This window comes from Siminovitchia sp. FSL W7-1587, assembly GCF_037963795.1.
Lineage (GTDB): Bacteria > Bacillota > Bacilli > Bacillales > Bacillaceae_C > Siminovitchia > Siminovitchia thermophila.
The window spans coordinates 1,499,457-1,614,799 of sequence record NZ_CP150169.1; the positions used below are offsets into that span (position 1 = coordinate 1,499,457).

The 115,343-nt window shown below is 41.5% G+C and carries 99 protein-coding genes, 10 tRNA genes, 3 rRNA genes, 3 pseudogenes and 1 riboswitch (2 of these 116 cut by a window edge); of the genes and pseudogenes, 26 read left to right on the forward strand and 89 right to left on the reverse strand.

All coding sequences use genetic code 11. The features are described 5' to 3' along the window. On the reverse strand, nucleotides 1–1,103 hold the 5' portion of the coding sequence (locus NST31_RS06975; protein ID WP_339164719.1) for an amidase. It extends 331 nt beyond the left edge of the window; only the first 1,103 of its 1,434 coding nucleotides appear in the window; its start codon is at nucleotides 1,101–1,103; the stop codon falls past the left edge of the window. A gap of 249 nt (nucleotides 1,104–1,352) precedes the next feature. On the opposite strand from NST31_RS06975, the pseudogene NST31_RS06980 reads away from it, so the two are divergent. After that, nucleotides 1,353–2,000, forward strand: a pseudogene (locus tag NST31_RS06980) (amidohydrolase); the annotation flags it as partial. A gap of 153 nt (nucleotides 2,001–2,153) precedes the next feature. Next, complete coding sequence (locus NST31_RS06985; protein WP_339164721.1) at nucleotides 2,154–2,864, forward strand: DUF5058 family protein; 711 nt, start codon at nucleotides 2,154–2,156, stop codon at nucleotides 2,862–2,864. Nucleotides 2,865–3,137: 273 nt separating this feature from the next. On the opposite strand, the gene NST31_RS06990 is transcribed toward NST31_RS06985, so the two are convergent. The 4 genes from NST31_RS06990 to NST31_RS07005 all read right to left on the reverse strand — a co-directional run bounded on the left by NST31_RS06990 (nucleotide 3,138) and on the right by NST31_RS07005 (nucleotide 8,480). Continuing rightward, nucleotides 3,138–4,316, reverse strand: coding sequence for a trypsin-like peptidase domain-containing protein (locus NST31_RS06990; protein WP_339164723.1), 1,179 nt, complete (start codon nucleotides 4,314–4,316; stop codon nucleotides 3,138–3,140). Between the two features lie 442 nt (nucleotides 4,317–4,758). Beyond that, nucleotides 4,759–6,192, reverse strand: a complete 1,434-nt coding sequence (locus tag NST31_RS06995) for a HAMP domain-containing sensor histidine kinase (RefSeq protein WP_339164724.1) — start codon at nucleotides 6,190–6,192, stop codon at nucleotides 4,759–4,761. Further along, a complete protein-coding gene (locus NST31_RS07000) occupies nucleotides 6,176–6,856 on the reverse strand; it encodes a response regulator transcription factor (protein WP_339164726.1) in 681 nt (226 codons plus the stop codon). Before NST31_RS07000 ends, NST31_RS06995 begins: the two co-directional genes overlap by 17 nt. Nucleotides 6,857–7,229: 373 nt before the next feature. After that, complete coding sequence (locus tag NST31_RS07005; protein WP_077110366.1) at nucleotides 7,230–8,480, reverse strand: DUF5068 domain-containing protein; 1,251 nt, start codon at nucleotides 8,478–8,480, stop codon at nucleotides 7,230–7,232. A gap of 1,035 nt (nucleotides 8,481–9,515) precedes the next feature. Between NST31_RS07005 and NST31_RS07010 the strand changes: the two genes are divergently transcribed. Further along, entirely contained in the window at nucleotides 9,516–9,953 is a 438-nt protein-coding gene (locus NST31_RS07010) for a DUF5392 family protein (protein ID WP_339164728.1), read from the forward strand. 457 nt (nucleotides 9,954–10,410) lie between these two features. Here the strand turns inward: NST31_RS07010 and NST31_RS07015 are convergent, their stop codons facing one another. Both NST31_RS07015 and NST31_RS07020 read right to left on the reverse strand, forming a co-directional pair. Next, nucleotides 10,411–11,580, reverse strand: coding sequence for an MFS transporter (locus tag NST31_RS07015; protein ID WP_339164729.1), 1,170 nt, complete (start codon nucleotides 11,578–11,580; stop codon nucleotides 10,411–10,413). 669 nt (nucleotides 11,581–12,249) lie between these two features. Further along, nucleotides 12,250–12,956, reverse strand: a pseudogene (locus tag NST31_RS07020) (class I SAM-dependent methyltransferase). 119 nt (nucleotides 12,957–13,075) lie between these two features. Here NST31_RS07020 and NST31_RS07025 point away from each other — a divergent pair. Beyond that, nucleotides 13,076–13,810: a LysR family transcriptional regulator gene (locus NST31_RS07025; RefSeq protein ID WP_339164731.1), complete on the forward strand. Its 735-nt coding sequence runs from the start codon at nucleotides 13,076–13,078 to the stop codon at nucleotides 13,808–13,810. 360 nt (nucleotides 13,811–14,170) lie between these two features. Here NST31_RS07025 and NST31_RS07030 read toward each other — a convergent pair whose 3' ends face one another. The 5 genes from NST31_RS07030 to NST31_RS07050 all read right to left on the reverse strand — a co-directional run bounded on the left by NST31_RS07030 (nucleotide 14,171) and on the right by NST31_RS07050 (nucleotide 19,281). Beyond that, nucleotides 14,171–14,899, reverse strand: a complete 729-nt coding sequence (locus tag NST31_RS07030; RefSeq protein ID WP_339164732.1) for a hypothetical protein — start codon at nucleotides 14,897–14,899, stop codon at nucleotides 14,171–14,173. Further along, entirely contained in the window at nucleotides 14,896–15,603 is a 708-nt protein-coding gene (locus NST31_RS07035; protein WP_339164733.1) for a hypothetical protein, read from the reverse strand. The genes NST31_RS07030 and NST31_RS07035 overlap by 4 nt, the downstream gene beginning before the upstream one ends. Continuing rightward, entirely contained in the window at nucleotides 15,600–16,454 is an 855-nt protein-coding gene (locus tag NST31_RS07040) for an ABC transporter ATP-binding protein (protein WP_339164735.1), read from the reverse strand. Before NST31_RS07040 ends, NST31_RS07035 begins: the two co-directional genes overlap by 4 nt. Continuing rightward, a complete protein-coding gene (locus tag NST31_RS07045; RefSeq protein ID WP_339164737.1) occupies nucleotides 16,451–17,062 on the reverse strand; it encodes a TetR/AcrR family transcriptional regulator in 612 nt (203 codons plus the stop codon). Before NST31_RS07045 ends, NST31_RS07040 begins: the two co-directional genes overlap by 4 nt. A 962-nt stretch (nucleotides 17,063–18,024) precedes the next feature. Further along, nucleotides 18,025–19,281, reverse strand: coding sequence for an NlpC/P60 family protein (locus tag NST31_RS07050; protein WP_339164739.1), 1,257 nt, complete (start codon nucleotides 19,279–19,281; stop codon nucleotides 18,025–18,027). Between the two features lie 391 nt (nucleotides 19,282–19,672). Between NST31_RS07050 and NST31_RS07055 the strand changes: the two genes are divergently transcribed. Together NST31_RS07055 and NST31_RS07060 are read left to right on the forward strand one after the other, a co-directional pair. After that, nucleotides 19,673–20,254, forward strand: coding sequence for a TetR/AcrR family transcriptional regulator (locus NST31_RS07055; protein WP_339164741.1), 582 nt, complete (start codon nucleotides 19,673–19,675; stop codon nucleotides 20,252–20,254). 53 nt (nucleotides 20,255–20,307) lie between these two features. After that, complete coding sequence (locus tag NST31_RS07060) at nucleotides 20,308–21,528, forward strand: ABC transporter permease (protein WP_339164743.1); 1,221 nt, start codon at nucleotides 20,308–20,310, stop codon at nucleotides 21,526–21,528. 71 nt (nucleotides 21,529–21,599) lie between these two features. Here NST31_RS07060 and ltaE read toward each other — a convergent pair whose 3' ends face one another. The 20 genes from ltaE to NST31_RS07160 all read right to left on the reverse strand — a co-directional run bounded on the left by ltaE (nucleotide 21,600) and on the right by NST31_RS07160 (nucleotide 41,225). Then, nucleotides 21,600–22,643, reverse strand: a complete 1,044-nt coding sequence (ltaE, locus tag NST31_RS07065; protein WP_339164745.1) for a low-specificity L-threonine aldolase — start codon at nucleotides 22,641–22,643, stop codon at nucleotides 21,600–21,602. A gap of 88 nt (nucleotides 22,644–22,731) precedes the next feature. After that, nucleotides 22,732–23,481, reverse strand: a complete 750-nt coding sequence (locus tag NST31_RS07070) for an alpha/beta hydrolase (protein ID WP_339164746.1) — start codon at nucleotides 23,479–23,481, stop codon at nucleotides 22,732–22,734. Nucleotides 23,482–23,539: 58 nt separating this feature from the next. Then, on the reverse strand, nucleotides 23,540–24,154 hold the full coding sequence (locus tag NST31_RS07075; protein ID WP_339164748.1) for an HAD family hydrolase: 615 nt from the start codon (nucleotides 24,152–24,154) through the stop codon (nucleotides 23,540–23,542). 388 nt (nucleotides 24,155–24,542) lie between these two features. Beyond that, entirely contained in the window at nucleotides 24,543–24,944 is a 402-nt protein-coding gene (locus NST31_RS07080) for an effector binding domain-containing protein (protein WP_339164749.1), read from the reverse strand. 935 nt (nucleotides 24,945–25,879) lie between these two features. Further along, nucleotides 25,880–26,425 carry a bifunctional transcriptional activator/DNA repair enzyme AdaA gene (locus NST31_RS07085; protein WP_339165495.1) on the reverse strand — a complete coding sequence of 182 codons (546 nt, stop codon included), beginning with the start codon at nucleotides 26,423–26,425 and terminating at the stop codon, nucleotides 25,880–25,882. Between the two features lie 187 nt (nucleotides 26,426–26,612). Further along, complete coding sequence (locus tag NST31_RS07090) at nucleotides 26,613–27,887, reverse strand: amino acid permease (protein ID WP_339165497.1); 1,275 nt, start codon at nucleotides 27,885–27,887, stop codon at nucleotides 26,613–26,615. A gap of 1,067 nt (nucleotides 27,888–28,954) precedes the next feature. After that, a complete protein-coding gene (locus tag NST31_RS07095) occupies nucleotides 28,955–29,569 on the reverse strand; it encodes an ABC-2 transporter permease (protein ID WP_339164750.1) in 615 nt (204 codons plus the stop codon). Next, entirely contained in the window at nucleotides 29,570–30,430 is an 861-nt protein-coding gene (locus tag NST31_RS07100; protein ID WP_077109751.1) for an ABC transporter ATP-binding protein, read from the reverse strand. It lies immediately after the preceding gene. A 2-nt stretch (nucleotides 30,431–30,432) separates the two neighbouring features. Then, nucleotides 30,433–30,807 carry a GntR family transcriptional regulator gene (locus NST31_RS07105; RefSeq protein WP_077109752.1) on the reverse strand — a complete coding sequence of 125 codons (375 nt, stop codon included), beginning with the start codon at nucleotides 30,805–30,807 and terminating at the stop codon, nucleotides 30,433–30,435. Between the two features lie 301 nt (nucleotides 30,808–31,108). Then, nucleotides 31,109–32,416 (reverse strand): serine hydrolase, encoded by a 1,308-nt coding sequence (locus NST31_RS07110; protein ID WP_339164752.1) that lies wholly within the window; start codon nucleotides 32,414–32,416, stop codon nucleotides 31,109–31,111. A 289-nt stretch (nucleotides 32,417–32,705) separates the two neighbouring features. Then, a complete protein-coding gene (locus NST31_RS07115) occupies nucleotides 32,706–33,008 on the reverse strand; it encodes a hypothetical protein (RefSeq protein WP_077112808.1) in 303 nt (100 codons plus the stop codon). Then, complete coding sequence (locus NST31_RS07120) at nucleotides 33,008–33,226, reverse strand: helix-turn-helix transcriptional regulator (protein WP_077112816.1); 219 nt, start codon at nucleotides 33,224–33,226, stop codon at nucleotides 33,008–33,010. The genes NST31_RS07115 and NST31_RS07120 overlap by 1 nt, the downstream gene beginning before the upstream one ends. 648 nt (nucleotides 33,227–33,874) lie before the next feature. After that, entirely contained in the window at nucleotides 33,875–34,903 is a 1,029-nt protein-coding gene (locus tag NST31_RS07125) for a hypothetical protein (RefSeq protein ID WP_077112807.1), read from the reverse strand. A gap of 60 nt (nucleotides 34,904–34,963) precedes the next feature. After that, entirely contained in the window at nucleotides 34,964–35,104 is a 141-nt protein-coding gene (locus tag NST31_RS07130; protein WP_171973947.1) for a hypothetical protein, read from the reverse strand. Nucleotides 35,105–35,207: 103 nt separating this feature from the next. Next, entirely contained in the window at nucleotides 35,208–35,939 is a 732-nt protein-coding gene (locus NST31_RS07135) for a glycerophosphodiester phosphodiesterase family protein (RefSeq protein ID WP_339164753.1), read from the reverse strand. Nucleotides 35,940–35,956: 17 nt separating this feature from the next. Then, on the reverse strand, nucleotides 35,957–37,255 hold the full coding sequence (locus NST31_RS07140) for an ABC transporter substrate-binding protein (RefSeq protein ID WP_339164754.1): 1,299 nt from the start codon (nucleotides 37,253–37,255) through the stop codon (nucleotides 35,957–35,959). 33 nt (nucleotides 37,256–37,288) lie between these two features. Then, complete coding sequence (locus NST31_RS07145) at nucleotides 37,289–38,029, reverse strand: carbohydrate ABC transporter permease (RefSeq protein ID WP_139345674.1); 741 nt, start codon at nucleotides 38,027–38,029, stop codon at nucleotides 37,289–37,291. Nucleotides 38,030–38,153: 124 nt separating this feature from the next. Then, the gene (locus NST31_RS07150) at nucleotides 38,154–39,032 is read right to left on the reverse strand and encodes a sugar ABC transporter permease (RefSeq protein WP_077112799.1); all 879 of its coding nucleotides are present in this window, start codon (nucleotides 39,030–39,032) and stop codon (nucleotides 38,154–38,156) included. Nucleotides 39,033–39,035: 3 nt separating this feature from the next. Then, nucleotides 39,036–40,079, reverse strand: a complete 1,044-nt coding sequence (locus NST31_RS07155) for an ABC transporter ATP-binding protein (protein ID WP_339164757.1) — start codon at nucleotides 40,077–40,079, stop codon at nucleotides 39,036–39,038. 54 nt (nucleotides 40,080–40,133) lie between these two features. Beyond that, a complete protein-coding gene (locus NST31_RS07160; protein ID WP_339164759.1) occupies nucleotides 40,134–41,225 on the reverse strand; it encodes an alcohol dehydrogenase catalytic domain-containing protein in 1,092 nt (363 codons plus the stop codon). Between the two features lie 398 nt (nucleotides 41,226–41,623). On the opposite strand from NST31_RS07160, the gene NST31_RS07165 reads away from it, so the two are divergent. The 4 genes from NST31_RS07165 to NST31_RS07180 all read left to right on the forward strand — a co-directional run bounded on the left by NST31_RS07165 (nucleotide 41,624) and on the right by NST31_RS07180 (nucleotide 47,924). Further along, nucleotides 41,624–42,385: a DeoR/GlpR family DNA-binding transcription regulator gene (locus NST31_RS07165; RefSeq protein WP_077112793.1), complete on the forward strand. Its 762-nt coding sequence runs from the start codon at nucleotides 41,624–41,626 to the stop codon at nucleotides 42,383–42,385. A 1,784-nt stretch (nucleotides 42,386–44,169) separates the two neighbouring features. After that, complete coding sequence (locus NST31_RS07170; protein WP_339164760.1) at nucleotides 44,170–45,873, forward strand: molecular chaperone HscC; 1,704 nt, start codon at nucleotides 44,170–44,172, stop codon at nucleotides 45,871–45,873. Beyond that, nucleotides 45,870–46,814 (forward strand): hypothetical protein, encoded by a 945-nt coding sequence (locus NST31_RS07175; protein ID WP_339164762.1) that lies wholly within the window; start codon nucleotides 45,870–45,872, stop codon nucleotides 46,812–46,814. Before NST31_RS07170 ends, NST31_RS07175 begins: the two co-directional genes overlap by 4 nt. Nucleotides 46,815–47,213: 399 nt before the next feature. Beyond that, nucleotides 47,214–47,924 (forward strand): DUF1266 domain-containing protein, encoded by a 711-nt coding sequence (locus tag NST31_RS07180; protein ID WP_339164764.1) that lies wholly within the window; start codon nucleotides 47,214–47,216, stop codon nucleotides 47,922–47,924. Between the two features lie 167 nt (nucleotides 47,925–48,091). Here the strand turns inward: NST31_RS07180 and NST31_RS07185 are convergent, their stop codons facing one another. From NST31_RS07185 to NST31_RS07200, 4 genes are all read right to left on the reverse strand, one after another. Next, nucleotides 48,092–48,856, reverse strand: a complete 765-nt coding sequence (locus NST31_RS07185; RefSeq protein WP_339164765.1) for a hypothetical protein — start codon at nucleotides 48,854–48,856, stop codon at nucleotides 48,092–48,094. Between the two features lie 695 nt (nucleotides 48,857–49,551). Beyond that, nucleotides 49,552–50,121 (reverse strand): DUF6434 domain-containing protein, encoded by a 570-nt coding sequence (locus NST31_RS07190; RefSeq protein ID WP_339164766.1) that lies wholly within the window; start codon nucleotides 50,119–50,121, stop codon nucleotides 49,552–49,554. 449 nt (nucleotides 50,122–50,570) lie between these two features. After that, entirely contained in the window at nucleotides 50,571–51,329 is a 759-nt protein-coding gene (locus NST31_RS07195; protein ID WP_339164767.1) for a class I SAM-dependent methyltransferase, read from the reverse strand. Between the two features lie 419 nt (nucleotides 51,330–51,748). Then, entirely contained in the window at nucleotides 51,749–52,363 is a 615-nt protein-coding gene (locus tag NST31_RS07200; protein WP_077112784.1) for a PH domain-containing protein, read from the reverse strand. Nucleotides 52,364–52,926: 563 nt separating this feature from the next. Between NST31_RS07200 and NST31_RS07205 the strand changes: the two genes are divergently transcribed. Together NST31_RS07205 and NST31_RS07210 are read left to right on the forward strand one after the other, a co-directional pair. Further along, the gene (locus NST31_RS07205; protein ID WP_339164768.1) at nucleotides 52,927–53,466 is read left to right on the forward strand and encodes a PadR family transcriptional regulator; all 540 of its coding nucleotides are present in this window, start codon (nucleotides 52,927–52,929) and stop codon (nucleotides 53,464–53,466) included. 1 nt (nucleotide 53,467) lies between these two features. Beyond that, the gene (locus NST31_RS07210; protein ID WP_339164769.1) at nucleotides 53,468–54,622 is read left to right on the forward strand and encodes an MFS transporter; all 1,155 of its coding nucleotides are present in this window, start codon (nucleotides 53,468–53,470) and stop codon (nucleotides 54,620–54,622) included. 879 nt (nucleotides 54,623–55,501) lie between these two features. On the opposite strand, the gene NST31_RS07215 is transcribed toward NST31_RS07210, so the two are convergent. Next, nucleotides 55,502–55,726 carry a hypothetical protein gene (locus NST31_RS07215; protein WP_077112778.1) on the reverse strand — a complete coding sequence of 75 codons (225 nt, stop codon included), beginning with the start codon at nucleotides 55,724–55,726 and terminating at the stop codon, nucleotides 55,502–55,504. Between the two features lie 278 nt (nucleotides 55,727–56,004). Then, entirely contained in the window at nucleotides 56,005–57,645 is a 1,641-nt protein-coding gene (locus NST31_RS07220) for a hypothetical protein (protein WP_339164770.1), read from the reverse strand. A gap of 92 nt (nucleotides 57,646–57,737) precedes the next feature. Here NST31_RS07220 and NST31_RS07225 point away from each other — a divergent pair, with 92 nt between their 5' ends. Beyond that, nucleotides 57,738–58,481 (forward strand): hypothetical protein, encoded by a 744-nt coding sequence (locus tag NST31_RS07225; RefSeq protein ID WP_339164772.1) that lies wholly within the window; start codon nucleotides 57,738–57,740, stop codon nucleotides 58,479–58,481. A gap of 1,094 nt (nucleotides 58,482–59,575) precedes the next feature. Here NST31_RS07225 and NST31_RS07230 read toward each other — a convergent pair. Next, entirely contained in the window at nucleotides 59,576–60,127 is a 552-nt protein-coding gene (locus NST31_RS07230; protein WP_339164774.1) for an XRE family transcriptional regulator, read from the reverse strand. A gap of 115 nt (nucleotides 60,128–60,242) precedes the next feature. Here NST31_RS07230 and NST31_RS07235 point away from each other — a divergent pair, with 115 nt between their 5' ends. After that, nucleotides 60,243–61,217 (forward strand): cysteine synthase family protein, encoded by a 975-nt coding sequence (locus tag NST31_RS07235; protein WP_339164776.1) that lies wholly within the window; start codon nucleotides 60,243–60,245, stop codon nucleotides 61,215–61,217. Nucleotides 61,218–61,822: 605 nt separating this feature from the next. Next, nucleotides 61,823–62,230 (forward strand): hypothetical protein, encoded by a 408-nt coding sequence (locus NST31_RS07240; RefSeq protein WP_339164778.1) that lies wholly within the window; start codon nucleotides 61,823–61,825, stop codon nucleotides 62,228–62,230. Nucleotides 62,231–62,289: 59 nt separating this feature from the next. On the opposite strand, the gene dgt is transcribed toward NST31_RS07240, so the two are convergent. The 3 genes from dgt to NST31_RS07255 all read right to left on the reverse strand — a co-directional run bounded on the left by dgt (nucleotide 62,290) and on the right by NST31_RS07255 (nucleotide 66,484). After that, a complete protein-coding gene (gene dgt / locus NST31_RS07245; protein ID WP_339164779.1) occupies nucleotides 62,290–63,552 on the reverse strand; it encodes a dGTP triphosphohydrolase in 1,263 nt (420 codons plus the stop codon). A 225-nt stretch (nucleotides 63,553–63,777) separates the two neighbouring features. Next, nucleotides 63,778–65,520, reverse strand: a complete 1,743-nt coding sequence (locus tag NST31_RS07250; RefSeq protein ID WP_339164780.1) for an AAA family ATPase — start codon at nucleotides 65,518–65,520, stop codon at nucleotides 63,778–63,780. Between the two features lie 529 nt (nucleotides 65,521–66,049). Then, nucleotides 66,050–66,484: a hypothetical protein gene (locus NST31_RS07255; protein WP_339164782.1), complete on the reverse strand. Its 435-nt coding sequence runs from the start codon at nucleotides 66,482–66,484 to the stop codon at nucleotides 66,050–66,052. A 128-nt stretch (nucleotides 66,485–66,612) separates the two neighbouring features. Here NST31_RS07255 and NST31_RS07260 point away from each other — a divergent pair. Further along, nucleotides 66,613–67,170: pseudogene (locus NST31_RS07260) on the forward strand (site-specific integrase); the annotation flags it as partial. A 93-nt stretch (nucleotides 67,171–67,263) separates the two neighbouring features. On the opposite strand, the gene groL reads toward NST31_RS07260, so the two are convergent. After that, nucleotides 67,264–68,892 (reverse strand): chaperonin GroEL, encoded by a 1,629-nt coding sequence (gene groL, locus NST31_RS07265; RefSeq protein WP_077112772.1) that lies wholly within the window; start codon nucleotides 68,890–68,892, stop codon nucleotides 67,264–67,266. A gap of 60 nt (nucleotides 68,893–68,952) precedes the next feature. After that, nucleotides 68,953–69,237 carry a co-chaperone GroES gene (groES, locus tag NST31_RS07270; protein ID WP_077112770.1) on the reverse strand — a complete coding sequence of 95 codons (285 nt, stop codon included), beginning with the start codon at nucleotides 69,235–69,237 and terminating at the stop codon, nucleotides 68,953–68,955. 369 nt (nucleotides 69,238–69,606) lie between these two features. On the opposite strand from groES, the gene NST31_RS07275 reads away from it, so the two are divergent. The 4 genes from NST31_RS07275 to NST31_RS07290 all read left to right on the forward strand — a co-directional run bounded on the left by NST31_RS07275 (nucleotide 69,607) and on the right by NST31_RS07290 (nucleotide 72,965). Further along, nucleotides 69,607–70,419, forward strand: a complete 813-nt coding sequence (locus tag NST31_RS07275) for a basic amino acid ABC transporter substrate-binding protein (RefSeq protein WP_077112768.1) — start codon at nucleotides 69,607–69,609, stop codon at nucleotides 70,417–70,419. A 51-nt stretch (nucleotides 70,420–70,470) separates the two neighbouring features. Next, the gene (locus NST31_RS07280; RefSeq protein ID WP_339165499.1) at nucleotides 70,471–71,199 is read left to right on the forward strand and encodes an amino acid ABC transporter permease; all 729 of its coding nucleotides are present in this window, start codon (nucleotides 70,471–70,473) and stop codon (nucleotides 71,197–71,199) included. A 4-nt stretch (nucleotides 71,200–71,203) separates the two neighbouring features. Continuing rightward, nucleotides 71,204–71,926, forward strand: a complete 723-nt coding sequence (locus NST31_RS07285; protein ID WP_077112766.1) for an amino acid ABC transporter ATP-binding protein — start codon at nucleotides 71,204–71,206, stop codon at nucleotides 71,924–71,926. 133 nt (nucleotides 71,927–72,059) lie between these two features. Further along, the gene (locus NST31_RS07290; protein ID WP_077112764.1) at nucleotides 72,060–72,965 is read left to right on the forward strand and encodes an AEC family transporter; all 906 of its coding nucleotides are present in this window, start codon (nucleotides 72,060–72,062) and stop codon (nucleotides 72,963–72,965) included. A 988-nt stretch (nucleotides 72,966–73,953) separates the two neighbouring features. Here the strand turns inward: NST31_RS07290 and NST31_RS07295 are convergent. From NST31_RS07295 to NST31_RS07305, 3 genes are read right to left on the reverse strand one after another with little or no spacing between them, the layout of a single operon-like run. Then, a complete protein-coding gene (locus NST31_RS07295; RefSeq protein WP_077112762.1) occupies nucleotides 73,954–75,354 on the reverse strand; it encodes a nucleoside recognition domain-containing protein in 1,401 nt (466 codons plus the stop codon). Beyond that, nucleotides 75,317–76,060, reverse strand: a complete 744-nt coding sequence (locus NST31_RS07300) for a FeoB small GTPase domain-containing protein (protein WP_077112760.1) — start codon at nucleotides 76,058–76,060, stop codon at nucleotides 75,317–75,319. The genes NST31_RS07295 and NST31_RS07300 overlap by 38 nt, the downstream gene beginning before the upstream one ends. Further along, nucleotides 76,038–76,304: a FeoA family protein gene (locus tag NST31_RS07305; protein WP_339164785.1), complete on the reverse strand. Its 267-nt coding sequence runs from the start codon at nucleotides 76,302–76,304 to the stop codon at nucleotides 76,038–76,040. Before NST31_RS07305 ends, NST31_RS07300 begins: the two co-directional genes overlap by 23 nt. A gap of 247 nt (nucleotides 76,305–76,551) precedes the next feature. Between NST31_RS07305 and NST31_RS07310 the strand changes: the two genes are divergently transcribed. Together NST31_RS07310 and NST31_RS07315 are read left to right on the forward strand one after the other, a co-directional pair. Continuing rightward, nucleotides 76,552–77,295 carry a type II CAAX endopeptidase family protein gene (locus tag NST31_RS07310; RefSeq protein WP_339164787.1) on the forward strand — a complete coding sequence of 248 codons (744 nt, stop codon included), beginning with the start codon at nucleotides 76,552–76,554 and terminating at the stop codon, nucleotides 77,293–77,295. Next, entirely contained in the window at nucleotides 77,292–77,486 is a 195-nt protein-coding gene (locus NST31_RS07315; RefSeq protein WP_077112753.1) for a YdiK family protein, read from the forward strand. The genes NST31_RS07310 and NST31_RS07315 overlap by 4 nt, the downstream gene beginning before the upstream one ends. Nucleotides 77,487–77,723: 237 nt before the next feature. On the opposite strand, the gene ssuE is transcribed toward NST31_RS07315, so the two are convergent. The 6 genes from ssuE to moaC form a co-directional block, all read right to left on the reverse strand. Continuing rightward, complete coding sequence (gene ssuE, locus NST31_RS07320) at nucleotides 77,724–78,272, reverse strand: NADPH-dependent FMN reductase (protein ID WP_339164789.1); 549 nt, start codon at nucleotides 78,270–78,272, stop codon at nucleotides 77,724–77,726. Between the two features lie 377 nt (nucleotides 78,273–78,649). Continuing rightward, nucleotides 78,650–78,832 (reverse strand): YezD family protein, encoded by a 183-nt coding sequence (locus NST31_RS07325; protein WP_077112749.1) that lies wholly within the window; start codon nucleotides 78,830–78,832, stop codon nucleotides 78,650–78,652. Nucleotides 78,833–78,903: 71 nt separating this feature from the next. Beyond that, nucleotides 78,904–79,009, reverse strand: a riboswitch (SAM riboswitch). 157 nt (nucleotides 79,010–79,166) lie between these two features. Then, the gene (tatC, locus tag NST31_RS07330) at nucleotides 79,167–79,910 is read right to left on the reverse strand and encodes a twin-arginine translocase subunit TatC (RefSeq protein WP_077112747.1); all 744 of its coding nucleotides are present in this window, start codon (nucleotides 79,908–79,910) and stop codon (nucleotides 79,167–79,169) included. A 15-nt stretch (nucleotides 79,911–79,925) separates the two neighbouring features. Next, on the reverse strand, nucleotides 79,926–80,105 hold the full coding sequence (locus tag NST31_RS07335; RefSeq protein WP_077112745.1) for a twin-arginine translocase TatA/TatE family subunit: 180 nt from the start codon (nucleotides 80,103–80,105) through the stop codon (nucleotides 79,926–79,928). A gap of 67 nt (nucleotides 80,106–80,172) precedes the next feature. Beyond that, nucleotides 80,173–80,835, reverse strand: a complete 663-nt coding sequence (locus NST31_RS07340; protein ID WP_077112744.1) for a redox-sensing transcriptional repressor Rex — start codon at nucleotides 80,833–80,835, stop codon at nucleotides 80,173–80,175. 78 nt (nucleotides 80,836–80,913) lie between these two features. Continuing rightward, nucleotides 80,914–81,408 (reverse strand): cyclic pyranopterin monophosphate synthase MoaC, encoded by a 495-nt coding sequence (gene moaC, locus NST31_RS07345; protein ID WP_139345671.1) that lies wholly within the window; start codon nucleotides 81,406–81,408, stop codon nucleotides 80,914–80,916. A gap of 123 nt (nucleotides 81,409–81,531) precedes the next feature. Between moaC and NST31_RS07350 the strand changes: the two genes are divergently transcribed. Next, nucleotides 81,532–83,469, forward strand: a complete 1,938-nt coding sequence (locus NST31_RS07350; protein ID WP_077112740.1) for an ABC-F family ATP-binding cassette domain-containing protein — start codon at nucleotides 81,532–81,534, stop codon at nucleotides 83,467–83,469. A 210-nt stretch (nucleotides 83,470–83,679) separates the two neighbouring features. On the opposite strand, the gene tsaD is transcribed toward NST31_RS07350, so the two are convergent. The 18 genes from tsaD to NST31_RS07440 all read right to left on the reverse strand — a co-directional run bounded on the left by tsaD (nucleotide 83,680) and on the right by NST31_RS07440 (nucleotide 94,475). Further along, the gene (gene tsaD, locus NST31_RS07355; protein WP_339164792.1) at nucleotides 83,680–84,699 is read right to left on the reverse strand and encodes a tRNA (adenosine(37)-N6)-threonylcarbamoyltransferase complex transferase subunit TsaD; all 1,020 of its coding nucleotides are present in this window, start codon (nucleotides 84,697–84,699) and stop codon (nucleotides 83,680–83,682) included. Further along, nucleotides 84,696–85,166, reverse strand: a complete 471-nt coding sequence (gene rimI, locus NST31_RS07360; RefSeq protein WP_077112736.1) for a ribosomal protein S18-alanine N-acetyltransferase — start codon at nucleotides 85,164–85,166, stop codon at nucleotides 84,696–84,698. The genes tsaD and rimI overlap by 4 nt, the downstream gene beginning before the upstream one ends. Beyond that, on the reverse strand, nucleotides 85,163–85,861 hold the full coding sequence (gene tsaB, locus NST31_RS07365; RefSeq protein ID WP_077112734.1) for a tRNA (adenosine(37)-N6)-threonylcarbamoyltransferase complex dimerization subunit type 1 TsaB: 699 nt from the start codon (nucleotides 85,859–85,861) through the stop codon (nucleotides 85,163–85,165). The genes rimI and tsaB overlap by 4 nt, the downstream gene beginning before the upstream one ends. Further along, nucleotides 85,842–86,315, reverse strand: coding sequence for a tRNA (adenosine(37)-N6)-threonylcarbamoyltransferase complex ATPase subunit type 1 TsaE (gene tsaE, locus NST31_RS07370; protein ID WP_339164795.1), 474 nt, complete (start codon nucleotides 86,313–86,315; stop codon nucleotides 85,842–85,844). Before tsaE ends, tsaB begins: the two co-directional genes overlap by 20 nt. A gap of 94 nt (nucleotides 86,316–86,409) precedes the next feature. Next, nucleotides 86,410–86,483 (reverse strand) — tRNA-Met (locus NST31_RS07375). Between the two features lie 824 nt (nucleotides 86,484–87,307). Then, nucleotides 87,308–87,423: ribosomal RNA gene (gene rrf / locus NST31_RS07380) — 5S ribosomal RNA — on the reverse strand. Nucleotides 87,424–87,655: 232 nt separating this feature from the next. Beyond that, nucleotides 87,656–90,586, reverse strand: a 23S ribosomal RNA gene (locus tag NST31_RS07385). 500 nt (nucleotides 90,587–91,086) lie between these two features. Then, nucleotides 91,087–92,637, reverse strand: a 16S ribosomal RNA gene (locus tag NST31_RS07390). The 16S, 23S and 5S rRNA genes sit together here with 9 tRNA genes alongside, the layout of an rRNA operon. Nucleotides 92,638–92,719: 82 nt before the next feature. Next, nucleotides 92,720–92,793 (reverse strand) — tRNA-Gly (locus NST31_RS07395). 20 nt (nucleotides 92,794–92,813) lie between these two features. Next, a tRNA-Pro gene (locus NST31_RS07400) sits at nucleotides 92,814–92,890 on the reverse strand. 23 nt (nucleotides 92,891–92,913) lie between these two features. Further along, nucleotides 92,914–92,990: transfer RNA gene (locus NST31_RS07405), tRNA-Arg, on the reverse strand. A 10-nt stretch (nucleotides 92,991–93,000) separates the two neighbouring features. After that, nucleotides 93,001–93,087: transfer RNA gene (locus NST31_RS07410), tRNA-Leu, on the reverse strand. 89 nt (nucleotides 93,088–93,176) lie between these two features. After that, nucleotides 93,177–93,249: transfer RNA gene (locus tag NST31_RS07415), tRNA-Lys, on the reverse strand. Between the two features lie 7 nt (nucleotides 93,250–93,256). Then, a tRNA-Gln gene (locus NST31_RS07420) sits at nucleotides 93,257–93,331 on the reverse strand. Between the two features lie 62 nt (nucleotides 93,332–93,393). Continuing rightward, nucleotides 93,394–93,469 (reverse strand) — tRNA-Asp (locus NST31_RS07425). 287 nt (nucleotides 93,470–93,756) lie between these two features. Next, a tRNA-Glu gene (locus NST31_RS07430) sits at nucleotides 93,757–93,828 on the reverse strand. Between the two features lie 10 nt (nucleotides 93,829–93,838). Further along, nucleotides 93,839–93,929: transfer RNA gene (locus NST31_RS07435), tRNA-Ser, on the reverse strand. A 75-nt stretch (nucleotides 93,930–94,004) separates the two neighbouring features. Beyond that, nucleotides 94,005–94,475 carry a SprT family protein gene (locus NST31_RS07440; protein WP_077111402.1) on the reverse strand — a complete coding sequence of 157 codons (471 nt, stop codon included), beginning with the start codon at nucleotides 94,473–94,475 and terminating at the stop codon, nucleotides 94,005–94,007. Between the two features lie 85 nt (nucleotides 94,476–94,560). Here NST31_RS07440 and cmpA point away from each other — a divergent pair, with 85 nt between their 5' ends. Continuing rightward, the gene (gene cmpA, locus NST31_RS07445; protein WP_139345618.1) at nucleotides 94,561–94,674 is read left to right on the forward strand and encodes a cortex morphogenetic protein CmpA; all 114 of its coding nucleotides are present in this window, start codon (nucleotides 94,561–94,563) and stop codon (nucleotides 94,672–94,674) included. A gap of 21 nt (nucleotides 94,675–94,695) precedes the next feature. Here cmpA and NST31_RS07450 read toward each other — a convergent pair whose 3' ends face one another. The 10 genes from NST31_RS07450 to NST31_RS07495 all read right to left on the reverse strand — a co-directional run bounded on the left by NST31_RS07450 (nucleotide 94,696) and on the right by NST31_RS07495 (nucleotide 104,852). Then, on the reverse strand, nucleotides 94,696–96,870 hold the full coding sequence (locus tag NST31_RS07450) for a Tex family protein (RefSeq protein WP_077111404.1): 2,175 nt from the start codon (nucleotides 96,868–96,870) through the stop codon (nucleotides 94,696–94,698). A gap of 1,397 nt (nucleotides 96,871–98,267) precedes the next feature. Further along, a complete protein-coding gene (locus tag NST31_RS07455; protein ID WP_077111405.1) occupies nucleotides 98,268–98,864 on the reverse strand; it encodes a PP2C family serine/threonine-protein phosphatase in 597 nt (198 codons plus the stop codon). Further along, entirely contained in the window at nucleotides 98,861–99,655 is a 795-nt protein-coding gene (gene sigB, locus NST31_RS07460) for an RNA polymerase sigma factor SigB (RefSeq protein WP_077111407.1), read from the reverse strand. Before sigB ends, NST31_RS07455 begins: the two co-directional genes overlap by 4 nt. After that, nucleotides 99,633–100,106, reverse strand: coding sequence for an anti-sigma B factor RsbW (gene rsbW, locus NST31_RS07465; RefSeq protein WP_077111409.1), 474 nt, complete (start codon nucleotides 100,104–100,106; stop codon nucleotides 99,633–99,635). Before rsbW ends, sigB begins: the two co-directional genes overlap by 23 nt. Beyond that, nucleotides 100,107–100,436 carry an STAS domain-containing protein gene (locus NST31_RS07470; protein WP_077111410.1) on the reverse strand — a complete coding sequence of 110 codons (330 nt, stop codon included), beginning with the start codon at nucleotides 100,434–100,436 and terminating at the stop codon, nucleotides 100,107–100,109. 76 nt (nucleotides 100,437–100,512) lie between these two features. Continuing rightward, on the reverse strand, nucleotides 100,513–101,520 hold the full coding sequence (locus NST31_RS07475) for a PP2C family protein-serine/threonine phosphatase (protein WP_077111411.1): 1,008 nt from the start codon (nucleotides 101,518–101,520) through the stop codon (nucleotides 100,513–100,515). 15 nt (nucleotides 101,521–101,535) lie between these two features. Next, entirely contained in the window at nucleotides 101,536–101,937 is a 402-nt protein-coding gene (locus NST31_RS07480) for an anti-sigma regulatory factor (protein WP_077111412.1), read from the reverse strand. A 3-nt stretch (nucleotides 101,938–101,940) separates the two neighbouring features. Continuing rightward, the gene (locus NST31_RS07485; protein WP_077111413.1) at nucleotides 101,941–102,297 is read right to left on the reverse strand and encodes an STAS domain-containing protein; all 357 of its coding nucleotides are present in this window, start codon (nucleotides 102,295–102,297) and stop codon (nucleotides 101,941–101,943) included. Beyond that, nucleotides 102,294–103,130, reverse strand: a complete 837-nt coding sequence (locus NST31_RS07490; protein WP_321189672.1) for an STAS domain-containing protein — start codon at nucleotides 103,128–103,130, stop codon at nucleotides 102,294–102,296. The genes NST31_RS07485 and NST31_RS07490 overlap by 4 nt, the downstream gene beginning before the upstream one ends. Before the next feature lie 765 nt (nucleotides 103,131–103,895). Next, nucleotides 103,896–104,852, reverse strand: a complete 957-nt coding sequence (locus tag NST31_RS07495; RefSeq protein WP_339164800.1) for an LPXTG cell wall anchor domain-containing protein — start codon at nucleotides 104,850–104,852, stop codon at nucleotides 103,896–103,898. Between the two features lie 245 nt (nucleotides 104,853–105,097). Here NST31_RS07495 and NST31_RS07500 point away from each other — a divergent pair, with 245 nt between their 5' ends. Further along, complete coding sequence (locus NST31_RS07500) at nucleotides 105,098–105,250, forward strand: hypothetical protein (protein ID WP_339164801.1); 153 nt, start codon at nucleotides 105,098–105,100, stop codon at nucleotides 105,248–105,250. Nucleotides 105,251–105,631: 381 nt separating this feature from the next. Here the strand turns inward: NST31_RS07500 and NST31_RS07505 are convergent, their stop codons facing one another. The 7 genes from NST31_RS07505 to acpS all read right to left on the reverse strand — a co-directional run bounded on the left by NST31_RS07505 (nucleotide 105,632) and on the right by acpS (nucleotide 113,451). After that, nucleotides 105,632–106,201 carry a hypothetical protein gene (locus NST31_RS07505; protein ID WP_339164803.1) on the reverse strand — a complete coding sequence of 190 codons (570 nt, stop codon included), beginning with the start codon at nucleotides 106,199–106,201 and terminating at the stop codon, nucleotides 105,632–105,634. 243 nt (nucleotides 106,202–106,444) lie between these two features. Beyond that, nucleotides 106,445–106,795 (reverse strand): type II toxin-antitoxin system PemK/MazF family toxin, encoded by a 351-nt coding sequence (locus NST31_RS07510; RefSeq protein WP_077111417.1) that lies wholly within the window; start codon nucleotides 106,793–106,795, stop codon nucleotides 106,445–106,447. Nucleotides 106,796–106,799: 4 nt separating this feature from the next. Next, the gene (locus NST31_RS07515; RefSeq protein ID WP_018709208.1) at nucleotides 106,800–107,081 is read right to left on the reverse strand and encodes a YlcI/YnfO family protein; all 282 of its coding nucleotides are present in this window, start codon (nucleotides 107,079–107,081) and stop codon (nucleotides 106,800–106,802) included. A 180-nt stretch (nucleotides 107,082–107,261) separates the two neighbouring features. After that, a complete protein-coding gene (gene alr, locus NST31_RS07520; RefSeq protein WP_339164808.1) occupies nucleotides 107,262–108,425 on the reverse strand; it encodes an alanine racemase in 1,164 nt (387 codons plus the stop codon). A 619-nt stretch (nucleotides 108,426–109,044) separates the two neighbouring features. Continuing rightward, on the reverse strand, nucleotides 109,045–110,793 hold the full coding sequence (ade, locus tag NST31_RS07525; protein ID WP_077111421.1) for an adenine deaminase: 1,749 nt from the start codon (nucleotides 110,791–110,793) through the stop codon (nucleotides 109,045–109,047). A gap of 984 nt (nucleotides 110,794–111,777) precedes the next feature. Beyond that, nucleotides 111,778–112,797, reverse strand: a complete 1,020-nt coding sequence (locus NST31_RS07530) for an outer membrane lipoprotein carrier protein LolA (protein ID WP_077111423.1) — start codon at nucleotides 112,795–112,797, stop codon at nucleotides 111,778–111,780. 297 nt (nucleotides 112,798–113,094) lie between these two features. Continuing rightward, complete coding sequence (gene acpS / locus NST31_RS07535; protein ID WP_077111424.1) at nucleotides 113,095–113,451, reverse strand: holo-ACP synthase; 357 nt, start codon at nucleotides 113,449–113,451, stop codon at nucleotides 113,095–113,097. Between the two features lie 96 nt (nucleotides 113,452–113,547). On the opposite strand from acpS, the gene NST31_RS07540 reads away from it, so the two are divergent. Next, on the forward strand, nucleotides 113,548–114,150 hold the full coding sequence (locus tag NST31_RS07540; RefSeq protein ID WP_077111425.1) for a rhomboid family intramembrane serine protease: 603 nt from the start codon (nucleotides 113,548–113,550) through the stop codon (nucleotides 114,148–114,150). Here NST31_RS07540 and NST31_RS07545 read toward each other — a convergent pair. Then, nucleotides 114,128–115,343: the 3' portion of a PH domain-containing protein gene (locus NST31_RS07545; protein ID WP_339164810.1), read on the reverse strand. It continues 242 nt past the right edge of the window; the window shows 1,216 of its 1,458 coding nt (coding positions 243–1,458); its start codon lies off the right edge, out of view; the stop codon is at nucleotides 114,128–114,130. The genes NST31_RS07540 and NST31_RS07545 overlap by 23 nt on opposite strands.

Consider the following 115,343-nt stretch of genomic DNA (forward strand, 5'->3'; position numbering starts at 1 on the left):
ACTCTCATTCGGTGGTACAACTCATTGCGAAGCCTCTCGGCTCTCCCAATATCAATCCCGCGGAGTTTGCGGCCTTTGTTGAAATTCCAGACATAACTCGGCTTCATTAATTCGCTAAACCGTTCAAACAATTCATGATTGGACATTTCAAATTCCCAGGCTCGTAAAGTATGAAATACTTCATCCGCTTCTGCCAGGTCCGGATTCACTTCTTCTACATGGCATCCCAAATCAGTAAAGACCTTTATTTGCTCCTGAAGGTTGTTTCTGATCTCTGGATCAACAGGAATTTCCCCGCCAAAGTCGCAAGTCCATGCCACCCTTAGGCCGCTTACCTCTTCTTTAAACGGCTCTGAAAATTTCTCTCCTGATTCATGTATCGCAATTGGTGACCGGTTATCATAACCCGATATAACCGACATCATAAAAGCCGCATCTTCCACATTTCGGGCAATCGGCCCTTGTACGCCCAACGTCGAGTAAGGCGCCGCTTTTGGGTATGAAGGCACTCGTCCAGGCGATGGTCGCATTCCCACCACATTATTAAATGCAGCCGGAAAGCGGCATGACCCTCCCATATCACTGCCATCCGCAAAGGGAATCATTCCGGTCGCAACCGCTACAGCAGCCCCTCCACTGCTTCCTCCTGCAGTGCGCTGAAGGTGATACGGATTTTTTGTGGCACCGTATATCTCGTTAAATGTATGGGCACCCGCACCAAACTCAGGAACATTCGTTTTTCCTATGACGATGGCGCCGCTGTTTTTTAACCGCTCAACAATGAGATCATCCTCTCTCGAAACGTTGTCACGCAAAGTCCGCGAACCACATGTCATGGGAAAACCTTTGGCGTTATGAGTATCTTTAATCGCGATCGGGAGTCCATGAAAAGGGCCTGTTCTTTCTCCTGAAACAAGCATACAATCTGCTTTGTCCGCCTCTTTTAGTGCTCTCTCTTCATCCAGAGAAACGATTGCATTTACACTTGGATTCACCTTCTCAATTTGTTCCAAGTGCGCCTGCATTACTTCACGGGCAGACAACTCCCGATTTTGAATCGCTTTTGACAGCTTGCGCAAAGAATAAAAACAAATCTGATCCATACAGCCCTCACCCCATGCTTGATTGATAGTCCGTAACACCACTACAATCTCTCCAGTTTTTTTATATTGTATAAAAAGTCAGAGTTTACCGCAATATTCCTTCGTTAATATCCCTAACATCAAAGTAATCTATTTTATTTAATTGAATTTTTCTATTATTTACATATAAAATTCAATCAAGAAGGTTGAAAGGAGGCGGTTTTTTTAAGCACAAGGACACCAAACCAATATTGATAAGGGGGATGCCACTTGTTACAGGAACAGTATTTTACAAAACTGGAAGAGATATATCCTGAATTGATCAAGTTTAGAAGAGATTTACATATGTATCCGGAACTTTCCCATAAGGAAATACACACACCCGCAAAAATTGCAGACTATCTATCTTCTATCGGCTTAAAGGTCAAAACAGATGTGGGCGGCCGTGGGGTGGTTGGATTGCTGAAAGGAGGCAAACCTGAGAAGACAGTGGGACTGCGGGCGGATTTCGATGCATTGCCCATTCAAGATGAAAAAGATGTTGAATATAAATCACGCATCCCTGGTGTCATGCATGCCTGCGGACATGATCTGCATACAGCCGCTCTTTTGGGTGTCGCAAAAGTATTAAGTGAAAACCGGGAATCCCTAGAAGGAAATGTTGTTTTTATTCATCAATTCGCGGAAGAAGTGATTCCGGGTGGAGCCAAATCCATGATTGAGTATGGCTGTTTACAAAACGTTGATGTTGTATATGGAGTTCATGTCAGCTCGCTGGATTCGCTTGGGACGGTTGGCATAAGAGAAGGATATACGATAGCCAATGGAGATATATTTGAAATTGAAATTTGTGGAAAAGGCGGTCATGCGGCTACTCCCCACCTGACAGTCGATCCCCTTGTCGCAGGCAGCAAGATTTGATGTGGATGAAAAAGCAATCCTGTATATCGGCAAACTTTTTATCGGCTTAGTTTTAAACTACTTATCCACAAAAGAACATGCTTCATCTGCGGATAAAGAAACGATCCAATAACCGTTTTGCGATAAAACAGTTGAAAGGAGAACAGGTTCATGACAAAAGAAGTAATGACAGCTTTCAGTACAGTTCCTCTATGGATGATTGCGTTTACTGTTATATGCATCGTGATCTTCCAAGCATTGATGTTTATAAGATTGGCTAAAAAAGCGGCGATCGAAGTTGGGATGACATCCAAAGAAGTGAAAACCGCGATGAAAACCGGATTGATCGGTTCTATTGGTCCATTTTTTAGCCTCGGGATTGTGATCATTTCTCTGATTGCATTAATCGGGTCGCCCTTAACCATGATGAGAATTGGCATTATAGGATCGGCATCAACTGAAGCTGCCGCAGCCGAAATAGGCGCAAACGCTTTTGGTAGCAGTCTGGGAACCGAATCTTTTACAGTTGAAGCTTTTTCAACCGTTGTTTGGACCATGTGTCTTGGTGGAATGGGCTGGCTCCTATTTACCTTTCTTTTTACAAAATCTCTCGGAAATGTTCAAAACAAACTGAAAGCCAAAAACCCAAAGTTAATGGGGATCGTTTCCGCGGCTGCCATGATGGGTGCTTTTGGTTACCTGGCTGTTGAAAAAATGGTCATAGACATCAGTTCGGCGGTTGCAGGATTTATGGCCATTTTTACATTGTTTGCGGTATTATTCTTTGCTAAAAAGACCGGTAAAACTTGGTTAAAAGAATGGTCATTGGCCATAGCGATGATGGTTGGCATGTATAGCGGCTACCTTATGTCTCTCATTTAACCGGGGAGCAATGTTTTTAGAAATTCTTTTATGAGGAGGCCCTTGATCCACAAAACGTATTACAAACAAAATAGACCTTTTGTATTCACTCAAGATTTTGAAGTGGGAGGCTTTTTTACGGCACCTTACATGCGGGATAAAGTGAAACTTCATTCAGTAGGCGTTTTCTTCCATCGCCTACTGACTGTTAGTTGAACCAATCGGGCATTTAGGTGCCGTTTCTCCCAGCCGCAAAATCACATACGGCCATAAGTGCGAGCCTATTAAGCTTTTCTAAGAGTTGCTATCATTTTTCATTTCCAGTTGCTGATTGCTGGCAAGCTTCGCGTTGAACGTTTGTTTTTTCCCCAATCGGTAGACTTCCAATGATACTTCATCACCAACGTTCATCTCTGTATATAAAACTTTACGAAGGTCACTCTCGCTCTTAATCGCTTTTCCATTAACAGAAACAATGACATCTTGGGTTTTTAATCCCGCTTTCGCTATTTCACTGCCCTCATCTACTGAAACAACGAAGACTCCCTCTTTAACATTTTTGGGAAGATTCTCCAAATAGACGGATGGAACCTTGTCCAGGCTCATGACACTCACACCTAAATAAGGGCGGACAATCTGCCCGTTTTTAATCAATTCTTCCGTAATCTGAGAAACTTGGTTGCTCGGGATGGCAAACCCCAATCCTTCCACACCCTTTTCGGCAATTTTCAAGCTGTTAATGCCTACAAGTTCCCCTTTTGTATTAATAAGGGCGCCCCCGCTGTTTCCGGGGTTGATCGCGGCATCAGTTTGGATGACGTCAAAGTTCCAAGCACCCGCAGAGGTCGTCATTTCGATAGTACGATTCACCCCACTGATAATCCCCTGAGTAACCGTTCTAGACAAATCAAGCCCCAGCGGATTTCCGATCGCAACGACTTGATCGCCCGCCCGGAGCGAACTGGAATCCCCGAATCGTATTGGTGTGATGCCATCACTTTTTTTCATTTTTAATACGGCAATATCTGTTAACGGATCGGCGCCAACGAGTTCCGCCGCGACTTCCTTGCCGTCATGTAAAGAGATATTTATTTGATTTGCTCCTTCGATCACATGATTATTGGTCACTATATAGGCGGCATCATCTGTCTTTTTAAAAATGACTCCGGAGCCGCTTCCAGACGTTTCACCAGCCGCTCGTTGAAACGGGTCGTTGCTGCGCCTCTCACTTACTACTCCCACAACAGCTTTGGAAGCTTGCTCAACGATATCAGCAAATGAAACAGATTGGGCCGAGACATTTTGCGTATTGACGTTGGATGGAGCCGTTTCAGTCACTTTTTGAGAACTTGATTGAAAACCACCTATATACTGTAAAGAAGCCAGTGTAATGACTGCACCGATCATTCCCGCGGCGGCCGTTGATAAAAACCGTTTAACGACTGATCTTTTATTTACTTGCTTGTCCATCATTAACACCCTCCAATAAGTGCTTTTATATGAACTACTATAAAGAGACAGTGTGTCAAACAGATGTCCGGCTTGCGTTGTTTTAAAAGAAAAGCGCAAGCCGGGATAAAAGGCGTTTTTAGCCACTACAGCATGCCTGCTGTCTTCCTCATATCATGATGAATATGCCTTAGTGCCGCAGCAGCACAGTTAATCTGATTGTTGGCGATCTCGAGTTAATGGCCACACCCACACTCATCAGAGTTGGTGCTTTTCCTTCCGTGCGATGAGACGCTGGCAGGCCTTTTCTTCTCTTGTAACGTACGCGACACTTGAACGTCCTGTTGGCGACACCCTGGCAAGATCGCCTGCACTTGGTCGTTCCTTTCCGCCCAACCAAACGATTCGGTCTTATTTTATGCATTTTTTATAAAAAAATAAAACTGCTGGATGTAAAAATAGCAGTTTATATAAATGATGAAGCGATCTTTGGTAAGCATATCCTGAAAATCGTGCCTGTTGGAGTGCTTTTAATCAGCTCCAAATCACCATCCATGGCCTGGGCCACCATTTTGCTGAACGGGAGTCCTAGCCCCAATCCTCCCACTTTATATTTTTTCTCATGGCCGCGGTAAAATCGTTCAAAGATGAAAGGCTGTTCTTCTTGTGGAATTCCGCTTCCTGTATCTTTTATATCAATGTGCAGAGTATTGATCGATTTTTTGACGGTCACTTCTATTTTTCCTGGCGAGTCCATCGCCTGCTTGGCATTGTTTAGAAGGTTCGTCATAATTTGCTGAAATCTTACGGGATCTACTCGGACATTCTCTTCTTCCTGAAGCAACTCAACATCCACAACCAAATCTCCCAGTTCTTGTCCCACTTTCCATTGGTGGACAGCATCTTTGACAAGTTTATTAAGTGATTGAGTCTTTAAAGAAACAGGAACAGCGCTTGCCGCAAAAGAGTTGAAAGCCAGTAAGTCCTCCACCATTGTTCTCATTTTCGCCGTTTCTTTTAAGGAAATTTCCAGAAACTCTTTCGCTTCTTCTCCACTGACGACACCGTCATTCACAGCTTGCAATAGGCCGCTGATGGATGTTACCGGTGTTTTCAATTCATGTGTCACTCCCGCCAATAGCTCGGTGCGAAGAGCCTCCAGCTTTTGAAGCTGCTGCGACATTTCTTTAAAGGAATGGATTAGTTCATGTACTTCTTCCGCCTTGGCATCGTTTGGAAGACTGATTTGATAGTCCCCATTTCGAACTTGTCGGGCCGCTTTGGAAACCTCTTGAATGGGGTGGGATAACTTCCTGGATACAATATAAATAGCAGCCCAACCGAGCAAAGCAAGGCCGATTATCATAATGAAAAGCTGACGGTATTCCTGTTTCACTTTCGTCAAATTACTTTCCGTTTCAGCGATTACAACCCATCCGAATAAAACAGATTCCGATTCTATCGGCTTTTTCACGACATACAAGGGCTCGGCTCCCCCATCTTCCGAAAGCTTTTGCACATCACTTTCCTCGTTGAGAATTGCAGCATCCAGCCGTCCTTGCCAAGGATGTTCCGGACGGTTGCTCGCCAGAATAATTCCTTGCGGGTCAGCAATGTAAATCAATGGATTTTTTTCCATATCCATCAAGTGCCCACGTTCAGGAAACAGACCGGACGAATTTTCACCAGGAAGCATTTCGCGATCCTGCTGATTGACCATTCGGCTCACCATTTCCTCAGCCATAAATTCCATCATATGCAATCTGTTTTTCAATGTCGTATGTCTGATCCACAAGGCTGATACCACTGCGATAATTGTTAAGCCAACCAAAATGGTAAGCAAATATCGCGTCGTCCAATAACGTTGCAGCGGCACCCTTTTTTTAGTCGTTTTTGACACTAAGCTGATACCCCAATCCCCTGAGTGTTCTGATTTCTCCTTCTTCTTTGGGCCAATCCTTAAGAGACTTCCTTAAACGTTTAATCGATAAGTCAACCGCGCGGTCACTGCCTTCATATTCCCAGCCCCATACGTGCTCGATCAACTGATCTCTTGTGAATGTTTGATTAGGATGTTCAGCCAGAAAAAGCAACAACGATAAATCCCGCGGTATTAAACTGATTTCTGTTCCATTTACTGTCACCCGATGAGCCTGAAGGTCTATTGCCAAATTTCCATATTGCTTCACTTGATGGTGATCCCGTTTCACTCTTCGCAAAACCGCCTTTACTCTTGCCACCACTTCATCTCCAATAAACGGTTTGGAAATGTAATCATCTGCCCCCTTGTTCAAACCATCCACCCGGTGATTTGCTTCCCCGAGCGCCGTCAACATAATAACTGGACAATCGCTTTTTCTTCTGATTTCTTTTAATATTTCCCAGCCATCGATTCCCGGAAGCATCACGTCCAGCAATACCAAAGCCGGTTTTACTTCATCAAACTTGATTAACGCTTCTTTTCCGTTTGAAACCAGCTCTGTTTGAAAATGGGCCTTTCTTAAGTACACCTTTAACACTTGGCTAATAGGATATTCATCTTCTACAATCAGTATGGTTTCCATCTTTCCATCTCCAATGTCTCTGACCGGTTGTACCAATCGGCCACCCTTTTGGTTTATTGACTATATCATGAAAAGATGTCAGCGACATGTCAAGTCTGATAAACATGAAACTTCGAAGAAGCATTCTCCACCAATACCCATTTTATATGGGATGTGCCCCCTATCATGAAGCAATTTTCTCCTTATACTGTGAAACTGCCTCTTCTGATGATGGTTCCCATTGTTGCATTTGTTTTTTAAAAAAATGAGTACAGGCAAATCAGGCTTACGATGTCAAAAGTGATGAACTCATACCATCAATGATCATGTAAAACCCGCCAACGAAAAAATCCGTTTCAAAATGAATCCATCATTTTGAAACGGATCGAACCCTCTATTGTTTCATAGGTATGTCAAATGTAACGGATTTTTCCTTGAACAGCTTTTTCGCATTTTCATCAGCAAGCGGTCCAACTTGAAGTTGGAACTTTTTAAAGATGTCAAATTCATCTTTTCTAAACAAGAAGACGGTCAAAATTTCTTCTTTGTCCCCAGGATTGAATAATCCGCTATAATTCGGCTCCAGCATGCCTTGGTTCAACATCGTTCCGCGGTTTTCATCAACGGTCAATTTTCTTTCAATGAAAAACTTATCAAAAGGAGTCTCACTGCCATTTTCAATGGTTGTTTTTACTGTCAATGCAACTAATTCACCGTCTCCGAAGTTTGTAAATCTTTCTGCGTGTGCTGCCGTCGGGGTCACATTCGCATACTGAACGCCGTCGAGCGTAATTTTAACGCCATCTATTTCTTTTGTTTCGTTAATATCCGTCTTTTCAAAAAAGACCTCTTTATCCGCAATATTGTCTGTCACCATTTTATCTTGGTACAACGTCGATGATGTTTCGGCTTTCTCGGTACCCTTTTCGTTAAAAGGCAATTTGAATACAGCCTCTTCCCCCAGTGTTTGAGCTACATCGTCATTCAAGAATAACTTATCAATTGTTAAAGTAGGAGCAGTCAATTTATCAAATTGTGCTTTCGTCATCGTATGGGCGATCATCCCTGTGAAGCTTTTCCCTTTTGAAAACTGGGAAACATTTTCCGTGCTTTCATCCTTCAGCCATTTATCTCTGTCAACCAAATGCTGTCTTTTACCAAGGTCATCCACGCCATCGTCTGATTGCAGTGTCACTCCTTGTGAGAAATAGACATCTTCATCTGATTGGTTATCTAATGTCATTTTATAGGTGAGTACATACCCTTCATCTTGATCGTCGAAATCCGCTTTCCGCGACTCATTCATATTCGATACACGGACAATTTGGTATTCATCAATCTCAATTGTTACATCATCCTTGTAAGCATGTTTCAGCCCGGGATTTTTGTTTGTATACACAACCTCGACATCTCCGCCGGTTTCCTCTTCGATATACGGATTCAAAACAGCGCCATCGTCTTCTTTGTCGGCGGAGTCTTTCTCGTCTGCTTTCTGTTCATCCTCTTTTTCTTTTGCTTTATCCGCTTTCTCTTCTGTCGCGGCAGGCTTTGACTCGCCTTTTTTGTCATCTTCCTTACTTCCGCATGCTCCCAACAAAAGGATCATTAAGGCAATCGCGTATAAGGTTAATTTTTTTACATTCATGCTATTGTCCCCTTTTACAATTAATTTTCTAACACATCATAGCATTATCCAAGTGATCTGAGGGGAATTTGAGGGAAAACGAAACAAATGACCCAAACGGACAAATTCAGGTAAATAGTTACTTTGATTCAGGTATTTCCTTTTTTATACAAAAAAAACATGCTATCGGCGTAATCCGAGTATTCTTATTGGAATTTTGAATAATATCCATTTCACAACTTACCACACACCATGTCACAAAAGAAATGCATTTCGTGGAACATACCATGAATTTAAGGGGGGCAATCGGATTTTCGTGTATATGGTTTGGAGTTGTTGGCTGGGCTATGGTAAAAGTAGAGAACGCCGCGGCTCTCTGGATTGTTTCCTATCTATTTGAAGCGTTAAATCAACTTCTTAATAGATTGCATTAGCTTATATTCAATGCAATACTTGTCGTTAGTTTGACGATTTTTTAATACACTAATCTATCCTAATATGAGTGGAGCGCAGTCATGTAATGTGTAATGAGGGTGATGACAACTTCTCACTTTTTCATACATTCCAAAGAAGCGAATGAAGATAGGTTTCCTAGCAAAACTTCAAAATACTGATAAAATCGAACTTGTAATAGGTGGAATCCTTATAAAAGTACTGTTAATATAATGATATTACATGCAAAAAGTTGTAAACGATAAGTTCCACGTCGAACATTAGCCGATGAAACGTTAGAACAGAGACAAACCAATCAGCAAACGCTGTCGCTCGTAACGTGCGATGACAAACTAAAAAGACCTAATTGACTTAAACCAAATGAAGATGCGAGTATGGAATGATTTTTCCGCTACTTGGCTACTTGGCTACTTGGCTACTTGGTTCCCAGGTCTTCAAAATAGGAAGACTTTTCCACACGAACCCAAGGCAATGGAATAGGAGTCCTTTTTCAACACTACTTTCCGATTGCTGTTTAAAGATAAATAGATGGAAACGCTTTTTTACCTTGCGGCAGATCACAGAACTGTTGCTGATTCAAAATGAATAAGAGGAGTGAATCTCATGTTTCCGATGACAAATATCCCTCCCTTTATCCAGAGGGAACTTGAACAGCTGAATGAGAAAATCGCCCCGCTCTTAAAAAAGGCATCGAAGTATGGATTTTGGTCAATCCCTTTAATCCTAATCTCCATTTTCAACCTGGTAACGGTTTTATTTCTCATTCCCGATAAGCAAAAAATGATCCTGGCGATCATCCTTTATGCCATAATAGGAGCACTTGGCATGGCGTTATGGAAAGAAGCAAAGCTACAACGCAAAGAAATTCAAAAAGTCAGTGCGGATTATGTAATCAACCGTATTGAAAAAAGCGATATCGCTTCCGCTTCCTTGAAAAGAAAATATACGTCATTGGTAAAAGAATCTCCCATTTTGGCCATCAACTATTTTGTCAAGTTTTTGGAGGCCGAAAACAAAGAAAACCACTATTTTCATCCATAAAGAAACAAACATTGATCCGGGAGTTTTCAAGAGTTCCATTGTTCGAGACTTCCATCTCCCATCATGAAACGCGCGGAAGCTTTTTATCCATAAAGACGATGCCATACTACTGGCTCACTGAACTAGCAGAGCAAGAAAGCGGCAATTTCCTATTCATAGGGGCGGCCTGCTAAACGGCCGTTGAAGATTGGAAACTGCATTCGTGGATTAACGCCGATCATTAAGACCGCGAAAACTCCAAGCAACAGCATCCTAAATCGGCCGAAAGAGCTTGAACATTTCCAACGACAAAGATCTGTTCCATGTGCTGCAAATAACCACATCGGTCACATTCGCGAATTTGGCCGAGGCCCTTGGAGCATCTTAAAACGCGCGAATCAGCGCTTAAAAAAAACGGCAGGCATTCAGGTCCCTGCCGTTTTTTATTCACAATGCCAAAAATTGCCACCAAAACCCGTCAATCAGGACTAGACGACTCTTGTTCCGGCTTTTTCCAAGCAAGTGACAGCGCGACACCTACCAATAAAAAGACGGATGAAAAATAGAAAGGGTAATCTAAATCTATATCAAATAAAATGCCGCCAATAATCGGACCCAACACATTTCCAATGCTTGTAAACATCGAGTTCATGCCGCCTACAAACCCTTGTTCATCGCCGGCGATTTTGGATAAATAAGATGTGATGGCCGGGCGAATCAGGTCGAAACCGACAAAAATGATAAATGTGACAAAAAGAATGTGGAAGTAAGAAGTGACAGTAGTCATCAGGAAAACAAGTATGACTGAAACGATCAGGCAATACCGCACTAAGCCGATTTCGCCCAAGTGTTTCGTCAAGCGGTCAAAAAAGGCGACCTGCGCAACCGCACCCACAATCGCACCACCGGTAATGACAATCGCAATATCTTTTGGCGTGAAGGAAAATTTATGGTCAACAAAGAGAGAAAATAATGACTCAAAGGCCGCCAAACTGAATGCCGTAATGAAAATAATGATAAAAGCGAAAAAATACATCGGGATAAACATCCGTTTGATACCGGCTTTTTGATTAAGAGCCGCCTCATCCCGATTCCGCTCCGGCTCCCGAAGAGTAAACATGGATAAAACCGCCGCAATCAACGCGAATACGGCCGCAGTAAAAAAAGGAATTCGCGGTCCAATTTCAGCTAAAAATCCCCCAAACCCCGGGCCAATAATAAACCCCGTCGAAATGGCGGCCGACATGTAGCCCAGTGCTTTCGGGCGGGTCGCCATTGTTGTAATATCAGCAATAAACGCTGTAACCGCCGGCATGATAAACGCCGCGCTTATACCGCCGAGAAAGCGGGAAGCAAAGAGAACTTCGACTGTTTTACCAAGCCCAAACAACAATTCGGAAAGACTGAAGATGAACAAGCCGTAGACAATCATTTTTTTACGCCCATACTTATCTGCCCAGCGCCCCGCGATCGGTGACATGATCAATTGCATAATGGCAAAGGCCGCCACCAAATTTCCCACAACCGAGCCCGATAACTTTAATTCATTCATAATGGTCGGAAGTACCGGAATGACCAGCCCAATCCCCAAAAAGGCAATAAAAAGATTTATAAGTAATATGGTTAACGTCATATTTTGGTTTTTCATCTGACTATCTCCTTCTGTTATTCCATTAAGGAATATCCAAGAAACAATATAATCCTTTCCAAGGATAAGAGTCAATCATTTTGAAAAAAATTCAGTATCTCTGCGAAAAAAAAGAAGATCGGGAAAAAAGCCCCAAAAAATGTGGAGAAAAAAATAAGGATTTTCTCCACATAGTTTGTTATTAGTATCTTGTTCCAGCCACTATTGGTTGTAAGCTAAGAAAATCAAAGAGTGACAAAACCAGACTTTTTGGACCCTCTTATTTCGCGGATAATTAACAAGAGACAGTGCGTTTTTTGGTTTTTCCCCTTGGATGGACACTATTATTTGGAAGTCTAGTCCAGCGCAAACCGGGACATAGGTGCTACAGTCAAATTATGACTTCTGCGGCGGTTGAATTTAGCATTACTGACGAGCCCCGAAACAGTATCCACCAGTGTTATTCAAAGGGTAGAACCCCAAATCATGCAGAGCAAACATCGGTTTTTCTTCCCTCTCCCCCGATTGATTTTAGCATTCATTATATCCCATTCAGTGTTGGTTTGAAAAAGTTCAACTAACTTATAATGTAGAACGTTGCAAATGAATCTTAGCGGGACATGTCCATTAGAAACACAAATAGCAAGCAATGCAATGACCGTGCCACATCTTGTTGGGAATGAAAATTTGTCATGATGCCTTCACTGCTATGATTTGAATTCTGCTATAATCCGCTTCCCATACCCCATCCTTCCATAAATATGGTTCAATCTTATCCTTTATTTTTCCATAAAGAACCATTTTCTCTCCTTCGGAAAATTCGGGGAAAAAATCATCTGCAAAACCTGCCAGCCAATGATACAGTCCTTTTTCTCCATCCGGCAATACGGTCGGTCTTAGAAAATGATGGGCGTATGTTACATTCAGCCCACATTTCTCCAATAATGCGCTATATTCCCCTATACTGGGGAAGTACCATGGATTTCTTTTTGCAGCATCCACTCCATACTCCTGGCCAAGCACCTCGGTTATACCCCAAATAACCGTTTGGACATTCCCTTTACCGCCGAATTCTGCCACCAATGAAGGGCGGCATTGGAAAAAACAGCATCGTACTTTTCATTTGTTCTAAACGTTTCACCATCGTCAATGAAGAACGGTATGGAAGGATATTTTTCACGAGCCTTTGCAATCATTTCATCTGATGAATCCATTCCTGTCACCAGCGCGCCTGATTTCGAGATTTCATATGACAAATCCCCTGTTCCACATCCCAAATCAAGGATTCTTTCTCCCTTTTGCGAATGAAGCAGCCCTAAAATAGACTTCCCAAAACGAGATACATAATGCAATTTATCATCATATAAATCCGCCTTCCACACATTGCTAGCATTCATGCCATAACACCTCTTTACAATGAAAAATATTGATATTTTCATTATAAGGTATAAAATAAATATTCATCCAAGATATAAAATCTATTATTTTAATAGCTGTAAGCTATGGAGGGAATGCGATGGACATGAGACTGTTTGAGTATGTCTTAGAAATATATAAAACAAAGAGTTTTACAAAAGCCGCCAACCAGCTTCATATCGCCCAGCCATCCTTGAGTAAACAAGTTGCCAAATTGGAACAAGAACTGGGCGTATCTTTATTTTCCCGAAAACCCGGCTCTCCAGTGCAAGCAACACCTGATGGCCTTGTATTTGTGAAGAAGGCTGAAAAGATTTTACAAATGCGTCATGATCTAAAACGTGAAATGCTTGAACGCAAAGAAGGAATAAGGGGCGAATTAAAGATTGGATCTACCGCGATTACAGGAGGACTTATTTTGCCCCCCCTTTTGAAAACGTATAAACAACAATATCCGAATGTCAAAGTGGAACTCATAGAAGAATCAACGGAAACATTAATAGACTTGACAGCAAGAGGGGTGGTGGATGTTTCCATTCTGTCTCTCCCAATAGAAGACTCCCGTTTACATACGAAAACAATGTTTACGGAACCACTATATCTTGTTCTGCCACAAAATCTTTCTGTAAAAGAAAAACAGCATCCCTTGTCTATTCAGGATTTTGCTCATTGTCCGTTTATTTTATTGAAGAAAGGTTATGGCTTTCGCCGCACAGTATTGGAATTATGCGCGAGGGATGGGTTTGAACCACAGATCGCTTATGAAACTAGCAGTATTGAAACAGCACAAGCGCTTGTAGGACATGGCCTGGGAATTACCATCGATCGTTCCTGAAATGGTGATTCAACAAAGCGCTTGCCAAAGCTCCCTTGTCTATTTCCCATTACGTTCAAATCCTACTCGTACATTAGTATTTACCTACCAAAAAGATAGATATATCAGTATGAATGCCAGAGCTTTTTTCAACATATATGAAAAAAATGCAGATCACTGCACAGCCCATTTGCCGGCAGTAAAATAAGTAGGTAGAAAAGATAGCACCGTATGATCGATCCAATCGAACTCCCTACTCAAAATTAAAGAAGGGTTCATAGCAAAAGATTCGACTTGGATCGTAACGGTCCCGATGTTTTTATTAACTGAAATACTTGCCCTTTAAACTCCCGCCAAGATGTTCCAGAGGAAGATTTTTGTCTAATGGATATTCCTGACGCACTTTCTATAAAAATACCATAAGATGAGCAGATGAATGAACAAGGCACACATTCCGTACAGGATGCTTTGCCCACTGTTGTTCCAAACACTTTCGATGAATTTCACGATCCAAAAAGTAGGGAGAACGCCGGCAAGCCATTGCATTCCTTTTGGAACAAAAAAGAGAATAAAAGGAGCGGTAATCAAAAAGCTTGCCATTTTACTCAAGGCAAATCCGTCAACCCTTGTTGTCGCATAAGCCACTAAAAACAACGAAAACAACGGGGCCAGCAAAGAGACAATACAGGAAATGATGACGCTCCAAAAAATGGACATCTCAACGACAGAAGCCAGCCGAAAAAATAGAAAGACCGCAACAATCGTCATCACGAAAGGACTTATTAATCGATAAAACAAATACCCTTTTTTCCCAAGCGGAGTGATTGAATAATAAGAAATCAATTGCAAATCTTTCTCTTCCAGCATTAAAAATCCCCCTACCATTCCCGTAAGCAACGGCAATAGCAATAAAAAGACTAAAAAAATGATTTTTGAATAAACAGCTATGTTGAAGTCAAATTTTTGCTGAAAGAAGGACAAGGCGATGGGGCCGCCCACTTGATATACTGTTATTAAAATAATGGGACCAATGAATGCCAGCAGAAGCATGGGGTCATGACGAATATTTTTCACATCCGCGAACGCGATAGGTGCAACTTTTTTCATCAATTTCTTGTGGCCTCCTTTTGAACGATGTAAGTGGAAAACCACCGCTCAGCCCAGACATAAAAAACGAGCACCCATCCTGCCAATAACAACACGGCCAAAAGAACATCTTTCCAACCTGTCTGTTCAAATCCCGCATTCAATAGACGTAAAGCCCCCTGCGCAGGAAGGAGTATGCTAAAAGGCATCGGAATCAATTGCAAATAATGAACGATTGGCAGCCCGGCTAGCACGAGTCCGAAAGGAAGTGACAGCAGGATAAAGCCATTGATGCTTTGACACCTTGTCGCCAGCGCCAGGCCGAGCAAACTAAAGAGGATGGACGTCAGAAAAATCCCCGCTATGAACTCCAGGCGAATCGTGTTCAACCCGAACGAAACGGCAAACAAAATGGTTCCGCTAATAAATGCTGGCGCCGCCAATGAAAGAATCTTTGCTTGTAAAAAAGAATGAATGTTGATAGGTGTTACGAAAAGCGTATCATATAGCCTTTGCTCCTTTTCCAACACAATGGTCGCCGCGACAAATGTAGAACCAAATGAACTAATTTCCGTTAATAAAAGGATCATCCCTGCCTGTTCTTTGGCGAGTCCAGAAAATAGCGACAAGAGCATAAGCAGCATCAACGTTAACACAAAGTAAGCCATATAAAAACCGTGGCGATATTGAAACTTGAGATCATTTTTGATTAACATCCATGTTTTCATGCCAGCGATTTCCCCGTCACTTTCACAAAAATGTTTCCCAAGGTTGTTTCTTGTGAATGAATCGTTTCTATTTCCTTTTCTTGAATTAGCTTGATAAAAGCCATGTTTGATCCAATTCCATCCAAGTCAAATTCTTGGCAATGTAAAGTAGAAGCAAGTTTATATTCAACGCTTAATTTTCGACGGCCATACTGAAGTTTCAAGTTTCTCGGTTTATCGATTAATGCAATCTTCCCATTCACGATAAAAGCGACACGATCGCAAAGATCTTCGGCTATTTGCATATCATGCGTCGTGACTATCATTGTTTTCCCCTCTTCTTTCTTCTTCAAAATCACCTCTTTTAACAGTTCTTTATTGACTGGGTCCAAACCAGAAGTCGGTTCATCCAAAAATAGGAGCGCCGGATCGTGCAAAAGGGCCCGACAGAAGTTCAAGCGCATCTTCATCCCTTTGGACAAGTTGGAAAAACGTGTATTTCCATGCTGTTCCAAGCCAACCATTTTCAATAGTTTGTAAGGATCCTCTGTTTTTCGATTATAAAGGCCGCCGAAAAAACGCAAGTTCTCCAGCACTGTAAAACGGGAATAAAAATTTGGAAACTCAAAAGCAACGCCTATTTCTTCATAAAAATCTTCTTGAATCGCGCGAAGCTCTTGATTACCAATATAAACATTCCCGCGATACCCCTTAAGCATCCCTGTTAGAATGTTTTGCAGTGTGCTCTTTCCAGCGCCGGAAGGACCCAGAAAACCAAAAATTTCACCATCGGCAACATGAAAATTGACTCCTTTAATGGTTGGTACGGCCGCTTTTGGATAGGCATATTCCAAATTATCAACTTGAATCATTGAGTATCCTCCTCAAGGACGAGACTGTCAGCCATCATCTGGATAAATTGCGCCATCGCTTCCTCATATACGTCTTCCCCAATTGCATTTTTTTGCAGCGCCAAAAGAACTAAGGCACGAATCATACCGATAATCACATCCGGTGGCAGTTTCTGCATTTGCCCCTCTGTTTGCCAGCGTTCAATCAATGGCAATAGAAAATCCGCGTCACGTTGATGATTCATGGCCAGTTTTTCTTCAGGTAATTTTCGCATCAGCAATGCCATCGTAAGTTCATCATGAAGCTGATGTAAAATCGGGCTTTTTTCTAATGAGTATATAGCTTGCTGAAGAAAATGAACGAAGCTGCTTTTTGTTAATCGGGCTGTTGCAATTTGATCGACCAATTCTCTTTGTATTGCCTGCTCTTCTTGTTCAATAATGTCAAAATACAATTCCTCCTTGGATGAAAAAAACTGATAAAAAGTCCCTTGGGCAATTCCTGCTTTTTTCGTCAGCTCTCCGATGCTCGTTTTTTGCAGGCCATGCACTTCAAATAAACGTTTCCCTTCAGTCAGTAATTTCTGTCGAATAAAGCGTTTTTCTTCTTCTGTAAACTTTTTTGCCATTATATCGTCTCCCGCCTTGGTGAATGTGTGAATAATTTTATTTTATATTCATATAATATCATACCAACAGATCGTTTGAAAAGGCCGAAAGAAAAAATAAAGTGAAACTTCATTCAGTAGGAGTTTTCTTCCATTTCCTAACTGAATGTTAGTTGAACCTAATCGGGCATTTAGGTGCCGTTTTTTCCTTTTGTATCAACTCTGGTCTTGAAGTGGGAGGCTTACGGCACCTTACATGCGGGATAAAGTGAAACTTCATTCAGTAGGGCTCCTACTGAATGTTAGTTGAACCAATCGGGCATTTAGGTGCCGTTTCTCCCACTTAGCCCTTTTGTATTCACTCAAGATTTTGAAGTGGGAGGCTTACGGCACTTTACATGCGGGATAAAGTGAAACTTCATTCAGTAGGGCTCCTACTGAATGTTAGTTGAACCAATCGGGCATTTAGGTGCCGTTTTTTCCTTTTGTATCAACTCTGATCTTGAAGTGGGAGGCTTACGGCACTTTACATGCGGGATAAAGTGAACTTTCCTTTTATACTTTTTACGTTTAAACAATCACCATGAGTACTTGCACATTGGTTGCAAAAGATACTGCTCATACCTGTCCCCCTTTTATGATTTAAAGAGCGAACATGCGCGAATACAAAAGTCATAATATTCAAAATAAAATGAGTGGATAGCATCATTCGTAATGGTTGTGGATTCGTCAAATAAGGCTCCAGTTAGGTTGATTACATTAAATTGGAGGGGATTTTTGTTCACCAAGAACGCCAGTGAAAAAAATCAAAGAGGTGAGATGTACAAGAAAGCGGATGGACATTTGCGCTGAATGGTTTGTTTTTAGGCAAAAGACCTTCAACGAAAAGCCAATATCATGTTTCACCGTTGTGAAATGAGTAACACCCAAAAAACACGCAAACGAAAAACAGGAGGAAAACCCCCTGCTTTTGCTGTTCAGTCTTATTCAACTACACGTCTGACGTGGCCTTTAAAAACTCCGCTCCAATAACTTGAACCCATGCTATCAATAGCCGCACCATCAGTAGAGTTGCAGTTTAAGAAAGTTCCATTGCCAAGGTAAATGCCGACATGACCGTTTTTCTTGTAAGTATCAAAGAAAACAAGGTCTCCTCTCTTCATTTCCGAAGGGCTGACGGCTCTTCCTTGAGAGGCAAGCGCGCCCGTTGAAGACCCGACACTCACACCTGCAGACTTAAAGGACCAATGGATAAATGAAGAACAATCAAACAATCCGTTTGCGATATCACTAGGAGACCTGCCTCCTCCAAACTTATAGCTAGAACGGCCGATCAGTGAAGAACCCGCATTAATGGCTGTTTCAATAGCCGATGATCCTTTTTTAAATGTAGGAGTGGATGGCGCAGAAGGCTTGCTACTCTTGACCGCCTTACCACCGGATGTGTTTGTTGTCTGTGCAGCCGCTGTATTTCCGGATGCTGCTGCTGTTCCATTGCCAGATGATGATTCTGCTGTTGCATTGCCGGAAGCTGCTGCCTCTTCTTTCGCTTGTTGCGCTTCTGCGAGAATGGCAGCCTTTTGGATCTCTAAATCTTTCAATTCCTTATTTGCTTCATTTTTTTGCTCTTTCATGGCCGCAAGCAAACTATTCTTATCGTTCATTTGATATGTAAGTTGTTCTTTCAACGCTTCTATTTCGGTCAAGTCGCTCTCGACTTGAGCCAACTTCTTTTGTAATTCCGCTTCAGAAGCTTCCAATGTTTGTTGGTCTTTCTTTTGCTCCTCGATAATCATTTTATCAGCGTCTAGAATTTTTGACATTGCCATCGTGCGGTCAACTAAATCTCCAAAGCTTTCCGCCTCTACAATCATATCCAGATAGTTGGAGGAACCTCCGTTTTGTTGGACGGCCCGAGCCCGATTTTGCAATACTTCTTTGCGCTTTTCAAGCCGCTCTTTCACCTCGGCGATTTTTGTTTCCAATTGCTTCGCTTCTTCTTTCGTTTTTGCAATGTCTTTTTCGGCCCCTGCTATTTTTTGATTTGTTTCATTCACTTTGGCCTCCAATGTTCCCAAAAGATCATTGATTTCCTTTTCTTTTGCTTGCAAAGATGAAAGCTCCTGCTTTTTCGCTGAAATCTCCTGATCCAAATTCTGATTCGCAAATGCGACACTATTTGGAAGTGAAGAAAGTAACAGACCTGTGCCCAATACGGATACGAGTAATCTTTTTTTCAATTTTACGTTTCCCCCTAAAAACTCTCTCTTTGTAATCTTAACTGCTAAAAAATGCTCTATTTCGTCAATAAAGCATATATCCGACATTCTGTATGTAATCCATAATGATTATAACATCAATTTTCGACAGAATGACTTTACAATCACCTTGCATTATTGTTTCAATCGTGTTACAAATATTACCTCCGTATCCATACTGTGGTTCACGTATGTTTTGATTCAACGGGCGACAAGCCTTTACACACCTTGTTTTGCGTAATGCATGAACTCTATATTGCAGCAAGTTTCCGCGGATTCTTTTGTAACAATCGGAATGAAACACTGTTGCCTTTTTATTATATCCATGCTACCATGCAAGTAATCACTTGCATTTATCAAGGAGTTGACCTATTTGCCTTCACAGTCGACATCTGACCGCATTCTTGATGCCGCTATCCGGTTGATCAGCGAAAAAGGATATGCCGCTGCCACAACCCGCTCGATAGCTGAGCTTGCTGGTGTCAATGAAGTAACAATCTTCCGCCATTACGGAAATAAACGCGCCATTTTAAAAGCGATCATTGACAAACTCTCTTATGGCCCGGTTTTGCAAAAAACAATTGAAACGGATGTCATATATGAATTGGAAACAGATTTATTTCATTTTGCAAACAAATACTTTCAATCTATGTTACCCATTAAGGACTTAGTTCTGATCGCCATCAAAGAAGTGGGGACATTTCCAGAAATTGGTGAAGAACTTGCAAATGTTCCCCGCTTTTTGAAAGAGCAGTTAATGGGGTATTTCGAAGAAATGAAAAAAAGAGGGAAACTGTTGGATATCAATGTAGAAGAAGTATCCTTATCCTTCATTGCCATCAATTTTGGCCATTTCATCTCCTATATCCGGTTGGGCCCAAAGATCACCGACTTGGATATTCACCAACTGCTGAAAACGAGTGTGTTTATTTTTTCTAGGGGAATCACCCCCTAGAAAAAATTTTGACCTACATGCAAGCAAGCACTTACACACAAGGAGGAATTTTCATGAAAGAATTAAAAGCATTTTTTAAGGTAAGGACTACTTATATGGGCATCATGGCGGCCATCATGTTTCAGCTCATCTTTTTCTCCGTATGGTTGACCGCTTATAAAGGAGTGCAGGATCGGACAGATCATCTGTCAATCGGAGTTGTGAATGAAGACCAAACGAATGAAATGGACATAGCGAAGGAACTTGGGCAAACTCTCCCCTTCCAAGTAAAGCAATACAGTACTTTCAAAAAAGCTTCCCGTGAAATGGATGAGCGGAAAATAGAAATGATTATTCACATACCAGCAAATTTCACATCTTCTTTAAAATCGGAAGAACGCCCTTCCATTTATTACTGGATCAACCAGGCAAACGCAACATCCAGCAAAACGATGATGGAGCAAGTTGCAAAGCAAGTGAATCATGAGCTTAACGAAAAAGTGTTCTTACTTCAGAAAGCTGCAGGGACGGCGATGTTTGAGCAGAAGTTGCAGGAGATGCCTTTGGAACAGCCGGTTGCACAAGCCATTGAGGAAGCGGTGCAATCTGCCATTGCATCCATTGATCCAGAACCGGTTGAGGGAGTCATCAAGAAAACAAATGCCGCTGAAGAATTTTCAGCCAACCTTGTCCCACTCATGGTAATCATTTCTTCCTTTGCCGGTGCCATGGTTATGATTATGCAAATTCATGAAGCCGCCACAACCATTCGATCCGCCTATTCAAAATGGAGACTGTTCTTTGCCAGACAGTTGATTAATGTGGGGGTCGCCTTCCTGCTGCCGTTTTTGACCATCAGTCTCATGAAGTTATTTGCCGTTACAAGCCAGGAACCGTTTGGAATGATCTATCTTTTTCAAGCCATTATGTTTTTGTCCTTCCTAACGTTCGCTCAAGTATTTGTCTTTCTCTTCGGCAATCTCGGCATGGTGTTCAACATTTTGGCCCTCTCCCTTCAACTTGTCACGTCCGGTGTATTGGTTTCGAGGGAACTGTTGGCGAAAGGTTATCATGCCCTGGCGCCTTTCCTGCCGGCCACATATGGGGCAGACGGTTATTACGCCATTGTCTTTGGTGGAAACAGCAGCATACTTAAGGAAAATATATGGTATTTATTGCTGATTACAGGCATTACTTTCCTATTAGCCATCGGGGCGGTTGCAGTTTGGCGAGATTCCAGCAAGGAAAAGGAAAAGGAAAAGGTCTTACCGCAAGGTACATCGGTGGTAAAGTAATATTCATGTATTGACGAAAAAGACTGATCATCCACTCAGTTTCCACTGATTTGATGATCAGCCTCTCGTCATTAGCTTGAATGATTACTGCCGGCTATCTGCTTGACCACTTCAATAGTCCTGTCAATATCTTCACCCGTGATCCCTCTATGTGTCACAAATCTAATTCTGTATGGCCCCAAGCGGTTGGCTAAAACATCAAACCTGTTTAATCGCTTTATAAATTCTTCCGCACCCATCCCTAAACCAGCAACAGAAAACATCATTATATTACTTTCAACACCGTTCGCGTCAATGTCAATTCCGGCAATACGCGCCAATCCTTCAGCAAGCTTTTTCGCGTGACGATGGTCGTCTTTTAGGCGGTCAATCATTTCTTCAAGCGCCACAATGCCGGCAGCCCCGACAATCTCTGCTTGGCGGGTTCCGCCGCCCAGCATTTTCCGCCACTTTCTCGCCCTTTCAATCAATTCTTTAGACCCTGCTAAAATGGAGCCCATTGGTGCGCTTAATCCCTTAGATAAGCAAAATTGAACACTATCTGTATATGTTGTTATTTCTTTAAGGTCAACACCAAGGCCAATGGCTGCGTTACATAATCTCGCGCCATCCAAATGGACAGGAATATCATGCTTTCTGGAAACTTGGTACACTTCTTCCATATAATGCAAGGGCAAAATTCGCCCGCCCGAATCAGCATGCGTGTTTTCCAGGCAAATCAAAGCGGTTCTCGGACAATGGACATCATCTTCCCGTATTGCCGCAACGATATCAGGAACGGGCATTTGTCCATTCACCCCTTTAATCGTCCTCGCCTGAACACCGGCAATTGTCGAAATCCCAGCTGTCTCATAATAGAAAATATGGGAGTTTTCCTCTAAAATGATCTCATCTCCACGTTGTGTATGTGATAAAACAGCCACCTGATTTCCTTGTGTTCCGCTCGTGACAAACAACGCAGCCTCTTTCCCCACCATCTCGGCAGCTAACCGCTCCAATTGCTGAATCGTCGGGTCCTCGCCATATACATCATCTCCCACTTCAGCATCCCGCATCGCATCGCGCATCTTCTGAGTGGGTAATGTGACTGTATCACTCCTTAAATCTATTGGCATTGGCAGAGCTCCTTTCAAATATGCCCCATTATTGATTCCAATACATTCCTATGTATACATGAACGGAAAAAGAAATGGTGAGATATGATTAATGCTCGTTCAACCAGTTTTCTACCAATTGATGAAACCCTTCTGGATCGGCTAAAGAGAAACCATGGCCCATTCCGGGAATGACCATGCCTTCGCAGTTCGGATGACTGTCCACAATCGCACTCATAGACTGTTTCATGATTTTTTTCTCTTTCTCGCCAACCGTTGCCAAAATGTGGCCGGTCGCGTTTTCAAAGTTATTGGGGATCGTAAAAGACATGTTCTCTTCCATGACTCTCATGAAAGTATCTTTACTCATTTGACAACTTTCTTCATAGTAAATATCGAAATAGGATTCAGGTATGTACATAGATTTGGCTTGAATGTTGGAAAACGTCTTATTTTTTATTAACGGATGGCTGAAAGCCAACATTTTTGCCATTACTCTCGAAAAGGGGATCGGTTTCACTAAAGCGCTGTTGATCATTGCGTAATCAGCCACATCCGGCTTCATCCCAAGCATAGCAATGAGCACTTGGGCCCCTAAAGAAAAACCGATTGCAATCACTGGTTTTCCTTTGCCTTTTTCCTCAATCAAATCTATGATTCTTTCCGCACTTGAATGTATCGTGAATAAGGAATTGCCCTTACTGTGTCCATGCTCAGGCAAATCGGGAACGAGACAATGAAAATTAGTAGAGAAGTGGTTCACTTGCTTGTCCCACATCCAGCCGCTGACCCCGCCGCCGTGAATAAAAACCATTAAGGGAGACTTGTCCATTCCATATTCCTTGTAGTACAACGCCACTTCTTCACCTCCTGTTTCAACAAAATCATGATGGCCATATCACCGTAACAGTCCACTCTCAAAGCTGAAGCAAATCTTCGAACCGCTCAATCCTAGCATCATATTGTTCTACTGTTCCAAACCCGTATGCAGCGTAAACAAAAGGAATGCCTGCATAAGCTGCGGCGTCACGGTCTCCCTGGGTATCACCAACATAAATGGGAGAAGACAAATGATTTCGCTCCATAATAAGCTCGATATTTTGCCCTTTCGTCAGTCCGGTTCTCCCCGGGTTCTCAAAGTCTACAAAATATTTTTCAAGACGATGAAATGCAAAAAATGATTCAATGTACCCTTCCTGACAATTGCTCACAATAAACAATGGATATTTTTGGGAGAGCTCTTGTAATACCTCTTCCAACCTCGGATATAACGTTCCGCCGTTTTCCAACAAGTATTGATTTTCAACTTGGGAGCACTCCCGGATTAAGGCCAATTGACGTTCTTCATCCAAATAATCAAATAGCACCTTTGCAATATCTTGGATTTGCAAGCCCATCGTCTTCTTTAAATCATCTTTTGTAATCGTTCCTCTTGCATCGGAATATTGTTTAAGAACTTGATTCCAGACTTTAGCGACATTTTCCCGCGAATCCCATAACGTCCCGTCCAAATCAAATATAATACTGTCCACCCTTCTTCCTCCTTTAAAACAAGCTCTATTTTAAAGATACCATAGGGCCTGCCACCCGTGGCGTAAACATAAACATTCATCCTGGAGAGAAAATGTTATAGCCACTCAAGACAAAATCGGACATCGTGTTGACCTTATTACTTTAAAAAGGCAAAGCCGCTGAAAAAAAGATCGATCAAATGAAACAATAAAAAAACAAAAAAAGATTTCTGAGAATGGATTTCTGTTTCACCTGTTGGAATAAAACGACGGAAGTATCCAAGAGTATTGAAAAGTTTTTGCAGCAGTCGATCCGAGGCAAGACGATCATCATTGAATGAAACGAAAACAGGCCGCTGGGCCTGTTTTATTGTGAAGGGAGAACATTCAAAATGAGTTTTTTTATCCTTTATGATTGAACCGCGATATGAATTTCAATGTCTCCATTTGGTAAGTATTTTTCAAAATCATGGGAGTAAGCTCTCGCCAATAATCCCGCTTCTTCTTGCTCCCATATCTTTCCCCAAGTCTTTACGACACCTTGCTCATCACTGGCATCCACTTTAAAAATTTTATAATTTTCGCTTTTCGGTATTTCAATACATGTCTCACCAAAACGATCTTCAATGGCAACGCTTAATGAATAATCGCCTTTGTAATCTGATTCATAATCATAATAAACCCCAAATATGTCATCTTGATGTTGTCCCAGATGGCGATAAGCTTCCTCCCACATCGTTGTGATTTTTCCAATGAATTGGCCGTCATGAAAATTATTCGTCCTAATGCTGTCGACTACATATAATTTCATTTTGATCCTCCCTATCATTCGTTCTTTCACTTCAAGTATAGACTATAGTAGTTACGTCCTGACTTCGAAATAAGTTTCATCTATTTAGAGATTCTCGGGCATTTTTATGCCGTTTTAGATGGGATTTTGGATAAAACCAAGGGGGAGTTCAAAATAAAGTGAAACTTCATTCAGTAGGAGTTTTCTTCCATCTCCTACTGAATGTTAGTTGAACCAATCGGGCATTTAGGTGCCGTTTTCTCACACTTAGACCTTTTGTATTCACTTAAGATTTTGAAGTGGGAGCCTTACGGCACCTTACATGCGAGATAAAGTGAAACTTCATTCAAGGAATGCTTTTCTCCTTGAATGTTAGTTGAACCAATCGGGCATTTAGGTGCCGTTTTACACCTTTTGTATCAACTCAGGTCTTGAAGTGGTTATATGGCACCTTACATGCGGGATAAAGTGAAACTTCATTCAAGGAATGCTTTTCTCCTTGAATGTTAGTTGAACTAATCGGGCATTTAGGTGCCGTTTTACACCTTTTGTATCAACTCAGGTCTTGAAGTGGTTATATGGCACCTTACATGCGGGATAAAAGAGAAGACAATCATAGGAACGTTAGTGGTCACCTCAAGTGTTTCACTTTTTTCTCAAAACCCTTACTATGGTGATATCTTTAGTGCGACTTGTCATTGACGAGCATTCATCTGGGTTTTCTCGTGACTTCAATCCACGCACAATTATAGAGTGCGACTCGTTTAGTCATATAAAAATCTATTACAGTGATCTATTTGAATCCACGAAACTTCATTAGTTTGGATACATATAGAAAGCCTTCTGGTTGAAACTACTCTTTTATATTATCCTATTTTCAGCGTTCTATTTGAGGATCTCGGGAGCCGCATATCCGTAGAAAAAGAAACGTGACAAGGATAGTCCACTTAGCAAAGTCACAATTTCCATCCCTTTTCCGCTCTAAATTGTTTTGGTGAACATCCGGATATTTTTTTGAACTGCCTGTAAAAGCTGGAAAAACTTTGGTACCCTACTTGAAAGCAAATTTCAGTGCTGCTGTAAGCCGTAGACAAGAGTAAATTCTTCGCCTTTTCAATTCTCATATGTTCCAGGTACATATGAGGAGTAAAACCCGTTTTCTCTTTGAAAATCCGATTTAAATGGTACGGGCTTACTCCAATTTCTCCTGCTAAAGTGCGTAGTAAAATTTTTTCATGGTAGTGATCTTCCAAATAGTTTTTTGCTTGTTCCACCACTTCTAATTGAGGATCATACATGTCAACGTGCAATTCGGGCTTGCATCGTTTACACGGCCGAAACCCTTGTTGCAAGGCATCTTTGGCCGTTTTGAAAAAACAAATATTTTTGTAATTCGGGGTCTTGGATTTACAAGAAGGCCGACAAAATATGCCTGTTGTTTTCACGGCATAAAAAAACTTGCCATCATATTGTTGATTACACGTAACAACCGCTTCCCACATGAATGCCGTTGAAAATGCAGTTTCCGCTGCCATCAGCAACCTCCCCTTTTATCAAGTGAAACTCAATACTCCACTGATTGTTTGTTGAGCCCCATCAAGCTTTTACCGGGTGTTGAACACCAACTAAACTTCACCTTTTACCTCGGTTTCTTAATCATCAGGCTTACTGCTAGTGAATGCTTCATTTCTAATCATGGAAATGCTCGCCAGTGGAAGGCCAAACCTTTTTCTGTAGTGTCATATAGCCCGCATACAACACAATGACGATGAATGGGGCTGTCAAATACAATTGAAAAAACGGCAGTACTAATATACACAGAATAAGTGATAGGAGCGAGCACCACCAAGGAAATGTGCGATTAGCGAACAGCTTAACACCTGCCGCCATTGAAAGAATATATACAAATACACCCAAGGAGGTCGGTATAAACAGAATATCATTGAAAGACATTGAATAGAACTCTGTCGTAACAACTCCCACTATTGCAAAGGCAACGACAAATATCACCATGCGTCTGGGAATTTGTTTTGTTCCATGTAAAACGGCGAGCTTTTTGGGAAAAGCCCCATCTCTTCCCAACGAATATCCGAGTTGGGCCAAACTGGCTACAAATGCATTAGACGTTCCAATACATATAATGAGGGCTAAAATGGCCGTCACTATTTGAGCTCCCACTCCAATTGTTTCTCCCATCATCACGCCAATTGGCGATAAATTGCTGTCTATATTTCCGTATGTTCCGGTGCCGATTGTAACAAAGCTTAATGCCAGGAACAATATGCTTATGATTACGGCGCTGACAATCGTGCTTTGAACAATATTTTTTTCCGGCTTTTTAAAATGATGAGCGAGGTTGCAAATAGCTTCCCATCCAAAAAATGACCAAAAAATAACGGTTACTGCTTTCCCAATAGAATACCAGCCATTAGAAACGAAGGGCGTGAAATTTCCCCATTCGATATGGACTAATGAGACAAGCACTGTAAAAAGTAATAAAAAAAGCAGACAGGCGCTGATCACCAGCGCAACTTTACCGCTTACCACAACACCATGATAATTGGCTATCCCTGCAATCAGCAAGATGATGATCGCCATCCCTGCCCTTTCAAAATCGTCCAGCCCAAAAGCAAGGCTGATGTAAAAAGCACCAGACATCGAGACAACCGTTTGGCCAACCGCGGCAGTGACAAAATATAACCAGCCAACCACATTGCCTAAGTGATCACCAAAGGAACGCCGAACAAATGTGGCTGCTCCTCCAGCGTCGGGATATTCACGAGCCAGACAGGCAAATGAATAAGCAAGCGGAAAGCTGATCATCACCACAATGGACCAAGACAGTATAGATGCCGGGCCTGCTATCGAAGCCGTTACACCGGATAAAAAAAGGACACCCGAACCAAGAATCGCGGCAATATACAATGCGACACCTTCATATAACCCAATCGATCGTTTTTCCACTGGCCACACCTCTTTCATAAAGTGAAACTTCATTCAGTAGGGCTCCTACTGAATGTTAGTTGAACCAATCGGGCTTTTAGGTGCCGTTTTCTCACACTTAGATCTTTTGTATTCACTCAAGATTTTGATGTGGGAGGCTTACGGCACCTTACATGCGGGATAAAGTGAAACTTCATTCAGTAGGCGTTTTCTTCCATCTCCTACTGAATGTTAGTTGAACCAATCGGATATGTAGGTGCCGTTTTTCTCCCACTTAAACCTTTGTATCAAATCAGGTCTTAATGTGGCGTATATGGCACCTTATATGCGGGATAAAACTACCTTACCAGCCTTACACTTCATATTCTTCTCTTTTCTTGCATTCTAATTCTGCTTTGTAGCCCAGGTTAGAAAACCGGAACAGAAGTGAAAATCCAAGGCAGAGCATGAAAAAAAGAGGTTCCTTGCCATGGAAAAACCTCTTCAGAAAAACGGTATTCGAATGTCGCTAGAATTTATACTGATAGAACGTTTTGCTATCGCATACGGGGAAAACCCGGAAGTAGCATGTCCCAACTTCTCGCTTTGCGTTTAGCTAAAACTGAGATCGGCAACAGCACGTCCTGCTTTTCATTCTGATGGTGTAGTGCAAGGAGCGCCAAGACTTTCTTTAAAAAGCCGAATTCAGAAAAAATATGTGTAAAAGCTTCTGCTACCACAAGTAGAATGATTCTTACTATCATGAACCTTGACATACTCCCTATTTCCTCTTCGTTCACTCATTCTTCACCAAATAAAGTGAAGTTTCATCCAGTAGGCGTTTCCTTCCACCTCCTACTGAATATTAGTTGAACGAATCGGGCATTTTGCCGTTTTCTCCCACTTCGACCTTTTGTATCTACTCAAGACTTGATGTAGTGTATATGGCACCTTACATGCGGGATAAAGATTCGGCAATCGGCAAAAATAATCTCTTTTTTCCCATTTGTTACTCGTTCCGCAATCGAGAAATACTTTCATGCTATTCAACCATCGAAAAAGAAACCGAAGAGCGAAAGCTGTTTCTTCCACTCTTCGGTTTCAGTCACCTAAAAGGCTTTTCTTTCATAAATTCTAATGGAAAGTAACCAAGATAACCCGAACAAGATAAGAACGAAGATGCCGCCCATCAAATAAAGCTGTACATCAGGAGTTTTCATCAACCAGTTGATAAAAGTCCGAAATGACTCCTGAAAAAATTCAGAAATTAATTTAAAGGTAAGTAAATAAATAGCCATTAAAATCATGCCGCCCATCAGTACATGCTGCGGTTTAAATATATAAGAGCACGGTATGCTAAATGACGTAATCAACATCACCAATCCAAAGCCAAGCAAGATATTTTCCAATGAAAATGCGGAGATATTTCCATTAATGAGTAAATGTCCCATATAAACCAACAGCACTACGCCTGTTGTATAAAGAACTGTACCGACATACTTTGAGCTGACAATTTCTTTTCGCGTGTAAGGCAAAGAGTTTAATAAAATATTCACCTGATCCTTCATGTCATAATACAAGGTATTCATTATAAAAGCTAAACTCATCGCAACAACAATCGTGGCATTTGGGATATTTTCCCATACAAAAAAACCAATAAGGGCTAAATAAAAAATAAAATAGTTCTTCTGAATTCGAACATCTTTTTTAATCAAATCCAACATCTAGACCTCTCCTTTATTTGTATAATACATGATGTCTTCTAACGTTGGTTTTTCTATTATGGCTTCTTCCCCAAATATGTTCATCACCCGTTCTTTATGTTCTGTCAATGCCTCAAAGCCGCTTTCGGTTTTTCTGATTGAAATAAATTCTTTCTCAGTATCGGCATCCAGCAAATCAAGGCTGCCTTTTACGATGGCATACTGTTCTTCAATTTGATACATTTCCTTTGTGAAAATATGCCTTCCGCCATGTATAAAGGTAATATAATCCGCAATCCGATCTAAATCTGTTGTAATATGCGTTGAAAACAAAATCGTTTTGTCTCCTGTAAGCATTAACTCGCGAAGAATTTCTAACAATTCCCTTCTAAATACAGGATCAAGTCCAGATGTTGGTTCATCCATGATTAACAATTCTGGATGATGGGATAGAGCCATGGCCAGCGAAGCTTTCATCTTCATTCCTTTAGAAAAAGTCTTTACTTTTTTCTTTAGCGGAAGTTCGAATAATTCAACATAGTAGTTAAACTGACTCTCATCCCATTGTGTATATGCAGGACGTATAATATTTTTCATCGCTTTTAAAGTTGAATCTTCATAAAACACATTTTCATCACAGACAAAGCCAATTTTTTCTTTGATATTTTTTGCATTTTTTTCATAATCCATGCCAAAGACCTTGATCGTCCCGCGGTCTGCTTTTATTAAATTCATGATCAATTTAATCGTAGTTGATTTCCCCGCCCCATTAGGGCCTATCATTCCAGTAACATAACCTTTTTTTACATCCAAGGAAAAATTTTGCAATTGAAAACCCTTGAACGTTTTTTCTACATTTCGCAGTTCGATGACGTTTTCCATTCTCAATCCACCTCATATAATAGCGTCAGCATTTCTTTAAGCTCTGATAGGCTTATGCCCATTTCTTTGGCATTCTGAATCGCATCCACCAGCTTTTCTTCCATGACCTTCAGCTTCTTTTCATGAATGATTTCTACGTTTTGTTCTGCCACATACGAGCCTTTTCCTACAATCGAGTAAATAAAGCCATTTTTCTCCAATTCCTCATAAGCCCTTTTCGTCGTAATGACACTTATTTGTAAATCCTTTGCCAGCTGCCTCATGGAAGGCAGAGGCTCACCCTCCTTTAATTGGGAGGTTAAAATAAGCTTTTTTATTTGGTTGGCAATTTGCTCATAAATGGGTGCCTTAGAACTATTGGATATGATAATTTGCATATTGGGTACCCTCTAATCAAATATTGTATATACACTATATATACAATATACACAAGATGAACACTCATGACAATGGAAAGATTTTTATTCGTAATTATTTTAATAACCAGATAATAAATGCGACTAGGAACCTAAAGGCCGCTCACTCTTCTTCCGGAAGATTTTCAAACGAAAAAAGCTTGTGGAAAACAATTGCTTTTTCCACAAGCCGAGTAAAGAATTAAATTGAATCCTGCTCCATGACGATGGATACCAAAATCGCCAAGCTGACAAGAATTAGCACAGTTAAATTGCTCAACGCTTATTTTGCGTAAGCTTGCAGTGTGGATTGGACTTTTTTTCGAAACTGTTTATTATTCACCATTTCTACAATAAAAGAATTAGAATGAAATTGCAGCATCATTAACTCCCATAATGATAAGTCATCCATGAACAGCACAAATTCCATTTGATTGCCAGAAAGATCCTCAAAATACATCGCTTGATTATAAATAAAGGCAGTCGAGCCTCCTTTTGCTCCAATGTAGCGATAATGTTCTTTATTTTCCGGGATCATTTCCATTGGCCATTCCATCAGGTCTCGTAATGTATGGGATATTTCTGAAGGGAAGCCTTCTCTGGAGATCATATGAAGCAGTCTTCCGTATGTGGCTGGAGAGGCTTTTGGCATGCGGTCAGACCAAACACGCTGTTCTTTTACAGAAAGGTCTACCCCTGCAACTGTTATCTTTTTATGCTTCATTTTTTCGCTTTGTATAAGGGCCTCTTTTTTATAGTTCTCATCAGACATTTCTCTTAATTCTTTTTGCCAGTCAGTATCTTTTTTTTCCTTTTTATATTCATTTAATGCTAACAATGCTCCTACAAGAGGATACACATCGTCATGGTCTTTTAACGCTAATTGGTCGATGCGATTGTTGATGCTTTCAACGCCCAGTACATCAATCAGATAATCAGTGTTTGCATTGGAGCTAAAGGCAATCATTCCTTTTGCGATATCGCGCAGCTTCACTTTATCATTCTCAATTTGACCTGCTTCCTCCATTTGTTCCAGCCATTTTTGATGGGCGCCGCCATCGGTATTCTCTATATAATAACGATTGACTGTTTCTAGTGGAACGGTTGCGTCTTTATGCAAATCGCCATTTTCAATTTGATAGGCGTACTCGATGGCGACGATGATTTTTACAACACTTGCCAGCGGCCGCGGTATATCAGATTGATACGTAATCATTTCTTCATCATTCATCGCAACAAATAAAGAAGAGCTTTCTGGATGTTTCATCAGGTGGTTTAATGTGTACTCGGGATTATGTTTCAATAAAAAATACAAGACTGTTATGATAATGAGTGTCAAAGAGGCGTAAATCATCATTCTTTTTTTCGTGTATGTTTTTTTATCCAATAAAATCAAAAGGATACAGCCTGCGATAATCGCCAGTATAAAAGAAACACCCATTACTTCAACAAAAAAGATGACACCCAATACAATCACCGTTGTGACGGCAAATCGCAGGATATTCCCCTTTGATCGTTGTGACTTTTTGAACAGCGGAACACTGGAGAGTAAAAGAATTCCCATCAGTCCTATCCACGCATAAATGTTCAATAAAATAGCCTCCTTATAAATTGAAACTTCATTCAAGGAATGCTTTTCTCCTTGAATGTTAGTTGAACCAATCGGGCATTTAGGTGCCGTTTTATCACACTTAGACCTTTGGTATCATCCTCACGTTTTGAAGTGGGAGGCTTACGGCACCTTACATGCGGGATAAAAGTGGTGAGGAGCGCCCCTACAAAATCTTCAAATCATGTCAAAATATACCATCATGCAGCACTACTTGTTAAAGGCGAATAGTGCTCACAATGGCGCACTCCGATGAGTCTCAAGTTTCTATTTAATATTTCCTTTTTAGTATCATGATGTTGAAAGCATGTATGATGGTGAGCCCCGTCATTAAGAACCAAATAAGCAGCTTGTAAGTTTCATAGTTTAAAGGCTGTATAAATTGATCGACCATTTCAATGGTGAGCCATCCAAGCGGCAACATCGGAAAAAGAATACTGTATGATTGATTAGCGATTGTTTTTCCCCTCTCGTCGCTTCCTTCAGATCCCCATTCAAAACGCAATGATATCAATAATGCTGCAAAGAAAATGATGACATATAGTAACCTTAAACTAGTGTAAAATATTTCCATTAATGATCCTCCTCCAATTCATACTGAAAAACGTCATGCACATCTACACCAAAAAAAAGGGCAAGATCAAATGCCAATTTTAATGAAGGATTGTATCTATTTTTTTCTAAGGAAATAATTGTTTGGCGACTGACTCCTACGCCGTCCGCCACATCCTTTTGTGATAAGTTGCGTTCAGCACGAAGAATGACTATACGATTTTTTATTTTTCTATTCATCAAAGGCATCGACACCATCTCCTTCACCTAGATAGTAATATATTTTTTACAATAAGTAAAGTATTTCATACATAAAGTAATATATTTTTCACAAAACCAATTTCACCATTGAAAACAAATAAGAGGGTTGAATCAGAGATTGATTGTGCGAACTATTAAAGAATCATTTTTTATTGAAAAATGGATGGATAAGCAATCATACATACATTTGCTGCCGCATTTTTTCACTCGTTCATCCTACCGTGTGAAAGCCGCCATATCTTTCACGGATAGCCAAGTTGATGGAAAATGAATTGATAAAAACGACGAAGGCGCTAAATGGAAAAGGGGCTGGGGCTGTCCGAAAAATAATATGGGAGCTTGAAAAGCAAAAAAAATAAAACCTAAGAATGCTGTAAAATCAACATTCTTGGGTTTTAAGTTTTAGCGTCTTTACTCTAAGTTGGACTTTTTAGACAGCCCCAACCTTCCGTTTGGGAAAGCAATGGGTAGGTGCTCGATATTAGAAAACTTTGGCCGGTAACTTATATCGCAGCTGTCAACAATGATTCATTTCAGTCAAAACAGGAATCCATGAAAACCCATCCTTAGCTTTAGTACCGAACCGCACTCCTACCCAACCTAGATTATACGATCATTTCTTCTACATTAATGATTTTCCTTTAATAATGAACACCGGTGGTGGTTACTATTTATTGGCATGAGTTGATCAAAATAATATATATTAGCCAACCTATTTGGCGCGGCGTTTGATGCAAAACCAATATGTAATTGAGCTTTATGAGGCTGTTTTGGATCAGGGATTCTAATAGCCATACCTTCAGGTTCCCTAAATGTCATTGCATTGCCCGCCGAAATCAATTGTCTGGCTACCGCCTTTCCAGAATTTAAATCGACCGCTGTTACATACGTATTACCGTAAGGCGCAACCGATCCGTTGACCCCATAGGCGTTACCTTCTAATAAATACAAATATGTTCCGTATGAGGCAAAACCTTGGAATGTTCCAACGGGAGGTTGCGGAACATCCGCAATAGGATGGTAGTTTCCTTTCTTCACTTGCTCTAAATCAAACACACCATATCGAAAACTTCCATCCAATCTGTATCGCATTGTCAGTAAACCGTGAGTTTTATCAATGTTGACAGTTGTACGGTCAGCTCCTTCGATAAGTTTATGTTTTTCAAGGACTGGAGAATCTGGTGTTCGTATAGTACCGTTCTCAAATGGAAATCTAGCAATCTGTGTTCCCCAACCGTCATTTCCTTCTGTAACTGCATCCGTTTCAGTCCATAAATACGTCACCCCGTTTTCAACCTCTACACCAATTTGGACTCCGTGGCCGAATCCTTTTAGGTACATATGACCTAACTTATTGCCCTCTTGATCTAATTTCGTCAGTGTTACATCACCATTTTTAGCCCTGATTGCCCCACTGACTGGTTCATTTTCATCCGGGAGCTGTTGACCACCAGCCATTAATTGCACAACATAGATATGCTTATTTTCATCATCAAAAGCAAAAGATTGCAGTACCGTGCCATTGTGCAATGGCTTGTCTTGAATGAATGGAAGCCCTTCGTTTGATAAAACAAACATGTTTGTATTAGGTACTGGCTGTTTTGCCTTTGTCGTAAGAGGAATTGTAGAAATCAGAATGACGATGATTAGCATCATTGGTATTTTCCTACATAACTGAAACAGTCGATTCATTTTGTATGTCACACATCCTGCCTCTTAAAATATTGTTCTATCAACGGTTAAAGTCGCAGTGGAGGTGTCGAATTTTTTAAACATGACAGAAATAGCCCTGTCGCTGCATAGTCGTCTCTTTACGCTATCCATTCCGATGCCAAGTGTTTTCTCGACTCTGCTCATTTTGGGAATCCTCCCTGGTGCTAAAATGGGGTGTCAATTCTCGCGATTTGACACCCCGCTTTTTTGTTCTATTCCACGAAAAAAGCTTCTCCTATTTCCGCCTCTACTTTTTAATATACTTTAATGCAGGTAATAGATCATTACATGTTAATAACGTTACTCCACAATCCAACGCGTATTTGACTTGCTCCATATCGTCCGGACAATAGCACCATGCCAGTTTTCCTTTAGCTTTGTAACTTTGTACAAGTTCAGGGTTCAATAACTTCATGCTCATTCCGATTGCCCATATTTTAGAAATGGTCCCGTCTTCACCGGGAATATAATGAAGCATTTTCTCCCCGGGAAAACCTTGTGTTTTTACATTGTATTTGTCATGAAGATGCGTAATCACTTCTGCATCAAAGCTCGTAAATACACATCTATCAAGGAAATCATATTTTTTAAGCAATTCGACCGTACGGTCGGCGACTTCAATCGCTTGATCACATGGCTTGATTTCAACATTGAAAAGTAATTCAGCATACGGTTGAAGTGATTCGCAAAATTCTTCCAGCGTGGGAATCTTTTCCCCTTCACCAGCATCCAACTCTTTTAATTCTTTTAATGTAAGATCATTTACCATGCCTGTCCCATTTGTCGTTCTATCGACAGTATCGTCATGAATAATGACGACTACATTGTCTTTAGATAGTCGTAAATCAAACTCAATCATATCAACTCCAAGATCAACTGCTTTTTGAAACGCCAACAGAGTGTTTTCCGGATATTTAGCACTATATCCGCGGTGGGCCGCAACGATTATACCGGTTTTTGATTGAAGTTGTTCTATCATAATATGGATCTACTTCCTTACTTATTTAAAATTCTTTCTGTTTCTTCTTTAAACTTTTTCAATGTAGGCTTAATTTCTTCGTCATTATACATAATCGCTTCTATTGCGGAGAAGAACTCATGCATGATGACTGGCCATTCAACATCCTTGTTCGTGTCAACAGCATGTTCAAGCTGTTCATAAGCTACTTGTCGATTTGGTTCTTTTGCCCACAGTTCTTTCATCTCTTGCGATTCAACCATCGTGTTAGTAAATGGAAGATAGCCCGAGTCTATGACAAACTGTAATAATCCTTCCGGCTCTTTCAACATCCATTCGATAAATTTCCATGCTGCTTCTTTATTTTCCGAACCGGCAAGCATAGCAATATTCCCGCCTCCGGTAGGTGCTGCGTATTCATCATTTTTAGGCAGGAACGTTGTGACATAATCGAACTCAACATTTTCCATTAAAGTACCGATTGTACCAGTTGATTGATACATGATTCCGATATTTTCACTCATGAACATTTGGTTAACGATATTACCCGAGTCCTGGGCAGGAGGATAATACATAGCGCCAGTACTTTGTACGTCTTTTAAAAATGAAAATACTTCTTCACCTACACCATTATCAAAAAATCCAACCGATGTATTATCTTCATTAAAAAATGTTCCACCTGATTGAGTAATCATGGCAATTGGATACCAAGTATCGTAAGGCATACTAAATCCATAACGTTTGTATTCATCTCCTTCTTTAATCACTAAGGCGTTCGCCACTTCTTTCAATTCCTCCCAAGTAGTTGGAACCTCTAAGCCGTTTTCATCCAGCATTGACTTGTTCACATGTAAAATGGGAGTCGAACGGTTAAATGGAAGAGAGAGAAGCTGATCATTAAAATACGAATGACCCATTAATCCCTCTGTAAAATCGTCAACATTTAGATCACTTGATTCAAAATAAGGTGTCAAGTCTTCTAGCACCTCTGAATCAGCAAACATCTCTACATATGCCCGTTCTATCATCGCAATATCGGGAGATGTGTCGGCCGAGATGGATTGTTGTAATTTCGTGACCGCTTCATCGTATCCACCCTGAAAAGAACCAACAACTTCAATTTCATCTTGTGAATCATTGAAACGTTTTAACATTTCATCAATTAGTTCACCATTTTTACCGCCTAATGCGTGCCAGAACTGAATCGTCGTTTTCTCACCATTTTTCTTCTTCCCGGCATCATCATTTCCTCCCGAGGACGAACTATCAGAACTACAGGCAATAAGCAACATTGAGATGATTGCCACTATCAAAATCATCAAAATATGTTTTCTCATTTCTTCCCCTCCGAAAATTTTTATTATTAGGAATTATTTAATCCCTGAATAAACAAATGCTTTCACAATATGCCTTGCGCAAAATACATAAATAATCAATATCGGCAGTACTAAGACCACATTTCCGGCCATAATTATATGCCAATTACTAATTCCTTCCGTTTGTCTTAACATCGCAATTCCCAATGTTAGCGGGCGGACCTCGGCAGAATCCGTCATGACAAGCGGCCAGAAATAATCATTCCAATGACTGACGAAACTAAATAATGCAATGGTTGCAAGCGCCGGTTTTGACATGGGCGTCATGATTTTCCACATAATTTTAAACTCACTTGCGTTATCAAGCCGTGCCGCTTCAATAATTTCATCAGGTATTTGCATAAAATACTGTCGTAATAAAAAGATCCCGAAGGCATTGGTCATAAATGGAAGTATTTGGGGAAGCAGGGTTTTTATAAGTCCCCACTCGGCCATCATCAAATACACTGGAATGAAGGTAATCTGCCCGGGTATCATAAATGCAAGTATTACCAGGGCAAACAATACTTTTTTTCCAAAAAAGTCATATCTGGCAAATGCATACGCAGCTGGTATCATAATCAACAGCTGAATGACAATAATGGATGTTGTCACGATCACTGAATTTTTGGCGTAAGTTACAAATGGTCCTGCTTGCATCGCATCTACAAAGTTAATCCATTGCGGTACTTCAGGAATCAACGTAGGTGGAAATGCCATTGTTTCTTGAAACGTTTGTAAGGATGTAGAGATCATCCATAAAAACGGAAATATAAAGATTAATAATACAAGTATCTTTAATAGAATGTTTACTGTTCCTTTAAAACGCGGAAAAAATCCTGAACTCAATCATGCTCCCCCTTCCTGGTGCCACCTCATTCTATTGATAAAATATCTTTTTAGACAGCAACCGGAAATATATGATTGTTAACAGACCAATAATGAACATTAAAATCACACCAGTGGCTGAAGCATACCCTATATTTGTTGTTCGGTATTCGTAAATATAGTAGACTAGCGTATTGGTCGCATTATTCGGTCCCCCGCCCGTCATTATTCTGACAGTGTCAAATACTTTAAAGGAACCAATCGTCATAATGACCAAAATGAAAAAGAGTTGTGGCGAAATTAATGGTAATGTGAGCTTATAAAATACTTTTGATTTTTTCGCATTATCCAGCGCGGCTGCCTCATAAATACTAGGCGATACACCTTGTAATGCCGCAACGATGATAATGATGTAATATCCGATCGCCTGCCATACGGAGACAATAATGATGGAAATTAAAGCTGTTTTGGAACTCTGTAACCATTGGGAAGTCGGCAATCCCAAAGTTTTCAAAATATAATTGAGAAATCCTATACCCGGCTCCATCATCCACAACCATATCAACGCGATTGATACGATGGAGACGATATGGGGCGTAAACAATCCAGCTTGAATGACAAAATTTAGTTTCGTTTGTTTACTTAGCCATAGGGCAATCAATATAGAGATGGTCATTGTTAGTACAACGACACCCAATGTGTATAAAGACGTATTGCTTAGCGATTTATAAAAATCACTTCGCGAAAGAATCTGTACATAATTGTCGAACCCTACAAACTTACTTTTTGCTTTGTTCATTAAGTTATAGTCAAAGAAACTTAAGTAGATCAAATTCAATATTGGATAAATGACAAAAATAAATATCCCCATCATAGCAGGACCAATCATTACATATGGACGCAACTTCTCCCATACTTTCTGTTTGTTCATATCCTAATACTCCCTTAACTTTTCCAAATAGCTTTGGAAATTTGGATGATCTGACCGAATCCGTTCTTCGTTTTCTCCAAAGAAGAATATATCTTCCGCCTGAACCCCTACGTTAATATCCTGATCAACTTGATATTTGTCTTCGGTACTTTTTGCCATAAAAGAAATATCATTATATCTGATCTGATAGATCGTCTCCGATCCTAACATTTCACGCGTAACGATCCTTCCTTTTATTGAAAAATAGGATTTGATCGGTGAAGTAGATAATATAAGTTTCTCTGGTCGAAAACCAAACTTAACATGATCTACGCCCAAGTTTGAGATATTCATGGGAGGAACCCCGATAAATTGCGCAACAAATAAGTTGTTAGGATCACGGTACATTTCTTCAGGCGGCGCTTCTTGTTGAATCACTCCCTTATTCATTAATACGATTGTGTCTGCCATAGACATCGCTTCTACTTGGTCATGAGTTACATAAACAAAAGTAGTCCCCAGTTTTCTATGTAGTTCAATCAAGTCAATTCTCATTTGCGCCCTTAATTTTGCATCTAAATTTGATAATGGTTCATCCATTAAAAAGACGGATGGATTTTTTACCATGGCGCGCGCTAACGCGACCCGTTGTCGTTGTCCTCCTGATAAAGTGGATGGCATTCGATCAAGATATTCGAAGAGCCCGACACTTTTACTGATACTGTCTACCAGTTGCTTTCTCTCATGTTTTTTCACTTTATGATTGACTAATCCAAATTCTATGTTTCCCCTGACAGTCATTGTCGGATAAAGCGCATAGTTTTGAAATACCATTGAGACCCCACGTTTACCCGGCGGAATATTTGTCACATCTTTTTCGCCAATCATTACTTGTCCAGATGTTTGAGGACCAATCCCGGCTATCATTCGAAGAAGAGTTGTCTTCCCACAACCAGAAGGTCCTACCAATACTGTAAAAGAGCCGTCTCTAATTTTTAAATTTAAATCTTCGATCACTACATTTTGCTGAAATGTTTTTGTAACTTGCTTAAATTCTATGGACGCCAATCAACGTACCCCCTCGCATCAATTTGTTATTGTTGAAAAGCACAATTTTGCAAATCACCAATGGAACTCTAATAAACATTTTTCCCATCCACGGTTTTGAAGCGCGTCATCCATTACATTTTTCAAATCTTCTACAGATGTAATCTCTGTCCTTTTTCTCGGAAGCAACGCTCTTAACGCCTCTTGGTAAGAAGGGTTTTTCATGGCTTTTAAAACAGGCGGGTAATCGGAGAATGAACTTCTACTGCTTCCTCTCAACGAGATGCCTTTTTCCAAAACATCTCTTGTATTAATCCAAACTTTTTCCTCGGAAACACCCAGCAAAATGATTTCACCCAGCGGATTTAAGAGATCAATCGCCTGATTGATGGCATTTTCGGAAAATTTCCCTCCTGTACAGTCAATGGCAATATCATATTGATTGCCTTCTGAGAAATGATCACTCAACACATTGAAACATTTCGTAAAATCAAAATGTTCCAACTTATCAGCATTCGCTCCAAAAACTGTAAGTCTATCTTCTTTTATGCCAAATATGTGTGTAAGCATCGTGGCTGTAATATAACCTACTGGTCCGTCTCCAAAAACGGCGACGGTTGAGTTTTGCAGCTTTTCCTTAATCGAACGAAGCGCTTGATATGATACTGTGCACAATTCTGATAAAACAGCTACTTCATCTGGAACTTCATTTGGTATGGGAATCACACAAGAAGAAGGCATGACTATCTTGCTTTGGGTTAACCCATCATAGCCACTTCCCAAAAATCTCTTATGCTCACAATAATTATCCCCCATTTCTTTTTGACATATCGGACAGCAATCATTTGCTTGCTTTCCTTCTAAAATGTAGCCGGGAATGTTGGGAACGATGACTACCCGAGTCCCTTCGGGCAGCGAGTCCAAGTTACTTTTTACTATTTTTCCAATCCCCTCATGAATCAATGCCATTGGCAGTTTTTCTTTTAGCGCTTCAGGCCTTCTTTGACCAGAAAAATAACGGAGATCTGCATGACAGATGCTTCCCAAAGTAGGCTCAACGACTACTTCCCCGTTTTGTAAGGGGTGAGATATGTTTACTTCTTTAAAAACACCAGGTTTTATCAATTGATAAACATTGGATTGAATTTGTTCTTTTGTTTCTAACAAAATGTCGAGCTCCTTTCTGCTATCCATTACATCTAAACGTTCAAATAAACAGGTGATTTTTGAACTGTTCGATTAATAGGATACTAAGAAACAAAATGCTTGTAAACACTTATTTAAACACAAATGAACATATTTGAGTGAAATAAACCGGTATAACCATAGATAAACTGTTCGTTTTTATTCATTTAGGTTAAAAACGAACAAAAAATTAGATTTAGTTAGCATTTTACTATTGGATTATCAATAATGATTATGTTTTTTGTTAATATCATGTAAAGAATCTGTTAAAATTGAATTTAAATGAGCTTATTTAAGCACAAAGAGAAAAAAAAGAGCATAATAGAATAGGATGAGTTCCTCTCTCGAACATCCAAATATTGATTCAAGAGGTGCATTCAATGTTGCCATTGGAAAGACAACAACAAATATTAAAGTATGTTAGAAACAATACCGCCACTACCATTTCAGATCTCGCTAAGCATTTTAACGTTCATGAGGCAACCGTTAGGCGTGATATTCGTTCATTAGTAAAAAAGAGATTGCTCATTAGAACACATGGAGGCGTCATGATAGATGAGGAAGTACATTCTGAGCCCCCTTTCCAAGAACGTACCACCGTCCAATACGAGGAAAAATCACGTATTGGCAAACAGGCAGCAGAGCTAATAAAAGACGGAGAAAATATCATTCTTGATTCGGGTACAACAACCCTTCATATCGCGAATGCCATCATTCATAGAAAAAATATAACTGTCATAACAAACGATATAAACATTGCGGCGATTCTGCGGTCCGCGAAATCAATCAAAGTGATCGTTACAGGAGGAACTTTATTTCCTGATAGCTTTATGTTAAATGGAATGATTACGGATGAAGTTTTAGGGACACTCCATGTTCATAAGGCCTTTTTGGGGACACCGGCCCTCCATCACAAAAAAGGATTAACACATTTTGATGAGTATCTCGTTTCCGCTAAGCGGGGAATGATTCGCGCCGCCAAACAAGTGATCGTCGTTGCTGATCATACAAAGATTGGCAGTGTCTCCTTACACAAGGTAGCCGGCATTAAGCAAATAGACGATATCGTTACTGGAAAAGAAGCTGAAGGTTTAGATTTACATCTGTGGGAAGAGCAAGGGGTTCGTATCCATCTGGCATAACAGCCATTGGATACAAAAGGCAGTTATTGTACAAGGGTAAATGAAACTTCGAATTTGCAAATGATTAACGGCAAGCAATGAAGGCCTAATAATTGAGAAACATCAGATAATCTATGGTTCGCGAACAAAAAAAGGGCCGGGACATACCCCTGTAAAAATGAATAAACCGCGTGAAATCAAGTGGTACTTACCCCCGAAAATGAGACTTTCTACTCTAACTTTTAGGGGTAACCACCGGTTTGAAAACTTTAATTTCACGCGGTTTTATTCTCACGATTCTTACGAATAACAATCAGCTTTTACCTTATGTCCACTCCCCTATTTGAGTAAAAAAATCCCTATCATCGCTACGTCAACATATTTCGCTTTCCGCGTGCCCGGCTTCAGCTTCCTCGGAAAACAAAGGTCGCTTCCCTGCCGGATCTTCAGCTCGAGCTATTCCCGCAGGAGTCTACCTATGTTGACTACGCTAAAAGCTTGCGTATGATACACTGGGACCATTTATCCCGCATGTAAGGTGCCCGATTGGTTCTAACAGTCAGTAGGAGATGGAAGAAAACGCCTACTGAATGAAGTTTCACTTTATCCCGCATGTAATGTGCCGTAAGACTCCCACTTCAAAAGCTTGAGTGAATATAAAAGGTTTAAGTGGGAGATAACGGCACCTAAATGCCCGATTGGTTCAACTAACATTCAGTAGGAACCCTACTGAATGAAGTTTCACTTTATGGTTCGTTTTTTCATCAGCTGATTTAGTTGTGTCAAACAGACTCTTTCTTTTATGATCGTTACGGAGCTTTTCTTATGTTTTTCACGTATACTTCGGGCTGCTTCAATCCCGTAAATTAAGAATGACTTAATTAATCATTCCATCGCCATCACATTATCGTACTGATCATCTTATTACTTTCTGAGGTCATGCACACCATTCCTTTTTTTCGGCCTTCAATGCCCGTCTCAACAAGCGAACCGGATTTTCCACCTTATAGGGCTGTTAATATCTGTTGCGTTACGATTCATTCCAAGTGTCATCGCAACATCGTTGGATGGCCTTCATAAATGAGACGAAGGGACAAAGCAGTGGAAAAATGGAATGTCGGATCTCAAGCTCAGAATGAAGTTTTGAGGCTGTTTTTTCATGCCGATAAGCAGAGCTTACTGCTAGGGTGATCTTGCTGAAAACATGTAAACACATTAATCAAATGTTCTTGCTTTTTCCCAGTAATAACCTCCCCATCGTTCATGTTTTCCGGGATATAGCGGTCAGCCACAATCGTTATGGAATGCGAGGTACATTAAGGTATATTTTTTAGACAATAAGGATTTTACACATAAAATGTTTTTGTCTGACATATCCCATTTCATTGAAGACAAATGAAAGGATTATGTATACCCGTCAAGACAATGAATAAAAAACTTTGAAGTCTCCTATTCTAGAAACTTCCCAAAACTATTTTGGGTGCTAAGGGGATAAAAATCCTTTTTCATACGCATCGCAACCTCATCATCCGTTGCACAAAATAAAGAGTAATTTTAATTCGTTAAAGGAATGTTCAAGTCGATCGATGCATTGGCTCATGACCAAAATTTCCATCGACTTTCCCTCAGAAGAAACAAATACACCTTTACTGAATTGTTCAAGTCCAAGAAAATTTCAGCCTGCCGGGAATTTTTCAGCGGCATTGATTGCGATAAAAAACATTTTAAAATAGGATAGAAATAGAGGATGATCCAATAAGTGGAATTTTATGTAATAAAGTCACAGATAGAAAGAGGGATATTCTTTGACAACGATAGGAATTGATTTAGGGACAACCAATAGTCTAGTAACCTATTGGACGGAGGATAAACCCGTCATTATCCCTAATGTACTCGGTGAGCGAATGACTCCATCCATTGTCAGTGTAGATGAAAATGGGAGTATTTTGGTCGGGCGTATTGCCCAAGAGAGACTCATTACTCACCCGCATCTGACCGCATCCGCTTTTAAACGATATATGGGCTCGGAAAAAAAGTATGATCTTGGAGAACACTCCTTCTCTTCGGAGGAGCTTTCCTCTTTCGTGCTGAAAACACTAAAAGAGGATGCAGAGAATTATCTTGGCAGACAGGTTACGGAAGCGGTTATCAGCGTACCGGCTTATTTCAACGATGCGCAGCGGAAATCAACAAAGCTCGCGGCAGAGATTGCCGGATTGAAGGTAGAGAGACTTATTAGCGAACCGACCGCCGCGGCCATTGCTTACGGATTGCATCAGGAAAAACCGGAAACGAAATTTCTCGTGTTTGACCTGGGGGGCGGAACGTTCGATGTGTCCATTTTGGAGCTGTTCGAGGGCGTTATGGATGTAAAATCTATTGCGGGAGATAACTTTCTCGGTGGGGAAGATTTTACAGAGCTGTTGATTTCCCATTTCATGAAGACGCACAAACTTGAAAGTGAAGCGCTCGACTCGAAGACGAAAGCGGCCATTTACAAGCAGGCCGAAAGGTGCAAGCTATTCATTGGCCAGAAAGCAACTGTGGACATGAGCATGACCTTAAACGGTGAAGTTTATGACTGTCAGCTAAGCCGTTCAGAGTTCGAGAAGTTGGCTCAGCCTCTCATTCTTCGTCTGCGCCAGCCGATTGAACGGGCGCTTCGCGATGCTTCCCTGTCCCCTTCAGACTTGGATGCAGTCATTATGATCGGCGGAGCAACCCGAATGCCGCTCATTAAACATGTCATTGGCCGTATGTTCGGGAGAATGCCGTACACAAATATCAATCCTGATGAAACGGTCGCCTTGGGTGCGGCCATCCAAACCGCTTTAAAACAACGGAATCAAGCGTTGGAAGAGATCATTTTAACGGATGTATGCCCGTATACGCTCGGCACGAGCGTCGTTCGGGAATTAGGCAGCGGGCAATATTCCGACGGAAACTTCTTGCCGATCATTGAACGGAACACACCGATTCCCGTCAGCAGGGTAGAACGGCTTTGTACGATAAGGGATGATCAAACCAGGATAACGGTAGATGTTTATCAAGGGGAAAGCCGGCGAGTCGAAAATAATATCAAACTTGGAGAGCTGAACATTAAAGTGCCTCCGGCCCCAGCCGGTGAGCAAATGATTGATGTAAGATACACCTATGATATAAATGGCATTCTTGAAGTCGAGGTGATTAGTGTCTCGACGGGCGAGAAGAAGCGGACGATCATTGAGCAAAATGCCGGGAATATGACAAAGGAACAGATCGAAGCGCGGCTGTTGGAATTGAAGGATATTAAAATCCATCCGCGGGACCGCACCGAAAACAGGTTGTTGATCGCCAAGGGAGAACGTCTGTATGAGGAGACGCTCGGCGAAGTCCGTGATGCCATCGCGCTGTTCATACAACAATTTGAAAGTGTACTACAAACGCAGGATGATCAAAAAATCAAAATGGCGGCCGAACAGTTTAAGGAACGATTGGAAGAAGTAGAAAGGCGGTTGAATTTCTTGTGAGCATCTGGGATATTTTGGAGATTGATCCGACCTCTGAAGAATCGGCCATCAAAAAAGCTTATGCCAAAAAGCTGAAACTTCACCATCCTGAAGATGATCCTAAAGGGTATCAGCGGCTTAGGGAGGCTTACGACGCCGCCATGAAACAGGCTAAGAGCCAAGCTGCCTCCTTGACTGTTTTTCAGGATGAAGAGGATGAGAGTCAATATGAAGATAGTGAGGAATCTTTTGATTCGGAGCAACACTTTTTCAACTCAAATGATTTTTTCCCTGTGCCGCTGGAGGAGCCAAAAACCGAACGCCATCCGGTATACGCGTTTCTTCAACAGGTGAAAGAACTATATGACGATTTTTACGCCCGCATCACCCCCGAGTCTTGGCAAACCCTTATGGACGAAGATATTGTATGGGAGATGGAATACAGCCAGGAGCTGCGGGATGGGCTCATTTCCTTCCTTGAAGATGATCATCATCTTCCCCGTATCGTTTGGGAAGTGCTGGACAACACATTCGGTTTTCACGAGGACAAAGAAGAGCTGCTGAAGCATTATGATGAAGAATTTGTAGAGTATATGATCAGGCAAATTGAAGGAACGATGGAGCTCAGATATGATTGTTTTGTTAATCAAGAAATCGCCTTCGATATCGAACAATATTTGGATCTGAGAGAATCAGCCCAATATATGCTGATGAATGGGGAAGTAGAGAGAGCAGGCGATTTGCTGGAAGAAGCCCATGGGCTGTTCACGGACGACCCCGATCTGGAATTAATGAGAGGGAAATATTATCTGGAAATAAGGAAGCCCGATGAGGCGTTGGAATGCTTCACCCGCGTCATCGCTCTTCAGCCCGAGATCCTGATGGATATTGGCAGCGTGCCCTGCTTTACTATGATCAGCAGGAGTATGAGGCCGCCCTTGCCGACTGCATGCATCTTCTGAGCAAAGACGAAGGGAACAAGGACCAAAATGTGCTGGTCTTGGCTGGTCGTTGCCATTTAGCGCTGGGTAATACGGCAGATGGCCGAGAGTTGATAAAGGAGACATTAGCAATAAACAAGCTCCATTTTCGATCATATATCCACTGGTGTATTGCGGAGAATGCGTACGGCAAGACCCTCGATCCTGCAGAACGGAAGCAACCGCTCCGAGACGATTTCTTGTTTCACTCATTCCTGTTTTTAAGATTAACCTGGTTTTATATTTGTCTTTACTTGATTGTTTCGCTGCTTTTTGATCTACATCCGTATTCTACAGACCTGTTGCTCATCCTTTTACTGTGGAATGCCTGGAAAATATGGAAGGTTAGACGAGTTTTATCAACTTAGAAAGGAGTTACTCATGTTACATCAATACAGCCGCAAAAAAAGGAAGCAGTTGGAGTTATATTTCCGCTGCCTCTCTACCATATGTACGGACAGTGTTCTCGGCCACTACTATTATGTCTATGAATTTCATAAGGCAGAACGCTGGCTGCGAAAACAGGTTATGAAAAATGCTCTTCTCGCTTGGAACATTACCGATGCGGCATCATTCAAAAGCACCATTCGCTGGTTGCTGGATGACGGTTATCGTGATGAATATAGACAAATACATGCTCATCTGTCGGCTTTGACGGATGCCTCACGCAAAAGATATATGGAAACATCAACGAACCACCCCGACTATGCCAGAAGGGCGGTTGTTGATAAATTCCTTCCGCAACTGCCTTCGGGAGACATTGCTGCGTTTGGAGGAGGATGGGCCATTTTTTTAAGCCGAATCGGCCCTGTTTATGGGTATGTAACAAGCGAAACAGCTTGGAAAACCAAAATAGAAATAGCCAGGCGTCTACAGAGCCATTACAACAATTGGGAGGATTATATGACAGCTTTTGCCGCAGGATACGCTTTTAGCCAATCCGATCCGGAAATGAAGAAAGCCAGGCATATTTTTAACGGGGCTATGAGCTTGTTTGCTAGCAATACATTAGTCGATAAAGTGGTATGGCACCAGAACCTGCTCCCTGATAAAGGGGAATCCCTTCACAAGCAAGGGAAATTGTCTATCTGATGAGCCTTCGTCGATCATACAATGTTGCGCGCAATGAATGGTGTGCCTGAACAGTGATGTTATGTGCAAAAAAATAACCCTTAGAAACCGGACTTGTTACAACCATATTCGTCTGCCGAAACGTAAAAACCCTTGAATTTTTTCAAATAATTCAAGGGTTTTTATCTTTAAAAATAGTTAACGATTAACCATCCATCTTTTAACTCGATATGGTACCCTGTTGATCCCCAATTCACCTGCACCGTTTCCCCTGTTTGTATGGCTAGGTCGACATTCTCCTTAAACCCCTCATATCTATTTGTTAACATATCTTTTACCAATTCCGCATAGTCCGGAAGAGCCTCTAAAACTCCGGCACTCATATAAGCAATAGGATTCTGATCCTTTATGATGATAAATACATCACTATCAGGAATAGCGTATAGTTTTGCACCATGATTTCGTACGGCAATGATGATATCACTTAAATTGGGATGTTTATTCTCATCCATAACCAGAACATATTTAGTACCGTCAATAATGATCTCATCTTCGGCAGATGTATCTTTTCCTTCATTTACTTGTTCTGGATTGGTGTTATGTTCATTTTTTGCTGTTTGTTTATTTGTCTCTTCTTTAACCGCTGGAGTTGTTTCTTCTTTTTTTACGGCATCCACTGTCTTTTCTTCAGGTTTTGCCTTTTCTTCAGGTTCTACTTTTTCTGCTTGTTTATTCGTTTCCTCTGTAGCCGTTGATATTTTTGCAGTTATGGCTGTTGTATCAAGTACTTTTTCTTCTGGTTTCGTATTTTCCGCCGGTTTTTGGAGGTCCCTAACTGCCATTTCTTCTGCTACTTGAGTAGCTTTTACATCACTTTTTGTCCCCGAGTAATGGAATGCACTAGCAGCTAACAAAAATACAGACATCAATACAATAGCATAAAACTTTTTCATCGGTCTCCTCCTTTTTACATTTCCCATGTTTATATATTATCACAAATATTTCATTTAGGTTACAAATGTTACATTTATATTTCTGTATTTTTCTAAACTAGGTTTTCTCTTCTGTTCTTGCTTTTCATTTACCCCTGAAACTTTCTGGCAAACACTATTTTAGCAGCCGTCTTTTATCCGAACCATTTGTCAGGCTAGCTTACGTTTCATCTAAAATTGGAACGAAATAAAAGTGGATATATGAGCGTTTAGGAGACGTTCAAGGATGCGGAAAGAGGATATTGAAGAATTAAGCGGACTCAGCAAATCATATCTATGAAACAAGATTTGTTTCCAAATGAACAAGTATTCGTGAAACCGATTTGTTAGGTTTCGGATATGTTCATGACGGCAACACAAGTATCGTTCAAGACACAATCATCGCCAAAAGCCCCTCAATGATATGGCTTATACACTACCATGAAAATATATTCAATGAATGGGCGCGGCTTAAAGCCGCATATTTATTAAAAGAGCATGAGGCCGTCTTTGTTTTATCGTTAGTGACGGAACCTTCTGACACTTCAAGGGTCGAGCAACTAACTGCTCGGTATTAGGACAAACAAATAGCATTTGCTGAACGAGTCAACCAAATGCTTGTTTTTTGCCTGGCAAAAGTCAAATCACGTCAATAAAATATGCTGAAAAATGCTCAACTAATGATTAGACATATATTTATTGCTTCCGGGAAATTGCTTGATTACATTCCAGGCTGCAATCGCTTCTTTACGGCTTTTTCCTTTATTTTTCGGATCAGCAAAAAAGTCGCGTATAAATTGATTATATTCAAATTGAGGTGCAATGTTTTTCTTGTACGAAGGGTCTTTCTTTCGTTCCTCTTCCTCATACCAAGCGTCTACTACATCACGATATGTTTTTCCGACATTGTTCTTAAAATAGTTTTGGATATAAGTGGAAAAATGAAAGTTGGGGATTACCGATTTAAAAAATGCTCTTACATGCTGGCTGCAGCGATGGTTTTCCATAATGACTGTATCAAGACTTAGATCTGCTTGAGGTTGCACCTTCTTATTCGTTTTTGATTTTCTCGCAGTTTTTTTTATCTCCCCTGTCCGAAGAAATGTTTCAATCCTATCGGAAATTTCTATCTTAGAACCAGAGGCACTTATTCCATTTTCCCTACAAAAAGATTGTAATTCTTCCTTTAACCAATAGAAATCTTTAAAACTTTCCACGCTTGTATTTTTCGTTAGACTAGGTCTCATACATTTTCCCTCCACATTTACTTCATACACATTATAGAACGTAAGTTCCCATTTTGCAAAAAACGTTACAAATAAATCCGTTTCCAAAAAACGCTGGGACATAAGCTGAAAACTAACGAATATTCGCAAAAAACATGAAAACCGTGTGAAATGAAAGGTTTTTACATTTGCCTTCATGTTGTTTATAGGGCTTTAACGCAGCCTCTTGTCAACGATGTGGAGTGCCCAAGTCTGGCCATGCCGAACAATGGAAACCTTAGTCTGAGCCGACATGCCACTTATCGTAAAATGAAAGGTTTAAACTGATTTTGAGCTAAGCCATATCAGTCCATTCAAAAAAAGAACTCATGATCAGTGTCCACCAACGGTAAAAAACCCTTGAATTTTGTACTGCTCGACTCAAAAATCCAAAGGTTTTTTTGCTTTCCAAAACAACTTGATGTTCTCAACTATTTACGTACAGCTTCAAATGTAATCAATTGCGTTTCTTTCGTTGGCTCCTTCATGTAATCATAATCAGCGGAGCAAGTGATTTCAGAGAAACCAACATTTTTCAAAATCAGTTTGAACTCCTCTATTCCATACCACCGGATGGCAAATCTTTGTAATTCAGTGTCCACTAACTTGCCTTTTTTCCATTTTTCATATTTTAAGTGCGTTAAAGTATATTGATCTACCCAATTTATTTCAATCGATTTGCTTTCTAATAAAATACCTTCTTCATCGGAAAAAGGAAAAGTGGAAGTGGATGTTTCTCCTGTACGCCACTGAACAGGAAAGAGCAGGTCAATGATGACACGCCCTCCAGGTATAAGATGGTTATAAAAACATGTAAGGGCATTTTTGGCATCCTCTAATTTCTCAATCAAACAAAATGAACCCGTAGGTATGACAATCGCTTCGTATTTTGAAGGCAATTGAAAACTGCGTAAGTTCCCTTCATACAGATTCGGATGTAACCCTCTTTCTGTACAGCGCTTCCTGCAAGAATCTAACATGGCAGGCGAATAGTCAATGCCGTCAACAGTATATCCTTTCTCCAGCAAAGGTATTAAAAACCGCCCTGAACCCACTGCTGCTTCCAGTATCTTCCCATTCGTACCTGTTAATCTTTCAAGGTAATATTCAATATCACCATCTACTGAATAGCCAATAGGCTTTGTAACATTATAAAGCTCTGTACTGAGTTCACCATAATAACTAAACAATGCAATTCCTCCGATTTTATATGCGGAAAAGCTCATTGAATGACTTTTCGCACCTTATTCTTGTTACCTGAATATAAAGAGCCGACGATTATCATGAACCCCTCTCTTTTTTTGAATATACACAATTTTTGATATAGTTTAATGATAAAGCTATTGAAAAACCATGAAGCTGAAGGGTACATATTAAAAGAGTGACCCACAAAAGAATCACTCTTTCATCTAAAATCCACTACCTATCCGCGCCGATATATAAACAATCCAGCTCTAGGTAGTTGTGGTATTTTGTGAACATTTTGATGTGAACTTTTTATGTATTCAAAGCATAGTTTGAAAAGCCATCATCATATCGGACACCGCAACAGCATATTATGCTTCATCAAAAAGTTCGCCAAACACGGACTAGATAAAACAATGTATCATTAATTTTGAATATATTTTTCAAAAACGTCCCCAAAGTCTTTTTGTGTGTTTTCTTCATACGTCGTTTTATACCAATCAAAGGCAAATGTTGCCGCTTGTTCAAATTCTTTTGAGATAAGCCCTTCATGGAAACGATTATTCTCAAAGAGGGACTTCGATACTTGCAAACTATCTTTTGCAAATTTCTTCATTCGCTTATTTGTATCTTGGATTTGTGAAATAGCTACCAATGATTTATACAAATCTGCAATCGCTTTTCCTTCTTTTTTGTTAATATCAACAGAAATAGATTGCTCCCCAATCGTAAACTTTATTTCCAAATCTAAATCAATTGTTCCAGCAGTCTCTATTGTGACATTTTTTATCGGATGTTTATAATAATCGTACCGATAAATATTACGCTTGCTACTTGTCGCTTTTTCACCATCAAGATGAATTAGTGCACGATTCGTAAAGCAGTATTCATCAGATTTCGATTTGATTAAAAAGTGGATCTTTTCTCCCTCTTCATATAGTACATAATCATCAGACTCTGTCTTGTCAAAATCTTGCGGAGAGATAATTTTTCCAATGTCACTTAATCCCAAAGCATCACTTGCGATTTTTTTAAACATCCTTACAACCTACCTCCTCAGTATTCATTTCTCTTTTATCATATCTTATAAATAGCCACACAAAAAGCTATTTGGTTAATTTTGTCACATTTTATTTAAAAATAGCAGAAAAAAATCGCAAGCGTTTGTTTAGTAACATACAAATATATAATATTTCCATGTGACATAACCTCCTCTTCATCACTGCCAAAAAAGGTGGCTTTAAAAATTCTTTCAACACTGAGGTCCATTATTCATTTTTCCTTATTTTTTTCTTATACATATATTTGGCCATGCTTTTTTAGCTCTCCTAATAAATGACAGTGAATCTGGTAAAGCCATCTCCATAATCACTTTATCACCCGACTTTATACTCTTACCTGGTTTGCTACATGTAATCTTCGAAACATTTAGTGTAAAAATTACTCAAAAAAAAAGACATAGCAAAAACTAATTAAAATGGGAGTATTTAGTGGGATAGTAATTTTGGCTATTATATTTTTCTTTTTTTTGTTACAATATCTTTATTCCAATACTAAACGTTTAGTATTTAACGTTTAGTATGATGATGGAGGGGTTAATATATGACACGCACTATAGTTCTTGGACTTCTAAAAGCAAATGGCCCGATGTCGGGATATGAAATTCAACAAATGATGGAATCATCACAAACAGATATGTGGGCTTACGTAAAACCAGCATCTATTTATCACGCTTTAAAGAAAATGCAAGAAGAAGGAAAAGTCATCTTGGAAAAAGTTGAAAAGACTGGGTTAAGAACCAAGTCAATATTTAAAATAACAGAAGATGGAGAGTATGAACTTAACCAGCTACTTATAGATTCTTTTACTGATTCATCTGTAGTATTCCCAGCGCCTCTTTATACAGCATTGACATTTATGGAAAACTTACATGATGAACAAGTATTAAGTAGCTTAGAGAAACAAAAACAAGAGATTACAAGCGTTTATAAAAATATGAAATCTGGTTACGAGGCAAAACAGAAAGTTTTAGGGCAATTACCTGCTAATATAAATTTTATTTTTAATAATATGTATGAGCAATGCGAATTACAACTTAAAACCATTGAAGAAATCATTAAGTTTATTAAGGAAGGGAAATAAAATGAAAGGAAACATTCAATATTCTGTTTTAATTGTAGTGATTCTAGCAATTTTTGCAGATATGCTTATGTATGGATTAGTAGTCCCTTTCTTACCAGTTCATGCTGAATCATTAGGAGCCTCACAATCAGAAATAGGTTTATTATTTTCCAGTTATGCCCTTTCCTTGTTTGTTGCTACCCCATTTTTTGGAGCTTTAGCGGATAAAATGGGGAGAAAAAAACTTTTGGTATTAGGCCTTATGGCATTAGCGGTAACAACTTTAATATATGCTTTTGCTACAAGTTTCTGGGTTCTGGTTTTGGCACGTTTACTACAGGGATTTGCTGCGGCAATACCCTGGACAGCTGGATTAGCATTATTAGCAGAAGTGTTTCAAAAAGAAGAAAGAGGAAAAGCGCTGGGATTGGCCATGTCTGGTCAAGCAGGAGGAGTACTATTGGGCCCTCCAATTGGAGGTTGGCTTTATGAATTTGGTGGATACCACTTTCCTTTTTTCATTGCTACAGGGATTGCACTTATTATCGCGATTCTAAGTTTAATATTGCTTCGGAAAATCCCTGAAACGAAGGCAGAGAGTTTTACATCACCTTTTAAAATCTTACAAAACAGAAATGTTTTCATAATTGCTGGGGTTGCAGTAATTGGTGCAACTGTTTTTGCAAGTATTGAACCAACATTGCCAATTCACTTCAATGAAAGCTTAAAAATCTCCCCGGGGGCAATAGGAATTTTGTTTGCTGTAGTAACTCTTGGTTATGGATTAACTTCCCCTCTTATTGGGTCTATTTCTACTAAGATTGGTCATGTTAAGACAATAAGGATTGGTATTGTAATGGCAGCAATTGTACTACCACTAAACGCTTTACCAACTCTTATTTGGTTGCAAGTTGGTACACTTGTACTGTTAGGAATCACCCTTGGAATGATTCTAACTCCTGCACTCCCTAAGTTAGCAGATATTTCTCAAGAAGCAGGTGCTACTTCTCAAGGCCTAACTTATGCGGTTTACAATACAGCCTATTCATTTGGCATGATGGCCGGGCCGGTGGTCGCGGGTACACTTACAGATGGATTTGGACTAAAAATAGCGTATTCAGCATTGGGCGTTCTTTTCATTTTATACTTATTTCCTCTAGCAAAATTAAAATCTTAAAAATGGTTGTTACCAAGAGGATAAAATGTAAAGATTCTATATTGGTCTATCTGAATTTAAACTACCAGAAGATATTCAAGAAAATGAAAATGACATTTTAATTAGGTTGAAGCGAATTCCAACCCACCCCATTGCAGTCTTCCAGCTAAGCTTTACAAACATGGGAGCAGAAAACAAGTTATTTTACATTTGCCCATTTTTTTAAAGCGCGAGTAGGCTTACAAGTATACCGCAAACGTTATAAGTGTCTTGAATGTGGTTCTACCTCTTTTGGGAACGTCTTATATGTATTGGTGAAAACCGTATTATGACTAAAGGTTGTTAGCGTCCATTGAAAAGCAGACCATGTCTAAGGTAGAAGTAGCAGAAAGCGTTATTTATCATTGGTGAATTACATCCAAATGTTGGGCAGGTTCTAAATCATATAAATCTTGCAGGTTATCACTTTTCATAAGAACTTCCTTCTGCCTTAGAATTAGTGTCGTTCTTACTTATTTCGACATTTGGGAAGATACTCCTTTTTTTGTTCCTCAAAATTTTTAAATCTTTTAGGGTTCAAATTTTAAAATTCATTAATAAGTATGTTTAAAAAAGGCTTGTTTGGACAATTCACCAATCAACGAAATATCATGAGACAAGAAATGTATTATGGTAAAAAATATCGCTCTGTAGACAAACTAAATCTCGCCGTAACAAACGTGTATCATTATCACAATATTTGATCTCATGTTTTTCAAACTTGATCAATAGTGGCATGTAATTGTTTTAAAGTACTTTTTAGATCTTTATTAATGCCATCCTTCCGAACGGTTTCAAAACAATTATGTATTAAAAAGCGAGTTTTACATATGCCCTACATACCCATTAAAATGACAAGGCTCAATTGAACAATTTATAAATAATAAGGGCAATATTAATCACAACAACTAATACAAGAGCGGTTGTCATCACAAATTGGAATATCGTTTGAATTGAAGAATGATAGACTTCCTGTTCCTCTTGAGGTGGTTTTCCACTCTCTAAGTAGTGTAATAACTCTTCCTCAATTTCCTGATTCAACTTTTCTAAGTCTGGCTTTTGTTGATGGTGTATATTTTTTTTCATTAAGCAGTCCACCTATTACTATTGGTTTATTTCCAATTGACGTTTTTTCGAACCAATTGCCACTCACCTTTTAAAAGTTCCGTTCAAATGGTTCCATAGCACCCAAGTTTGACTTGTTCAAAGTTAACTTTATTGATAAATAATCAGCCTATATTTCTAATGAAACATAGGCTGATTATATTGAAAAGGTGCTATCTTATTTTAATTTGCTGTTTTACCTTTTTTTCTTCTTCCAGTAAGTAATCCAGCAATTCCAGCTAGCAATGCCATTAACCCTGCTAGTCCTGTGCTAAAGATGGATGTTGCAGTATTCGGTAGTTTGTCACCGTCTCCTTTAGTGTCATGGCTACCAACTTTGCCGTTTGTATCATCGTCTGTTTGACTTCCTGGCGTTTCATCTTTATCAGCGTCGGCGTCAGCATCGGCATCGGCGTCAGCATCAGCGTCGGCATCAGCATCAGCGTCGGCATCGGCGTCAGCATCGGCATCGGCGTCGGCATCGGCGTCGGCATCAGCATCGGCGTCAGCATCAGCGTCGGCATCAGCATCGGCGTCAGCATCGGCGTCAGCATCAGCGTCGGCATCGGCGTCAGCATCAGCGTCGGCATCGGCATCAGCGTCGGCATCAGCATCAGCGTCGGCATCGGCGTCAGCATCAGCGTCGGCATCGGCGTCGGCATCAGCATCTGCGTCAGCATCGGCGTCAGCATCGGCATCGGCGTCGGCATCAGCATCGGCATCGGCGTCAGCATCAGCGTCGGCATCGGCGTCAGCATCAGCGTCGGCATCGGCGTCAGCATCAGCATCGGCATCGGCGTCAGCATCAGCGTCGGCATCGGCGTCAGCATCAGCATCGGCATCGGCGTCAGCATCGGCGTCGGCATCGGCATCAGCGTCAGCATCGGCGTCAGCATCAGCGTCGGCATCAGCGTCAGCGTCAGCGTCAGCGTCAGCATCAGCATCGGCGTCAGCGTCGGCGTCAGCATCGGCATCGGCATCAGCGTCGGCGTCGGCATCAGCATCGGCGTCAGCGTCGGCGTCGGCATCGGCGTCAGCATCGGCGTCGGCATCAGCGTCGGCGTCAGCGTCGGCATCGGCGTCAGCATCAGCGTCGGCATCAGCGTCGGCATCAGCATCAGCGTCGGCATCGGCGTCAGCGTCGGCGTCAGCATCGGCGTCAGCGTCGGCATCGGCATCAGCGTCAGCATCGGCATCAGCGTCGGCGTCGGCATCAGCGTCAGCGTCAGCATCAGCATCGGCATCAGCGTCGGCATCAGCATCAGCGTCAGCATCGGCATCAGCATCAGCGTCAGCATCAGCGTCGGCATCGGCGTCAGCATCGGCGTCAGCGTCGGCATCGGCATCAGCGTCAGCATCGGCATCAGCGTCGGCGTCGGCATCAGCGTCGGCATCAGCATCAGCGTCAGCATCGGCGTCAGCATCGGCGTCGGCATCAGCGTCAGCGTCGGCATCAGCGTCGGCATCAGCGTCAGCATCAGCATCGGCATCAGCGTCGGCATCAGCGTCGGCATCAGCATCGGCGTCGGCATCGGCATCAGCGTCGGCGTCGGCATCAGCATCAGCATCAGCGTCGGCATCGGCGTCAGCGTCGGCGTCAGCATCGGCATCGGCATCGGCGTCAGCATCGGCATCGGCGTCAGCATCGGCGTCGGCATCGGCATCAGCGTCAGCATCGGCGTCAGCATCGGCGTCAGCGTCGGCATCAGCGTCGGCATCAGCGTCAGCATCGGCATCAGCGTCGGCATCAGCATCAGCGTCGGCATCGGCATCAGCGTCGGCGTCAGCGTCGGCATCAGCGTCGGCATCAGCGTCAGCATCGGCATCAGCGTCGGCATCAGCATCAGCGTCAGCATCGGCGTCAGCATCGGCATCGGCATCAGCATCAGCGTCACCGTCATCTAGACATTCACCAAAATCTAATGTAGTTCCTGTTCCGTGATTAGCAAATAGGTCTAGGTCAATGATTGCATCTTGAACTGCGAGACCTTTTATGTCAACATTTCCACAAACTTTTTCATCAACTTTTACACCGTTTACATTTACCGTCGTACCCGCAATTAATTTTAATGCAGCTACATCATTTACTAAATCAAGTGTTAAATCTGTAACTTGGTCTGCTACATTCGTTATTTCTCCAGTTAAACTACCTACAGTCGTTAATAATTCATTTACTAGGTTTTCGAGTACTCCTGCGACTCCTTCAACTGCAGGACCAAGTAAAGGTTTTAATATTGGATCTAAAATGGGGCCTAATAAACTGCCTAAAGCATCAATTAATTTACCTAAAGGTCCATCACCTAATAAAGGTGCTAATGCATCGCCTAAAAGAGGTAAATTATCTAAGTTTCTGGCAAGATCTAATATATTATCTGTATTGAGTCCGCCCGCTAATATTTTTATTTCCAAATTACCTAATGCTTCTGATAAGTCATTTAACAACTCTACTACAATTGAATCAATTGTTTCCTGTAAATGTTTACCTAAGCCATCATCATATTCAACCGTAATTGTTCCATCAGCATTAATCGTCACTGGAATATCTGCTTCTTTATATGATGTCAATGAATCTAATGAACTTTCTAGATTATTGAGTGCATCAAGTGCTGCAAGAACATCATCCAAACCGTTTACCTGCAGAATTCCAGGTGCGATATTTAATAATTCATTTACAAGTATACCGATTTCATTTGTTAAGTCGGTAACTGTGGTAGTTAATCCACCGACAGCAGAATAAAGTCCAGGCAGATTTTCTTTTGTAATCGGTAAAATATCAACCGTTACATCTGCCGTGCCCCCTTCTATCAAGTTCCCTGCAAGCTCGGGTGCGTAAAATTGCATCACAATGTTCGGATTAATAATTTCTGTATCAGCTAGTCCGCCAGAGGTCATTGTTAATGATAGCTCCGATGGCTGACCTGAAACTACATTAACGGCTCCTGAAAGTTTAACATCTGTTAAAATATTTACATTTGCCAAGTTTTGAGCATAGACAGCATTAGTGTTTAAACCAGGTAAACTTAAGGAATTTGCAAATGTGTTTACTGGTATGGTTAAGATCAGTGATGTCGCAGCAATTGTTGCTACTTTTTTCAACTTTTTCTTTCGATTAATAGCTTTTTTGTAATCAAAATTTCTTTTGCTCAAGAATTTCGTACCTCCTTAAATGTTTAATTTTGGTCCTGTACCCCTTGTGCAATCAATTCCTTATAATCTGCACCTCCGAAAAAATGTCGCTTTCTGTCCTAAAATGTGACATGTCTAATTTCGAAATAACATTACCAAATGCGAATGCTCAGATTTCGAAGAAAAATATAAGCAAAAACTATACAGCAAGCCCGAAATATAAAAAAAAGCGTACCAAAAGGCACGCATAGCGAATAGCAGTCTATTCCTGTTTTTTAACGAATAAAGAACTGCACCCCCATTATCAGGCACAGTTTAAACACTTAGAGGTGCTAAAAATAATAGAGCAGAAAAGGGATGCTGTCTGAAGTGAGAAGATATGTATATGTTGAGGATGAATTTTTTTCTCTGTAACTCAATGCCATTTTCACGATGGCAAGCTTTACGATAACCGAGTTCCTTATGGATGACATGAAAGGGATTTTTTTCTTCATCTTGTTCCCATTTGAATTGAATCAGTTCCGAAGCCTGTTCGTCACCATATCATGTAATCGTTGCTTCCTCGTCATTGATCGAATCCACCGAGACATTAGAAGAGCTTAGAACAGCTCCATCATTACTAATACTGTGGTCTTTCTCTGTTTGTTCGAGATAGAGTCATTGTCACTGGCAATGTATGAGCTAGAATCACACAACACAAAAATATTATGGATAAACAATAACCACAATAGCTTTTGCGTCTTGATTTGAAGAAAGATTAAAATAGGAATGCGATGTATTTGCTTTAAATCTTAGCATTTCATCTTTTTTAATAATGGTAGCAATTTGCTTTGCAGTGATTTCAATCTCGCCTGAAAGAACAAAAACATATTCAAAAAGTGCTTCGGTATGTGCTGGAGATTCATGTTTAATTTGCGGTTTTAGTTCAATCATAAAGGCTTCAAATTTTCTGTTTATATTAAACGGTATATAAGTATAGACCTTATAGCCTTCGTCGGCACTTAATGAATCCAAATCTTCTTTTTTGATAACAAATGATTCCTCACTTTCGTCTTCCATCAATGATGAGAAAGATATTTTTAAACCATTTGAAATTTTCCACAGTGTTGTCACTGTCGGTGTAGATTCCCCCCTTTCAATCTGACCAATCATACTTTTACTCACATTGGTTAATTCTGCTACTTGATCCAATGTATATCCCTTCTCGATTCGAAACCTCTTTAAATTTTTTCCAATTATTTTATTAATTTGGTCCATTTTGCCATTCCACCTAATTCTAAAAATATTTGTGCGTTATATTGAAATTATATTCATCATAACGTATACGCTATAGTATAATTTAGACAATATATTATATCAAGGAGAGGTACTTATGTCATATATAGCTGCAAATATACTTGAAACGATAGGTTTAACTCCATTAATCAAGCTGAGTCGGTATACAGAAAATGTAGAAGGCAATATTTTTGCCAAATTGGAGTATTTTGCACCCGGACTTAGTAAAAAAGATCGGATGGCTCTTGAAATAATTGAGAGTGCAGAAGAAAAAGGCTTGCTTAAAAAAAAGCAACCTGTCATTGAATTGACAAGTGGCAGTATGGGGACAGGACTTGCGATTGTTTGCAACTTAAAAGGATATCCCTTTATAGCTGTCATGTCTAGGGGGAATTCAATTGAACGTGCACAAATGATGAAAGCTTTCGGTGCTGAAGTTGTTTTAGTGGACCAACATTCAGATTCTGAACCTGGTCAAGTAACAAGCAAAGACTTAGACCTTGTTGAAGAAAAGACGCAAAAGCTGACAAAAAAATATAACGCATTTAGAATTGATCAATTTACCAATCCAAGCAGTGTTGAAACAGGTGAGAAACGGCTCGGTCCGGAAATTATTGAACAGCTAGGCGATATAAAAATTGACGCTTTTGTTGATTTCATAGGTACAGGAGGGACTTTTATCGGCGTGTCAAAATCACTACAAAAAGCTTTTCCCCACATCAAATGCTATGGTGTTGAGCCGGTAAACGCACCATTTTATAGTTCAATCCAAAAGACAGATGGGAAACATATCATTCAAGGTGGTGGATATAATATTCCATTAAAGTTTATTGAAGAGAATAAAGAACTGATAAATGGATTTATTACGGTCAGTGATCGTGAAGTCACCGAAGCCACTCGATTATTAGCGTCAAAAGAGTGTATCTTTTCAGGGTATTCCAGTGGGGCAAATGCTGCGGCCGCATTGAAACTATTAAAAGGGGACTTGAAAGGGAAAAATATTTTAATTCATATTCCAGACTCAGGAACTAAATATCTTAGTACTAATTTATGGGATATTTTAGATAAATAGACACGAATCTTCTTTAATTACATTCATTATGTAATGTGATGAAAAATCTTTTTATCACAGTTTTTTTATTACTTTTCAAATTAAATGGCCCGATTGTTGAATGATTACTGTATAAAACTTTTTTAAAAATTATCGAACTTTATTCAAAAGGATCATTCTTTAAAATCAATTATCAAACATTATTTCAAAGCAACAATAACTATTTTTATTCATATGGTGCCAGAATAAACAAGGATGCTGTAAACCCTTATATATGACAAGCCTTGCATTATCCCCAGGGGTGTTGGCAAATCTGACAAAGAAAAACATCCTTCACTCCATTTAACGAGTGAAGGATGTTTTTTACATAAAATTGTTTTTATTGCACAAACCCTTATGGTTCAGGGGGTTCGAGAGACGACTACATCATGCCGCCCATAAGCTTGCCACCAAAACCCTCTAAAACAACTGCAAAGAAACACCGTTATATCAACATTTCACAGAAAATCGATAAACAATCCTAAATGATGAATCAATATCTCATGACCAAAAAAATGACCACGTGTGTGACCACAGTTTTTCAGAAAGGAATTGTGCCAACTTGCTAAATAGTTTAGGGCTATCACATGAAGCTGGTAAGAGCAACTGTTTTTGCTTTTAGTATAGCACTTTTTGCAAAAGGGTGTAATCAGAGCCACGGATTAAAAACAACCACCACCAACGATGTACAGCAGATGTTGGATGACCAAAAAGATGGTTTCGTTGTCATTACAAATGAAACCAGTGCCCCATTCTTAGACGAAACAGAAAAAGCATTACTAGAAAAAAAGAAATATGCTTTGCAATTTAATGTCTTCCGCATTGACGGTAAAAACGAGAATCCAGACGGTTTAAGCAAAAACCCTTTCCGATTTGAAATGCAACATGTCAATGCCATTTATTATCTCAAAGATGGAAAGGTCTACGGAGAATACGAATTAGAAACTCTTGAAGGACTGAGCCATCAAGAGACAGCAATTCAAAATAGAAAGTAACTGACTATGCCACGTTTTTTTAGTAAAAAAACGTGGCATCATGTCTTTAATTTTCCATATTATAGTAGATTAGACAAACTCGACTCTCCATATATTTCAATATATAAATTCATCGCAAATCTGTCCATCATACCAGCAATATAATCTGATACACCTCTATTAATATCTCCGGTATTTCTAAATTCTACAGGCAAAAGAAGTTGATCTTTATTAAAACCTTCATCTGTAAGGGCTCCCATTAGTCCTCTAATGACTTTCTCGCCTAACTTTTCATACATTTGAACCTTATTAGTACGATTTACTGAAGTAAATGTTTTTTTCTTAAGCGCCCTTACCAAAGAGGAATAGTTTACAAACCCAAGTTCTTCATTGTATTTTGTTCCTGTCCTATTTTTATATTCATTACTTATATCAACTACGTTAATATCTCGTGCGAGTTTATCTACAATTATAGAAGTAAGCTCCTTACGAAAGATAAATGCAAATTCTTCTGAGGAATAATACATAGAAGACTTGTAAGCATGACTTTTTGCACTTTCTACCCAACGACTTAATATTGAATAATTATCACTATTATCCAATTTTATTTCAAACAAAAGTTCTTCAATATTGAAATAATTTAAGCTTAATGCATCCTCTAAATCATGAGCACAGTACGCAATTTCGTCTGCCAAATCTACTATCTGTACATCAATTGTTCGAGGATATATATTTATATTACTAAGCTTATCTAGGAAGTAATTATAATCTTCCTCATATAAAAACTTACTATCCTGTCGGTCATAAGGTCTAAAATACTTTACAGTACTTAGCAGACTTCTACAAGTTAAATCCAGTCCTTTTAAATTAGGATATTTTTTTTCTAATTTAGTTAGTATACGAATTGTTTGCGCATTACCTTCAAACCCCCCATGCTCTTTCATGAGTTCATTTAAGACTCTTTCACCATGATGTCCAAAAGGAGGATTTCCTATATCATGAGCAAGAGCACCACTTTCGACAACGTAAATGTCATCGCTGTAAACAGATGTATCATGAATCTCTGTCTTTAATAATTCAGCAATTGACCTTGCTATTTGTGCAACTTCAAGACTATGTGTTAAACGATTTCTATAAAACTTATCTTCTTGAACATCTAATAATTGCATTTTTCCTTGCAAACGTCTGAAGGAAGATGAATATAATATCCGAGCGTAATCGCGTTGAAACTCATTCCTATTCCTATTAGTTCCACTTTGTTCATTGTGGAATCTTTCATTAGTCTTTTCTTTCAATGGGAAATAGTAATTTTGAAAGTAACTTTTTAATTGATTGGTTTCCAAGTTATCACTCCTTAATGATAGAAGAGCATAAGGGAAAATTGACCCCACTTGCTGTGTGGAATCAGGCAAAGCCTGATATTTTCATGGGGTCATTTTTTATAAAGCTGTCACACGCCCGTGACAGTTATTCGATCGTCACAGCCGTGTGACAAAATCTATTATTTTGATATCAATAAAACGTCAGGCTCTGCCTGATCTATCACGGAAAGTGATAGCAGTTTTCCCTTATGTTCTTTGTATACCTTTAACAGCGTTACCGATGACTTTCTTTATTCTTTTATATGAATTAGGTAGGTTCCTATGCGGTAATCTATCAATTACTTCTAAAATATAATGTATTTTCTTAACAGCTTTCTTTCTCTCGGTCATCAGAAATTTTCTATCTACTGAGTTATCTCCTGTCAATTGAAGATTCAAAATATCATAAAATTGTTTTGTTGCTTCCTGAGAGCTAATCAAATCTATTTCTAAACAATATCTCATAGAGATCAAATTGTATTCTTCAAGTAAATTTAATGCACTGCTATGGTTTGTTTTTAATAAATTCAATAGTTGATCCCTTTTACTTTCTTTAGGAATCATATAATTTATAAGACTTAGGCTTTCATTTTTGTATTGATATCTGTATCTTGGAAAACCGTTAGAATCTCTGCTTGCATCAAGGGAGTCGTTTAAGTATGGAACAAAAAAATCCTTATCAATAATTATTAGCTTTGGTATAGACAAGTTACTAAGTAGATACACTGGATAATCTAAGCTCTTTACTCCCCCTAACTCTATAATACTTATACCTGTTAAGTCTAAATCCATATTCTCTTTTTTCATTAAGAATTTTATCACTTCCGCATCAATTGAGCTTTCCACAATAATAACAAAGTCTGAAAAGAAAAAGTCACTATTTTTATATCTGTAAAATTTATAATATTGTTGTTCCTGTAAGTTATACCGCTCGAAAAAATTATTTGGAATTTGATTAACGATTGTCTTAAATCCTCTAATATTATCTTCAACTTTCCTAAACAAGACTATTTCTTCATGTTCTAACTGGTCTACAATAATAGAGGAATGAGTTGTAAAAATAATTTGAGATTCTATCTCACTACTAGACTCTTTAAGACCTTTTATAAACTCTCTTTGGGCCTGAGGATGTAAGTTAATTTCTGGCTCCTCAATTCCTAACATTATATTTTTGTGTCTTAACTCGGCTAAATATCGATACATCGCTATGATTGTGAGACTTTGTATTCCACTGCCGCTTTCTGTGATATTATATTTTAATCCTTTTTCATTAATTTCAATATTTATTTGGTCCAGTAAGAGAGAGTAATCTATTTGGCTATCAAAATTAAATACAAATTTAAAGTCTTTATTTAAAGTATATTTTTTTTCAATAGCCTCTTGAATTTTTATTAATCCTACTCTTTCTAGTTCACTAGCAACTTTTTTTACTTTTGGCGTTAAATTATCCCTTCTAGACGTACTCTTCTCAAAGTGTTCACTTAACAGAAGTTTTAATAAAGAATTTTCATTCCAAATCACTTCTTTATTATCCCTATCAATAGGTATTAATATAAACGTAATGTCTTCATTTAATTCATTAATAAATGACTCTGGTAAAGGATTTGTTTTTCCATTTTTCTTATAGAATAGGCTTCTCTTACCCGAAGAGCGTGAGTATGTCATTCGTAAAACAAGTTCATTTCCATTTAACAATCTAGCGTACCTATCGTTATTTGGAACATTACTAAAAGTTAATTCTATTCTTGTATGACTAGCATTCGAATATTGATGTGCTCCTGAATGAAAATGAGGTTCTTCTTCTATATAATTAAAAAAAGCATTTAGTGCCCTTAATACTGCAGATTTTCCTGAATTATTTTTCCCGACCAGCGCAGTTATTTTATCATGATTAATCTGACATTTATTGATAGAACGAAAATTTTCAATACTAGTTCGTATTAGTTTCATCTTTCTAAATACCTCGTTATCATTATTTATTCTCTTATTTTCCACTCATTAAGCTTATAAGTTTTTTTAGCTATTGATAAGATTTGTACTTCTTTTCATTTTTACTTTGAGTAAGTAGTCCTATTACAATGATACCAGTGCTGACAGCTTGTCACAAGACAATGACAGATGCTTGGCGACACAGTTCTGCGTTTAAATCATGTAATTTTGTAACTCCTCTCAGCAAACCGCACAGATCAACTAAAAAGAGGATTACAAGTTGTAATGTCACTTGTAACCCTCTTACATATCAGTTGTAATTTTTCTAGTAACCTCTTTGTTTGTAATTGAATTTGTAATCCTTGCAACCTTTGTATGACAGCCTTTACAGCTCGCGAATTACAAAATCACAAAATTACATGCTCATACCTCGTAGATTTAAAAACTGTTTCTAAAAAAACCCTGCTCTTCTAATAGCTCTTGATTTACATGAATAGCACGCTGACTACGTTTTTTATGCTTCACGACTTTATAATCAACTATTTTCCCCTCATTCTTTTGCTGAATTGTTAACTGCTGCTTCATCCAAGCATCCCTTAGCATCTGCTCCCAAATTCCGATTAACATAGTTCACAGTCAAAAATAAGCCTTCTCTATTCACGATAGCATGGGTGCCATTGGTCGGTTCATATTTATCAAAAATATGGCTTCTATTGGCGTCCAGCTCTTCCAGAATTTCAATCAACACATTTTTGGGACGATCCGCATGACTATTTTCAGCGCACATAGTTAGGAAAAGTTCCGGGAAGTCATCTACTGGCATGTCCAATCCTTCATCTTTAAAAAGATCATTCAAGACTTCAGCAGCAAATACGATGAATGAAAAAGAGCGTGCAATTCTTCCCAGGATTCGATTTGTTGAGGCTGCTTCTTTATATTGCCTTTCTATAAACTCGAAGCGATGTTTGTAACGTTCTTTTTTCAAGTTCTAACGTTTAATAAATTCAACACCGATTGTTCCATAATATTTTTCTATGACCTTGTCATACGATTTAAAGTACTTACTGTCAATTCTATCAGTACTAAAGTTAGTTATATGAATTCTTTAGTCTCCTCGCGTATTCTGGTATGCGAATAGGAGAAGCCGTTTCTTTTCAGTGGAAAGACATTGACTTTGATAATTCATCTCTTTCAATTACGAAGACTTATTATAATCCAAGTAACAATAAGCGAGAATTTGAATTGCAAACACCTAAAACAAGGAGTTCCATGAGAAAGATACTAATTGATCAAACTATCATGGAGTTATTAAAAGAACTAAAGGAAAAGCAAAATGAATTTATTGAGAAAAACAAACGCTTATACAAAAATCAGGATTTCATTTTTACGTGTTCGGAAGTGTATCCGTGTACAATTAAGCAATTTTCCAACCGTCTGCAACGTCTGCTAGCAAAAATGCCTGACTTATGTAAGCACATCACGCCACACTCATTCCGGCATACACACGCTTCGTTGTTAATCGAAGCAAATGTTAATGTGAAAGTTATCTCCCATAGGCTCGGGCATTCTTCAGTAGCGACGACGGACGAAATTTACGGACATCTTACAAGAGGATTAGAAAAAGAGGCCTCTCAAAAATTCAGTGAATTAATGAGAGACCTCCATATTTAGAGTGATTTAACTGGCGCTTATGACCAATAAAAATGACCACAGCTTGATGAAAGTTGCTCTAACCCTTGATGTAACGAGGGCTTAGAGTCTTCCTTACATCATGCCGCCCATGCCGCCCATGTCTGGCATTGCAGGAGCGCCACCAGCGTTTTCTTCCGGCTTGTCGGCAACAACTGCTTCGGTAGTGAGAAGCATAGCCGCAACGGAAGCTGCGTTTTGGAGCGCGTAGCGCGTTACTTTTGTTGGGTCGACAATACCAGCGTCGATCATGTTGACCCACTCGCCGTTTGCAGCGTTGAAGCCGATGCCGACTTCTTCTTTTTTCAGGCGGTCAACGATGACGGAGCCTTCAAGACCGGCGTTTTGAGCGATTTGACGTACAGGCTCTTCAAGGGCGCGCAGAACGATTCTGACACCAGTAGCCACATCTTCTTCGCCTTCGATTTCAGCCACTTTTTTGTAAACATTCACAAGTGCTGTTCCACCGCCGGAGACGATTCCTTCTTCAACTGCCGCACGAGTAGCGTTCAATGCGTCTTCGATGCGAAGTTTGCGCTCTTTCAACTCGGTTTCAGTTGCAGCGCCGACTTTGATGACAGCTACGCCGCCAGCCAGTTTCGCCAAGCGCTCTTGAAGTTTCTCTTTGTCAAACTCGGAAGTTGTTTCTTCCAGTTGCGCGCGGATTTGGTTGATGCGGCTTGCAATGTTTGCAGAATCGCCCGCACCTTCAACAATTGTTGTGTTTTCTTTGGAAACAACCACTTTAGCAGCACGTCCAAGAGATTGGATGCCGGCTGTTTTCAAGTCAAGACCGAGATCTTCAGTGATGACTTCTCCGCCAGTTAAGATAGCGATATCTTCAAGCATAGCTTTGCGGCGGTCACCGAATCCGGGAGCTTTGACAGCAACTGCGTTGAATGTTCCGCGAAGTTTGTTCACAACAAGTGTTGCCAATGCTTCGCCTTCTACATCTTCAGCAATGATCAACAATGGTTTGCTTTGTTGGACCACTTGCTCAAGGAGTGGAAGAACTTCTTGGATGTTTGTAATCTTTTTATCCGTGATCAAGATATATGGATCCTCAAGAACAGCTTCCATTTTGTCGGAGTCTGTTACCATATAAGGAGATGCATATCCACGGTCAAATTGCATACCTTCTACAACGTCAAGCTCTGTTGTAAATCCTTTGGATTCCTCAACAGTGATGACACCGTCATTTCCAACGCGTTCCATTGCTTCTGCGATCAATTGGCCAACTTCTTCGTCACCGGAAGAAATGGCGGCAACTTGCGCGATGGATTCTTTATCTTCAATTTGCTTGGAAATAGCATGAAGCTCTTCCACAGCAACGGCAACCGCTTTTTCGATTCCTTTGCGAACGCCAACCGGATTGGCGCCAGCCGTAACGTTTTTCAAGCCTTCTTGAATCATGGCTTGTGCAAGTACTGTAGCGGTTGTTGTACCGTCCCCTGCCACATCGTTTGTTTTGCTTGCTACTTCAGATACAAGTTTGGCTCCCATGTTTTCAAAAGCATCTTCAAGCTCGATTTCTTTCGCAATGGTTACACCGTCATTCGTAATCAATGGAGAACCGAATTTTTTCTCAAGAACAACGTTGCGTCCTTTTGGCCCCAAAGTTACTTTAACGGCGTCAGCCAGTTGATCTACTCCGCGAAGCAGTGCACGGCGCGCGTCTTCGTTAAACTTAATCTCTTTTGCCATTGATAAAATGCCTCCTTATCGATCGTTAAGATTTTTTCATATGGAAAGATCACTTAATCATTAGCCAATTACAGCCAATATGTCAGATTCACGCAAAATCAAGTATTCTGTACCTTGGTATTTCACTTCTGTACCAGCATATTTAGAGAAGATAATGTTGTCGCCTTCAGAAACTTCAAGCGGTACGCGTTCACCGCTGTCAAGAACACGTCCTGTGCCAACGGCAACTACTTTTCCTTCTTGTGGTTTTTCTTTGGCTGTGTCAGGAAGCACGATGCCGCTTGCTGTTTTTTCTTCCGACTCAACAAGCTCGATAATAACACGATCCCCAAGTGGTTTTAACAAGTGAAACAACCTCCTTAAAAATATGTAAGTTTTATGTTTATTAGCACTCGCACCCGGTGAGTGCTAACCCAGATATAATATTAAATAATTTCATTTGTTTTTGCAAGTATAAACCCCCAAATTTTTATTGAAAAAGTTTTTTACTATTTTCGACAGAGTGATGGAGCATTACATATAACAAACATAGGCGTTTTTCCATCTATGAAATGGGTTATCACTATTTTTCCCCGTTCTGTCTATCTCTCCTTCCTTCTTTGTTTTATTGATTAGCCCGGCCAATTCGCTTATAATTGTATTAATCATCTGAAGTAACTGAATAGTTTTGTGTTTCAGATGTACATACAAAATCAACTAAGGGGGAAATCATTTATGAGAAAAGGCATGCGTCTTTGGCCTATCGGTTTCTTGTTGGTTTGCTTAAGCCTCGTTTTGTTCGGCTGCGGCACTGGCGGCTCGGAAGAAGCAGGAAAAAAAGAAGAAGGATCAGCCAGTGAGGGCGCCGGAGACAAAAAGAAATTCATCGTTGGAACAGATGCCACATACGCACCTATGGAGTACATGGATAGCAGTGGAAATATCATCGGTATTGACATCGATGTTGTGAAAGCGGTTGCAGAAGAGGTGGGAGCGGAAGTTGAGTTTAAAAATATCGGCTGGGAACCGCTATTTCCAGCGGTGAAAAATGGAGAAGTAGACTTCGCCGTTTCTTCTATTACAATGACGGAAGAGCGCAAGAAAGAATTTGATTTTACAGATCCTTATTATATTGCCAATCAAGTGATACTCATTCCGGAAGATTCGGATATATCCAAGCTTGAAGATTTAAAGGATAAAAAGGCTTCCGTCCAGATTAATACGACAGGCCATGAGGTTTTAAAAGAACTTATGGGGAATACGAGCGCTAATATCATCGCAGCGGAAACAATGCCGCTTGCCATTGAAGAGATGCTGAATGGCAATGCCGACGCTGCGGTTGGGGATAACTCGGTTGTCAATGAATATTTGAAAAACAATCCAGACAAAAAATTAAAAGTGATTGAAGATGAGAGCTTTGAAAAAGAGTATTATGGTTTAATGGTGAAAAAAGGAAACCAAGAATTACGTGATTTGCTCAACGAAGGAATCAAAAAAATCAAAGAGAATGGAAAGTTAAAAGAAATCACCGGTTATGATGTTGAGTAATTGTATTGCCATTGATGATCAGACACTGGCTCACATCAGGAGGTGGTTATCATCGACTTTTTAGATATCCGGCTGGATATGATTTGGAATTATAAGGAGTTATTTATTCGGGGCATTTGGGTAACTCTCAGTCTTACAGCGGTCGGTTATGTCGGGGGGATTATTTTAGGGTTACTATTCGGTTTGGGGAAGCTGTCAAAAAGAAAATGGATCTATTACCCGTGCAAGTATTATGTTGACTTTTTCCGTGGCACCCCGCTACTTGTGCAAATTTTAATCATTCACTTGGCTGTTATCCCTACGATTTTTGGCCATTCTTTGGGTTATTTCATCTCGGGGGCTATTGCTCTTATGTTGAACTGCGCCGCTTATAACGCGGAGATTATCCGCGCGGGCATTCAATCAATTGAGCGAGGCCAGATGGAAGCGGCGCGATCACTCGGAATGCCACACAAGACTGCGATGCGCTACATTATTTTACCACAGGCGTTTCGTCGAATGGTTCCGCCTCTAGGAAATGAGTTGATCGCATTATTGAAAGATTCCTCACTCGTTACGGTCATTGCCGCGAATGATTTATTATATGCCGGTAAAGTCGTTGCAGGAGCATATGCCAGATTTTGGGAGCCGTACATCACTGTCGCTATTTTATATTTGCTGCTGACTTATATTTTTACGAAAATCATTACATATGTAGAAAAGCGGTTCAGCAACAGTTATATCCCAACTCAAAGACGAAGGGTATTTTCATTTGGCCGTTCACCATCGGCGGGAGGGTGAGCAGATGATTAAAATTGAAAGATTATGTAAATCGTTTGGAGATTTGGAAGTATTAAGAGGGATTGACTATGAAATTAAGGAAAAAGAAGTCATATGTGTGATCGGTCCGAGTGGATCCGGGAAAAGCACCTTCTTAAGATGCATTAATTTATTGGAAGAAATTACGGATGGAGCCGTTTATATCAACGGTGTCAGCGTAAATGACCGACAGACAGACATCAATGCGATACGCAAAGAAGTCGGGATGGTGTTTCAGCAATTCAACCTTTTTCCCCATATGACCGTGCTGGATAATATTACGATTTCTCCGATAAAAATGAGGGGAATGAACCAGCATGATGCAAAGGAGCTCGCGCACCACTTGCTTCAAAAAGTGGGGCTGGGAGATAAATCCAATGCGTATCCAGAACAACTGTCCGGAGGGCAGATGCAACGTGTGGCGATTGCCAGAGCTTTGGCGATGAAACCGAAAGTCATGCTGTTTGATGAACCGACATCTGCCCTCGATCCCGAGATGGTCAATGAAGTGCTCGATGTCATGAAACAGCTTGCGGTTGAAGGGATGACGATGGTGGTCGTTACACATGAGATGGGCTTTGCACGAGAAATGGGAGATCGTGTGTTATTTATGGATCAAGGGCTTCTTGTTGAGGAGGGCACACCCGAGGAAGTATTTAATCATCCAAAAAGTGAACGCACGAAAGCGTTTTTGAGTAAAGTGCTTTAATAGAATGAAAGTTTCTGGGTGATCCAAACCTTCTTTCTGGTTTGGATTCTTTTTTTCATTATGGCCGACGTTTCTGAATGTATCGGAATTTTGATATGATGGTCGTAGGTATAGAGATGGGGATGAATGGGATATGGAATTTGTAATGATGGTTTTGCCAATTTTTTTAATATTTTTCACGGGATTTATCGGACAAAAAGTCATCGGATTTGATATTCGATCGATCTCTACCGCCGCCTTATATTTAATGTCTCCCTTTCTAGCTTTTCGCACATTTTACAAACATGAATTGACCATCGACTATGTATACATATTTCTTTTTTGCTGTGTATTGTCAGTCTCTTTAATTCTGATTGTCTGGATAACGAGCAAAATGATGGATGCGGAACGTTCACAGCTGTCCGCACTGATTTTAGGCGGGGCCTTTATGAATAGCGGAAATTACGGTGCTCCTGTCGTTCTCTTTGCGATGGGAGCAGCCGGGTTCGATTATGCAGTGATTGTCATGGTCTTCCAGTCTTTCTTGATGAATTCGCTCGGCATTTTCTTCGCTTCGATCGGCGGAAAAGAGCGGGCTTCCCTTCAAGAGTCACTACAGAGGGTGATTCGCATGCCTGTCATTCATGGGGCTTTCTTGGGCATCTTGCTGCAAGTGTTTTCTATTAAGCTTCCGGAAACAACCTTTCATGCTGTTGACCTTGTAGCGGATGCATCCATTCCAACTGTAATGCTTGTCCTGGGCATGCAGCTTGCTGCGATCAAACGCAAACGCGTTCCCTACAAGTTTGCTTCCGCAGGAATTGTCATTAGAATGGTCATTTCACCGGTGATCGCAGTTGCTATTTTGCATTTTTTCCCTGTTAATGAGTTAATCAAAGCGGTCCTTATTTTGCAATCGGCGATGCCCGCTGCGGCGAATACGACTATGTTTGCGATTCAATTTGATACCGAGCCGGATCTCGTGTCATTTACCACTTTGGCTACTACGCTCATTAGTTTATTTACGATCCCTATTGTTTTGTTTCTGATCGGAGCTTAAGCAAGACAAGCCATTACAGATTTTTTTCAATAAAAAACTGTCTGTGGTTATACAGGAGGTTGCCTCGTTCCACTTACATATGGAACTATGAATTTTTTCACTGCTACAAATGTTATAAACCGGCGCGTAAAAAAATTAAGTATTCGGATTAGTGTATGGAAACCATTGAAAATGAAAGGAGCAGAGTGTAAATAACAAGCATTATTTTCAATACATTTATTAATAGTTGGGAAAAAAATGATCTTAATGGAAATGATTGCAGATGATTTATACGATCTTACAAAGCTATATAAGCAATTTTGGAACGAGGAATCTTGATAATTTATATATCGCATTATTCCAAAAGTTATTGCATATCAAATTTGCTAAGAGGACGAACCTTAATGAAGAGCGACGCTGTCTTTTTAAGTTATGTAAAGTAGGCATCTAAGACAAATTAACAAGCATGGGGGCTGAATTATGAGCGGATCTGATCTTTACACATTGGTGACACACGTCCGGTTGGTTGGTGCACGATTACGAAAACAAACCGTGTACCTATACGCAAAAAAGAAAAAAAGCTGGGACAAAACTTTATAAAAATGAATAAACCTCATGAATCTTATTTAAAAACCTTGGTTTCACGCGGCTTTATTTTCACGATTTATACTAAAATCAATTCGTTTTCAACTTATGTTCCAGCCCAAATATCTTCGAGGATCCGCCACCACGAGGAAAAACAGTGTTTGTTCTTTATCAATATTGGATCTCTATTTAAAGAAGAGCCCTTTGGTTGGATGATAGCTACGGAATGGACAACTACGCCAAATGTGCCTCTTTTAGAATACCTCACATATAAAATACTTTGATTAAAAACACGTAATTTGACAAAGCCCACTAACCAGTGTTTTCCGGTTTAATACCGAATCACACTGGTTGCATGGTCTTTTTTTCAATCTGTCTATTTGACAAGGGTATATCTGCTTCCGGAGCTTTCTTTCGGATATTTTTACACCCAGCCGAATCCTCTTACTACCTGGGCAACGATAAATGTGACAATAATCGCAATCGCTGTTGGTAATGCAAAGGCAACAAATGTCCACTTCTTGCTATTCGTTTCTTTGTAAATATTAAATAATGTCGTCCCGCACGGATAATGAAGCAATGAAAACAGCATCATATTCAAAGCGGTTAACCACGTCCAGCCATGGTCTACAAAGATTGATTTGATCGCGGTTAATTCTTCTACTTCTGTCATGGCACCTGTTGATAAGTAACCCATCAATAAAATCGGCAATACGACTTCATTCGCCGGAAGTCCAAAAATAAAGGCCATCAGAATAAATCCGTCCAATCCCAATAATTGGGCAAAGGGGTCCAGAAAGTTGACGAAGTACATTAATAAGCTCGTATCCCCGATATAGATATTGGCAGCCACCCACGTCATCACACCGGCGGGAGCCGCTATAATGACCGCTCTTTTTAACACGAACCATGATTTATCTAGCGTGGCGCGAATAATCGTTTCCCAAAACCGCGGACGACGATAAGCAGGAAGCTCCAATGTATAATGAGTCGGGACTCCTTTCAGGGCGGTTTTGGATAAAGCCCATGAAACAAATAGTGTGACGACGATTCCAAATAACACCATTCCCATGACGATCCCGGCCGTCACCAATGTTCCCATTGTACCGGAATAGCCTACCGCCATAAATAAAGAAGCTAATAAGATCAGCGTTGGCCATCTGCCATTACACGGAACAAAGTTATTCGTCAAAATCGCAAGCATTCTTTCCCGTGGCGACTCGATGATTCTTGTAGACATTATGGCAGCCGCGTTACAGCCGAAACCCATCGCCATTGTTAACGCCTGTTTCCCATGGGCACCTGCCCTTTTAAAGAGCCGATCCATATTAAAAGCCACTCGGGGTAAATACCCGTAGTTTTCCAACAGGGCAAACATGGGGAAAAAGATCGCCATCGGAGGAAGCATGACACTGACCACCCACGCCGTACCTCGATAAAGCCCTAAAACAAGGATGCCATGGAGCCATTCAGGCGCATGAATCCATGTGAAAAAAGCCGTTATATACTGCTCCAACCAATTGAACGTATTGGCCAACATGGTAGAAGGGACATTTGCCCCGGCAATCGTGATATAAAAGACGACTCCCAACATCGCAAGCATAATGGGAAATCCCCAAACCTTCGATGTGAAAATTTTGTCGAGCTTTTCTGTTTGCCGCAATTTTTCCGGGGCTTTATAAGCAATTGTTTTTTCACAAATGGCATTTGAGGTTTGGTAAATATTAGTAACAATCTCATCACGAATATCTTCCGTTGATAGCGACTGTGCCAAATGTAATAATTCATTATAGTTGTTGGGTTTTGGCTGGATATGAGTGCTCATGTGTCAATCCGTCACCCCGTTCTTTCTCTATCTTTTTAGAATAAGCAGTGATAAATGATTCATCCCCATCAAGCAACCGCAAGGCGAGCCAGCGGGCGGGAAGCTCTTTGCCAAACACTCTTTGCACATGGGGAATCAATGTTTCCACCTTCTTTTCAATCTCTGGTGAATACTGTATTTGATACGGAGAAGTGGAAATCTTTCCTGAGATCATCCTGTCGATCGTATCTAATAACTGATTGATGCCCACTTTGTTACGAGCAGAAATTTTGATGACAGGAACACCGAGTTTTTTCATTAATGCTTTCTCATTGATATAAATCCCTTTTTTCTTTGCTTCATCAATTAAGTTAATGCAGACAATCACTTTATCTGTCATTTCCATGACTTGCAACGCCAAATTCAAATTCCGCTCAATCGAGGTGGCATCAAGCACAACAATCGTCAAATCCGGCCGCTCGAAGACAATAAAATCTCTTGCGACTTCTTCGTCCGCCGAGTTGGAAAAAAGGGAATACGTACCAGGGAGATCAATGATTGTGTAATCTACCCCCTTATAGGAAAACTGCCCTTCCGCATGGATAACGGTTTTTCCCGGCCAATTGCCAGTATGCTGTTTTAGTCCTGTCAATGTATTAAATAAAGTACTTTTTCCAACATTCGGATTGCCTGCCAACGCAATTTTAACTGGTTGCTGATGATTCATTTGCTACTAACTCCCCATATATTTTTGAACTTTCTTCCCTTCGCAGGGCAATAGTCGTATGGCTGACACGAAAGGCAATCGGATCGCCGAGCGGGCTTTTTTGCAGCACAATCACCTCTGCCGAAGGGACAAACCCTAAATCCAATAACCTTCTCCTCATCGTGCCCGTTACGAGTAACTTCTTTATTTTGATGCAATCCCCAATGTTGGCTTCATTAAGAGCAATCAACTCATGACCTTTCATCTCCTTTACCTCCCTCATATAAGTTGGGTTGTCTTTACAATGTTTCCCCCGACCAACATTTCTTTAATTTATATTTTATGCACACTAGTTGCCTATGTCAAACTTTTTCGCCAGAATGAAAAAAATGGGCACAGGATATTTTTAGGGCAGGGGAAGGAAAACATAAACGCGCTGTTTGAAACAATCGTCCATTAAGAGTAAAATAGAAATTATCGTTCGATATATATGAAGGAGATTTACTATTTTCATGAAGAAATCATATCTTTTGATTGTCCTCACTTTTATCGTTATGCAGTTGTCCTCTTATATTGGAGTACCGCTCTTTTTCCAAATAGGTACGAAGGTGCTTCATATTGATCCGGAGCAAATGAAAGTGAATGCGGTTGGTTATTGGATTCTGTTCTCTTTTAGTGTTGGACTTGCCCTTGTTCTTTTTCTTTTGAGAAAAAATGAGAAGTATACAAAAATAGAGAAGGACCAGCCGCTCCCCGTCGGACAATCTTTTACTTGGGCAATTATCGGTATTTTTATGGCCTTCTTTGCCCAGATTTCCGCAGGTTTGGTAGAGAAGGCGATTGGCATCAACCCGGGATCAGAGAATACACAGCAAATTTTACAATTGATCGAGTTATTTCCGGCAATCGTCATCATCAGTTCCATTATTGGGCCCATTTTAGAAGAGATCGTATTTCGAAAAGTCATATTCGGAAGCTTGTACGACCGCTTCCCTTTCTGGGTAGCCGCTTTACTGAGTTCCGTCATTTTTGCACTGGCCCATTTCGAGCCTGTTCACATTATTTTATATGCTACCATGGGATTCGTATTTGCCTTTTTATACGTTATGACGAAAAGAATTATCGTTCCTATCATCGCACATGTCTCGATGAACACGATCGTTGTCATACTTCAGTTATTCCTTGTCGATAAGCTGGAGAAATATATAGAAAAAACAGCACAATTTGTATGGTGGATAGGAGGGTTCTTTTCATGAGGTCACCATTATTTTCAGGTACTTTATATATCGTCTTGGGGTTTGTTTTTACATTTTTTGCTGTCCAGCAAGTGGATAAGAACGGCTTTGGTTTTATGGTTTATTTGCTGATAATTTTAGCCACACTGGATTTTGGAGCGGGGCTGCGTCTCATTATGCTCCACTTTCGGTTAAAAAAGGATCAGAAATAGGATGTATATAGTAACAAAGCCTGCTAGTACAGCGCTGGCCGCATAGTGTTGCCTTTTGCTGAAATGCAGTGCTGGAACTTCCTGCCTACAGGTTACGCCAAAGCCTCTTGATCAGTTTGTATGAGGACTTCCTGGATAAAAAAACAACATCTATTTAAAAAAACAGAGACATCGGTTTTTCGAAGTGCCCCTGCCATCGACAGCGAGCATTTCATTACCAAATGTCTCTTTTCTGTTTTATAAAGAAGACGCAAGACGCTTATTTTTCTTTACTATTTCGATAAATTCATAAAGCTGTTTTTTCGTACGTAAAAGGCTTTCTTCATCAATGATTGGGTTTTTCTGTTCCCTGTTAATTTGGCTATCGAGAAAATAAAGTCCTTGAAGACTTTTTCCTTTTAAAGAAGCAATGAGCGGTTTCAATGAGAATTCAATCGCCAATAAATGGCCCGGGCTGCCCCCGGTCATGAGCGGCAATACCGGAATATTTTTAAACACATCTTGAGGCAAAAGATCGAACAATGTTTTTAAAACTCCCGAATAAGCCGCTTTATAAACCGGTGATCCGACAATCACCCCCGCTGTCTCTTGAATATCAAGTGACACTTTTTGAATGGCAGGGCTATGAACATTTCCGTAAACCAAGTCCTCCGGCGGAATATCTTTTACTGAAACATGTTTTATTGAAAAATGTTCCCTCTCCAGCAATCTGCCTAGATAATCCAGAATCTTGCCAGATCTGGAAAATTCAGATGGACTTCCTGAAATAATGACAATATCACTCATTTTATTTTCCTCCCTTTAAGTGAAAACGATTTTAATTAACTGTATGAGCATGTTCTTCTCAACCCAAACGGATTAAACTTGCTACATTTTTTCTAATTGGCCACCTGTTTTATATCCAACAAATCTCATGTATCATTCACCAACCAATCAAATCCCTTCCATGAATGATTTTTCTTCCTTTACAGACGTATGGAGCGCAAAATCCCAAAACTCTTAGTTCTTCCACATCCTTTTTATGAAAGAACTGAGGAGTCACCCCTTCTTCTCTTCATTTGCTATTTTCTCGCTACCATTTTAGGCAACGGTACAAAAAAAGCACCCTCCCAATGCATGATCATGGAGAAGATGCCTTTAGTTGTCTAATCGGCAGCCTGTTTTCATTTGTTTGCTTTCATCATCGGGACTTTCCTTTGTTTCCTTTGCATGTTGTAACGCTTTTTTTCAGTCGTATCAATTTGGGTGATTTCTCCATCGTGCACTGTAATGACCAATGAACCATATTCCATCTTTTTCAATGCCGAAACAATGTCTTCAATCGCATTTTCCTCCACTTTTGCCATCTTCATCCCCCCATTAAAAAAACCTCTTCTACAAAATAAGAAGAGGTTTGCTTTAAACGTCATTTGTTCTCTTCTTATCTTTCAAGCTTACAAACAGCCTGCTGGAATTGGCACAGTACCTGACGGTCTGTTGCCGAGGCTTCAAAGGGCCAGTCCCTCCACCTCTCTGGATAAGAAATTACCTATTATTCAGTTGAAACGTCATTTATAAACGTATTTATATACTATCCCACTATAAATTATCTGTCAAGGATGAATTTTTCATCTTATAGCATTAACCTACTTGTTTTATGGGCTATAGATTAAAAAAGCACCGGAAATATAGGATGCTTTTTTAATCTTCATCACTCTCTGCTGCGGAAGCCTGCGCTTTTTTATAACCCACCTTTGAAATCCAGATGCTGATCTCATACAAAATGAGTAATGGAACGGTCACCATCATATGCGAGATTAAATCCGGAGGCGTAATGAACGCTGCTATAACCAGCAAAATAAAGTACGCATATTTTCTGATCTGTACCAAAAACATCGGCGTAACGATGCCCAACCTTGTTAAAAACAAAATGACGACCGGAAGCTGAAACAAAACTCCAAACGGTACGGTTATCTGAAAAAGAAATTGAAAATATTCATTAATGCCAATTGTTGTCTGTATCTCCATATTGCTCGATAACCCAAGCATGAACCGTATCACAAATGGAAACAAAATAAAATAAGAAAAAAGGACACCTGCTAAAAATAAAAAAACTGAAACCGGTATATAGCTGAGCGTTGCCTTCCGTTCCTTTTCCAAAAGACCCGGACTGATAAAGGCCCAGAGCTGATACAAAATAACGGGGGATGTTAAAATAAACGCCAGAACAAACGTCATTTGCAGAAACACTTTAAACGGATCCGTCACACGGAACGCATTCATCGTAATGTCCTGGGCAGCGCTTGCATGCTGAATCAGCTTAATAAGAGGCTGTGATATAAAAAAGCTGGCAATGACAGCCAACACAAAGAAAACGACTATAATGACCAGCCGTTTTCGCAATTCCTCTATATGATCGATGATCGACATATTGTTTTGACTCATGATTTGTTCATCCTATCACTTATCGCTGTCTTTTTTCGTCTCTTTTTCATCATCGTCTGCCAAACCTTTCGTCGCGTTCTTAAATTCACGCAACGTGTTGCCCGCAGCCTTACCAAGTTCCGGCAACTTCTTTGGTCCGAAGATCAATATAGCAACAAGTGCGATTACAAGTAAACTGCCTACACCTGCACTCACTGCGGCCACCTCCTATCTATAGTTTTATTTTAATGGAAACCCGTCCAATTAGCCATTGAAAAATCATTTATGGTTGTGAATTTTCCGTGTCATCGAGAGGATAATGTTTCAAAAAGTAAACGAGCGACTGCAGCTCCACCGCTAGATCGATATGATGAACACGGATCGACTCCGGCACATTCAGCCTTGCAGGGGTAAAATTCAGTATTCCCTTTACACCGGTATGTTTAATCCGGTCAGTGATGGCTTGGGCGGCACTTGCCGGCACAGTTAAAATAATGACGGCCACTTCCTCTTTGCTCAATCTTTCTTCAAGTTCGGACAAAGCATAAATCGGTACATTGCTGATCTTTTTCCCAATTTTGTTTTTGTCGACATCGAAAGCCATTTCAATTTTTGTATTGTTGTTTTTTAAGAAATTATAATTTAAAAAAGCTGTGCCTAAATTTCCTACACCAATTAAAGCGACTTTCGTCACCTCATCTTGGTCAAGTGTCTTGCGAAAAAATGACAGCAAGTAATTTACATTATACCCATATCCTTTTTTTCCAAGCGCGCCAAAATAAGAAAAGTCCCGCCGAATGGTAGCGGAATCCACTTTCACCGCTTCACTTAATTCGGCCGAAGATACGCGCTGTTTTCCTGATGCATGTAAATTTTTCAAAAACCTGTAGTATAGCGGAAGCCTCTTTGCAGTTGCCTGTGGTATTTTTAACGTTTCCCCGTTCATATTCAATCCTCCATGCCAAAAAGAAAAAAGCGCTGCAGTTTACCCGTTTGCGGAATGAATGTCCTGCAACTGATAAACCTATTCCATTTCACGGCGATAATCGCTACTGGATACCCCGCCTGTTTTTTCTATTAGATAGGTTGGACCTATGATCATTCCCTTGTCTACGGCTTTGCACATATCGTATATAGTGAGTGCGGCTGCCGAAACAGCAGTTAATGCTTCCATCTCTACTCCTGTATTACCGACAGTTTTTACTTCAGCAGTTATTTCCAGGATTTTATGATTCTCGGATCCTTCCATCCAGTCAAAGGAAATATTAACTCCTTTTATCGGGATCGGATGGCACATCGGGATTATTTCCCATGTTTTTTTCGCGGCCATGATCCCGGCTACTTGCGCCACAGCCAAAACATCGCCCTTTTTTATTTGCTGATTCGTAATTAACTCATAAATATGGTCGTTCACTTCAATACTGGAGCGGGCAGCAGCAGTGCGGACTGTTTCCGGCTTTCCGCTGACATCCACCATCTGTGCCCTGCCTTCATTGTTAAAATGCGTCAATTTTTCCACGGCCAAACACCTCCTTATCATTCTACACTATTTCGTGTATACTGTCTGTTTTTGCCACCTAAAAAATCAATTGTCAAATATAGTCAACATGCGATACACTGTCTATGACTAGGGGTGGAAATTATGCTATTATTGCAAGTTCAACAGCTTTCAAAGTATTTTGGGGCTGATTTGGTACTTTCAAATATAAAATTGGAAATTCGCGAAGGTGACCGGGCAGCTCTTGTCGGCAGGAATGGAGCCGGAAAGTCTACCTTGTTAAAGATCATCGCTGGAGAACTTTCACATGATTCCGGCCAAGTAGTCAAACCGAAAGATGTAACAATTGGTTATTTGGAGCAACATACAGGCTTGGAATCAGAATTAACGATTTGGGAAGAAATGCTTTCCGTATTCAGCGAAGTACGAAACATGGAAAAAGAGCTTCGAAAAATCGAGCAGAAGCTTTCCGATCCGGCGAATTACGAACGTGAAGGTGCCTATGAACGTCTATTGAGTGAATATGACAGGCTTCAAGAGCAGTTTAAAAAAATCGGCGGTTATCAATATGAATCAGATATACGTTCTGTCCTGCACGGCTTCCAATTTTTCGAAGAAGACTATGATAAAAATATCGCCAGGCTGAGTGGCGGACAAAAAACGCGCCTGGCGCTTGCAAAATTGTTGTTGTCCAAGCCGGACTTGCTGATTTTGGATGAGCCAACAAACCATCTTGATATTGAAACCATGGCCTGGTTAGAAAAATATTTGCAAAATTATCCGGGAGCCCTTCTCATCGTTTCCCATGACCGTTACTTTCTCGACCAAATCGTTTCTTTAGTATATGAGCTGTCCCGCCATGAAATGGCGGTCTATCATGGAAATTACAGTAAGTATCTCGAGCAAAAAGCCGAGAGATTTGAACAGGAAATGAAACTGTATGAAAAACAGCAAGGTGAAATTTCCAAACTGCAAGACTTTATACAGCGTAACCTCGCAAGAGCGTCAACGACTAAACGAGCGCAAAGCAGACGCCGCAAATTAGAAAAAATGAATATCATGGATCGTCCCGAAGGCGACACAAAATCCGCTTCTTTTTCATTCACAATTGAGAAACAAAGCGGAAATGACGTGTTATCCGTTTCAGAGGCGAGCATTGGCTACAATGGACAGACATTGGCCAACCATATCAATATGAGACTTACCCGCGGCGACAGTGCCGCCCTTGTCGGGCCAAACGGGATTGGCAAATCTACGTTGTTAAAGTCGATCATAAAAAAAATCCCCTTCCTATCCGGGGAGATTCGATATGGAGCAAATGTTCAATTCGGATATTATGATCAGGAACAGGCCAACTTGTCAACCAACCGAACTGTTTTACAAGAATTATGGGATCGCTATCCGCTAATGAAGGAAAAAGAAGTCAGATCCGTATTGGGCAATTTTTTGTTTACCCAAGATGATGTATTAAAAACCGTTTCGTCATTGAGCGGGGGAGAAAAAGCGCGGCTCACCCTCGCCATTCTCATGCTTCAAAAGGCGAACGTCCTCATTCTTGATGAACCGACGAACCACTTGGACTTGGATAGCAAGGAAGTGCTGGAAAACGCGCTTGTGGATTACCCGGGAACCATTTTATTCGTTTCCCATGACCGATATTTTATCAACAGGATTGCTACGAAAGTGATCGAACTATCCACAGAAGGAACAAAAGAATTTCTGGGCGACTATGATTATTATGTGAATAAAAAGACGGAAATGGCGGAGCTGGCACAACTGCAACAGCCGGAATCAAAGAACACACAAGTAGACAGTAAACATTCATACGAGCAGGAAAAAGAAAAAAGAAAACGCGAACGGCAACTCAAAAGGCGGATCGCTGAAATGGAAGAATTGGTGGACCAATTGGAAGCGGAACTGGACATAAAAGAGCAGTTGTTAACAGATCCCGCTGTGTTCAATGACCACGAACGAACTCTTGAAATTCATCAAGAAATGGAAAGAATTCAAAGCGAAATGGATGAATTGCTGGAAGAATGGACGAGGCTTTCAGAAACACTTACGGAATATGACATACCGTAACAAAAATCATGTATTATCCCGATGGGTACTCCGTCGGGGATTTTTTTACCCACAATCTTGTCCACATTTTAAACGTTTACATCATAAGTTATAAACAAACCTATACACATTATCCACACTATATTCGCTTATTCATCCACAAAATGTCGTTTCCAAGCTAGTATATGATCAAGTTATCCACAAAAAAAGACTCCGTTCCAACCGGAGCCCTTACTTTTCTATATCCAAACCGGGGTGCGCATTCATATCAAGTGCACCTCTTATCCCAGCTTCAAATAAGACAGTTCCTGCCGCCGCAATCATAGCGGCATTATCTGTGCATAAATACAGGGGAGGAATAACGAGATCTACATGTTCTATTCGCTCAAAAGCGGATTCAAGTGATTTCCGCAGCCCTTTATTTGCGGCTACCCCTCCGGCCAAAAGTACTTGTTTTACGCCCAATTCTTTAGCAGCCCTGATCGTTTTTTCCGTCAACACTTCCACTACGCTTGCTTGAAAACTCGCCGCCACATTTTCTGGAGATATTTTTTCCCCGCGCTGTTCCGCATTGTGGAGCGTGTTGATAACTGCGGATTTAAGACCGCTAAAACTGAAGTCATAAGAATCCTCTTCCAACCATGCTCTTGGAAGATCAATAGTCGCCGTCCCCTCTTGGGCAAGTCTGTCGATATGCGGTCCGCCGGGATATGGCAAATTCAATGTCCGCGCGACTTTGTCATATGCTTCTCCAGCAGCGTCGTCCCGCGTTTCACCGATTACTTTAAATGAACCGTGCTTTTCCATATACACAAGTTCCGTATGGCCTCCTGAAACGACTAGCGACAACAAAGGAAACGTAAAGTCGGTGATCAGTCGGTTCGCATAAATGTGGCCGGCAATATGATGAACACCGACAAGCGGAATATTGCGGCTAAAAGCCAATGCCTTCGCAGCATTTACACCGACGAGCAGAGCACCAACCAATCCCGGTCCCTCCGTTACGGCAACAGCATCAATATCTTCAAAAGTAACGGCTGCTTGCTTCATTGCTTCTTCAATGACAATGGTAATTTGTTCTACGTGATGGCGTGATGCCAGTTCCGGAACGACACCGCCAAACCGGCGATGGCTTTCAATTTGGGAAGCGACCACATTTGATAATATTTCCTTTCCATCACGAACGACCGCAGCTGCCGTCTCATCACAACTTGTCTCAATCCCCAGAACAACTATATTTTCTTTCTTCATAAATTCACCCACATCACTAACGCATCTTCTTGGTTGTCCGTATAATATCTTTTTCGAATGCCGCCTTCTTGAAATCCCAGTTTTTTATAAAGAGACTGGGCAATGTCATTACTTACCCGTACTTCGAGTGTCATCTTATTCGCTCCGGCCTCTTTGGCAAGATTCATCACTTTAAAAAGCAGTTGTTCCCCCAATTTTTTTCCACGATGTTCTGGAAGCACAGCAATGTTTGTAATATGCGCTTCATCCAAAATAATCCATACACCGCAATAACCTACTTCAATCCCGTCGAGCGTAATAAAAACGTAATATGCAAAGCGGTTATGAGCGATATCGTTATAAAACGCCTCTTCGGGCCAAGGCGCCGAAAACGAGCGGCTCTCGATCTCCACCAATTTACCAATATCTTCAAGTGAGGCCAAGCGAAAAGATATATCTTGGCCGACACTCGTGCTTCGATTTATCATGGTTTCTTCCCCTGCCTCTCCAGCCACTTAGCTTCGGCTTCCACAAGGCGTATATAATTTGGAGTAAACGAATGAATATCCTCAGGGGGTAGGTATAGTCCAAGCAGGCCTAGTTCTCCTGGCCTTGGATTGTATTCACCAACGTGAGAAAAAAATGCCTGGTCTTTGAGAGCGGACCGAAAAGTTTGCTCATGAAGCGGCACGTCGTTTCCATTAAATAAAATCGGTACCGTTTGGTCTTTTAATAATTCAGCCCACTCCGTGGCCAATATATTCCGGTCCTCCATGACCACTTGAAGCTTGCTCTCTTTAAATTGGTATAGGCCCGTGTAAATCAAACCCCGCCTCGCATCAAACAGCGGTGAAATATATCCTGGAAAATAGCTGCCTGTCATTGCAAGCACAGCCAAGCTGGAGACACCCGACAAAGGTATACCCAAACTCCAGGCCATTGTTTTAGCGATTGTCACACCAATCCGCACCCCAGTATAAGAACCTGGTCCTTTGGCTACAACAATTTTATCAAGTTCACCGGTATCTGTTTCACAATCTTTCAAAAGTTGCTGAATCGCCGGCATGACTCGCACACTGTGGTTCTTCTTTATGTTCGTAATGTATTCCCCAATTACTTTCGACTCACTTACAAGGCCTACTCCCAATACTTCGTTCGATGTATCAATTGCCAGGACTTTCATGAAAAAACTCCTTACATAAAGCTTTATATCTGGTGCCATAAGGTTTAAAAACAATCTTGCGATTTTCGCCGCCTACATGATGCAAATAAACAGCAAGTCTATCCGACGGAAGTTGCTCCTGGATAAAATGAGCCCACTCCACAACCGTTACACCATCGCCTTCAAAATATTCATCAAAGCCGAGGTCTTCAAAAGAATCTTCCAAACGATAAACATCCATATGATAAAGCGGAAGCCTTCCTTCATACTCTTTAATGATGGTAAAAGTAGGGCTATTCACTGTTTTACGTATCCCAAGACCGGCAGCCAACCCTTTTGCAAAAGTCGTTTTTCCTGCCCCTAGATCCCCTTCAAGCAAAATCACATCGCCTGCTTCCAATAAATGTCCCAGGTTCTTTCCAATGGCAAATGTTTTTTCCGGAAGGGCTGAAACGATTTCATAATGATTTTCCATGTTAAACTCCCTCAATCGTTTATACAAAAAAACCTTAGGACGCACACCCCTAAGGCTGATTAGTTATCGGACTTGAATAGAACAATTTCAGTAATTGCGGGAGCAGGATTTGAACCTGCGACCTTCGGGTTATGAGCCCGACGAGCTACCGAACTGCTCCATCCCGCGATAATAATAGAATTATTGTAGTACTTGTTAATTATAACGAATCAAGTTCATAAAAGCAAGAATCCTGAAGTTCTTTCTTATTCTTTCCACTATGGAGTCCCGCTGCAAGATCAAATCATGAGTGCGGCAAGATGCGAAAAAGTGTGTGGCATCAGAACGTCACGAAGCTTGGTTGGCCTTTTCTGACTGCTAACTGCCCACATAAAAAAGGCGATCTTTTTTAAAAAAACTAAAATAAGACACCCATTGATATGGATGTCCTGCTTGCCCGGCAACGTCCTGCTCTCACAAGGGGAAGCCCCTCATTACCATCGGCGCGCGAACTTAACTTCCGTGTTCGGGCTGCGGATCATGATGACCGGCGAATCTCTTCGTCATCTGCACTCGCTCGATTCTCATGGGCATTGCCCATTGCGAGTCTCTCTCCCTTGATTCCTTGATCTTCTTGGTCCTTCTGATCCTCGCTTACATTGAGTTTCTTTATATCTTTCAATACTTTTTAAATAAACTAAAATAAGACATCCATTAATATGGATGTCCTGTTTGCCCGGCAACGTCCTGCTCTCACAAGGGGAAACCCCTCATTACCATCGGCGCGCGAACTTAACTTCCGTGTTCGGGCTGCGGATCATGATGACCGGCGAATCTCTTCGTCATCTGCACTCGCTCGATTCTCATGGGCATTGCCCATTGCGAGTCTCTCTCCCTTGATTCCTCGATCTTCTTGGTCCTTCTGATCCTCGCTTACATTGAGTTTCTTTATATCTTTCAATACTTTTTAAATAAACTAAAATAAGACATCCATTAATATGGATGTCCTGTTTGCCCGGCAACGTCCTGCTCTCACAAGGGGAAACCCCTCATTACCATCGGCGCTGAAGAACTTAACTTCCGTGTTCGGGATGGGAACGGGTGTTGCCTCTTCGCTATCGCCACCAGACAAAAATTAACAACATATCTTATTATAATACGTTTTATGTATTTTTCAAGAGTTTTTTCATTCTCTCAAAACCGGGATACATGAGAAGAAGTCCGAGAACCGTTTTTGTTCAATCCAGCTCCGGACGCTATCGCTTTGCGTCACTTCGCTTCTTCTGGCAAAGTCGATTGACTTTTCCGCCAGAAGCTCCAGTGAGCTACAGCGATGGACGAGCGTCCTGCGCTTTTTATATTTGATTAAGTCCTCGATCGATTAGTATCCGTCAGCTCCATGTGTCGCCACACTTCCACACCGGACCTATCTACCTGATCATCTTTCAGGGATCTTACGTTGCCTGGCAAGCCAGACAATGGGAAATCTCATCTTGAGGGGGGCTTCATGCTTAGATGCTTTCAGCACTTATCCCTTCCGCACATAGCTACCCAGCTATGCCTCTGGCGAGACAACTGGTACACCAGCGGTGCGTCCATCCCGGTCCTCTCGTACTAAGGACAGCTCCTCTCAAATTTCCTGCGCCCGCGACGGATAGGGACCGAACTGTCTCACGACGTTCTGAACCCAGCTCGCGTACCGCTTTAATGGGCGAACAGCCCAACCCTTGGGACCGACTACAGCCCCAGGATGCGATGAGCCGACATCGAGGTGCCAAACCTCCCCGTCGATGTGAACTCTTGGGGGAGATAAGCCTGTTATCCCCGGGGTAGCTTTTATCCGTTGAGCGATGGCCCTTCCATGCGGAACCACCGGATCACTAAGCCCGACTTTCGTCCCTGCTCGACTTGTAGGTCTCGCAGTCAAGCTCCCTTCTGCCTTTACACTCTGCGAATGATTTCCAACCATTCTGAGGGAACCTTTGGGCGCCTCCGTTACCTTTTAGGAGGCGACCGCCCCAGTCAAACTGCCTGCCTGACACTGTCTCCCAACCCGATCAGGGTCGCGGGTTAGACGGTCCATACAGCCAGGGTAGTATCCCACCGTTGCCTCCACGGAAGCTGGCGCTCCCGTTTCCATGGCTCCTACCTATCCTGTACAAGCTGCACAGACAGTCAATATCAAGCTACAGTAAAGCTCCACGGGGTCTTTCCGTCCTGTCGCGGGTAACCTGCATCTTCACAGGTACTATAATTTCACCGAGTCTCTCGTTGAGACAGTGCCCAGATCGTTGCGCCTTTCGTGCGGGTCGGAACTTACCCGACAAGGAATTTCGCTACCTTAGGACCGTTATAGTTACGGCCGCCGTTTACTGGGGCTTCAATTCGAAGCTTCGCCTAAGCTGACCTCTCCTCTTAACCTTCCAGCACCGGGCAGGCGTCAGCCCCTATACTTCGCCTTGCGGCTTCGCAGAGACCTGTGTTTTTGCTAAACAGTCGCCTGGGCCTATTCACTGCGGCTTCTCAGGGCTATTCACCCTAAAAAGCACCCCTTCTCCCGAAGTTACGGGGTCATTTTGCCGAGTTCCTTAACGAGAGTTCTCTCGCTCACCTTAGGATTCTCTCCTCGCCTACCTGTGTCGGTTTGCGGTACGGGCGCCTATTGCCTCGCTAGAAGCTTTTCTCGGCAGTGTGGAATCAGGAACTTCGGTACTTTTTTTCCCTCGCCATCACAGCTCAGCCTACACGGTAAGCGGATTTGCCTACTTACCGGCCTTACTGCTTGGACGCGCTTTTCCAGCTGCGCGCTTGCCTTATCCTCCTGCGTCCCTCCATCACTCAAACGGCAATGAGGCGGTACAGGAATCTCAACCTGTTATCCATCGCCTACGCCTTTCGGCCTCGGCTTAGGTCCCGACTTACCCTGAGCGGACGAGCCTTCCTCAGGAAACCTTAGGCTTTCGGTGGAAGGGATTCTCACCCTTCTTTCGCTACTCATACCGGCATTCTCACTTCCAAGCACTCCACCGCCTCTTTCAAGACGACTTCGCCGCGCTTGGAACGCTCTCCTACCATTGCTATTGCAATCCACAGCTTCGGTGATACGTTTAGCCCCGGTACATTTTCGGCGCAGAGTCACTCGACCAGTGAGCTATTACGCACTCTTTGAATGGTGGCTGCTTCTAAGCCAACATCCTGGTTGTCTAAGCAACTCCACATCCTTTTCCACTTAACGTATACTTGGGGACCTTAGCTGGTGGTCTGGGTTGTTTCCCTCTCGACTACGGATCTTATCACTCGCAGTCTGACTCCCAAGGATAAGTATTTGGCATTCGGAGTTTGTCTGAAGTCGGTAACCCGATGAGGGCCCCTCGTCCAAACAGTGCTCTACCTCCAATACTCTCACCTTGAGGCTAGCCCTAAAGCTATTTCGGAGAGAACCAGCTATCTCCAGGTTCGATTGGAATTTCACCCCTACCCACACCTCATCCCCGCATTTTTCAACATACGTGGGTTCGGGCCTCCAGTCAGTGTTACCTGACCTTCACCCTGGACATGGGTAGATCACCTGGTTTCGGGTCTGCGACCTCATACTCTTGCGCCCTATTCAGACTCGCTTTCGCTGCGGCTCCGTCTTTTCAACTTAACCTTGCATGAAATCGCAACTCGCCGGTTCATTCTACAAAAGGCACGCCATCACACTTATTGTGCTCTGACTACTTGTAGGCACACGGTTTCAGGTTCTATTTCACTCCCCTCCCGGGGTGCTTTTCACCTTTCCCTCACGGTACTGGTTCACTATCGGTCACTAGGGAGTATTTAGCCTTGGGAGATGGTCCTCCCGGATTCCGACGGGATTTCTCGTGTCCCGCCGTACTCAGGATCCACTCGGGAGGGAACGACGTTTCAACTACAGGGCTGTTACCTTCTTTGGCCGGCCTTTCCAGGCCGCTTCGTCTACGCCGTTCCTTTGTCACTCCACTTTGAGTGTCCTACAACCCCGAAAGGCAAGCCTTTCGGTTTGGGCTCTTCCCGTTTCGCTCGCCGCTACTGGGGGAATCGATTTTTCTTTCTCTTCCTCCGGGTACTTAGATGTTTCAGTTCCCCGGGTATGCCTTCCATTCCCTATGGATTCAGAAATGGATACTGCCTCATTACTGGCAGTGGGTTTCCCCATTCGGAAATCTCCGGATCAGCTTGCTTACAGCTCCCCGAAGCATATCGGTGTTCGTCCCGTCCTTCATCGGCTCCTAGTGCCAAGGCATTCACCGTGCGCCCTTATTAACTTAATCTTTTTTCGGTCAACGATTAGCATCGAATCTCTATGTCAGCTCCCTCATTCACGTCATCACGCACTCGTAGTGCGCTCCGGCGCTCATTCAGTCGCTCCCTTGATCTTCACGCTTCTCGTTGCCCTTGGTTGAGTGATACTGATACTCAAACCTAAAGGTTTTACACTTCTCATGGTTGCTCCATAATGGATCATCCATAAGGTGAACGATTCTCGGTTTGTTTCTTCTCATGTTATCCGGTTTTCAAAGAACGAAGCTGCTGACTTCCATCACATGGTGTGATTCATCAGCGCTAATGCTTCATGCAGCTTTGCGACGAGGTGAAGTTCCTCGAACACGCTGTGCCGCAAGAGCACATGTTTTGAGAGTTGTTTCTCATAAAGCGAGAAAGGTTTGACCTCTCAAAACTAAACGAAACGAAAGCGTCAATTTGTATCTATTGGAAATGTTCAGTTGCGGCTCCTGCCGAGCAGTCGCCTCCACATTTCAATTATCCTTAGAAAGGAGGTGATCCAGCCGCACCTTCCGATACGGCTACCTTGTTACGACTTCACCCCAATCATCTGTCCCACCTTCGGCGGCTGGCTCCAAATGGTTACCCCACCGACTTCGGGTGTTACAAACTCTCGTGGTGTGACGGGCGGTGTGTACAAGGCCCGGGAACGTATTCACCGCGGCATGCTGATCCGCGATTACTAGCGATTCCGGCTTCATGCAGGCGAGTTGCAGCCTGCAATCCGAACTGAGAATGGTTTTATGGGATTCGCTCCACCTCGCGGTCTCGCGGCCCTTTGTACCATCCATTGTAGCACGTGTGTAGCCCAGGTCATAAGGGGCATGATGATTTGACGTCATCCCCACCTTCCTCCGGTTTGTCACCGGCAGTCACCTTAGAGTGCCCAACTTAATGCTGGCAACTAAGATCAAGGGTTGCGCTCGTTGCGGGACTTAACCCAACATCTCACGACACGAGCTGACGACAACCATGCACCACCTGTCACCGATGTCCCCGAAGGGAAAACTTTATCTCTAAAGCGGGCATCGGGATGTCAAGACCTGGTAAGGTTCTTCGCGTTGCTTCGAATTAAACCACATGCTCCACCGCTTGTGCGGGCCCCCGTCAATTCCTTTGAGTTTCAGCCTTGCGGCCGTACTCCCCAGGCGGAGTGCTTAATGCGTTTGCTGCAGCACTAAGGGGCGGAAACCCCCTAACACTTAGCACTCATCGTTTACGGCGTGGACTACCAGGGTATCTAATCCTGTTCGCTACCCACGCTTTCGCGCCTCAGCGTCAGTTACAGACCAGAGAGCCGCCTTCGCCACTGGTGTTCCTCCACATCTCTACGCATTTCACCGCTACACGTGGAATTCCGCTCTCCTCTTCTGCACTCAAGCCTCCCAGTTTCCAATGACCCTCCACGGTTGAGCCGTGGGCTTTCACATCAGACTTAAGAAGCCGCCTGCGCGCGCTTTACGCCCAATAATTCCGGACAACGCTTGCCACCTACGTATTACCGCGGCTGCTGGCACGTAGTTAGCCGTGGCTTTCTGGTCAGGTACCGTCAACGCACCGGCAGTTACTCCGATGCGGGTTCTTCCCTGATAACAGAGTTTTACGATCCGAAGACCTTCATCACTCACGCGGCGTTGCTCCGTCAGACTTGCGTCCATTGCGGAAGATTCCCTACTGCTGCCTCCCGTAGGAGTCTGGGCCGTGTCTCAGTCCCAGTGTGGCCGATCACCCTCTCAGGTCGGCTACGCATCGTTGCCTTGGTAGGCCGTTACCCCACCAACTAGCTAATGCGCCGCGGGCCCATCTGTAAGTGACAGCAGAGCCGTCTTTTATCCTTTCTCCATGCGGAAAAAGAAATTATCCGGTATTAGCCCCGGTTTCCCGGAGTTATCCCAGTCTTACAGGCAGGTTGCCCACGTGTTACTCACCCGTCCGCCGCTGACTAAAAAGGAGCAAGCTCCTCTTTTGTCCGCTCGACTTGCATGTATTAGGCACGCCGCCAGCGTTCGTCCTGAGCCAGGATCAAACTCTCATGTAAAGTTTGGTTAGCTCATAATTAAAGCTGACTAATCAATTATTGATTGACGTTTCGTTTCGTTCAGTTTTCAAAGATCAAACAATGGAGCGGGTGATGGGAATCGAACCCACGACAACAGCTTGGAAGGCTGTGGTTTTACCACTAAACTACACCCGCATGGCTTTCTCATCTATAAATGGTCGGGAAGACAGGATTTGAACCTGCGACCCCTTGGTCCCAAACCAAGTGCTCTACCAAGCTGAGCCACTTCCCGTTTCATAGATTGACAGAAATAAGTGGCGCGCCCGAGAGGAGTCGAACCCCTAACCTTTTGATCCGTAGTCAAACGCTCTATCCAATTGAGCTACGGGCGCACTTTTATGTTGGTGCGGTCGAGAGGACTTGAACCTCCACGGTATTGCTACCACTAGGCCCTCAACCTAGCGCGTCTGCCGATTCCGCCACGACCGCTCTTTTCAAAGACAAGATATATATTACCATACTACTAAATAAATGTCAACTGGCTAATCTATTCGGATATACTTTCCAAGAAAGATCAATGAGCCATGCAGGAATCGAACCTGCGACCCTCTGATTAAAAGTCAGATGCTCTACCGGCTGAGCTAATGGCTCGATCGTTTGGCTGGGCTAGCTGGATTCGAACCAGCGAATCACGGAGTCAAAGTCCGTTGCCTTACCGCTTGGCTATAGCCCAATGTCATTGAGCAACTTTTCTATTGTACAACACACATCAAAATATGTCAACAATCTTTAAAGTGGCGGTCCCGACGGGAATCGAACCCGCGATCTCCTGCGTGACAGGCAGGCATGTTAACCGCTACACTACGGGACCATACATATAATTGTAAAATACTTTCCATTCTAATGACCAGTGTGTTGATGACATCGAGCCAATGTGCAGCCAAGTAATCGTCGCACAAAAAAGCGTGAGCTCTTGCAAGTTTGCCACTTTACACTTGCTCTACCGCAAGTCAAGAATCGTCACTTCATCAAGGCTTACGCTCGCCTCTTCGCAATGCTGCCGGAAACTGAATCAAGGAGCGAATGCGACAAATGGAAGCAACTTGTCTTCTTTAGATGCCGCGTAACCAGTATCATTGCATTCACTCCGGCTATTGATGACCCCTACGGGATTCGAACCCGTGTTACCGCCGTGAAAGGGCGGTGTCTTAACCGCTTGACCAAGGGGCCAAAATAAAAATGGCGGAGAAGGAGGGATTTGAACCCTCGCGCCGCTTACGCGACCTACGCCCTTAGCAGGGGCGCCTCTTCAGCCTCTTGAGTACTTCCCCGTAAAAAATAATGGGCCATTCGTTTTGGTTTTTCTTGAACGGCTCTTACGATTATAAATAGTCGGCGAATGCCTGTCAAGGGAAAATCGGAACTTTTCCAGATTTCTTTTCAAAAAGTTTTCCTTTGCACTTGCCACAAAAATAGCGGCTCGTGTTCACCCTGCGCTGCCGGGTATAAATATAACCACAGCGAGAACATTCATACATCCTCCTCGTTGCCTTTTTCTGCTCGGAGAGCGGTGAACAATGGCGCGGAGCACCGACTTTTTTCAAGAGCTCCCTGAAATCCCTGTCACCGTGCTTGTACCCTTTACCTTCGAGATGAAGGTGGTAATGGCACAACTCATGTTTAATAATCCCTTTCAACTCTTCCAGTCCATGCTCGTCATAATATTTTCGGTTGATTTCTATATGATGGTTTGTAAGCAAATAACGGCCGCCTGTTGTTCTCAATCGGGGATTGAAGACGGCTTTATGTTTAAACGGCTTTTGAAAAAATTCCTGCGACAATCGTTCAGTTAAGCTTTGCAATTGTTCGTTTGTCATGCACTTCCTCCCTCAGCCTCACGGGATAACTTTTCTTATCATATCCTAATGATACCAAAACTTTTACCTGGGAGGATACGAAAAAATGCCTGCCTGGTTTCAAAACCAAATGCAAAAAGCTTTTCTTAAAAAAGACAGAAATCAAATTAAAATGCTGAATCAATGTTGGTTTTTTTACAGAAAAAAACACTGCTCGTAACTGGCAGTGTTTCTTTCTTGCTTAAGATTTCTTCATTGTAAGGGACAATCTTCCCTTTTGGACATCCACTTTTTCAACCCAAACCGTAACGATATCTCCTAGCGATACAACATCAAGGGGATGTTTGACAAAACGGTCGCTTAGCTTTGAAATATGGACAAGTCCATCCTCTTTCACTCCGACGTCGACAAAGGCGCCAAAGTCAACGACGTTTCTGACAGTTCCTTGAAGCTCCATTCCCGGTGTCAAGTCTTCAAGTTTTAAAAGGTCCTTCTTTAAGATCGGCTTTGGCAATTCATCCCGCAAGTCGCGGCCAGGCTTCATTAAAGAGTCGATGATATCACGAAGCGTCAACTCGCCAAGGCCAAGCTCTTTTGCTGTTTCCTCGACAGATATATTTTTTAATGCTTCGTTCAGCTTTTGCGAACCAAGATCCGCCGTTGTATACCCAATTGATGAAAGCAGTTGTTGAACCTCGGAATAACTTTCCGGATGGATGGGGGTCGAATCAAGCGGGTCTTCTCCATCCAAAATCCTCATAAAACCAACCGCTTGTTCATATGTTTTTGCGCCGAGCCGAGGGATATCCCGCAGTTGTGATCTACTCGTAAATTTGCCGTTTTCTTCACGGCGTTTTACGATATTGTTCGCTACTGTTTTACTTAATCCCGAAACATATTGCAATAATGAGGGTGATGCTGTATTCACATTCACACCGACCTGGTTTACCGCCGTCTCGACGACAAACGCAAGCTGTTCATTTAATTTCTTTTGCGAAACGTCATGTTGATATTGGCCGACTCCCACGGATTTCGGGTCGATTTTCACAAGCTCGGCAAGCGGGTCCTGAAGCCTGCGGGCAATAGAAACAGCACTTCTTTCTTCCACTTGCAGATCCGGAAATTCTTCCCTTGCAAGATCGGATGCGGAATAAACACTTGCCCCGGCTTCATTAACGATAATATAACTTGCATCAAAATCCAGCTCTTTTAACAAATGTACGGTAAATTGTTCTGTTTCCTGGGAAGCTGTTCCATTTCCGATCGCGATAATTTCGATCTGGAACCTTTTTAAAACATCCGCCATTTTAGCTTTTGCTGCGTCCCGCTTTGCATTCGGCGGATGCGGGTAAATAACATCTATATAAAGCACCTTTCCGGTTTCATCGACGACTGCCAATTTACATCCTGTCCGGTAAGCAGGATCAACACCAAGGACCACTTTTCCTTTTAATGGCGGCTGCAACAATAACTTTCTCAGGTTTTCCGAAAAAATATGAATCGCCTGATCTTCCGCTTTTTCCGTTAATTCATTTCTAATTTCGCGTTCAATTGCCGGCTCAATCAAGCGTTTGTAGCTGTCTTCAATACTTTCTTTCATTTCCTTGGCAACAACGGAAGCGGAATTTTTAATAAAAGTTCTGCTTAAATAATCAATGATTTTTTCTGTATGGGGCTTGATGGAAACGCGCAATATATCTTCTTTTTCCCCGCGATTTAACGCAAGAATCCGGTGAGGAACAATTTTTCTGACAGGCTCTTCATACTCATAGTACATTTCATATACGGATTTTTCGTCTTTTTCGGCGTTTTTGACGGATGAAACAACAAGCCCTGATTGGAATGTTTCTTTCCGTACCCATTGACGAACCGCGGCATCATCTGAAACTCGTTCGGCTACAATATCCTTTGCTCCTTGAATTGCTGCGGCCGCATCCTCTACCTCTTTTTCAAGATTGACATATTTTGCGGCTTCTTCCTCAAGATTTCCTTCTGACGGAAGTTGCCACATCCAATCAGCAAGTGGTTCAAGGCCCTTTTCCTTTGCGACTGTCGCTTTTGTTCGGCGTTTTTGTCGATAAGGGCGATATAAATCTTCAACTGTTTGCAATTTATCTGCGCGGATAATTTGCAGCTTTAATTCTTCCGTTAATTTTCCTTGCTCATCAATAAGCCGGATAACATCTTCTTTTCGTTGTTCTAAGCTTTGTAAGTACTGCCAGCCCTCCATAATTTCTTTTATTTGCACTTCATCCAGGGCTCCGGTCATTTCTTTTCTATAGCGGGCAATAAATGGAACAGTATTCCCTTCTTCAAGCAATTGAATTACACTGGTCACGTGTTTTTTGGAAAGACCTAAGCTTCCCGCCAACTTTTTGACGAGCAGGTCCTCATTTTTTGGTTCGGTTACGATCATTGGTACCCCTCGCTTCACTAAATTCTCTTTATTTTACCTTGTTTACAAGTATGGCGCCAATTATTCGGCTGATACCATATTGTCATATCACCTTCTGATCATGCAAGATAACATCCACTAGAACATATGCACTTTGACAACAATGCCTGAATTGACATTGCAAATCAGTTTAAAAAAAGCCAACAATAAAGATTTTTGTGGGGAAGACCGGTTGTTGAAAACTTTTTTGTTTGTTGTTCTTTGGCTTAATCTTTTTCCCACTCACATATTTGCCAATAAGAACAGTTTCCATTAGGTGTAATATGAGAAAGCAGTAAATTCTTAGGGAAAGAAAGGGAGTTCAAGCATCTGAATTTTACAGTATTAACAGTTGAACAGGGGAAACTTGAGTCAATCTCAGTGGTTACTTGCCGGAACGCAAATTACATTTTATATGGACAGAATTAGTCATACAGCCATTTCCAAGACAAGTTTGATCAGTTGATGACCCATTAATGAAAGTCGTATGAACAGCCATTTTTGCCACTGAGGAATATTATAGACCGATATCGGGTGAAACCTTTCCAGATGATATGCGGAGGATGTGTTGACATAAAGGGGGATCGTTTAATTGAACACTTGTCAATGATGCATCAGTTTGCGGTGCGTGAGCGCCCAACGCAGACAACGTTTAGTTACATACTCGGGTTCTTTGAGAACAATGCAGGACAGACCTAACAGCGAATGAAATGTACTTGGAAAAAGGCTTACTGTTTTCGAGAACTTCCGTTGCTCGAACACGGCGGAAATGAAGACGCGCTCGTTCCTGAAAAATGTGAACATGACCATGAAGCGACCGACTGCGCAATGATCTTTTCAATGGATTGATCGGGAACATGTTATTCCCGATAAAATTCCTATTACGAGAATGATGCCATCAGTACAAGGGAGCGATCGATTCCATTAAAATCAAATAATATGATAAAATACCGGGATGGCTCCAGAGCCGATACGCTATACGGAAACGAATCCAAAACGTTGACGTACGGTATCACCGTTGGACCAATTCGGTTTGGACAGTTTTTGAGCCGGGTGATGATGAGACTTGTAAAAATAAAAGATCAATCACTATAAGTTCATCAAGATAAAAACGTTTCCGAAAAACACTGGGCACAGCAACGTTATCAATGATAGCCTTTGCCGCCAATGTTCCATCTCCCTTTTACTTAACCGCTATATATATATATCCGCTCCATCCTACCTAACATCTTCGCACACCTTGGGGATTGGTTACTCCCCATAACGACAGAAACTCACATCACAAGCAAAGCGTTTGTGATTACTGCCTTTTGTGTTTTTACGTTTAACCTATCAAATTCACTTTTATACGATATTAGCCCATATTAAAAACCCGCTACTTAAAGCAGGCTGCCTACAATAAAAGTGACATCATCAGATTTGTTTGCTTGGGACAGTTGTAGCTTATTGGCGAGTGTATACATTGAAGCATAGGAGTTCAAAAGCTTTTTTGATTCAACTTGTGTAAACCCGTCGGAATGAATCAGAAATCTCGATTGCGGTTCATACGAAAAAGTCTGTGTTCTAATTTTTTGCGGCCTTCCCGACATATAGCCGGTAATAGGCATTGGATAAATTAAATTTCCAGAAGGAGTATATACATAAAATCGAATGTTTCCGACACAGCTATACTCAAAGACATGGCGGGCAAAGTCAACCTTTAAAATGGCGACTGCTGCCCCCCTTTTGCTTAATAACACCCTATTGCTAAATTCCATTAATGTATACACGTCTTCATCGGGATTTGATTGTACAACTGAAGTAACGGCTTGGGAAGATTCGTGCGCATATTCCCCGCTTCCCAGTCCATCGGCAAGTACACAAAGAAAATAGTCGTCGGTCGTCGTCATATAAAAACTGTCTCCGCAAAAATGATTGCCTTCTTTTGCTCTTTGAAAGGCGTATGCTTCCAGCTGTTTATGTTTTAAGTGGATCATAAGGTTGATTTCTCCGTATCAATTGGTTCTGCAAAAATGGCCTCCTGAAGCTTTTTAATCGCTCGCCTTTGCAGGCGTGACACGTGCATTTGCGATATGTTCAACAAGTCTCCGGTTTCCTTTTGGCTCAAGTTCTCCAAGTACGTATACTGGATAATTTTCTTTTCCCTTTCGGTTAATACGTGCAGCACTTTTTCAACAACAAGTTTTTGATTGACTCTTTCATAGCCTTCGTCCACATTTCCAATAATATCAAGCAACGTAACAGTGCTTCCATCCGCATCCGCTTCAATGGAATGATCAACTGATAGCGCCTGATAACTTTTCCCCATCTCCATTGCTTCCAGCACTTCTTCTTCCGTCACATCCAAGCACTCGGCAATTTCATGAATTTGGGGAGAGCGCTGAAGTTCACTCGTCAATTCTTCTACGGTCGTTTTGATTTTGGGACCTAGTTCCTTAATTCGGCGAGGTACATGAACGCTCCATGTTTTGTCACGTAAAAATCGTTTAATTTCTCCAATAATCGTCGGTATCGCAAATGCTTCGAAAGACTTTCCATAGGATTCATCATAACGGCGGATGGCTCCTAAAAGACCGATGATTCCAACTTGAAAAATATCTTCGTGATGCGATTTTCCTTTGGAATACTTCCGGGCAATCGATTCTACCAGATTTTTATAATGCATGACGAGCTTGTCTTGAGCTTCCCTATCTTCATGAAGTTGAAACGCCTTGATCCATTCGTTGACCTCGCTTTTGGCGATATCAGGTTGAGATTTTTTCGGCATCCATCTCCACCTGCTCCCTTTCGAGAAATTTCGTCATGAACACGCTGACGCCTTTGTGCAGCTTTACATTGACTTCGTCCATTAGACTCTCGATTAAATACAGACCCAAGCCTCCTTCACGCAAAAATTCCACTTGTTCTCCATTAGAATAAGGACCTGTTTCTGCGCGGGTTTCTTTTATATCGAAGCTTTTTCCGGAATCTGCTACCATAACTTCCAAACGGTTCTCATAAAGAGCAAAGCCTACTACAACTTCCCCGTTCTCTTCCCTGTTGTAAGCATGTTGGACAGCGTTGGTCACTGCTTCACTTGTGGCAATTTTAATATCTTCAATGACTTCATAGGAAAAGCCCATTCTGCTGGCGATTCCTGAAAGGGTTAACCGTATGACTCCAACATATTCCGGCTTTGCGGGAACCTTCATCTCGATATAATCAAACGATGCCTCCATTTATACTCCACCCTCTACCTCGGTATTGATGTCCATCACATCTGCAAGCCCGGTAATATCAAACAGCCTTTGCAATCTTTCCGACATTCCAGTTAATGTCAAATCTCCTTCATTTGCGCGGAGCTGCTTAAATAACCCTACGAACACCCCAAGACCCGTGCTGTCCATGTATGTAACTTCGGTTAAATCTACAACTAATTGCATTCCCTTCTTCTCGGCATGCTTTATTAATTCATCTCGAACTTTAGGAGCTGTGTAGGCGTCAATTTCACCAGCTATAGACGCGTGAACAGCATTGTTGTTTTCGGTTATTTTTATAGAAACATTCACAAATATCCACCCCTATATAATTCCTGAATAGTTGCTTTTAACACTTACCCGCGTTTTCAAAAAGATAAACATGTTTTTATTTCGTTCTTTTTAAAATGATTAACGTAAAGTCATCCCGCAATTCAAATTCCTGTAGTCTTTCCAAATCTTTAAACACATTATTCACGATTTCCTGGGCTGGAAGATGAATATATCGATCAATGTAACTTGTGAGATCTTCCCTTTCGATAAAACCTTCTTCCGTCCGGCATTCCGTTACCCCATCGGACATGAGAATAATCATATCACCCGGTTCTAATTGGATTTCATACTCTTTATATTCGGTATTTTTATTAATACCAAGCAATAAACCTCTGCCGCAAAAATCTAAGTATTCCTTGCTTTTCGCCTTATAAAAAAATCCCGGTTCATGTCCGGCGGTCGCATAGCTGAATAGATGTTGCTTTGCATCATAAGTGCCATAGCACATCGTTATAAACATATTCGGGTCAACGTTTTGCTCCACGACACGGTTTAAACTTTTCAATACCGAGCCGGGACTGTGATCATCTCCCGGAAGGCTGTCCATCGCATATTTAATCATTGACATCGAAAGTGCCGCGGGTATGCCTTTACCAATAACATCAGCGATGGCTATTCCGACGAGGTGGCTATCGTTTGAAACAAAATGGAAATAATCTCCATTCATTTGTCGGGCCGGCACACTGATCGCCCCAATATCCACCCCTTTAACCGAAGGAATGGATGTCCTTAGCAGTGTTTCCTGCATGTTTGCCGCTACTTCAATTTCGTTCCGCAAAGCCAGCTGCTCCGTTCTAAGGCTTTGATGTTCCCGATAGGCAAGTCCGTAGCCCAACATCACTTCTAGAAGCACATCAAAAGAGTCAATGATTTTTCCAGCAGAGTAATTTTCTTCCATCATAATGGACTTGTGAAGGCTGATTACTTCCTCTGGTGCTATTTGATGTTCAATCAATTTCCGGCTTAATTTTTGTCCTTGATAAAGGATATTTTCATCTTTATCGTTTAGGTATTTCCGAATAATCTCTTTGTACTTCGGTACAATTGTTTCCCAAAACCCCATTAAGAATCACTCCCCTTATCGGAGCCACTTCACCGCAGTTACCACAGTGCCTTTTCCTGGTTCAGACTCTATATTGAAATCATCCATCAGCCGCTTTACACCTGGAAGGCCGGCGCCCAATCCCCCAGAAGTGGAATACCCGTCCTCCATTACTCTGCGAATATCTTCAATCCCGGGTCCTTGATCCTGCGCGATAATTTTAAGCCCTTTTTTTCCATCCAAAAATTCTTTCTCTATCCAAACTTTTCCTTCACCTGCGTATAAAAAGATGTTTCGAGCCAATTCGCTGATTGCAGTTGTTATTCTTGCCTGGTCAACTACCCCAAAGCCCAGTTCCTTTGCTGCATTTCTGCCTAATTGGCGAACTGCCACGATGTCCCATTCATTTGATATTTTTACAAAGGACTGCAGCTCCATAGGCTAATCCCCCAGTTCCTGTTGTAATTTATCCAATCCATTTTCTAAATCAAGGGCTGTAGTCACGTCCTCCATGCGAATACCCAACTCAATAAGCGTAATGGCTACAGCAGGTTGGATCCCGGTAATGACTACTTTGGCTCCCATTAGCTTGGACATTTCCATTACATCGCCCAGCACTTTCGCGATAAACGAATCAATGATATCGAGCGAAGTAATATCAATCACGACACCACGAGCATTGGTGGCATGAATTTTATTTAAAAGATCCTCTTGGAACTCCAGTGCTGTCTGATCATCGAGTTCCCATTGAATCGAAACTAGCAGACAATCCCGAAGCTTTAAGATTGGTATTCTCAATGAGCACCCTCCTCAAGTACCACTATTTTTCTATTTGTGAAGGCTAGTGCTTTCTCTATTCCTTTTTGCAATGTACTCGTCGTCGTAATGTGGTTCAAATGAATGCCGAGATTGACGATTGTCTGGGCGATTTCCGGGCGAATTCCCACAATCATGCATTTTGAACCTACAAGCCGGACCGCATCCGCCGCTTGAATGATATGATGAGCCACCATGGTATCCACCACAGGCACACCGGTAATATCGATAAGAACGACATCCGCCCGATGTTTGACAACACCCGACAGCAAGTTTTCCATGATCAGCTTGGCACGTTCCGTGTCGATGGTTCCCACCAAGGGCATGACGGAAATTTTTTCAAATACGGGTATGAGTGGAGCTGACAGTTCCTGAAGAGCCACTTTTTGTAAAAAAACTGTTTTCTCCCAACTATTGGAATATGCCTCGACGATTTGTCTGTTCAATGGGGAAATCCAATTTTCTATTTCATGAAAAAGTTTCACAAGATCATCGGCCCCATAATTATTTTCTTCCTTCATCCAGTCAAAGATAAGGGTCTTCAGTACTTGCAGGCCGGACATTAAAAAGGTGAGCGGCCAGCCAATTCTCACAACTTGTTCCGCAAATCTTTCGACTTTCGTTTCGTAACGATTCTCTGAATCTACGATATTGAAAACAGCGATGTCAAAAAACTCCCTGCTTATGCTTTCAAATTTATCGTCAGAAATGACATGTAACGGGCCATCCCCGCCCAGCTGTTTCATCTCCACGATCCAGTCATCCATCAATTTGTTCCTATTTTTTTTCAAAAAATTGGCGACTTCCATTTTCAACAAATTTCCTCCTATTCGTACAGCTCCTTAGCTTCAATGATATCAATAACCCTATTTTAACAATATCAGGCCCAAAAAAACAATTTATCACCACAATATTTTACAAATAATTCCAATAATAATCGTTGCCAAACGCTATTGCAATCTCCTTATTTTTACAACAAGAGGGCTTGCAAAACCTGACGGCTACTAGTGAAGGCAGCCCATAAAACTTGCTGTCACGCCGGGTATGACTTTTACGACTCATCCATTGTGGCCAAATCATTATGAAAGAAATTAACGATGCGATTTCCAATTTTGCACAAAAATAACCTCTCTCATGGCCTATGGTGCTTTCTTTTCATTCTGATAGTCTAGTTGCATGAGAGTTTTTCCCAGATGTTACCGATCACTATCATCCCGTTCGAATGGGGCGCTCACCTCATCTGGACGAGGAATATTGATCATCGGCTTCCACAGTGGACGTTTTTCCTTCCGCCTCCGTCCATACTAGTATAAGTGATCTCTTCTAACACCTTGTCCATATGAATTATATCAAATAAGGATGACTTCATTCGCATGTCTTCTTCATTTCACTAAATATGCATTACATTTCACCATTAAGAGGAAATTTAATAGTTAAAAAGTCTTTAGTTTGGTTATTTAATCATGATTCTAAGAAGGCCGTTTAAGAAGGCTTCACTATAAAAAAGTGAAACAAAAAACAGTCCACGCATTAGTTTCTAACACATGGGACTGTTTTTGTACATTAAAGAACTATTTCGTTCAAACTTGGCGTCTTCTTTTTAGCCACAACCAAAATAATATACTTATTCCGAGACTAAAAATAATCATTCCCATAAGCAAGTACCAAAGCATGTTCGTAGCTGTATTTGGCAGTGGCTTATTAGGAGCAGGCTGCGCTATTCCTTGATCATTTCCTGCCTCATCAACAACTCTTTTCTCTGTTTCTTTGTTAAGTGCAGCGGATTGTTTCGTGTTTTGATGTTTGTTACCCAATTCCGGCTGCTCGGTTTTCGGCGGGGTCTTCACCCCCGATATGGATGCGCTCTTCGTTCTGGCTTGAATCGTTTGGCTAGATTCATTTCCGTATATATCTCCCGATATTAATTGATAAGTATAAACCGTATCCGGCTTTACATCATGGTCTGTATATACTTCATCCGTTCCTTGTAATGTCGCAATTTCTTTTCCATTTTTTAATAGCCGATAATAACTGACCCCAGAGGCGTCTTCAGCCTTGAATTTTAATTTTACTGCTTTTTCCCCAGGTTCAGCTTCAAAGATGATTATGTCAGGCGATTGGTCATCTGAAAATACGGCATACGTTGAAAAATGTGGCACTCTTGCTGTAATGACATGTTTCTTTGGATCTACTTCGCCACCAACATGCACCCATTTCCTTTGTTGTTCATCAAGATAATAAATAGCTACTTGGGCACTTGACAATTTTTGATCGTATCCCATCGTTAAGGTATATGGATCTGTCAGGTGGAACGGATTTGGACTATCAACCGTAAATGAATATCTATCGCCTGCTTGGTTTAGCCCCTTATAATTTGTGTTTCGTATATCGGCATGTTGAATAAACATTCTCGTTCCTGCAAGCAGATTTTCGGGGGTGGAAAGCTGTACATTTGTACCTTTTAATGTGTAAGTTTTCCCTGATTTTAATATTCGTTGCTCGTTCAAGTAAAGATAATCATCGTCTATTTCAAACAACCAGCTTTCTTCTATGTCTCCGTAAGTTGCATAAATGACGACTGTGCCGTACTTATGAAACTGAATAAGCCCATCATTTCGTACACTGGCAAGTTCAGAATTGCTGGATTTAAAAGTAGCTTTGTGCCTATATGTTGGTTTTGGTTCGTTCTTTTCATATACAGGAACGACATTGAGTTGATACGTATCCCCTACTTTCAGTTCAGCGGGAGAATGCTTACGCTTATAAAAAGCAAAATAATTATATGACAGCCATTTATCAGTTAAAAAAAGCCATCCAATTAATACCTGCTCTTGAATTTTATGAATGTTTAATTGATTTTTACCGGAAAGAAGGGATGGAGGAACAAGTAGCGATGTGGAAGAGGCGGATGTTGGAGTATGATAAACATCAATAAAAGAACGTGAAATACGAAAAACCCCTGAAAGGAAACTTGGAGGGAAAGAGTATATTTCTTATCTCTCGTTTATAGGAAAGTGATCATAAACAATAGCGAACCTGTTTCCATTTACAAAATGCCGATAACAGCATTCGAAAAAGAAATAAACGACATTGTTGGCTGTTAGACAATACGGGGAAACTCTCCCCCTTGTTTATACAAGACATTCCCTGTACTACACCCGGCTGCTCTTTACCCGGTGAACAGCAACTGCTCCAGCTCATCAAAATGTTTCCCGGGCTTCCCCCACTTGTTCGGTCTACACGTGGGGATGTAGCACACGATTCCTCGTTCCAGAGAGAGGGCACCTTCCTCCAGACTCGGGTTCCTTAGTGGTATTTACGAATCATTTATTTCGTTATGAACCATTTGCTTCAGTATTTTTTGTGTCGTAAAAGGCTTTATAAAAAGTAAATGGAATGTGTTTGTGATCCCGAGTCCACCCAAGACCAAAAAATCTAGCCGGGCAAACACCAATGTCAATATAAAAGAAATAAGGGCCATTAAAACACTCAAACCGCCCCCGGCGTATATGGATACACGATATTGTTGAATCCCTTTTCTGGCATATGTTTCCATGCTCTCCCTGTTTAAAAAAATCTCCCTTGGCTTTTGTGCATAGAAACTTCGATAATACATTTTTGCTACGAAATAACTCCCGATGATCACAATGCCAATGCAAGTAAGTAAGAACATAATCACTACATTTCCTGCAAATGAAAAGTAGAGAAATATTTCATTGGCCAAGTATATTCCTCCAAGGATGGCAAGTGAATAGATGATTAATATGAGAATCGCATAAAACTCCTGGTGCTGAAACTTATAAAATTTATGATGTTCTCGGTCATAAAATATCGTATATGCTTTTTGTTCCCGATAAATCGGGATGAGTTTATCTATTTTTTGCATTCCTTATAATCCCCTTTATATATTCGCTTTAACATGGGATTCTCACGGATCACAATGCTTTATCCAGAGGCTCTATCAGCATATTGATTGAGCATGTTTTCTACAACAAAAGCCTTATCATGAAAGCATCCATTGGTCAATAGCTTCATAAATGTGGCTCATATAGCCTGTTTTACTAAAAATGATCATAAAAAAGCTTGTAGAGAATCATAATACCTGCATTCCCTACAAGCTGACAATTTTTTAAAAAGAGATGAGGCCCAAACTGATTTGTAAGGCATCATCCACCTTTTCCATCATTTCTTCGTCCAGATGTGTAATTTTATCCGTTAGACGCTGCTTGTCAATCGTTCTAATCTGTTCAAGCAGAATGACTGAATCCCGTTCAAAACCATAACGCTTTGAATCAATTTCTACATGCGTAGGCAACTTAGCTTTTTGGATTTGTGCTGTAATGGCCGCAACAATGACCGTGGGGCTGAAACGATTCCCGATATCGTTTTGGATCACGAGCACCGGCCTGACTCCCCCTTGTTCCGAGCCTACTACCGGGGATAAATCGGCGAAATATACATCGCCTCGCTTAACGCCCAAAAGATCATCCCCCGCTTACAAGCCGTTCGACAGTATGCTCTGCCTCGTATTCCGCCTGTATAGCCTCCGATGCAATCGCAAGGTTGATCTTGGCCATTTCCATGTAGCCTCGTCTCATTGATTCTACTATGTGGCGTTTTTTTCGTTCACGAATATACATTTTCGTAGCGCGGTAAATAAATTCGTTTCGATTTACATTCTCTTGTTCTACAAATCCGTCCAGCTCCGCCAAGAGTTGCTGTGGTAAACGAATAATAATTTCAGTTGTTGCGCTGGATTCAGACACTAACCACACCTCCACCATCAATACAAGCCGTTTTAATTCAAATCAACTATAATCATACCATCAAACAGCAGTCCTGCAAAGAACATTTGGGATTCTTTTTCTATTATCGGCCCGGCAAAGAATTCCTTATACATCATTTCTCCCTTTTTAGCTGAATTCCTTCTTTTTTCTACTGAAATTTTACAAAAATCGAGTAGAAAGTTTATTTTCAATTTCGACGGCTTGCTTCCCTCGTTTAAACACCCTCGGAACACGAAAATTGATCGAACATGTTACTTCATAATTGATTGTATCAAGCTTTTGGGCGATGTCATCCACGGAAATAAACAGGTCTTGCCGCCCGCCGATGAGCGTAACTTCTGTTCCAACCGGAAAATAGCGGGGGAGACGAATCATTGTTTGATCCATACAAATTCTCCCAACAATCGGGGCAAATTCATCTTCTATAATAACCCGCTGGCCTTCCAGCTTTCTGAGCCAGCCGTCCGCGTACCCAACCGGAAGCGTGGCGATCCACTCTTCTTCGCGGGCCTTGTAACAAGCTCCATACCCGACGCACTCCCCGGCCTGCAGCTTTTTAACATGAACAATTTTTGTATGCCATGAAAGGACCTGACTGGTTTCCGGAGTAAATTGTCTTTCTTCTGATGGAGAAAGACCGTAAATGGCGATCCCGATTCTCGCTGTATTGAACAAGGAATCATGGTGGCAAAGGGCAGCAGCGCTGTTTGCGGCATGAATATAAGTCGGAACTGTTTCCAAAAGATCAATAAATCGTTTGAATTTTTCCAGTTGCTGCTGATAATAACCTTCTTCTTGTTGATCTGCAGTCGCAAAATGCGTAAAGATGCCCTCAAACAAAAACTTGTCCGATGCAGAGACCATTTTTTCAACTTCTTTCAGCTCATCGGCTCTTCTAAGGCCAATTCGTCCCATGCCGGTATCGCATTTTATATGGACTTTTAATACGTCGCCGTCCTTCATCGACCGGCTCGCTTCCTCTAACCAGTCTGTTTGAAAAACGGGTACGGAAATATTGTAACGGGCAGCCACTCCGGCATCGCTTGGCCGAATAGCGCCAAGCACGAGAATCGGCGCCTCAATTCCATGCTTTCTTAGCCATAATGCTTCATCTAGCAGTGCCACAACCAAACCGTGCGCCCCTGCTCTTAACGCTTCCAAGCCAACCTGCAAAGCCCCATGGCCATACGCGTTCGCCTTCACGGCGGCCAGCATATGTGTGTTCCGCGGCAACGCGTTTCTGATCATTTTAACATTGTCATACAAGGCATCTAAATCAATTTCCGTCCATGTATCACGGAAAAATGGAATTTCTTCATTCAAGTAAGTCACACTCCCCAGATCGACTTCACATTATTGATTATTCAATCAGGGCACACATATGTCAATTGATTTTTAGAAAACCTTCCCGTTCGCTTTATTGTGATTTTTGCGAAACATTAAGGTACTTTCTCTCTTCTGTCCAATTAAAAGCTGTTGTTTTCGTTGTAGCGGTTGCAAACATTGATGCTGGAATGTGTGAATATGGAAAAATGAGGAAATGATCAAGTTGGGAAGGGGACAACCTACTGCCTCCCAAATATAAGAAATGCATCCATGTTGTAAATATTTATCCAATCCCATTCTGCGCTCTCCATCCAAACAACTGCCAGAAGACGGGTTTCCTAAAAGCTATGGCCGAAAAAAATTCTTTCTTCTATAAAAATAGCCTAAAAACGAGCATAGACTTTCACGTAAATGATTTGACATTTTTCGTATGCAAAATCCTGAATATTACCATCATAAGTCATTTTGGCAAAAAAACAACACCGCAAAAAACAAGAAAATATATTGAACCGTGGATTTTTCACTTCCCCATCGTTCCTTAAACCAATCAAGCTTTTCCTGGCGACGTATCTCCCGCCTTGAAACGGGAGACTTCATGCCAGATAATACGTTTCACCTATGTAATGTTACTCGCTTCAATTTCAATATGCCGGAATGTTTTTACATCAAATAACCCGGTATCAGTCAGTTTTAATTCAGGAATAACGGGCAAGGCAATAAAGGCTAAAGTAATAAACGGGTTAAATTCCATGGAGCAACCTATTCGCTCCAAAGCTTTATTAACCTCTTTGATCCGCTCATGAATCACCTGATAATCCAGATCCGACATTAATCCGGCAATCGGCAGCGGAAGGGAAACAATGGGCTTTCCACCTTCCACAACAACGAGGCCGCCTTTCATGTCTGCTGTCACCTGAATGGCCATCAGCAAATCATCATCATTTGTACCGGTGGCGACAATATTATGCGAATCATGGGCAACTGTCGACGCAATAGCCCCTCTTTTCATCCCCATTCCTTTCACAATCCCAAGACCGATATTTCCTGTTTCGTTATGACGTTCGACGACTGCTATTTTCAACTGATCTTTTTTGGTGCACGGCTGAAAAAAACCATCAATCACATCCACCTTCTCAATAAGGTGTTTTGTGACAATCATCTTTGGCTTGATTTCAATAATATTTGCTCTGTTTCCTTTATTCATTCTCACTTTTAAATCTTCACGAGATACGTGCTTTATATGGAGGCTGTCTGTTATGGCGGGTGACGCAACGAAAGCCTTCTTAGGCTGGATCACATGGCCATTTTGGGCTACTAGGTTTCCTCTTTTATATACCCGATCAATATCGACGGTCTTGAGGTCGTTTAACAGTAGGAGATCAGCTTCATACCCCGGTGCGATGGCCCCTTTTGTTTTAAGTCCGAAACATTCTGCCGCATTTAAGGTAGCCATTTGAATGGCAAGTAGAGGATCGAGTCCTTCACGTATGGCTGTTTTTACATGATAGTCGATGCTTCCCTCATCAATGATTTCATCCAGATGCTTGTCATCCGTAACGAATAGGCAGCGGCGCGCAGTATGTTCATGAACAGCTTTCAGCAGAGCAACCAAGTCTTTGGCCGCCGAGCCTTCCCTCAACATCACATACATCCCTTTTCTCAATCTTGTCAGGGCTTCCTCCGCTGTCACACATTCATGGTCGGTACGGATTCCCGCGGCCATATATACATTGATTCCATCCGAATGAATTCCGGATGCGTGGCCATCAATATGCCTTTCTCTAGCCGTTGCATTCATGATTTTGTCTAGCATATTGTCATCTTTATGAAGCACTGAAGGATAATCCATGACCTCTCCGAGTCCAATCACTCTGGGATGGGAGTAATATGGTTCCAAATCTGAAGCTTCAAGCGACGCTCCCGCATTTTCAAAAGGCGTGGCGGGAACACATGATGGCAGCACCAAGAGAACCTCCAGTGGAATATCTTCGGATGTATGGAGCATAAAGTCGATTCCATACGTTCCTGCTACATTTGCGATTTCATGCGGGTCGGCAATGATGGTCGTCACCCCATGCGGAAGGACTACATTGGAAAACACCGGCGGAGTGACCATCGCGGACTCAATATGGACGTGGCCATCAATAAAGCCGGGCACGATATACTTGTCGGATGCATCCACCGTTTCCTTCCCTTCAAATGTTCCTGTTCCGGCGATATAACCATCCACAATGGCAATATCCTCTCTGATAATCTCCCTTGTAAAGACATTGACAACCTTGCCGTTTTTAATCACTAAATCAGCCGGGGCTCTTTTTGCCGCCACGTCTATTCTTTTTTTCAAGTTTTCTTTTGTAATGCCCAATCCATATCCCTCTCTTTATTTACTGCATAACCCATATAGCGCCTTCAACATTTTCCATAAAGCGCAAGTCACCCCTATGGCGATGTCTCCTATCAAAGCTACTATAGTTATGAGTGCGCCTGCCAATACGATCGGAACTATTCGCACCGGGAACACGAAAACGATCGCAGAAGAAAATAATGCAAAAGAAATCCTCCGCAAACACGCATCCCTATTAACGCCCTCCCAGAATAAAGGACGTTCCATCGTGCCATCAAATCAGCCTCTGGTGAACACATTCAATTTTTGGATATCCGGGCTTTCCTCATTAATCCAAAGTTGGATATCCGTTTTTCTCATCAACCCAATGAATGTAGCCAAGTTATCAAACCGTTCTATGATTGTAAAGAAACAATCACTGACACGCTGCCGTATCACCCACCACCTAACAAGCCGCGGGTCATACTTGCCAATTTCAGCGATACGCTATCAATATGATTGAAAAGCTGCTCAATCCTATGATATCAAAATATCGAGATGAAGCAGATGTGTTTGATCCAAGCCTTTTTCTATTATACCCATCATACGTTTCTCTTTTTAAATCAGCCAGAAAAAACTTTAGGATCCAAAGCGCAACATTTGCCCCCCCCTTCCTCCACTCGATATTTTCCCGCATAAAAAACACCTCTTCCTACGTGCCGATCCTTTAAATGGAGGCTGGAAGAGGTAAACTTTTTCGCCATATCCGGATTTAAAACTTCAAATGAATTACACTTTCTTTTTATAGGTGGACAAAAGAGCCCGTTTTAAAGAACCACGTCGGGATTGCGAGTGGCAGACGGTTTATCCTCTATAGCCGGGACACTTACAGCGAGCCGTAAAACGGACCGACATCCTGGTCATAGCATTTTTTCATAAAACATTCCCCCCTACAAATCTTACGGCAAAAAAAATCCCTTTCAGGTAGATATAACCTGAAAGGGAACAGAATATTTTTGCGGACCGTTATTTCTCTGAGTAGCCTTGAACTGAACGAGCAACACCCAATAACTCTTCCTGTGTCAAATCTTGTGACGCCAGCAAATAATCCACTCCGGCTTCGCTCCATACAATCGAATGGTCGTTCATCACGCCGACAGCAAACCCGAGATCCACCATTTCTCCGTCCATATCGACTGTTTCCATGGAAGCGGTTGGAATGACTTCCGCTTTTTCTTGAATCAGTGTAAATGATTTATTTTCACCTTCATAGGTCAATATCACACGCTTGCCCTCGTCAGTTTCGACGGATTTTTCATCGGCAAGACTCACACCCGGAATCTCGGCCATCGGATACTTCACTGTAAACTCTTTTGTGTTCAAATCGGCTAATACCGGAACTTCCAACTGTGCGCTCGTCATGTTTTTCTTCGTATCAAACGCATCATTATCAAATTTCGCGTCAAAATCGACTTTTGTGAATTCAACAGTGACGACCGGATTTTTATCCGTATCCATGACCTGCACACTAACCGGCTCCAACGTCTTTCTATGGAATGTAATTTCCTGCGATGGAAGCATTTTATTATTTTGGTAGCGTGTTTTTGTTTCAAAAATATAATGCTCTTTCGTCGATTTAAATTTCGCTTCCTGATCCTCTAGGACATCTTGGACAAGTGACTCATACAAATAAGCCTGACTGCTGTTTTTCGGCCAATCACTCTGGAAGCGATAACTTTTGTTCAAGGCAGGAGTCAATACGTAGACGCCGCTTTTATTACGAAGAATCATTTGACTCTGTTCTTTTTTGGCACTTTTCAAATGAATCCGGTAATCGCCCGGTTTATGATGCCAAACATCTATATCGTACACTTGCGGCTTACTCCCGACTTCCAGCGTCATCTTGGCCTTTGCCTTGTACCCTTTTAACTCCCCAACCTTTTTATCCAGCCCTTTTGTCACATCCTCCTTTGATTTTTCTCCACAGGCCGAAAGTACGAGCATCGCCAGCAACAATCCTGCAAATAGCCATAGCCCCTTTCTCATTCCTTCAACCCCTTCGTTGTCTCATTTACACATAAAAAGAAGAGAGGAAGCCGGAAACCCGGGATCATTGGCCATCATCCGTTTTTTCCCGCGAGCGCCCCGCACAACGTGGCAATCATTCCGGGCCCTGCCCCCTCTCTCCTGACGCATTAAAAATATATGAGACAACCGTGGACAATATGTCAAAAGAAAAGCCGCCAATTATGTGGCGGCAACGGAAAAGATTGTTTCAGGTTGAACTTTGCAGTCCGATAAGGTATCATTTGATTTTCCTATTTACGGTCCAGGAAAATGGGGTTATTGGCTATCTTCTATAATCACTTGTGCCGCGGCATACTGCTTCGTGTGCGTAATGGACACATGCGACTTCCCCATTGCAGGCTTCGCGATAAATGGCTTTCCGCTAGATTGCGACCCGATTTCAATGTCCATAAAGGATATACCCTTGCCAATTCCGGTTCCCAGCGCTTTTGCAAACGCCTCCTTTGCCGCAAACCTTCCGGCAAGGAATTCTGTTTTCCGCTTTGCGGGCAAGGTATCATATTGCATAAGTTCTTTTTGAGTTAAAATTCGCCCTGGAAACCGAGGCTGGCTCTGCCTAAGCCTCTCAATTCTGTCTAGCTCCACAAGGTCCAGACCGATTCCAGCAATCACGGCTGCACATCCCTTCTACTATTCGTCTCTGTTTAATATAATGGGAGAAGCAATATACGTTTCATTTTTTTATGAAAAATCCGAAAGGAGACACATATGTTTGTCCGTACCGAGTCTTTTAAACAGTTTAAGCAACTTTACCCGGTTGTTACCACAGTTGTCGCCATTCATTTGATCCTTTTTCTATCAATGAAGCTTCCGCTTCTTCCCAACAAGCTGATTTTCGAATCGCTCGTGGGTGTTAATATTTACATTGGCATGGGCGAGTATTGGCGGCTTGTAACCCCCATTTTTCTGCATGCAGGCTTAGCCCATGTTTTATTTAATTCTTTTTCACTTGTGCTGTTTGGCCCCGCTTTGGAGCGTGCTCTTGGAAAATGGCTGTTTGTTTTCGTCTATTTGGCCTGCGGAATTGCGGCCAATATTGCCACTTATTTGCTGAACCCTCCGTACTATACCCATCTGGGGGCGAGCGGTGCGATTTTCGGCCTGTTTGGAATCTATTTGGCTATTATTGCATTAAAAAAAGGAGCGATGCCCCCGCAAGGCAAGCAAGTGATCCTGCCAATGGCCGCGATCGGGGTCATCATGACATTTTTTCAATCAGGCATCAATATTACGGCCCACATTTCTGGCCTGATTGCCGGTTTTTTGATCGGCGCATTATTAATTCAGATCAAGCCTGTTCGCTTTTGGTAAATTCTCGATGGCTGTACCACTTATATATTTCTTGGGCAGCCTCCTGTTCTATATGGGGAATATGCCCCCTTTCAAACGCTTCTCCCGATTTTACCTTAGCTTCCACACCGGCAAGATCGGCACGATCTTGAAACCAGTTGACGCTCATGTCAAAGGCTTGAATCCGGTTCTTGTTCATGAGTACCGTGTGCTGTTCAATCGTTCGGAACCGCATCGTCAACTGCCGGCCATGGATATTCCAACCGGCTGAACGAAATTGGGCATACCCCCAGACCGCCGCTCCTCCAATCAAAATGCATGCCAGCAAGCCATACGGCCAAAAAGTGGCTGACAGTACAATGGTTGCTACGAAGGCGATAAGGACTTTAACAAATAAGTATCGCCTTAGAGATTTCTTTGGAGCGGGCTTCAAATCGGTCACAAATGAAAACTCCTGCAATACCTCTCCCAAAATATCGGGAATCTGGCTCTTTTTCACAACAGGCAAAAGGTCAATAGATGAGCTGTCCTCTTCCATGACAGTTCCTCCCGCACTCTCGATTTTCACACTCGCATATCCAAACGGCTGGCGAATCGGACTTTCCGTAATCTTCAATGCTTGAATCCGGTGCAGTGGAACAGTCGTCGTTCTTTTTTCGAGCAGCCCGCGTGTAATGATTAAATCATTTTCCACTTTTTTAACGGTAAAGTCATTGTACTTAAAGAAAGCTATTAATACGGAAATAAGCCAGGCAATGACCAAGACAACAAACACGATCGCCGATATAAACAAGACCCCGTAACGAATCAACTCCTGCATTTCATTAAATACCTTTTCATACGGGATGAAGTCTTCAAATTGGAAAATAAAAGCCAGAAAAGCGGAAATCACCACTCCGGCCCGTCCCGAGGTAGTAGCCAGAAAAAACAGTTGAGGCGTAGTGATTTTATAAACGACCTCTTCAATCACTTCTTCTTCCACATCTTCCGCATTCTTTCCCCGCTTGGCATCCGCAATGATTTTTTGCAAAGCGGCGGCCTCTTCTTTGTGAATGGCAGTCAGTTCCGCCTCCGCTTTATTGTCGCTGGAAGCCGCTGTTTCCACCTTTACTTTTACAAGCTGAAAAGGACGGTGAAAAATGCCTTCCGAAAGATCCAAGCTTTGAATCCGTTCAAAAGGGATGTATCTTTTCTTCCTTACGAACAACCCTTGG

Coding starts and splice junctions, on each gene's coding strand:
- NST31_RS07165 (WP_077112793.1), top strand. CDS start 41,624: ATGTTGCCATTGGAAAGACAACAACAAATATTAAAGTATGTTAGAAAC.
- NST31_RS07135 (WP_339164753.1), bottom strand. CDS start 35,939: ATGATAGAACAACTTCAATCAAAAACCGGTATAATCGTTGCGGCCCAC.
- NST31_RS07185 (WP_339164765.1), bottom strand. CDS start 48,856: ATGAAAAAGTTTTATGCTATTGTATTGATGTCTGTATTTTTGTTAGCT.
- tsaE (WP_339164795.1), bottom strand. CDS start 86,315: ATGGAAAATCATTATGAAATCGTTTCAGCCCTTCCGGAAAAAACATTT.
- NST31_RS07120 (WP_077112816.1), bottom strand. CDS start 33,226: ATGAATAGAAAAATAAAAAATCGTATAGTCATTCTTCGTGCTGAACGC.
- NST31_RS07275 (WP_077112768.1), top strand. CDS start 69,607: ATGAGAAAAGGCATGCGTCTTTGGCCTATCGGTTTCTTGTTGGTTTGC.
- rimI (WP_077112736.1), bottom strand. CDS start 85,166: ATGATAAATCGAAGCACGAGTGTCGGCCAAGATATATCTTTTCGCTTG.
- NST31_RS07250 (WP_339164780.1), bottom strand. CDS start 65,520: ATGAAACTAATACGAACTAGTATTGAAAATTTTCGTTCTATCAATAAA.
- NST31_RS07100 (WP_077109751.1), bottom strand. CDS start 30,430: ATGGAAAACGTCATCGAACTGCGAAATGTAGAAAAAACGTTCAAGGGT.
- NST31_RS07105 (WP_077109752.1), bottom strand. CDS start 30,807: ATGCAAATTATCATATCCAATAGTTCTAAGGCACCCATTTATGAGCAA.
- NST31_RS07235 (WP_339164776.1), top strand. CDS start 60,243: ATGTCATATATAGCTGCAAATATACTTGAAACGATAGGTTTAACTCCA.
- NST31_RS07305 (WP_339164785.1), bottom strand. CDS start 76,304: ATGAAAGGTCATGAGTTGATTGCTCTTAATGAAGCCAACATTGGGGAT.
- cmpA (WP_139345618.1), top strand. CDS start 94,561: ATGCCTGCCTGGTTTCAAAACCAAATGCAAAAAGCTTTTCTTAAAAAA.
- NST31_RS07205 (WP_339164768.1), top strand. CDS start 52,927: ATGACACGCACTATAGTTCTTGGACTTCTAAAAGCAAATGGCCCGATG.
- tatC (WP_077112747.1), bottom strand. CDS start 79,910: ATGAGTCAAAACAATATGTCGATCATCGATCATATAGAGGAATTGCGA.
- NST31_RS07045 (WP_339164737.1), bottom strand. CDS start 17,062: ATGGCAAAAAAGTTTACAGAAGAAGAAAAACGCTTTATTCGACAGAAA.
- NST31_RS07015 (WP_339164729.1), bottom strand. CDS start 11,580: ATGAAAAACCAAAATATGACGTTAACCATATTACTTATAAATCTTTTT.
- NST31_RS07350 (WP_077112740.1), top strand. CDS start 81,532: ATGCTATTATTGCAAGTTCAACAGCTTTCAAAGTATTTTGGGGCTGAT.
- NST31_RS07180 (WP_339164764.1), top strand. CDS start 47,214: ATGTTACATCAATACAGCCGCAAAAAAAGGAAGCAGTTGGAGTTATAT.
- NST31_RS07150 (WP_077112799.1), bottom strand. CDS start 39,032: ATGAACAAACAGAAAGTATGGGAGAAGTTGCGTCCATATGTAATGATT.
- NST31_RS07340 (WP_077112744.1), bottom strand. CDS start 80,835: ATGAACGGGGAAACGTTAAAAATACCACAGGCAACTGCAAAGAGGCTT.
- NST31_RS07475 (WP_077111411.1), bottom strand. CDS start 101,520: ATGGGGTTTTGGGAAACAATTGTACCGAAGTACAAAGAGATTATTCGG.
- NST31_RS07040 (WP_339164735.1), bottom strand. CDS start 16,454: ATGATTCAAGTTGATAATTTGGAATATGCCTATCCAAAAGCGGCCGTA.
- NST31_RS07315 (WP_077112753.1), top strand. CDS start 77,292: ATGAGGTCACCATTATTTTCAGGTACTTTATATATCGTCTTGGGGTTT.
- NST31_RS07230 (WP_339164774.1), bottom strand. CDS start 60,127: ATGGACCAAATTAATAAAATAATTGGAAAAAATTTAAAGAGGTTTCGA.
- NST31_RS07130 (WP_171973947.1), bottom strand. CDS start 35,104: ATGAGCAGAGTCGAGAAAACACTTGGCATCGGAATGGATAGCGTAAAG.
- NST31_RS07295 (WP_077112762.1), bottom strand. CDS start 75,354: ATGAGCACTCATATCCAGCCAAAACCCAACAACTATAATGAATTATTA.
- NST31_RS07000 (WP_339164726.1), bottom strand. CDS start 6,856: ATGGAAACCATACTGATTGTAGAAGATGAATATCCTATTAGCCAAGTG.
- NST31_RS07285 (WP_077112766.1), top strand. CDS start 71,204: ATGATTAAAATTGAAAGATTATGTAAATCGTTTGGAGATTTGGAAGTA.
- NST31_RS07530 (WP_077111423.1), bottom strand. CDS start 112,797: ATGAGAAAGGGGCTATGGCTATTTGCAGGATTGTTGCTGGCGATGCTC.
- NST31_RS07455 (WP_077111405.1), bottom strand. CDS start 98,864: ATGATCCACTTAAAACATAAACAGCTGGAAGCATACGCCTTTCAAAGA.
- groL (WP_077112772.1), bottom strand. CDS start 68,892: ATGGCAAAAGAGATTAAGTTTAACGAAGACGCGCGCCGTGCACTGCTT.
- NST31_RS07085 (WP_339165495.1), bottom strand. CDS start 26,425: ATGTGGGAAGCGGTTGTTACGTGTAATCAACAATATGATGGCAAGTTT.
- rsbW (WP_077111409.1), bottom strand. CDS start 100,106: ATGGAGGCATCGTTTGATTATATCGAGATGAAGGTTCCCGCAAAGCCG.
- NST31_RS07200 (WP_077112784.1), bottom strand. CDS start 52,363: ATGTTTAAAAAAATCGCAAGTGATGCTTTGGGATTAAGTGACATTGGA.
- NST31_RS07290 (WP_077112764.1), top strand. CDS start 72,060: ATGGAATTTGTAATGATGGTTTTGCCAATTTTTTTAATATTTTTCACG.
- NST31_RS07190 (WP_339164766.1), bottom strand. CDS start 50,121: ATGAGACCTAGTCTAACGAAAAATACAAGCGTGGAAAGTTTTAAAGAT.
- NST31_RS07215 (WP_077112778.1), bottom strand. CDS start 55,726: ATGAAAAAAAATATACACCATCAACAAAAGCCAGACTTAGAAAAGTTG.
- tsaB (WP_077112734.1), bottom strand. CDS start 85,861: ATGAAAGTCCTGGCAATTGATACATCGAACGAAGTATTGGGAGTAGGC.
- NST31_RS06985 (WP_339164721.1), top strand. CDS start 2,154: ATGACAAAAGAAGTAATGACAGCTTTCAGTACAGTTCCTCTATGGATG.
- NST31_RS07505 (WP_339164803.1), bottom strand. CDS start 106,201: ATGCAAAAAATAGATAAACTCATCCCGATTTATCGGGAACAAAAAGCA.
- NST31_RS07095 (WP_339164750.1), bottom strand. CDS start 29,569: ATGTTGGATTTGATTAAAAAAGATGTTCGAATTCAGAAGAACTATTTT.
- sigB (WP_077111407.1), bottom strand. CDS start 99,655: ATGCCGAAAAAATCTCAACCTGATATCGCCAAAAGCGAGGTCAACGAA.
- NST31_RS07125 (WP_077112807.1), bottom strand. CDS start 34,903: ATGATGCTAATCATCGTCATTCTGATTTCTACAATTCCTCTTACGACA.
- NST31_RS07300 (WP_077112760.1), bottom strand. CDS start 76,060: ATGAATCATCAGCAACCAGTTAAAATTGCGTTGGCAGGCAATCCGAAT.
- NST31_RS07480 (WP_077111412.1), bottom strand. CDS start 101,937: ATGGAGCTGCAGTCCTTTGTAAAAATATCAAATGAATGGGACATCGTG.
- NST31_RS07145 (WP_139345674.1), bottom strand. CDS start 38,029: ATGATCTCTACATCCTTACAAACGTTTCAAGAAACAATGGCATTTCCA.
- ssuE (WP_339164789.1), bottom strand. CDS start 78,272: ATGAGTGATATTGTCATTATTTCAGGAAGTCCATCTGAATTTTCCAGA.
- NST31_RS07005 (WP_077110366.1), bottom strand. CDS start 8,480: ATGAATGTAAAAAAATTAACCTTATACGCGATTGCCTTAATGATCCTT.
- NST31_RS06990 (WP_339164723.1), bottom strand. CDS start 4,316: ATGATGGACAAGCAAGTAAATAAAAGATCAGTCGTTAAACGGTTTTTA.
- tsaD (WP_339164792.1), bottom strand. CDS start 84,699: ATGAAGAAAGAAAATATAGTTGTTCTGGGGATTGAGACAAGTTGTGAT.
- NST31_RS07500 (WP_339164801.1), top strand. CDS start 105,098: ATGACAGCCATTTATCAGTTAAAAAAAGCCATCCAATTAATACCTGCT.
- NST31_RS07310 (WP_339164787.1), top strand. CDS start 76,552: ATGAAGAAATCATATCTTTTGATTGTCCTCACTTTTATCGTTATGCAG.
- NST31_RS07115 (WP_077112808.1), bottom strand. CDS start 33,008: ATGGAAATATTTTACACTAGTTTAAGGTTACTATATGTCATCATTTTC.
- NST31_RS07240 (WP_339164778.1), top strand. CDS start 61,823: ATGAAGCTGGTAAGAGCAACTGTTTTTGCTTTTAGTATAGCACTTTTT.
- NST31_RS07440 (WP_077111402.1), bottom strand. CDS start 94,475: ATGACAAACGAACAATTGCAAAGCTTAACTGAACGATTGTCGCAGGAA.
- NST31_RS07220 (WP_339164770.1), bottom strand. CDS start 57,645: ATGACGGTGACGCTGATGCTGATGCCGATGCCGATGCTGACGCCGATG.
- NST31_RS07325 (WP_077112749.1), bottom strand. CDS start 78,832: ATGGCAAAAGTGGAGGAAAATGCGATTGAAGACATTGTTTCGGCATTG.
- NST31_RS07225 (WP_339164772.1), top strand. CDS start 57,738: ATGTCAACATTTCCACAAACTTTTTCATCAACTTTTACACCGTTTACA.
- NST31_RS07450 (WP_077111404.1), bottom strand. CDS start 96,870: ATGATCGTAACCGAACCAAAAAATGAGGACCTGCTCGTCAAAAAGTTG.
- NST31_RS07010 (WP_339164728.1), top strand. CDS start 9,516: ATGTTTCCGATGACAAATATCCCTCCCTTTATCCAGAGGGAACTTGAA.
- NST31_RS07540 (WP_077111425.1), top strand. CDS start 113,548: ATGTTTGTCCGTACCGAGTCTTTTAAACAGTTTAAGCAACTTTACCCG.
- NST31_RS07080 (WP_339164749.1), bottom strand. CDS start 24,944: ATGAAATTATATGTAGTCGACAGCATTAGGACGAATAATTTTCATGAC.
- NST31_RS07140 (WP_339164754.1), bottom strand. CDS start 37,255: ATGAGAAAACATATTTTGATGATTTTGATAGTGGCAATCATCTCAATG.
- NST31_RS07060 (WP_339164743.1), top strand. CDS start 20,308: ATGAAAGAATTAAAAGCATTTTTTAAGGTAAGGACTACTTATATGGGC.
- NST31_RS07025 (WP_339164731.1), top strand. CDS start 13,076: ATGGACATGAGACTGTTTGAGTATGTCTTAGAAATATATAAAACAAAG.
- NST31_RS07035 (WP_339164733.1), bottom strand. CDS start 15,603: ATGAAAACATGGATGTTAATCAAAAATGATCTCAAGTTTCAATATCGC.
- NST31_RS07210 (WP_339164769.1), top strand. CDS start 53,468: ATGAAAGGAAACATTCAATATTCTGTTTTAATTGTAGTGATTCTAGCA.
- ltaE (WP_339164745.1), bottom strand. CDS start 22,643: ATGCCAATAGATTTAAGGAGTGATACAGTCACATTACCCACTCAGAAG.